Origin of the sequence: Chryseobacterium fluminis (assembly GCF_026314945.1) — a bacterium.
Lineage (GTDB): Bacteria > Bacteroidota > Bacteroidia > Flavobacteriales > Weeksellaceae > Chryseobacterium > Chryseobacterium fluminis.
Genome location: NZ_CP111121.1, coordinates 4,556,053 through 4,671,395, shown reverse-complemented (window position 1 = coordinate 4,671,395; position 115,343 = coordinate 4,556,053). Strand labels below are relative to the sequence as shown.

The window sequence follows — 115,343 nt, the reverse complement described above, 5'->3', positions numbered from 1 at the left end:
CCGGAACCACGGTGATATGTCTTCCCGCAGCGTATTTTACGACGTCTCTGATCTGATCCTGCGTATAAAAATAAGGGCCATACGGCTTTCCGTCAAAAGTATTGTCCACGTAGGCTCCGGTCATTGATTCTTTACGTTTCGCACCTGCCTGGATAAGCTTAGGATATTTTTTAATTTCAATTCTCCAGCCCTGATCGTCTGTTAAATGCCAATGAAAAGTATTCAGTTTATACATTGCTAAATAATCGATATACTTTTTTACTTCTTCCACGGTAAAGAAGTGACGGCAGACATCCAGATGCATTCCCCGCCAGGCAAATTCGGGCTGGTCTTCGATGGTCACTGCAGGAATTTTCCCGCTGTCTTTATATTGGCGGACCAACTGGATCAGTGTCTGAAGAGCTAAAAAATAACCCTGCTTCGTATAAGACTGTACTAAAATCTGTTCAGATGTAATTTTCAGAGAATAAAACTCTTTAAGATGATCAGAAGCACCAGCCTTGGGAAGCTGGGTGTATACCAACCGGGCGCCGGATTTCCCGGAATTCTGAAATTTAAGATCAGAACCCATCTTCTTTTTAAAATATTCCGTTTCTTCTTTAGGTAAATTATCATTGAGTATGAGGGTGCCGAAAATCATATAATTTCCATCATTCATCTGAACTTTTTGGGGATATGGAATCAAATTCAGTATTTTCTGAGCAAAAGCTGCTGTTGAAACCATTGAAAAAAACAGTAAAAAGAGTCGTATCATTGGGGCTGATTAGGTTTTAGCTAATATAATTATTTTCTGAAAACCTGAGTCATTATTGATTTATTAAAAGTAAAACGTGGAAATTATAGTCTCAGACAAGGAAAAACTCTTTTATTGCAGCCGAATTATAAATCCGTACCGGCATAAATCAAACGTCTGATCGTTCCATCTACCCCTAAAGATAGAGCAAGAATGGATCCGTATACTCTAAAAACCGTCAACCGCCAATACTGCTGTCAAAAATCCGACACGGCTCTCCCACAAGCCAAGAACTCTCGGTTTATTTGAGCTAACATCCGGACTGTAAAGATACTTTGATCCTAAGTATCGGAAGAGATAAAATGAGTGTTACAGATCATTTTAAGGACAAAATTTGTAAAATTATAATGTCTGATGTCTGATACAGAGCTGTGATGTTTAAGCTTAAGAGTATTGCCCCTGTGAATGACAGGTATTCTTAAAAAGTTTTGATGCATATTATAATACAGGATCAGGCTCTGTCTGTAAATATTCAAACTGAGCTATTGATCAGGAAGATATTTTAAAAGGCTGTTAAAAAAGTCTTAAAAAAGTACTGTGTCGCAAGTGTTTAATAAACTTTAACATATTAATATTTCACTTATTATTGAATACTATTCAATCAATTAATCATTTTAAGAGAATAATGATTTATATAAATGTAAATCATCAAATAATTTCTGAATAAAATCTTTTTATCATTTATAAGTTAACAACCACAAAACCAATGACAAAAATTACTGTTTCCCGTAAGTTTATTCTGGTTTATTACTTACTTTTGCATAAACTAATAGATATATGACATTCAACGAAGCATTAAAATGCAAGAAAAAGTTCATCACCGATTCCAGTAATTACACTAAAAGTCTTTATTACTGTTTAATAATTCCTACAAAAGAAGAGGAAGCCGAAAGGTATATCTCTGACTTTAAAAAATCACCTTCCGATTTTATTGATGAAAGCTGTAAAAAATATACGAAGGATATAGAATTCAGGGTTAAGATCATTACAAAAAAGGACTGCAGGCCGATTTCTGAGGATAAACTCATCGGAATTTTGTGATCATCTTCATCGTATTAAAAAAATAAACCTTGTCAGTGACAAGGTTTTGGTTTTTTAAAACTGCATTTCAGGAATTTCACCTTCAATGATCAGGTCTGCTTCCGTAGACTGTATGATATGTTCCACTGAAACTCCAGGGGCTCTTTCCATGAGTCTGAAACCTTTGGGAGTAACCTCTAAAACCGCAAGTTCGGTAACGACCCTTTTCACACAATTCACTCCCGTTAAAGGAAGTGAGCATTTTTTAAGAATTTTGCTTTCCCCCGCCTTGTTGACATGCATCATTGCAACAATGATATTTTCTGCAGAAGCTACCAGATCCATGGCACCTCCCATTCCTTTTACCATTTTACCGGGAATCTTCCAGTTGGCAATATCTCCGTTTTCCGAAACTTCCATAGCCCCCAGAATCGTCAGATCCACTTTCTGACTTCTGATCATTCCGAAACTAAAAGCAGAATCAAAGAATGAACCTCCCTGCAATAAGGTAATGGTCTGTTTTCCTGCATTGATGATATCCGCATCTTCCTCTCCTTCAAAAGGAAACGGCCCCATCCCCAAGACTCCGTTTTCACTCTGAAATTCCACTGAAAGATTGTCCGGAACGTAGTTTGCCACCAATGTGGGAATTCCGATTCCTAAATTTACATAATATCCGTCTTTAACTTCTCTGGAAATTCTCTGTGCAATTTGTTCTTTAGTTAGCATAGCTTAATCTTATCCCGCCAAATTAGCCATTTTTTCAGAATTACGAAATATTTTCTTTCTTATCGTGTGATAAAATTTTGCTTCTCTATTTATCGTAGATTTGTGGACTTTTAATTTTACCAATGAAAATTTTATTATCCTATTTAAAACCTTATAAGTGGCTGATTTTTATCTCTCTTCTATTAGCTTCTGTCAATCAGGTATTTTCTCTGTTTGCTCCGGCCATTACAGGGAATATTTTAGACAGATTGGTTACTCATCCTAACTTTTTCGATAAGGAAAAACTGCTTCCGAGAAACATGAATGAATATCTGTATGGAACCGATCTCTATCACGGTGTTTTCTATTTTTTAGGCTTATTGGTAGGAACTGCAATGGTGAGCCGGATTGCGAAGGCATTTCAGGATTACGTGGTGAGTGTGATTATCCAGAAATTCGGGGCGAAAATTTTCACAGACGGTCTTCAGCATTCTATGAGACTGCCTTTTCAGGAATTTGAAGATCAGAGAAGTGGGGAAACACTTTCAATTTTAACCAAAGTTCGTGAAGACTCGGTGAAGTTTATCAATAATTTCATTAATATATTTTTTGGGATTCTGGTGAGCATCATTTTTGTTTCGGTTTATGCCATTCGTCTGCATTGGTCTATCATGCCTGTTTATGTGATAGGTATTATACTTATCGCTGTAATCACCAATTTGCTGAGCAAAAGAATAAAAACCATTCAGAAAAATATTGTAAAAGAGACGACTGATCTGGCAGGAAGCACTACAGAGAGCCTCCGGAACATTGAGATTGTCAAAAGTCTCGGACTTACCAACCAGGAAGTGGAACGTCTGAATAACAATACGTATAAAATTCTGAATCTGGAATTGAGAAAAGTAAAGAGTATCCGTTCTCTGAGCTTTGTGCAGGGAACGCTGGTTAACTTTTTACAACAGACCATTACATTCACATTACTGCTGCTCATTTTTAAGAATATAGTGACCCCGGGACAGTATTTATCACTGATGTTTTACGGATTTTTCATTTTCGGGCCGATGCAGGAAATAGGGAATATCATTATTTCCTACCGTGAAGCACAGGCCTCTCTATTTAACTTCGACCGGGTGATGAAAAAAGAAGTAGAGCCTAAACCGGAAAATCCGAAAAGTATCGGTGCTATTGAGGAACTGGAATTTCAGGACATCTCATTTCAGCATCAGACCGCTCATTATAAGGCACTCAGTTCTATTTCTTTTAAAGTAAAAAATGGCGAAACAATTGCTTTTGTCGGTCCGAGTGGTTCCGGTAAAAGTACATTGGTTAAGCTGCTTGTCGGTTTGTACAGACCTCAGGAGGGCGCTATTTTTTATAATAATATCAATGGTAAAGAGTTTGATTTCGATGAATTGAGAAATCAGATCGGATTTGTAACCCAGGATACACAGCTTTTCGCAGGGACCATCAAAGAAAATCTTTTGTTTGTAAATCCTTCGGCAACAGAAGAGGATTTACAGTTAGCTTTAAAAAAATCAAGCTGTACAGGTCTTCTGGAACGTGCTGAGAACGGAATAGAGACCGTGATCGGTGAAGGCGGACTGAAATTAAGTGGTGGTGAAAAACAGAGAATTGCCATTGCAAGAGCGCTGTTGAGAAAACCCCATCTTCTTATTTTTGATGAAGCTACCTCTGCATTAGACAGCATTACCGAAGAAGAAATTACAGCAACAATAAAAGAGATTTCTAAGGAGAAGGAACAAATCACCGTTCTTATCGCCCACAGATTAAGCACCATTATGCATGCCGACAGAATTTATGTTCTGGAGCGCGGACAAATTGTAGAAACAGGTTCTCATTTGCAGTTGATCGAAGAGAAAGGATTGTATTACGCCATGTGGAGACAGCAGATTGGAGAAAGAAAAATTGCGGAAACACTGATTTAAGGTCAAAGTTATGCTGCATCAGAATGTTTAGATACCATCTTAAAAATAAACCCCGGACAATTAAATTGTCCGGGGTTTATTTTATGAGAAAGTAAAAATCAGTCTCTTTTTCTTACAGTTCGCTGCTCTATTCTTTTTTCAAACTTTTCGCCCTGGAAAATTCGCTGAATCATAATTCCCGGAATATGAATCTGATTCGGATCCAACTCTCCCGGTTCCACCAATTCTTCCACTTCAGCAATAGTAATTTTACCTGCACCGGCCATCGGATGGTTAAAGTTCCTTGCTGATCCTTTGAAAACCAGATTTCCTGCGTGGTCTCCTTTCCATGCTTTTACAATGGAGAAATCTGCTTCATAGGCATGCTCCAGGATGTGAGGTTTTCCTTTGAAATCTTTCACCTCTTTTCCTTCTGCCACTTCGGTTCCAAAACCTGCAGGTGTGTAAAAAGCAGGAATTCCCGCCTGTGCTGCCCTGCATTTTTCCGCTAATGTTCCCTGTGGAGTAAGCTCAACTTCCAATTCGCCGGAAAGCATCTGTCTTTCGAACTCAGCATTTTCACCTACATATGAGGAAATCATTTTTCTGATCTGTCTCTTATGAAGCAATAATCCCAACCCGAAATCGTCAACTCCTGCATTATTCGAAATACAGGTAAGATCCTTCACATTACTTTCTACCAATGCATTAATTGAATTTTCGGGAATTCCACAAAGACCAAATCCACCCAACATCAATGTCATTCCGTCACTTACTCCTTCAATGGCTTCCTTTGCATTTTTTACTCTTTTATCTATCATGAACTCTTAGATTTTCTGTTGGCCTAAATTTAATAATTTTTCTCATATGATAAGATCTTCAGCTATTTTTTGAATATATTTATGATCTTCTATGATTGCTGATCAGCTGCAAAACAATAATATCACAAATTTCAAAATACGTGACCCTTTCATAAATGTCTATAAATTAAAACTAAGTTCAGATATCCAGGTGATCTGCAGAATCCTGCAGGATCTCTTCTCTAATGGATCACAGGAGACCATTAAATTGATTAAAATATATTTTAAAGCTCTGTTATCTTAATACATTCAGTGAGATTAAAAAATATTTCTGTCGTCATGGTCTGATTTTGGTTTCATGATTACAACACCATCACAAATATTAAAATTATGGAAACGAAAGAAATTTCAAGAATTGCTCTTGGGGCATTTCTTATTACGGCAGGAATCGGTCACTTAACTTTTGCAAGGAAAGAGTTTCAGGCTCAGGTTCCGGAATGGGTTCCGCTGACAAAGGATGATACAGTGGTCTATTCAGGATTTGCCGAAATCGCATTGGGTACGGCAGTAATTGTGACACCGAAAAAGTACAGGAAAACGATGGGCAGAATCGTAGCCGGCTTTTTTGCAGCCGTTCTTCCGGGAAATATAGCACAATATAAAAACAGGCGCGACTCCTTTGGTCTTAATACGGATGATGCGAGATTTGCAAGACTTTTTATGCAGGCACCTCTTGTCGCATGGGCTATAAAGTCAACAGATGAATAACATAAAAAGCGGAAAAAATTAAGTTTTTTCCGCTTTTTATGAAAATATTGGTTTCGACTCGGTTAAAGTGTTATCGACTGAACCATTCCTATTTTTGATACGTTTATACAGACTTTTTTATTAGTGGATAATCAATTTTAAGGTAAATAATTTTCTAGCATGCACTTTGACAAAATAGACTCCTTTAGGAAGATTTTCATTAACCAGGGAGAATCTTTGATTTTGAACATTTTCAGATTTATACAAAAGATCACCGTTGGCAGAAAGCAGTTCAATTTTTTCAATCGGATAATCACTTTTAATGAAAGTCGGCTGCCCGGGTTTTGTGGGATTCGGATATAAAATCACATTTTTTTCGGCAGTATTTTTCACTTCCTCTGTACCCAAAGTCTGTCCCTGTACCTGAAACTGGACGCGGTTTGAAACCTCGGTATAGGAATCGTTGGTAAACATAACCATATAATAATTTCCGGGCGTCGTGGGAACTGCAGAACCCGTGATGGCTTTTGTTCCCTGTGCAATCCCATCAAAATAGGTATAAGAAATAAAATTATCATCAGGAATCTGAATATTCTGAGGGTAAATTCCCAGCCAGTCCTTAATAATTCCCGGTGAATCGGTCCAGGATGCGCTAATATTTTCCCCTAATGCGTAAACAGGTTTATTAATCCAGAGTTCCGTGACAATATCTCCTACTTTAAAAAATACTTTTTCTCCCACGGCAGTATACCCATCCTCCAAAAAGTACTGAGCATAATAATATCCTTTGGGAAGACCTGTAAAATTCAGTGTTCCGGCAGCAGCGGATACATAGTCCCACTTAACGGAAGGGGTAGGTCCGGGTACCTGTCCCATTTTATAAATTCCGATCCAGTCTTTGGCCAGATTGGGTCCGTTACTGAAATTCACCGCAACTGTGCCGCCCACCGGATACGTATCCGCCGATGTGTTCAGTACGACTTTCGGTCCTACATAAAAATTCTTTCTGGCGGTAATTTCCGTATATCCGTTATTGGCAAAAAATCCTGCAAAATACTGTCCTTTATTGGCTATTCCGTTTGGAAAAGTTACGGTGCCGGATGTCTGGGCATTGGTATAGAGGAAAGTCTGGGAAGTTACAGAAGCCGGGTTCTGGCCTTTTTTATAAATTCCTATCCAATCCTGCTGATTTCCGGGACCATCAGTAAATGTGGCTATGATAGGTTCATTCTGACTGTATTCAGTTTTACTTAAGTTAAATACAGGATTTGATACTATACTCCCCGTTACATCAAACTGTTTGGCATCACTCCAGTCGCTCCATTCCAGATTTCTGTCCCTGTAACGAACTTTTACATAATAAACTCCGTTGGTTATTGAATTTGAAGCAATCACAGCTTTTGTAATATCAATTCCTGCATTTAAATTTTTGGTCTTGTCCGGATTTCCGTTTCCGTCTTTCCCGAACCAGTTTTCATAATCCCGATAAAGTTCCTTTTCGATAACTGAAAAATCGGAAGCCTTACTGATCAGGAACTGGGTTGTATTTAACAGCTCGCCGTTGGTTGAGGAAAAAGAACTTCCGTTTAATGTTAGCGGCAGCGTAACGGGTGCTGAAAAAGTGTTGGTAATGGATGGTTTTGCAGGTTTTGGCTGATTTTTGTACCTGTGGAAACTATCGATCAGTTCATTATTTTTTTTAGTATAAACCCCTCCTATCGAGTAACATTCCACATCTACTTTTCCGGTGGCTACATCTACTTCCACGATCTGGTAGGTCCAGTCCGTCAATGTTTTCTGAACGTCATCAAAATCCTGCTCATTCGACATTCCCCAGTACTGATCCCATGCTACTCCACCGGAAATGATCTGATAGTTGGGAGAGTTTTTCAACTGTCCCCTGTGATACAAATGGTGGTGTGCCCCCACATGCATCAGATACTTATCTGAGCCTGTTAAAAGAGGAACTGCATTGTTTCTTACCCAAGTAGAAATATCACCTACATATTGTTCTGCCTGATACGGCCTGTGGCTTAGAGAAATAATCCAGTCTACGGTAGCATCATTATTGGCTTCATTTAAAACCTGCTGAAGCCAGGTCTGCTGTGCAGAGCCTGTGTGTTCCGAACTTAAACTTACAAACAGAACATTCCCCGCCTGCTGCGCATAATAGTTTTCATTTCCGGAAGAGATGTTTTTATATTTAATTTCATCAATATAGAAATGGGCATAATAAGAATTCATTCCCAAGCTTCCATAGGTTTCATGATTTCCTACCGTTGTCTGTATCGGAAGATAGGGTGACAGTTTAATGTTCTTTTTAAAATGCACATTTTCGTAATGATCCAATGTTCCCACATCCACCTGGTCTCCCACCATGAAAGTCAGTGCTATATTATCAGAAGGATCAGAAGCAGGTCCGAATTTTTCCTTCAGTTTTTTGTAGGCATTCAGGGTTAAAGTATCGTATCTCGGCTCTGCCTTGATCTGATTGTCGCCCATAATCAGAAAACGGATTTTTCCATCTGCCGTCACCGGCTGTCCGGGTAACGGAAGTGTCCTAAAATTATACACTGCAGATTCACCTGTACCTGTTTTTATTTTATAATAATATTTTGTGTTGGGCTGTAAATTGGTAATTTTAGCGGTATGGTAATAATAATTATTATTGTATCCCGTATCTGAAAAAATATTGGTCGTTCCCGTCACGGTAACATTCAGATTACCGGGTGTTGTTCCGTAAGTGACCGTTGTCTCGTTATTTGAAGAGGTTTTCCAGTTGACGATCATGGAGCTTGGCGTCGGATTCTGCAGATAGGGAAACAGAGTCTGCCCCAATGCCATCTGGACGGCAAAACATAAAAAAAATAATACATGTTTCATGAATAGTACAGTTTAAGTGGTATTTAAAATTGTATGATGAACCTTCTAAAAGCACTGTTTGATTGCTTTTAATTACCGGGCAAAAGTAACTTTCTGATATAAACTGCAGCTGATGCCAACGTAAAGGAAGCGTTAAGTTTTAAGGTTAAAACCGGATAAAAAATTATTATTTTTAGTACAGTATATGTTTGGAATATTTGAAAACTATTTCATATATTTGCAACCTGTTATTCAACCTCTGACGAAGTCCGTGTAAGTTGCTTAGCCTAAACATTTTATTTATTAATAATGGATTTATTAAAGTACGTACAAGACAAGTACATTACAAAAAAAGAATTCCCTGAATTCAAAGCTGGTGATACCATCACGGTGTATTACGAAATTAAAGAAGGACAAAAAACAAGAACTCAGTTCTTCAAAGGAACCGTTATCCAGTTAAGAGGTACAGGTTCTACAAAAACTTTCACTATCAGAAAAATGTCTGGTGATGTAGGTGTAGAAAGAGTATTTCCTATCAACATGCCGGCTCTTCAGAAAATCGAAGTTGACAGAAGAGGTAGAGTTAGAAGATCAAGAATCTATTACTTCAGAGATCTTAGAGGTAAAAAAGCGAGAATTAAGGACGCTGCTTACAAGAAGAAATAATTCAGACAACAATACATACAAAAAGAGACTGCTATTTTTAGCGGTCTCTTTTTATTTTAAAAGCTTACTTGTATTTGGAGCTGTTTCCCGCTTTCCGTTGCCATCTTTTTTTCAAAAAGGATTTTCACTGCAATCGGAACTGGGAAAAGGGCGCGCCCTTAAACTGACACCGTTAAAAATTGTCGAGACTCCTTCAAAGCAGAAATTACATCATATAATATACGGCCTCTCAACATTTAACTTCCATCATCAGTTACTTTATAAACTCGTACAACGCATTCCAGAATTTATTATAGACTTCGATGTGCGGAAGATGCCCCGTATTTTCAATTTCAACTAATCTGGAGCCCGCAATCTGCTGCTGTGTTTTCTTTCCCAACTCCTGATACTGTCCCATTTTCGGCTGTAATTCTTTGGGAGCCCTTTCTTTTCCGATGGCAGTCCGGTCTCTGGTCCCGATGATCAATAAGGTCGGAGCTTTAATATTTTTAAATTCATAACAAACCGGCTGATTGTAGATCATGTCAGATGTTAAAGCAGCATCCCAGGCCACTTTTGGGTAATCAGGATGTAAGGTCCAACCCGCAATTAAGTCCAGCCATGGCTGGTACTCCGCTTTCCATTTATTGTCATAATAAAATTTTAACTGGTAATTTTTATAGGATTCCGAGGTGTTTTTTAGTTCAGATTGATAGGCCTGGTCAATGGTCTGGTATGCTGCGAAAGTTTTATAGTCTTCCAGTCCTATAGGATTTTCCAGAATTAATTTCTCAACCTTTTCGGGATACAGTAATGTAAATCTCGTAGCCACCATACCTCCCATTGAGTGACCCAGAACGATTAATTTATCGATTTTCAAATCATCCAAAATATTTTTAGTGTTGTCTGCCAGCTGAGAAAAGGAAAACTGATAAGACTGGGGTTTTGAAGATTTTCCAAATCCGATCTGATCGGGAATGATCACCCTGAATCCTTTATCAGACAAGTCTTTCGCTGTTCTCTCCCAGTAGGCTCCGTTAAAGTTTTTACCATGAAGAAGCATGATGGCTTTTCCGTTCGGCTTTTTCGGCTGTACATCCATATATGCCATTTTAAGATCATTATTCTGAGATTTAAAATTCAGAAAATGGACGTCGTAAGGATACTCATAATTGGTAAGCTCCGCATCTAAAGGTTTTGCCTGTGAAAACATCAGGTTGGGAACAGTTGACAGCATTAAAACCGCAACTGCATTGTTAAAATATTTCATGAAATTTATTTTATATATTAAAATTAAAAAAACCGTTCCAAAAGAAACGGCTATTCATTATTATTTTTAATTTAATGATATATTTTATGATACTTCTGCTGATACATATTCTTTTTTGGAGGGCAGATTCATTAAGACAATGGCAAAAAGGATGAGAGCAATGCCTGCCCATTGTATTAGAATAACCTTCTCACCTAATAAAACAAAAGCCATGGTTACCGAAACCGGCAGCTCCAGCGATGAAACGATACTTCCTAATCCCAGACCCGCATTAGGAAAACCTACATTGAATAAAATGGGCGGAATAATGGTTCCGAATAATGATAAAATCAACCCGTATTTCCAAAGAATGGAATAATTAAAGGCATGAATATGCTGTGTGTTTTCTGTAAAATTCAGATACAGTGATTTTAGTCCGTCAGAATACAAAGGCCCGATCTGTGCAAAAAATAAAAATGCAAATACGACAATTGACCCCCCGCATAGCATAATGATACTTTTCCTGAAAACAGGCAGATGGGTCGCCAGCGTATTGGAAGTAAACATCGTGAGGGTATATGATGCCGCCGCCATTAAACCCCAAAAGATCCCATGCCAGTCTATTTCGATACTTTCATTAACAAGATTTGTTGCCAGCACAGTTCCGATTAAAACGATAACGACAGAAATTACTTTTCTGGCATTCGGTAATTTTTTGGTGATAAAACTTTCTACAACGACGCTAAACCATACCGACTGCATTAAAAGAACAATTGCTATTGAAACATTAATATACTGAACAGCAATGTAATAAAATAAGCTGGTACAGCCTAAAGATGTTCCGGCAATGAGCAGTGTTTTCACTTCTTTTGCAGTTGGTGATGACAGTTTTTGCTTTGAGGTAACCGTCTGTATGAAATTCAGAATCAGAAGACCTGCCAATCCCAGTACAAATTGCGACGTGGTCACTTCTGAGGTCGTATAACCATCCTGGTAGGCCAACTTCACAAAGGTGGCCAACATCCCGTAGATGCTCGCACCGATTCCTACAAATAAAACTCCTTTTAGTATATTTTTCTTCTTCATAATTATTTTTCAGCCCGCAAAGGTACAATATATTCATTAAAATATTGACCAGCATGGGTGTGATAGATAAATAGAATTGGCGCGGGCAGAGCCCGCGCTAATTCTGTTCGGTATAATAATATTTTATTATTTCTTTACAATAATTGTAGAAGCTGCATCAAAAGCAAGTCCCTTTACTTTCACCATATATGTTCCGTTACCCAATTTATCCGTAGAGATCGCCTTTTTAGCATCCGGAGAAATTTTATCTTCCGAAGAGACCAATCTTCCGGACATATCGTAGATTTCGACACTTACTTTCCCCAGGGTTTTATCCGGAAAACTAATAAAGAACTCATTTTTAGCAGGATTCGGATACATGGAGATTGTACTTTTCACTGTTTTCACTTCATCTGCGGAAAGTACAGCACAATCAGCCGGAATATCAAAGCTTTCAACCTGGTCATTAATATTGTTTTTAGCGCCTGCTGAAGCATTTACTCCTAATCCTCTTCTCGCAAATGTATTCCAGATCATACATCGGTCTGCTCCTCCGGTAGTGGACTGGTCGGCAGCAATAATGGCATTTCTGCCGTCTATAAAAGTCGGGTTGCAGGCCTGAAGTTTCAAAGCGTCCGTAACCAGCTGTAAAACTCTGGCGCTCCCATTTGCTGCATTAGCGGTCACATCAGAAGAATATCCATATTTTTCCACGTACTTCCAATGAAGATCCCATAGCATGGTAGCCCATACAGAACCGATAGAATGCATATTAGGAAAACTAACCGATCCGGCATTAAATTCCATCCCGTTGGTATTACCGTACGTAAAACTATTAACGGCAAAATCAGGAGAATATTTAGCATTACGTATTCCCGGGTCATTTGGCTGCTGCCCTAATGCATAAGTTCCCAATCCTCTCGCAACAGAAGCATTATCTCCCGGTTTATTCGTTAACATCAGCGCAAAGAAGTCCGACCAGCCTTCTCCCATCTGCTCATAATCCTCTGATGGATTCAGGCAGGAATAACCGTCGCCTGTCAGCCTGTTTGAAATGCCGTGCCCGTATTCGTGCGTGACGATACCATTATCAAAGCTTCCGTCATATTTTGTATCAGCCCTGATGGTAAGACTTACCGGAATATTGGCGGAAAGCTTTCCTTTTATAAACTCACCTTCATCATTGGATATGGATAATGAGGGTATGGCAATGGTATTATCAGTGCCGAACATCGCTCCTATTGTGTTACCGGTTGCCGCGTCATTATATACTAAAACAGCATCAGCACCTGCTGCCTGAGCATTTTTAACCTTAACTACTGAATTGCATGAGCCACTTTCGATCAATCCTATTTTACCCGTAAGCTCACCTGCCGGTAAAGCAGTACAACCATCGATAATGCTTGCCAGTTTTACCTCTCTTGTAAGTTCAATATCACTAGGTAGCGGACCGAAGAAGGCAGGTGCCCAATTAGGTATTCTTGAAACAGCATCTGAAGGAGCATGATACCATATTGCACGATTAGATTTTACCCACAGATACATTTGCATAATACCATTGTAATTATCCGGATAGGTTGCAAAATTGGCATTGTTAAATCCGCCGCCATCCTGGGACTGAGCAAGGACCTCATCATTACCTAATCCCCCTTTTCCAAAGTTATTACGCTGAAAATTTCTCGCAGATTCAGTAAACCCGAATTGATAAAAGATATCATGGATTTTATTATTTATATAAAACAAATTGGTAGTAGAGGCAGAAAGGTTATGATATGTTAGGGCATTGGCATCATATGGAAAATCAAAATTTCTTGCTGCTCCTCCATCAGGAGATATACCGTAAGTACTTTCATTATTATCCTTATCCTCGTAAGCATATACGTTATTTCCCCGGGTAATTGTATAATGATTTACACCGTCAGAATGCCATCCTTCAGGGGATGAAGCTACGATCCAGGGATTATTCACAATAGATCTTGTTCCGAAAGTGGGCGCTTCCAGAGGCAGTGCAAATACATTGTAAGAAGCATTATCAATACTGGGAGGAGTAAGATTTATCCTGTTATTATCCTGGTGATAAAATTCTTTTTGCGGCAATAATAATTTACCAGAATGGTCGTGTGAATAGGCGCCCTCTTTAAAATTACAGGACAAATTCAGATTTACCTTATTAATAATTTCACCCGTATGGGCGTCGATCAGATAATTCCAGGAATCCGGAGATTGTGGAACTTTCATAAAATATTCATAAGCCAGTCTGAGTTTATTATTTTTATCATTTGTATAAACAAGTCGCTCTATTGCACGCTGCATTCGGTCTGAAGACTTCTGAAACAGTGAAATAATGGGAAGGTCGGCGATTTCAGACTTTCCTAAATCAGAAGCAATTTTTTGAAGGGCTTCTTTTTTCGTAATTCCGACAGTCTTTGAGACAGAAGTCGTGTAATCCTTTATAAAATTATCGGAGTAATAAACTATTTTATGATCTCTGATTAAGGCTGTGCCTACGGAATTATATACAGGAATATCATTATAAGTCTGCTGAAATTTAATAATATCTCCATGTAAGGACTTGGAATAATCAATATTATCAACAATAAAATTAATAAGGTCTGGTTTTTTATATTCTCGTATTTTATTCCGAGAAATATAATCTTTAATGAGTTGCTCATTTTCCTGCGACAGTACCGCCGAACAGGATAAAACTGCAAATGCGGACATCAGAATCGGTAATTTCATTTTTTCATGTTTTGTATAAATAAAATTACAAATAATAAAACTAAAAAATGCATTTAGTTAAAAATTCAATAAAAAAACCACTTCATATGAAGCGATTATATAATTTAAATTTATTACTATATATATTTCTAATTATTTTAATTTTTGATTATTATTTTTTTACAATAATTTTGGAGTCTGCATCAAAAGCAAGTCCCTTTACTTTCACCATATACGTTCCGTTGACCAATTTGTCTGTTGAAATCGCCTTTGTAGCATCCGGAGAAATTTTATCTTCGGATGAAACCAATTTTCCTGACATATCGTAAATTTCAACACTTACTTTCCCCATGGTTTTATCCGGAAAATGAATGAAGAACTCATTTTTAGCAGGATTTGGATAGATGGAGAGACGGTTTTTTACAGATTTTACTTCATTTGCAGAAAGTACAGCACAATCATCCGGAACACTGAAACTTTCGACCTGGTCATTAATATTGGTTTTAACGCCTGCCGAAGCATTTACTCCCAATCCTCTTCTGGCAAACGTATTCCAGATCATACATCGGTCTGCTCCGCCAGTTGTCGCCTGGTCGGCAGCAATAATGGCATTTCTGCCGTCTATAAATGTGGGGTTGCAGACCTGAAGTTTCAAAGCGTCCGTGACTAGCTGTAAAACTCTGGAGCTCCCGCTTGCTGCATTAGCAGTCACATCAGAAGAATATCCATATTTTTCCACGTACTTCCAGTGCAGGTCCCACAACATGGTAGCCCATACAAAGCCGATGGAATGTACATCCGGAACAATAGCAGATCCGTTATTGTACTCCATCCCGTTGGTATCGCCGTAAGTAAAACTATTGACGGCAAAATCAGGAGAATATTTTGCAGGCCTTATCCCGCCACCTGTTATTGCCTGCCCGGCAGCATACGTTCCCATCCCCCTGGCGACAGAAGCATTATCGCCTGGTTTATTGGTTAGCATGAGTGCAAAGAAATCTGACCACCCTTCACCCATCTGCTCTTTATCTGCGGACGTACTTAAACATCCATAGCCGGTTCCGGTCAAGCGGTTAGAAATTCCGTGTCCGTATTCGTGCGTGACAATACCATTATCAAAGCTTCCATCGGGAGTTACACTCGTCGCAGGGTCATTTTTCAGGGTAACATTTACTGTTGTACCTGCAGAAAGCTGGCTTTTGATAAAATTTCCTTCTCCGTAGGTAATCAGTAGTGAAGGGATGGTAACCGTTGCGTCCACTCCGGCCATTCCTCCAATTGAAGATCCGTTAGCAGCATTATTATAAATAACCGCAGCTGCAGCCCCTGCATCCTGCAGATTCTTTGTCTTTACGACAAAAGAGCACGTTCCCCTTTCAACTAAACCTATTTTTCCGGTAAGTGACCCGGCTGGCAAAGCAGTACATCCGTCTAAAACGGAAGACAGCTGTATATTTCCGGTTACTCCCGTTGCATTCAAGGCCATACCGTACTGAGCGATTCCCGCACCGGGAGTGCGTGTTACTGCTGTACCCGGAGCATTATAAAAGAACAGCCTGTTAACCGTGGACCACATATACATCTGCATGGTTGGGTTATAATAATCTGGCGGAGAAGAGAAGTTAGCATTATTGGTTCCTCCCCCATCCTGAGCTTCTGCAAAAACACCGTCGTCATCCAGTCCTCCTTTTCCAAAATTATTCCACTGGAAGTTTCTTGCCGATTCTGTAAACCCAAACTGATAGAACACATCGTGGATCCTATTATTTAAATAAAACAGGTTGGTAATCGATGCATTTTGGTTGAAGGCTGCGTTTGCATTGATGCTGAAGGGAAAATTAAAGTTTCTGGCAGTTCCACCATCCGGGGATAAACCGGGATTATTGGTATTGGCCGTATCTTCATAAGCATATACATTATTTCCTCTGGTATTGGTATAATGCGTCGTTCCGTCAGAATGCCATCCTTCAGGTGATGCACTGAGAAGCCATGGGTTTGAAATCATGGATCTTGATCCAAATGTCGCTGCTTCAAGGGGCAGCGGAAATACATTATAAGATGCATTGTCAGGGGAAAACAATACAAAATTTTGATGAGCTTTACTGTCAGGTCCTATCAACTGATGCATTTCTGTATCACGATAATGAGTGAGATCCGAAGAGTAAGCATCGGCAGTAAAATCACATGACGATGTCAGATTGGTTTTTTCAAGAATCTTCCCATCACCAGCATCTACAATCATATTCCAGTAGTTGGCAGATTTGGGTTCTCTTAAAATATATTCATAAGCCAGACGCAATTGATCATTAATATCATAATGATAAACGAGTCTTTGCTTTGCTGATTTATTGTCATTTACAGATTTTTCAAGAAAGTTCAGAATGGTAAAATCGGAAATCTCTGTATTTCCGAGCGCTTCTGCTATTTTCTGGAGCGCATCACTTCTGGATAATCCCGCATGATCCGGACCTGCTTCCTGGTAATTTTTCACGAAATTCTCAGAAAAGTAAGTCACTTTCTTATCTTTGATCAGAGCAGTCCCAGCAGCATGATATACAGGAAACCCTTTGTAAACCTGCCGAAATTTTACGATATCACCATCCAAAGATTTTGAGGGATCTACATTATCAATAATAAAATCGGTAAGGTCTGATTTTTTATATTCTTTAATTTTATTTTGAGAAATATACTCCTTAATTAATGTATGATTATCCTGAGAAAATAAATTTAATGGTAAAACTGCGAAGACCGCAATTGAAAGTGGTAGAATTATTTTTTTCATATAAACCAATAAAGTTGCTAAACTACAATTATTAATAATCGTATAATATATATTTTGCAAAATAACACAATATTTTAATTTATTTTTAATAATTTATAAAAATATACTGAATTAATAATTGCTAAACGACAAATTTAAATCGTTTATTCATATTCATAGTATTTTAACCTTTAATCAGGGCCTCCTGAAAATTTCATTTATTTTCAAAATACTTACATTTGTATTGTCAAGAAAAATGATTCCCAGTTTTTCTTTTCAAAATTTAAAATATTTTAAATTTAATTTACAAATACCACACAATTATGAAAACAACATGCTTAAAATCCGGAAATAAGCTTTTATTTCTAATCCTTTACTGCATCGGAACACTTAGTTTATCAGTGAAGGCGCAAACTACTGAAAACCCTACGATCACCGCTCTGTTTCAGAATTCTTACCGTTTGTATAAAGACATCCGAAAGCCCAACGGGATCTATCTTGATGCGTTGGCCCTGAATGGTGTAGGCGATAAACCCGCTGCTATTGTAGCGAACGGAATAGGATTAATTTCGCTCTGCATAGCAGATGCCATGTATCAGAAAACCGGAGACCAGGCCCATTGGGAGACGAATGCTGCCGATCAGGTTAACACGACCCTCCAGACATTTATTAATTTTAAAAATGCCGGAAAGACAAATTCAGCAGGATTGTTCTACCGGTATTTTGACTACAATACAGGTGATCAGGCATGGTCCAGTGAATACAGTACCATAGACAACGCCATTTTTGCTATGGGAATTATTTTCTGTAAAAACTATTTTGCCTCCAATCCGTCCATTGTAGCCAAGGCTAACACCATTCTGAACGCCATGGACTACACCAAAGCTATCGGACAAAATAATATTTATATGATTCTGGATCAGAATGGAAACGGAAGTGCGCCTACCAGTCCATTTAATGAATATATACTGGTTTCGTGGCTTGCAAAAAATGCACCTGCTTCTCATCCTAATTATGCCGCATCCCAGACCTTTTGGAATACTTATTTTGCTAACCCTGTTTCCGCACCGGTACCTCATGTCAATTATTGGGGACATGTTACACTTTCAGACGGACAATACTGGCTATCCAGCTTTATTCCCCAGTTCAGCTATTACCTATGTAACTACTATAAAAACAATACAGCCTATATGGATTATTTTGACAGTACCAGAAAGAGTGATAAACTGTACAGCGAAAATATAGGATTCAGCGCTTATGAATGGGGCATGGGAGCGGGAGATATTCCAGGAGGAGGGTATTCTGCCGATGCCGTAGAGAACAATCCACAAAGAATCGTCTCTCCTCATATTGTAGCAGGTTTTATTCCTGTAAACCCTCAAAGTAAAGCTGATTTACTGAGTTTATATAATGACGGTACGGGCCCTGCTGTTTACAGCTTAGTTTCTGATCCCTCTAAAAAAGTACTCTGGAGATACCGTCAGAATAGTACTTCCCTGAGATCATCTTATATACAGGCTATCGATTTCTCCACCATGCTTTTTGGTCTGGCTTCGCTACCTGAATATCTTGGAAATAACTGGTTTAATACCTATAATGTTATTAACAGCTCATCTGCAGTTCTTGGTACAGTTCGAAGCAAGCCGGCTGCAAATGGTAATATAACGTATAATTCTCTTGAGAAAACGATAAAAATAAACACCATACCGGGACAGAAACGTGTTGAAATATATAGAACAGACGGACGGATATTGCATCAGATTTCTACCTCTGACACCCATATTTCCATTGAGGCAGGAGCTTTTAAACAGTCTGTGGTTGTTGTTTTAGTACAGACTAAAGAAGGTGTCATCAAAAAGAAAATATCTGTATATTAATTTCGCAATACTATATCCTGAAAGGGAGAATATCAATACTTAACCGGGGCAGTAATTTGGCTCCGGTTTTCTTTTTACAGATAATTTATATTATTTCAGAGAGCCCTGTATTACAGGCTATAATAATGTATGAGCAAAAAAAAGGAGCCGCTCTACGAACGGCTCCCTATTTACAAATGGTGATAAGGATTATCTCCCTTCTTCCATTTTTCTTTTTAATTCTGCTAGAGCATCGATATCTCCAAGAGTTGATCTTTCTTCGTTGTTTGAAGAAGAAGATACGTTTCTGGAAGAAGAGTCTTTCACATTTTTCTTCTCTTCGTCTCTGAAGATCCCTGTGTGAGAAACTACTACTCTTTTGAATTCTTTGTTGAATTCGATTACTTTAAACTGGGCTTCTTCACCTTTTTTGATTTTAGATCCATCTTCTTTCTCTAATAATCTTGAAGGGCAGAAAGCTTCAACTTCAGCATCTTCGAACTGTACAGAAGCACCTTTATCGTGTACTTCTACTGCTTTACCAGCATGGATAGTTCCTTCAGCATATTTAGTTTCGAATGCATCCCAAGGGTTGTCAGTCAATTGCTTGTGACCTAGAGATAATCTTCTAGCCTGGATGTCTAATTCAAGAACTACAACATCTAATTTATCACCTACTGCACAGAACTCAGAAGGGTGTTTGATTTTCTTAGTCCAAGAAAGATCAGAGATGTAGATCAAACCGTCGATACCTTCTTCTAACTCTACGAATACACCAAAATTAGTGAAGTTTCTTACCGTTCCTACATGCTTAGATCCTACAGGATACTTAGTTTCGATGTTTTCCCATGGATCTTTGCTTAACTGCTTGATACCAAGAGAGATTTTTCTGTCTTCTCTATCTAAAGTTAATACTTCAGCTTCCACTTCATCTCCTACTTTCACAAAATCACCTGCAGATCTTAAGTGAGTAGACCAAGACATTTCAGAAACGTGGATTAATCCTTCTACACCTGGAGCGATTTCTACGAATGCACCATAGTCAGCAAGAACTACTACTTTTCCTTTTACTTTATCTCCAACTTTCATGTCAGCAGAAAGAGCATCCCAAGGGTGAGCTTCTAATTGCTTCATACCTAACTGGATTCTTGTTTTCTCATCATCGAAGTCAAGGATAACCACTTTCACAGTCTGTCCGTCCTCAAGAATTTCAGATGGGTGGTTCACTCTAGACCAAGAAAGGTCTGTAATGTGAATCAATCCATCTACTCCTCCTAAGTCAATGAATACACCGTAAGAAGTAATATTCTTAACCGTACCTTCAAGAACCTGTCCTTTTTCAAGCTGAGCGATGATTTCTTTTTTCTGACCTTCGATATCTGCTTCGATCAATGCTTTGTGAGATACAACTACGTTTTTGAACTCAGGGTTGATTTTCACAACTTTGAACTCCATTGTTTTACCTACGAACTGATCGTAATCTTTAATTGGCTTCACATCAATTTGAGAACCAGGTAAGAATGCTTCGATTCCGTGTACGTCAACGATCATACCTCCTTTGGTTCTTGATTTAACAAAACCGTTAACGATTTCTCCAGTTTCGTGAAGTTCGTTTACTTTATCCCAAGCTTTAAGCGTTCTTGCTTTTCTGTGAGATAACTGTAACTGTCCGGTTTTGTCTTCTCTTCTGTCAACCATTACTTCTACCTCGTCACCTACACTTAGGCCCTGGTTGTAACGGAATTCGTTAAGAGAGATAACACCTTCTGATTTGAAGTTGATGTCTACGATAGCTTCTTTATCCGTTAATCTCACTACTCTACCCACTAGAACGTCATTGTCGTTCAGGCTGTTAAGAGATCCGTTGTAGATTTCTTCTAAATCGCTTTTTTCTTTTCTCGCATCTGCATCAAGACCTGATTCAAAAGAATCCCAGTCAAATTGTTCCGGTGCTACGTTTTGGTTTAAAATAACCTCTGCTGAATTTGTCTCTTTTGACATTTTCTAATAAAATTTGTATTCCTTCTTTTTTAACGGTCTGAATAAATGTGGATTTAAAAAATACGGAAGTAATTAATTATAAGTATTTTACTTGTCAAACCTTTCGCCACAAAAGTGGGTGCAAAGATATAAAATTTATTTAACATAAACAATAATTCACACAATCTGCTTAATGGCTGTAATGTTTTGATAATCAATATTTAAAATTCGCTTACCAAGAAAGCATCCTGGCTAGAGCGCTTAAAGTCTTCTGAACCGGATGCCTGATTCCCAGCCCGGATTGTAACGGCATCCTTTTGGGTTGCGGCTGAAGCGGAGCGGAAGCCGGAATCCGAAAGATATAGTGAAAAGCCGGAAACAGCTCCTGAATAATGGTTAGTCGTTGCCGGTTGATCATTTTTTATTTTGCTGCTTTTATGTAAATGACACAGGAAATATCAGACCTTTAACTAAAAACCAGAAGCCTGTACTCATTAACTAAATCCTTATCTTTGCACCATGGAACTACAATCTATTTATCAGAAACTGCAGATTCAGGATATGAATCAGATGCAGAAATCTACCTATAAAGCTACTGAAAACCAACAGGACGTTGTTTTACTTTCCCCTACCGGTTCAGGGAAGACCCTGGCATTTTTATTTCCGGTTCTCAGAAATCTGAAAAAAGAGATTTCCGGAATCCAGGCTTTAATTTTGGTTCCGGCAAGAGAACTGGCATTACAGATTGAGCAGGTTTTCAAAGCGATGGGTACCGATTTTAAAGTTTCGGTCTGCTATGGTGGTCATGATAAAAAAATTGAAGTCAATAATTTAATTGAAGCTCCTGCCGTATTGATCGGAACTCCAGGACGGGTGGTCTATCACTTAAGAAATAATAATTTTGATCCGAAAACGATTAAAACTTTGGTTCTGGATGAGTTTGACAAAGCTTTGGAACTTGGTTTTCATGAAGACATGGAATTTATTTCCAGCGCTCTGAAAGGACTTTCACAGAGAATTTTAACTTCAGCAACAGCAATGGACGAAATTCCTGCGTTCACCGGATTAAGAAATGAAAAACTGGTTGATTTTCTAAAACTGAGTGAGGTAAAACCTGACATCCAGCTGCGAAAAGTGATGACCATTTCTGAGGAAAAGCTGGATACGCTTTTTCATCTGATCTGTAAGATAGGAAACAAAAGAACTCTTATTTTCTGCAATCACCGCGAAGCAGTAGACCGTATTTCTGAACTCTTACGCGAGAAAGGGATCGACAGGGAGACCTTCCACGGCGGTATGGAACAGGACGAAAGGGAACGTGCCCTCCTTAAATTCAGGAATGATTCTGCGAGAATTTTAATCACCACTGATCTCGCTTCAAGAGGCCTGGATGTTCCGGAAGTAGAATCTATTGTCCATTACCAGCTTCCTCCGAAAGAAGATGCTTTCATTCACAGAAACGGCCGTACGGCAAGAATGAATGCTAAAGGTTTTGCCTATTTGATTATGACGGCCGAAGAAAATTTTCCGTTTATCAAAAGCAATACTCCGGAAGAAAGTGTTACAGAATTTAGTAAAATTCCTGAAAAAACTCCTTTCCAAACGATTTATATCAGTGCCGGAAAAAAGGATAAAGTCAATAAAGTGGATATTGTGGGTTACCTTTTAAAGAAAGGCGAACTTCAGAAAGAAGATTTGGGTGTTATTGAAGTGAAAGATACGACCTCGTATGTAGCCGTTTCCAGAACTAAAGTAAATGCTGTTTTGAGAAAACTGGCGAATGAAAAACTAAAGGGCAAGAAGGTGAAAATGGAGGTTGCCTATTAAGATTTTGGAATCATTATAATCTACTTACATTCTAAAAATGAAATCATCATGATTGAGGATATTTAGTAATCAATGCTATGAATCTTCTTATTTAATGTAATTTTTTTGACGCAAAGTTTATTTAAACTGAGATTTACTTAAGGGGCAAGGCGAATCAATGTTGTTGATTGATGAAGCTGTATTCTTAAGTTTCGCTTTGCTAAGAGAACCCTTTGCTTTTCTTTTTAAGATTCGTCAGTATTTGTAAATCTTTGCGTCAGACACCGTGCAGATTATACATCCGGCTTATCTTAATGGTTACAGAAAGAGTCTTTTATGCTTTGGCTGAAGCCTGATTGGTTGATTACAATAAAAAAACGGGCTGAAGCCCGTTCCTATTGATCTGATTTGTGCTGATTAATCATATACCGCCGTCACTTCGATTAGGTTTTTGGAAAAAAGCGTATCGAGAAGCGATACATCAGGCAAGTATTAGTCTTTCCAGTAAAAACTTCTCGATACACTCCGGCTTTGGTGCGTTACCCGAAGTGCCGGAACGGTGTATTACTTCCCCCAATATCTAATGAGATACTATCGTCACTTCGAGTAGATTTTTGGAAAAAATCGTATCGAGAAGTGCTACACCAGACAAGTATTAATCTTTCCAGTAAAAACTTTTCGATACACTCCGCTTTGCTGCGTTACCCGGAGTGACGGGAATGGTGATATCAGCTCATTATAACGGACTGATTTAATCAGAAAACTGTATTTTCAAACCCGATATTATAGATTACCGAACTCCTCTAACATCTGTCGGCAAGATATACACTGATTTTGTAGCGGTAATAAATAAAATATTATTGTTCTCTCCACCGAAAGTGACGTTTGAAGTCCATTCTTCATCAATCGGAATATGATACGCTTTCTTTCCCTCCCTATTAAAAATATGAACGCCGTTTCCTGTGAGGTACAGATTTCCGTTATTGTCAAGGGTCATTCCGTCTGAGCCCATTTCGCAGAAAAGTTTCTTCTCGGACAACTTCCCTTCACCCAGGATATCATAGACGTATGTCTTTCCGGCATCAATATCTGAAACGAATAACTTTTTAAATTTTTCACTTCCGATAATTCCGTTCGGCTGGGTGAAAGTTTCCAGTTTAACAACCTTTCCTTCCTTACTTCTGTAATACAGACTTTTGTTAGGAATTTCCTCTTTGAAATCTACCCAGTAATCTCTCTTGTAAAGAGGGTCTGTGAAATACATTCCGCCGTGTGCATCATTCCATACATCATTAGGACCATTTAATCTTTTCCCTTCAAAATTTTCTACGAGAACCTGAATTTTTTTGTCTTTTGATATTTTCCAGATTTCCCCGTTATTGTCGGAACAGGTAATAAGATTATCATCTTTGTCGAAATGGGTACCATTGGCTCTCCCGGTTTTATCCAAAAACTCAACTACTTTATTGGTTTTCCAGTCCCAGTAATAAATCTTATCATTCGGTTGGTCTGTAAAATATACATTTCCTTCCTTATCCGAAGCCGGTCCTTCTGTAAAACTAAACTGATCCGAAATTTTCTCCGGTTTTACTCTGTCATAAAACATTTTGTTATAATTTACTGATTTGCAATTTACTAATGCGAAAACCAAACCAACTAAACTTATTTTAAGGATATTCTTCATTCTGTAACAATTAGCCGTTGCAATTTACAATAAGAAAACCCCTGTTTCAAAGATTATTTCATCATTTTGAATCATTAAGAAAATTGCTTAAAATGTCCTTATTGTACTATTTAAGAAGTAGATCATGTTAGTTAATAAGACTTTTAATACAGAGCTTTGCATGGGTCTAAGCTAAAAATCTTTTCGGATCCCAAAAAAGGATAATAAGTGTTTACTAAAAAATAGTGGCATTCACTTTACAATTTAATCAAATTTTAAAACAATGAACATACAGCCCGATAATTTCAAAATTTCAAAGATCGAAGATGAAGATTTCAGGAACTCGGTAGGGACAATGGATCAGGCAGGAAAAAGAAAATGGGTTTTTCCCCGGAAGCCAAAAGGAAAATATACCAACTACCGAAATTATACAAGTTATGTGCTGCTGTTGCTATTTTTCGGATTGCCATTTATTAAGATCAATAAGAATCCTTTCCTTTTATTCAATGTTATCGACAGAAAATTTTTCATATCAGGACAACCATTTTATCTTCAGGATTTCTTTATTCTTGCCTTGGGAGCGGTCATTTCTGTGATTTTTGTGATGCTTTTTACGGTGGTTTTCGGAAGAATTTTCTGTGGTTGGCTTTGTCCGCAAACCGTTTTTATGGAAAATGTTTTCAGAAAGATTGAATATTGGATAGAAGGTGACCGAAATAAGCAGATGAAACTTGACCGACAGGAGTGGGATGCAGAAAAAATCAGAAAAAGGCTGACAAAATGGTCAGTTTTTGCGTTGATGTCTGTTATCATCACTCATTTTATGTTCATGTACATCGTTGGCTATGAGGAGATTTTCAGAATAATGGGTGACGGGCCTGCTGAGCATCCGTTGAAATTCTTAGGGATGATCGGGTTTGCCATGACTTTTTATCTTGTATTTGCCTGGCTCCGGGAGCAGGTCTGTACACTGATCTGTCCATACGGAAGACTTCAGGGTGTCTTAATTGATAAGCAGACCATTAATGTTTATTATGATTTCAAAAGGGGGGAAAACCGGTCAAAATGGAGAAATCATGAAAATCGGAAAACCGTCGGAAAAGGCGACTGTATCGACTGCCATCAATGTGTTATCGTATGTCCTACCGGGATTGACATCAGAAACGGACAGCAGCTGGAGTGTGTTAACTGCACTGCCTGCATTGATGCCTGTGATGAGGTCATGGAAAAAGTAGGGCTGCCTAAAGGATTGATCCGGTATGCTACAGAAGCCGAAATTGAAAACCGGGAGAAGTTCAGATTTACTTCAAGAATGAAGGCCACAGCCGCTTTTCTTGTTCTCTTAATAGTTTTGCAGGGATTTTTAATGTATGACAGAGGTTCAATGGAGGCTAAATTTATAAAACCTGCAGGATCAACATTTTTTATCAAGAATGGGAAAATAACCAACACTTTCATCTATACTCTTCTCAACAAAACGAATGAAAAAAAGATTCTCACCATCAGGGTTCTGAGTCCCGACAACGCAGAAATCACCTATTTCGGTTCGGATAAAATCGTTTTGAAGGGAGATAAAATGCTGAAAGGAAATATTAACATTACCTTTCCTGAGCAGGAGATAAAACTGTCCAAACAGAATATAAAGATCGGTGTATTTGATGAAAAGGGAGAAATGCTGGATTCTTTTGAAACCGTATTTGAAGGTCCTTTCAGGCTTCTCCTCTGATAAAATGACAAATTATCTTAAGCCTTATATTTCCTTATAAATTCTGTGGGAGTCATTCCGGAAGTTTTCCGGAATACTCTTACAAAATAAGAGTACTCTTCATATCCCAGCCGGAATGCGATTTCTACCAGGCTCTCATCAAGATAGATCAGCATTCTTTTAGCTTCTAATATTACCCGTTCTGTAATGACCTCCGTTGCTGTTTTCTGAACGACGGTCTGAATAATCCGGTTGAGGTGCTTTGATGATATATTCATTTTCGAGGAATAAAATGCAATGGATTTTTCAGCCATAAAATACTGTTCGACCAGATTTTCGAAATCCTGATAATGTTTAAAATAAGAAAGACTTGTCGATGAGGCGAGGTGATCCGCATCTTTTGAGAACGCTCTTGCCGAGTGAATAAAAATCTGTGACATCAATGAAAGGATCAAACCGTTTTTCAGGAGATCCCGGGAAAGATATTCATTCTGTAACTCCTTAAAGAGATATAGTTTCCTTTCCAGTTCACATGCAGTTAACTGAAGCTTTCTGGGATAGGTGACAGATCCGAAAAAAGAAAAATGTCTTAATTTCTGATTGACATAATGCATTTCGTAAAACTGCTGTGAACAGAAGAAAATATATCCATCAATGTCCTCAGACAGTTCCCAGCTGTGAATCTGTCCCGGAGACATAAAAAAAAGACTTCCTTTCGAAACATCATATCTTTGAAAATCTATCTCATGCACACCAGTGCCCCGGGTAAAGAGGATGGCGGCAAAAAAATCATGACGGTGCGGCTTCTCAAGATGACGATGGCCCACAACCAGATGATTCTTCAGGTTATTAAAGTAAAAATCCGAAGTATCCTTACCCGCCTGAAAAAGATCCATATGAAGCACCGAGATAGAATCCATATTTTATGATATTTTGATCAAAATTAACGAAAATATTATTGATTGAAATCCTTTATGATAAACAGCTTAAAGCATAATACCTTCCTTTATATTTGTAGTGTTTTTTAAAAATTTTTATCTTTGGAGATCAGGATTCTAAACATGAAGATAAATTTACCCGACAAACTGTATTATTCAATAGGAGAAGTGGCAAAGGCATTTGATGTAAACACCTCACTGATACGGTATTGGGAACAGGAATTCCCCATTATTAAGCCTAAAAAAAATAAGAAAGGGAACCGGTACTTCACTCCGGAAGACATCAAAAATCTACAGATGATTTATCACCTGGTAAAAGAAAAAGGCTATACCCTCGACGGAGCACGTATCGCACTGACCACCAACAGTAAAATTTCCGAAACAGTAACCATCATAGACCGACTCGAATTCATCAGAGCGGAGCTTTTAAAACTTAAAGATTCTCTGGCTGAAAAAGATACGGAGTATTAAAATTATTCTAATAGCGTTATCATTTGGTTTACATTAACCATAACAAAACTAAAATTCTATTCTGATATAAATCAATCATCATCCGCTCATTGTTAAACCTCAGTATTATTACTAAGTTTACTCAATGATGAGAAAAAGCTATTACCAAAAGATCGCGTTCCTGGGAATATTTCTGATTATTTTATTTGTTTTTCAGAAATATACAGGCAGAGCAAAAGAGGATTTTTCTAATGTGAAATTTATTTCAGAAAAAAATGTTACACCTGCTTTAACCGATTTTGATCCCAACACTCTGGATGAGGGGCAATGGAAAAAATTAGGATTTTCGGCAAAGCAGATTTCCACAATTCTCCGATATAAAGAAATGGTCGGAGGGAAATTTATTTCCAGAGAGCAGCTTAAAAAATGTTATGCCATATCACCTGAGAAATATTCTTTGTTGGCTACTTATATTCTGCTTCCTGAAACCAATAAAGAGACAAAATTTTCGGGTTCAAAAAATTTCGCATCTACATCTCTTGTGATTCATAAAAAATTCAATCCTGATCTTTATTCACAAACCGATTGGATGAAAATGGGTTTTACTGAACGTCAGGCAGAAGCAATACTAAAATACAGAAATTATCTGGGCGGAAGTTTTATAAGCAAAGACAAGTTTAAAGAATGTTTTATCATTAGCGATGAAAATTACATAAAACTCGCACCCTATCTTATTCTTCCGGATAAGACTCCAAACCATTTTAAAAATGATTCTGAAAACAAAAATACTTCAAAAAGCAAAATCCAGTATCACCCTTTTGATCCCAATATTCTGGATGTGGAAGGCTGGCAACGCTTAGGATTCTCAGCCGGGCAGTCAAAAGTAATTGTCAATTACCGGGATCGGAATTTGCAAGGAAGCTTTAAAAATACAGAAGAAATCCGCAAATGCTTTGTGATTTCCAGTGAGAAATTTGAAGAAATAAAGCCTTATATCCAATTTAATCCAACTACCATTGTGAAACCGGCCGGTAAAAAAACAGAATTAAGACAGGAAAAAACAGACTTTTCAAAAATTGATTTAAATAAAATAACCTTTAAACAGCTTTTAGAGTTCGGATTTGATGAAAGAGCAGCAGGCTCATTGATCGGTTTTAGAAATAAACTGGGTGGATTTGTCAATAAGGATCAGATCTTAACGACGTATAATATCGACAAAGAATTAACACAGAAATTATTGTCCATCGCTTTTTTAGATTCTTCCGGTGTCCAAAAATACACACTATCTGATGCTCCTGAGGAATGGCTGAAAAACCACCCCTATTTTAAATATTCGGCTGATAAAATCATTTTTTACAGGATCAGTGAAAAGAATGATAAGAAGATCTGGAAATTTCTGAAACTCAAACCGGAATATGAAACGAGGATGAGGCTGTATATCAAATAAGGATGGTTATTAAGCATCCTTATTCCTGTTTATTCTATGAATATGGTATTGTTATCTTATATTTACTGATCTAGTCTGAATGCAACTCCTTCATAATTATAACCTTGTCCGCCGGCACCCAGTTCTCCATAATTATTCGTATAGAAATGATCTACCTTGCTCGGATTGAAATATTGATAAATTCTGACTCCGGTTGGATCAGCAGGATCATAAGCCGCAAACATATTCGCAGCAAAATACCAATTCACATTAAACGGGTTATTAGGATCAACTGCAGGGTTTGATAAGGTATAAAAATGATCATTTTTAGCAGCATAATAAAATCTTCTGACAAGAGTTCCTCCGCCTACACTATACCCCAAAATCCCTTCATAACTGTATCCGTTATTTATGCCTTCGCTGTAATTTGTTGAATAAAAATGGTTTCTCCCATTGTAAAATCTGTAAACCGCTATTCCTGTGTTTTTATTGGTAGCCTGTGATTCGGCTTTATTTGCTGAAGACAGATTGGTCTCATTTAATGACTCGACTTCATTACTACAGTTAATTAAAAGCATGGGTAATCCCAATATAAAAGCTATTTTTCTCATTTTAATTTTGTTTTGTTTTGATTATTTAGTTATTCATAGAATTAGTTTATTGTTTTGCTGGAACTTTCCAGGCTCCTGGTAAGAACTGAGAGTTCTTCATCTGTCAGATCTCTCCATTTTCCAACCGGAAGATCTAGTTTTATATTCATTATCCGGATTCTCTTTAGTTTTTTCACTTCATAGCCCAGAAATTCGCACATTCTGCGGATCTGTCTGTTTAGACCCTGGGTAAGAACAATTCTGAAATTCATATCATCTATTTTTTCAACTTCACATTTTTTGGTGACGGTGTCTAAAATAGGAACTCCGTTTCTCATCTTTTCCAGAAATTTGGGAGTAATCGGTTTATCAACCCGTACGATATATTCCTTTTCATGATTATTCCTTGCTCTCAGAATTTTATTTACGATATCTCCGTCACTTGTGAGCAGAATAAGTCCTTCACTAGGCTTATCTAATCTTCCGATCGGGAAAATTCTCTTAGGATGGTTGATATATTCGATGATGTTATTTTGCTCCCGCTTGGTATCAGTGGTACAGACGATGCCCACCGGTTTATTAAAAGCGATGTATACATGATCTTCCTCTGGCTCACGGATGGGTTTCCCGTCTACTTCAATGACATCTTCATCGGAAACTTTTGTTCCCATTTCAGGAATAATCCCGTTGATCTTTATTCTGCCTTCTTCCAGAAGTTTATCGGCTGCTCTTCTTGAGCAATACCCGACTTCTGATAAATATTTATTAATACGTGTTTTTTCCATTAATCTTCTCCGTAACCTGTATAATTTTTATTACTGAAAATAGTCACTCCATAACTTAGCCCAATAAGGAACGGATTTGAATTTCCCAATCTGTGATTTTCAAAAACAATACCTCCTTCCTGACTTAATCTTTTCGAATAGGAAACCTGCATCCCTAATCTCAAGCCCCAAAACTCTGAATCAGAAACGACGGAACTGTTAATCTGTTTCCCATAATTAACATCTATATAGAAAGGATGATCACCTGGTGTAAAAATAAACTTCGGCTGAATCATCCAATATAAGAGATGATAATTATCTTCAATGAAGCTATATCGTATCCCACTTCCCAGCGCAAAGTTAGGAAGAAAATGATAACCTGCGACAGCTGTAATTCCATAGGTGAGTTGATGAGGTACTTCCGGCTGGATATACTGAGTGTTATTGGGCACTTCTTTTTCCTTAGTCAGGTTAAAACCCACATGCAATGAAGGATTGAAATAAAAATTCATCTTCTGCTTTTTCATTTCTTGATCTTGTGAAAGAGCAGGAATGAATGAAAGGGCTGCCATCAGAAAAAATAATTTTTTAATCATAAATTTTCAAATCTGAATTCGTTTTCCAAAAACCGATCTGTTGCATTTTCTATGGTATAATCTCCTATTTTTGTTCTTCTTAACTGGGTAAGATAAGCACCCACACCCAATTCCTGCCCGATATCATGGGCAAGACTCCGGATGTAAGTTCCTTTCGAGCATCCTACGGTAAAGCTTACCAGAGGAAAATTGATCTCAATATCCCTAATATAAAAAATCGTGGTCTTCCTGGACTTCATTTCTACATCCTCTCCTGCCCTTGCCAGATTATAGGCTCTTTGTCCATCTATTTTTATCGCTGAAAATACCGGAGGCTTCTGCTCTATTTCTCCCACAAATTTTTCTAAGGCTTTGTTAACATGTTCCTCAGTAATTTCTGAAATGTCCTGTTGCAGAATTTCAGGTTTTTCGGTGTCATAGGATTCTGTCTGAACGCCGATTTTTATTTCGGTCCAGTATTCTTTAGGTGCATCCTGGATTTCGGAAATTTTTTTGGTGAATTTTCCACAACAGACAATAAGAAGTCCCGTTGCCCGCGGATCTAAAGTTCCGGCATGACCGATTTTAAATTTTTTAGGAAGATTAAACTCTCGTTTGAGCTTATATTTCATCTTATTGACTGCCTGAAAAGAAGTCCAGTCCAATGGCTTATCCAATAAAAATATATATCCTGATTGAAGATCTTCAGCTGTCATTATTTTAAAATTTCGAAATAATTATTTAAATTGTTTACTGACAGTGATCTGACAGCCGGCAACTGCTTCTTTACGAACAACAGTTTCCGCGTGGGATTATCATCTTTTAAATGCACAGAATATTCTCTATCCTGTGGGCTGTTATTTTGTTGAGCAGAGCATAGAAACGACTCCAAATAAAAGGCTTAAGCAGGCAAAGTTTATACTATCTATTTAAAAAACTGAAAGTAAATTAAAAGGGCAATACCTACAAAAATACGATACCATCCCCAAGGTTTGAAACCATATTTGTTCAGCACTCCGATAAAGGCCTTGATCGCAATTAAAGCCACAATGAAAGCTACCACATTTCCTATGATGAAAATCGTGATATGATCCTGTGAAGCCATAATCATTTCGTACCCTTTCTGAGGATTTCCGGTTTCTTTACCCCATGTTTTTACAAAAACCGAGTATACAGTAACCGCCAACATGGTAGGCACCGCCAGAAAGAATGAAAATTCGGCCGCAGCTTTTCGGGTAAGTCCCTGGGCCATCCCTCCGATAATGGAGGCTGCGCTTCGGCTGGTTCCGGGCATCATCGCGAGACATTGCCAGAATCCTATCATGACTGCATTTTTAACAGAGATTCCCTTTTCATCATTAATTTTAGGGTTTTTGAACCATTTATCTGCAAATAACAGGACCACTCCTCCCAATACCAAAACAGATGAAATGGCAATCTGATTTCCCAGAACCGCTTCGATCTTGTCATCCAGTAAATAGCCTAATACCAGCGCAGGAATTACCGCAAAAGCTAATTTATAATAAAATTTAAGATTATTAAAATCAAAGAATTTTTTCCAATAGGCTACCACAACAGACAGAATGGCTCCAAACTGTATGGAAACCTGAAACATTTTTAAAAATTCATCTTCCGGTAAGCCCATTAAATTGGCTGTAAATCCCATATGCGCGGTTGAAGAAATAGGCAGATACTCCGTTAATCCTTCAACAATGGCAATAATAATTGCTTCAATTAAATCCATAGTACATCTAAAAATTTAAAGATTAAGAGGTTTTGAAATTCAGATTATTCTGAACTCCGCTACTTCTTAATCTTCAAAATACATTATTGTTATTTTCTTTTTAAGATTGCATATCCTTCAATCACAAATCCGATCACCACAAACAACGGGGCGATTCTTATTCTTCGGATCGAAAATATACCGTCATTCCAGGAATCCGGATCAAATTTACCATCTACGGTATTAGCATCAGATCCCATCATGAGTAGAAAACCCACCACAATAAATGCAAGACCAATAAGCATCCACTTAAAGTTTTGCTGTCCGAAATAGAATGTATTCTCCTGTGGAGTTTCGGTAGTTTCCTTACCAAAATTTGCAGCGGAAAATTTATTTGTTTTTTTGCCCATGTTAAGAATAGTATAAATCGTCAACGTTTGATCTTAAGAATCTCCAGGTGGCCACAATGGTACTGAGTACGGAAATAAATATGCCCACCCCGAATACCAGGATTACCAACCATACATACTGCTGATTATCCTGAACAAATGCTGAACCGATCTGGCTTGTAAAATAATACCAGATTCCGCATAAAGCCAGAAGTCCGATCCCGGAACCTATGGCTCCCAGAATTACCGCCTCAGTAATGAACGGCTTAAGGATAAATCTTCTCTTCGCTCCCACCAGCTGCATGGTTTTAATGATAAATCTTTTGGAGAATATCTTCAGCCTGATAGAGTTATTAATTAAAACAACAGCCAATACCAGAAATAAAATAGAGAATCCGAGGATCCATTTCAGAATTCTGCTCAGGTTGTTATAAACATCTACCATCAGGGTACTGTCATTTTTCACATCGATGATGCCGGGAACAGATTTAATCGCTTTGATCGCCTGATTAATTTTGGCAGGGTCTACAAATTCAGGTTTTAATGCAATTTCTATAGAAGACGGGAATATATTTTCTTCAAAAAGGGCATCACTATCGATTCCCATACTTTTTTTGGCTTCTTTGGCAGCCATTTCCCGTGTAATATAAGTAGCTTTTTTTACCGGAGCTAAAGTCTGTACCTCTTTAAAGGTCTCGGCCTCCATTTTAGCAATTTTTAAAGAGTCTTTAGCATCATAGTTCTCATCAAAGTAGGCATTCACGACCAGCTGTTCTTTGATATAGTCGGAATATTTCTGGGCATTAATTAAAATAAGTCCCATTAATCCCAACAAAAATAACACTAAGGCGATACTTATTACTACAGTAATATTGCTAGACCTAAGCCTTTTCTTATTAAATTCATCTACAGATTTAGCCATTAATATTAAAATTTTTGGCTAAAATAGAAAAAAACTTCCGAAATTTGGGAACGAAAAAGAGAAAATCACTGTTAATAAAATCATAAAAACTTTGAGTGTAAAAGCAAAAAAACATCTGGGTCAGCACTTCTTGACGGATGAAAACATCGCGAAAAAAATCGTAGAAGGTCTTAGTTTTGAAGGCTATAAGAATATCATGGAAGTCGGTCCCGGAATGGGAGTTCTTACCAAATATCTTTTGGAAAAGGACCAGAACATTTATCTGGCAGAAATCGATACCGAATCTATCGAATACCTGAAAAACAACTATCCAGGCATTACTGAGAATTCATTTACGGGCGATTTTCTAAAGCAGGATTTTAACTTTATTGCTGAAGAACAGATTGCGATCATCGGTAATTTCCCGTATAATATCTCTTCACAGATTTTATTTAAAATTATTGATTATTATGAGCTGATTCCTGAAATGGTGGGTATGTTCCAGAAAGAGGTGGCAGAGAGAACGGCCGCTGTTCCGAGAACAAAGGATTATGGTATTCTTTCGGTCCTGATACAGGCCTATTATGATACTTCGTACTTATTTACGGTTCATGAAAATGTTTTTAACCCTCCGCCAAAGGTTAAATCGGGGGTAATCCGACTTACCAGAAACCCTAAAGAAGGCTTAGCCGGAAATGAGGTTCTGTTTAAGCAAATTGTAAAGGCCGGATTTAATCAAAGAAGAAAAAAGCTGTCCAATGCTTTAAAGGTACTGAACATCCCCGAAGCTCTGAAAACTCATGAATTCATGGATAAAAGAGCCGAAGAATTAAGTGTCGCCGACTTTATCGACTTTACGATACTTTGGAAAGGAAATCAATAATGAGATATTCCTGACCTGGTTTTCAGGTTCATAAAAAAGCCTTTCAATTTGATTTGAAAGGCTTTTTTTATATTATTCTGAGTAAATTATTCTCTGTTTTTCAACATGATCCATCCGGACCAGTTCATCTGAGTTTTTGATTTCGGATATTCAAAATTGAACTTGTACCAATAGGTTGCAGTAGAGAGTTTCTTCCCACCCAGTGTACCGTCCCAGATCGGAGTTTCTTTCGTAAATCTGAAAATTTCAGATCCGTACCTGTCATATACAGATCCTTTAAAGTTTTTGAAACTTCCTAAAGCTGTCAGGTCAAGTACATCGTTAATACCATCCTGATTGGGTGTGATAATATTCGAAATATTGAAAGTATAGAAGTCCAGGATACCCACGCAGTGTGTCCCTATTCTTCTCACCTGAATATTGTAATTGGTATTATTCTGTAATCCCGGAAACACATTTGAATTCTGCCATGTCACGCCTCCATCGACAGAATATTCCAACGTACTTGGGGTATTGTTCATCGGGGGATTTTCTGCCGTAACCGTCAAAGTATTGCTTACGTAATCTATATTCGAGATGAAAGGAAGTGCCGGTGCTGCCACTTTAGCTTCAAATGTTCTTGTACAGTATCCGTTATCGATAGCTACTGAATATAATCCCCACTGATCTACCACGATGGTCTGGGTTGTTTCTCCTGTATTCCATAAATATTTATAATTCGGTCCTGCTCCTGCGTCCAGCACTACTCTGTCTCCCAGACATACCTGAACATCCGCTAATGAAGATGTAATTTCCGGAACTACCTCAACAGTAATAGTGGCAGGCTGTAAAGATTTACATCCTTTCGGCCCGATGGCATATACCGTAAATGTAGTGGTATTGTATAACGTTACCGTCTGCGCATTTACCGTTCCCATAAAGTTGCTCCATAAATAAGTTGTTCCCCCGGTTGCCGTCAAATCTACAGATTCTCCCGGGCAGATTTTCAATTTTGATGCAACAACACTTGCTTTAGGGGTCTGCTCCTTCTGTAAAGTAAGTTCTATAGTTTTGCTACAGAAGCCACCATTAGAAACCACTACATATAAAATCTGACCGTCAGTACCGTTATAATTTAAAATATTCTGAATATAGTTATTGTTCTGGGCAACGGCATCAGCCTGATTGACATAAAAACGGAAAACAGCTCCCGGCGTCGTACTGATTAACGGCATAGCCCCGGAGAGATCGAATGTTGTAATATCCGGAGTAGTACACAGCAGATATGTGGCGTCATTGGCAACAGGCGTTGTTCCTCCGTTTATTTTGATGGTTGCTTCTCCAGGACATGGACTTCCCGGGTAGGTCACCTGAATTTTATAATTTCCGGGCTGGGTAGCAGTAATGATATTAGTTGTCGCCCCCGGCACGAGTGTCCCGTTAAAAAACCACTGGTAAGACATATTCGGGTCACTTACGGATGCCGTAATTACCTGCGGAACGTTATCACATACATTAATTTCTTCGGGAAGAGTCGCTCCCGTAGGATCTAATAGCTCTACTCCGATATTAAAAGAGCCTCCTTCCAAAAACACTGCCGAGTCATAACTTCTGTCGGTCGCATCGGCAAGCACCATTTTAAAATGGTAGGACTGTCCCGGTGTCACCGTAGCCGTTGCAGTAAGAGGAATCGTTCTTCCACTAAAGTTAGTTTCTATATGTGTTGTGTTATAACCTCCAAAAAACGTTGGGTTTACAGGTCCGCAATAGAGATTACTCCCATCAAACTGGGTATCCGGACGGATATTGGTAACACTCACCGGACCTGCACCATTGGGCAATACCGCCATATTCTGGTAAGGTCCGCCTGTAGAAGGTCTTAATAATAACGCAAATGCGTCTGAATAGTTACAGGGAAAAGTACCGGTATATTCTTCTGAAGCGAAAAGATAATTAAATTTAACCTGGGATGAGGTAGGAACAAAATCGAATTCCAAGATTACCGCATCCTGCAATGAGACTGTAGGGTTAGTCGCTGCCACCAGGTCGGATTACTCCCGGTTCCTACATTGAAACCACCTGTACTTACCGGTGAATTTACATCAATATATGCATTTCCCGCCTCACTGACTTTGCCGGTCATTAAGACGATACCGTCTTTAAACGGGAAGTTTGTGGTCCCTTTATGAAAGTATCCCCAGGCTCTGTCACTGTTACTTGCAGCTAATCCAGGAGTGACCACTACATTGGAGACATTGGGTGTTACACAGGAGTTGGTACCCGATGAAATGAGTATGTCTTTTACCAATTGGGTTATATTATAGCCTGTTGCAGCATAAGAAGGAGCATTAACATCAATAAAAGTACCTGCTTTTTTATCCAGGCCGGGCCTGGGCTTTATGTTAACTTTTCGGGTGGGTAAATTTTGTGAAAAAAGAAAATTGGACGAGACTAAAAATAAGGAAAATAACAGTAGATATCTCTTCATAATATTTTTGTTTCAACAAATTTAATTTTTTTTTATACATCCTATATAGATATTTAACTTTTTTTATCATAAAAACGAAAGTCTCTCCAATTGGAGAGACTTTCGTTTATAATAAATTTTAATTTTTACGTTTTTTTTAAAAGGATTAATTTCTGTTTTTCAGTAAAATCCAGCCTGTTCTCAGCTCAAGTTTTTTACTTGCAGGATTTTCCCACTGAACTCTGTACCAGTAGGTAGCTGTAGGTAAATTCACTCCTCTGATGCTTCCTCGCCATACGGCATCAGCTTTGGTAGCTTTAAAGATTTCCTGACCATACCTGTTGTAGACAGAGGCAGCAAAATTATTGTAATTGCTTATCCCTGAGAAATCCACCGCATCATTTTTGCCATCTGCATTGGGCGTAATGGCATTAATGACAAAGAAAGTAAAGAAGTCTAATGATGTATTACAGTTAGCATCTTTTACCCTTACTTTTAGATTATAATTCGTATTGTTAAGTACATTATGGAAAACGTTAGACGACTGCCATGTTACGCCTCCGTCAATAGAATATTCCAGTACACCTCCGTTGGGGTTCGTTGTGGATAAAGTCAATACATGATCAAGATACGTAACGTTGGTAAATTTGGGAAGATCAGGATTCAGCAGCTGTGCGGTGTACACTTTAGAACATACTCCATTGCTTATCGTCACTGAATACGTTCCTACTACATTGGTAGAGATGGTCTGTGTGGTAGCTCCTGTACTCCATATATAGGTGTAATTCGGCCCTGCTCCTGCATCCAGAATCCCCGTATCTCCTTCGCAAACATATACATTTTCCAGCGTGGATTCGATAGCCGGTACTACTTCGATAGTAACGGTAGCGGGATTCACAGAGCTACATCCATTTCCTCCCAATGCAAACACAGAATAGACTGTGGTCACCGTAGGAGAAACAATTTGGGTGTTTCCGTTTCCGGTAAGACCTACCCAATTATAGGTAATTCCTCCTGAAGCGGTTAAGGTAACAGATTCACCCACACATATTTTTGTTTTTGAGGCAGCTACCACGGCAATAGGCGGACCTACAATTACGGTTACTGTAGCGGGATTGGCAGAAATACATCCGTTTGCACCCACTGCATATACCGTATAAACGGTCGTTGTAGTAGGAGAAACAGTCTGGGTATTTCCATTTCCTGTCAGTCCGACCCAATTGTAAGTTACCCCTCCGGAAGCAGTTAATGTAAGTGATTCTCCAACACAAATCCTGGGAACCGATGAAACTACGGCAGCAACAGGCAGAGCGGTATCCTGAACAACATTTACTGTAGCGGTGTACGTACAGTTCAGATTTCCCGGCTGGTTTACATTTGACACGGTTAATGTATATGCTCCGCCGGCATTCACTACCGGGGTTAAGGTCGTGGCTCCGGAAACAATATTTCCTCCCGTAGTCGTCCACGCAACTGTAGAGCCTGCAGGAACTACAGACGCCGACGCATTTAATGTAACCTGACTCGTCGTACAGGTAATGGTTTGTGGAGCAGCTATTGTTAGGGTAGTCTGAGGGGTCGACAATAACTGCAGAGTAACGACATAACTGCATCCCCCGTTTCTGACCAATACATAAATAGTCTGATTTCCTGCACTTAAAAACGTTGCAGGAGCCGGAATGGTATTCGTATTTCCCGCGTTGGCATCTGCCTGCAGTAGATAATAAGCAAATGTTGCAGTACCTGCAGATGTTATCTGTGGCTGAGCTGAAGTTAAATCATACGTAATTCCTCCCTGCTCATAGCATTTTAATAAGGTCGCATTCTGAACGGTAATCGGTTGGGAAACTTCAATGGTAATGGTCGCCGGATTTTGAGAAACGCATCCATTGGCACCTACTGCGGTCACGGTGTAGGTAGTGGTGGCAGTAGGGGAAACCGTCTGTGTATTTCCGGTTCCCGGTAATCCTACCCAATTATAGGTTGCGCCTCCTGAAGCGGTGAGCGTAACTGATTCTCCGTTACAGATTGATATTTTTGAGGCTGTTAAGCCTGTTGCGGGCGGCGCGCTGTCTCCGGTCACTGTTACAGTGGCCGTAGTACTACAGATCACATTACCCGGCTGATATGTTTTCGAAATGGTAAGCGTGTAGGTGCCTGCAAGGTTAATGACAGGTGTCAAAGTATTCCCTCCTGAAACTATATTCCCTCCTACCGTCGTCCAGTTGAATGTGGATCCTGCAGGATACACTGATGTGGAGGCATTCAATGTTATCTGTGAGTTCGTACAGGTTAAAACTGCAGGCGGTGCAATTGTTGCGGTCATTTGCGGTGCTTTTACCAATTGCAGCTGAGCAACTTTTGAACAGAACCCTGTTGTTACACGAACATAGACCGTCTGACCTCCGGCACTGGGATATGCAGTAGGTGCGGCAATGGTATTTGTATTTCCCGCATTGGCATCTGCCAGGGTGGCATAATATGAAAATACGGCCCCTGCAGTGGTGCTTATTGACGACTGGGCAGAGGTTAAATCATAGGTGGCATTCCCGGGGGTATAACAGGCCGTTAAGGTGGCATTCTGAACTGTAGGGCCTGTCCCTCCCACAACTGTTATGCTGGCACTTCCGGGACAGGTGTTTCCTGCAAGAAAAACCTGTACGGTATAGACACCAGGCTGGGTTGCAGTATAACTGGGTCCTGTGGCACCGGGAATCGGAGTTCCGTTCAGAGACCAGATATAAGTGGCACTGGCAAACTGTGTTGATGCAGTGAAGGTCTGAGGCTCATTATCACACATATTAACAGAAGACGGAAGAGCGACTCCCGCCGGATTTAAGATCTGGACCCCGATATCGAAAGATCCTGCTTCGAGGAATACGGCCGAGTCAAAATTGGTATCGTCATAATCGGCGAGTACCATTTTAAAATGATAGGTCTGACCGGGTATTACTGTAGCTTTTGCTGTTAAAGGAACCGTACGCCCGTTAAAGTTGGTTTCTATCTGAGGATTATTTAACCCTCCGAAATACTGTGCATTTTTGGGTCCGCAGGGCATTCCTGAAGGAATAATATTGGTTACGCTTACAGGTCCTGCGTTATTGGGAAGAACAGCTAAATTGGTATAGGTAGGATCCGTTGATCTTTTCAGCAATAACGCAAAACCGTCTGAGATATTACAGGTAAAATTATTCTGATACTCTTTTGATGCAAATAGATATCTGAATGTAACCTCTGTAGAATTCGGAACAAAATCAAATTCTATAGAAGTAGCATCTTTAAGCTTATCAATCGGAACATTCAAAGCAGTGGCCAGGTCAGCATCTCCCCCGCTCGGCAGCACGTCACTCAGAGTTCCCTGGAAGGTATTCCCTGCTTTCGCAGCATGTCCTGTTGAAAGCACGATTCCTTCCGCGAAAGGAAAATTGGTGGCTGCTTTATTAAAATACCCCCAGCTTCTGTTGGCATTGCCTACGGCTAAATTAGGAGAGACCGTGATATTACTTACATTTGCATTGGAACAGTTTGATCCGCCGGAAATTAAAACATCTTTTACTAATTGTGAGATATTAAAGTTTGATGCAGGATATCCTGCTGCATTTACATCTATAAATGCTCCTGCTTTCATAGATTGGGATGAAGGTCTCTGAACCGTCCCCACCCGGTCTCTACTTTGTGAAAAAGTAAAAGTACTGATGAGAGCAAAAAACAGAGCCAAAAATAAACTTCTTGTCCTCCTATTTAACATTTTATAATATTTTAAACAAAAATACTATTTTTTTTAATTGAAATTTACGTCTTCATAATTTACATTGTTATTAATACAATCTTATTCATTGTAAAATATCAATTTTACTTTGGCTGTAAACGAAAAAAGGCTAACAAACAGTCAGCCTTTTTATCTATATTTTTCAATTATTCAAAATTTTTCAGCAAAATCCATCCTGTTTTTACAACAATCTGCTTGGTAGCAGGATCTTCAAAAGCGATCTGATACCAGTACGATGCCGTAGGCAAACGTTTGCCCTGAAAATAACCATCCCAATACGGTGTTATTTTTTCAGCTTTGAAAACCTCTCTTCCATAGCGGTCGAATATCGAAGCTTTGAAATCTTTGTACATATTTATTCCTCTGAAATCGATGATATCGTTTTTATTATCCCCGTTCGGAGTGATTGCATTCTGCATAACAAAAGTGAAATACTCCAAAAATCCTTCACAGCTCGTATTTTTTACTCTTACTCTGATGGTGATGAGTTTATTTTTAGGAATATTCGTGAATATATTGGAGTTCTGCCAGGTCAATCCGTTGTCTGCTGAATACTCCAGAGGTCCGTTGCTCGGGTTGCTTGCCGTTAGAACCAGATTACCGTTGTTGCTATAGTCTACTTTTGTAATCTGAGGAACAACTGCCTGGATAACCTGAACGGTAAATATTTTTGAACAAACTCCGTTATCTATGGTTACAGAATAAGCACCCGGTGTTGCAACAGTTATAGTCTGCGTAGTAGCTCCTGTATTCCAGACATATTTATAATTCGGTCCTGTCCCGGCATCCAGGGTAATGTTATCTCCTAGACAGATATGACCCCCTTTTACATTCGATACGATAGCAGGAACCACTTCGATGGTAACTGTTGCGGGAACAGCAGCCTGACAGCCATTTGCCGCCGTACCGGTTACGGTATAGGTAGTGGTGGTGTTCGGGCTCACGGTTTGTGTGCCACTGTTTCCGGTAAGTCCGGACCAGGAATAAGTAACGGCACCGGTTGCAGTGATCATTACAGATTCACCCTGACAGATTTTATATCTCGGAGCTGCTGCGGTAATGACCGGTTTTACTTTATCTTCCAGAACAGTTACGGATGATGTTGCCGTACATGTTCCGCCCGGCTGATATGATTTTGTAATCGTCAAAGTATAGGTTCCTACTGCATTTACGACAGGATTCAGGGTATTTGCACCTGACACAATATTTCCTGCCGCTGAGGCTGCCCAGCTGAATGTAGAACCTGCAGGATAAACCGATGCCGATGCATTGAGTGTAATCTGCGGACTGGCACAGGTAATTTTTTCAGGGGCCGCAATAGCAGCGGTCATCTGTGCAGCTTTCACCAGCTGAAGCTGGGCTACTTTAGAGCAGAAACCTTTAGAGACATTCACGTAAATGGTCTGAGCTCCCGCACTGGAATAAGAGGTAGGTGCCGCAATGTTGGAAGTATTTCCTGCTACTGCATCTGCCTGATTCACATAATATTTAAATACAGCTCCTGAAGTTGTACTGATAAATGACTGTGCCGAAGTAAGGTCAAAAATAGCATTTCCGGCAGTATAGCAGGCAGTTAATGTCGCATTCTGAACCGTGGGGCTCGTCCCTCCCACAATCGTGATCGTTGCCGACCCCGGACACTGGCTTCCCGGCACTGAAACTTTAACTTCATATACTCCCGGCTGGGTAGCAGTGTACGTTATATTAGTGGCTCCCGGAATGGCCACTCCGTCCTTATACCACTGGAAAGTCATTCCCGGAACGGTAGAAACCTGTGCTTTCAATAATTGTGGAGTATTGTCACACATATTGATGGTGTTAGGTAACAGAACTCCGTTGGCATCTGTGATCTTGATCCCTATATCGAAGGAACCTCCTTCCAGGAATACGGCAGTATCATAAGATGGGTCTTTCGCATCAGCCAATACCATTTTAAAGTGGTAGGCCTGGCCTGGTACCACGTCTGCGATTGCTGTTAAAGGAATTGTTCTTCCTTCATAATTGGTTTCAATATTGGGATTACTGTTGTATCCGGCAAAATAGTTCTGGTTAATCGCGTTACATCCGCCAATGCCCGTAATTTCAGGGTGAATATTGGTCATGCTTACAGCACCTGCATTATTCGGAAGAATTGCCACATTAACATATGGGCCACCGGCTACCGGCTTTATCAGTAATGCAAAACCATCTGAATAGCTGCAAGGATAGGTGCTTGTATATTCTTCAGAGGCAAAGATATAGTTAAATTTTATCTGGTTGGAGTTCGGAACGAAGTCAAATTCCAGGGATACAGCATCCTGCGTTGAAACCGTAGGGTTAATGGCTGCTATAAGATCGGGATCACTTCCTGTTCCTATTGTTGAACTCGCAAATGTAGCGGTATTTCCTCCGTCTTTAGCTTTTCCCGTGGATAGAATAATCCCGTCGGTAAAAGGAAAATTGGTAGTGGCTTTGTGAAAATATCCCCAAAATCGGTCAGTATTGGTCACCAGATGATTAGGTGTTACGGTAACATTACTTACATTGGGCGTTGAACAGTTTGTTCCTCCGTTGATCAGAATATTTTTCACCAACTGTTCGGGTGTAAAACCGGAAGCGGCATAGGAAGCGGCATTGACATCAATATAAACACCTGATTTTTTATTAAATGTTGCCGAAACGTTTTTGGGTGGTTTTCTGGGCGCATCCTGAGAAAATAACAAACCCGAAATGAATACAAATGCGAATAAGAAAAAGTAGTTTTTCAACATAAATTTTAACATTTTATTGTTGTTTGTTCAAAAATACTATTTTTTTGAATTAAAAACTGAATATAAACCCGCTAATTACCAATAATAATTTAATTTATTCAAAATTTCACTAAAGAATTGTAAGTGGATATCTACTTAACGATTTCATTAAAAAATAATTTTTTCGATACTAAGAATATGCCTTATAAAGGCTAAATTTAATTCTAAGTTATTTTCTTTTATAACTCCGCTGTATATTTTCATAATCCAAAAATAAAAGACAGCTTAGTTCATATTATAATTGATTTTTGATATATTCAATGGAGGATTGCGTGATATATATGTTATCAGTTAGAAGATATTTAAATTCATCCTCAAAGATTGCGTCAAAAAAAACCTGAAAATCCAGTATCGGATATATTTTTCCATACTTAGCCGAATATATTTTTTCAATTCTTTCAAAATCTGATCGTTCTGTTACTATGAGTTCATGAGGAATATCAAATACTTTTTTATAATACGGACTATAGCTGTCACTCATGGCCCCGCTCATATATCTACACCAATTTTTACTGACCCACCAATTTCCCGGTACTGGGGTGGAACTGAAAAAATGCTCAAAATTTTTCAAATTTCCGGATAATTCTTCCCATGATATTTCAGCATCAAAACATAATGTAATGCCTTCAAGATCATATTGCTTTATCCAATCTGAAATAAAGAAAAAATGTTCTTCTTTAAAGATCATACAAAGCCTCTCCACTTCATCCAATTTGACATCATCAATATCAGCCATGCCCGAACCAATATTAAGAATTCCGGAATATTTTTTTCCTATACATTCTCCATTGTAAAAAGAATTTCTCTTGCTTTGAATAAATTTAAAATTATCTATTGAAACAAATTTCACCAGTTGTTTTATAATTTGTTTGCTAAATATTTCTTCCAGATATTTTCTATAATTTTCCATTATGGTTTTATTATAAATCTAATTTTAAAAACACCTCCGGTATTTATATTTTCTATTCTCATTGTAGGTACACCATTCATTGCAGTTGAAGGATAAATATTTCCTTTATAGGGGCCAACATACTTAAATGAATATCCTTTCAATAAACCAGTGTTATCATCAATTGAGTTCCACTACTTCAATAGCCACAGTAGGAGCTATCCAGTTATTTGACCTATTCTTAGAAAACACGGGAGGTTTTCAAGACCTTAATAACTGCTTATTTCTAAGGGCAATAAATACTATCTATTGATAAAAAGGGAATCTTTTAAATAGAGTGATTTTCTGTAAATATTATAATCTATTTTTTCTTTTTTTAGTAAGGAATCCAACACTTTAATATCATCAGCATCTCTGATTCCTACAATAATTTTTGACAAATCATCATGAAAAACACCATGACATTTTCGAAAAGAATCCTTACAAGGTTCATATAAATTAAATATTAAAAACATTTTTTTTTCGGTTTTTTTAGGAATAAATATCAGGGAATTTGTATAGCCTTCATAATCTTTATATACTGCCATTTTATATGATTCGTGCGAAAACCCTTTATAAAAGTGGTTTTCGGTATAATCTTCTAGTAAAGATTTAATTTTATAATTATCGATATCTGTAAAATCAGAACTAATTATCCGCCCAAAAACAGGGTTGAATATTTTTTTTCTATTTTCTAATATATAATCAGAAGATATGGGTAATAAATAGTTGGTCTCAGAATTATTATTGAAATGTAACTCTATTAGTAAGCTATTATCATCCAACATCTCTTTTTTCCAAATGCTAATTGAAACTGCGTTCTTAATTAGCTTTTTGTCTTCTTTACAACTAAAAATGACAATAAATGCCATTAATATTACTTTCTTCATTATTTTATTTTTACAGATAAATTTTTTATATATTCATAAACCGCCAATTATAGTCCTTTTAATACTCCCTGTAAAACATTTCTTCCGTTTACAACAGCATCCACTGCACGTCCGGTAGCTCCAATAGCAGCACCTTGTTGTAGTACAATACCTCAGAAACATTTCCAAAGACATTAAGCGCACCCAATCCGGCACTGATGCCTCCGGTAAAAAAAGAAGTAATAAAACTCTTTAAAAATCATGCTTTAGTAGCATTATGGGTAGGGCTGCCATTGGGGTATTACACTCTCCTTTTTATAATAATTTATGGTAAAATGAAAGCATTCGGATTATACATAAATTGACCTGTAAAATATTTGTAATTTTCACATTTATATTTATTCAGATAAATCAATTTTTTTATTTCATTATTAGAATTTGAAGCTTTCATTTCCATTAAAAAAGACTGATAAGGATTTTCAGAAGTTTTAAATTCCAATTGTTTTCCAGACAAATAGTTTTTAATTTTAAAACTATATACCTTGCTACTTTTACTTTTTAAATAGATGGGATACCGATAGAGAGAATTTTTCTCATACATATTATAAATAGCACATCTAAACTGATTACTAATCAAACTATCTTCTTTATTGACAGATTTAGGGATAAAGTCCAATATAAGAATATCTTTACTTCTACTATTAGGTGAAATTTCAAAATATTTATCATGAAACTCTGGTGTAAAATCTATATAATAATTTGTAGAATTTGGATTAAAATATTTTACAATTAGAGTAGAATCATTCTTATTAATATTAATAGATACAGATATCTTATCCTCCCCTTTGCAAGATTGTACGAGCAATAATAAAGGAAATAAGAAATAAAAAAATTGAATCTTCATTTTTAATATTTAAAATTTTATTTTATACATTTTTTACTCTAATCATATGTTTGATAGAACGTAATACAAACACCACTTTCATCGAACAGACCATTTTCTGATATTAAAAAATTAAATTTTTTTTGTGGAAAAAGATAAAGTAATCTCATTTTCCAAAACTCCAGTATATATGAACCTATTTCCATTTGAACTTCTTTTTCTTTTGACTGATCATCTTCTGAGAAATAAAAAACATCAGAAATAGATATATTGTTTATATATTTCTCTTTCCCAGACGTTGAGTTATCAAAATTATTCATATCACTTCCATATCCTTGAAGGTTGGACAATAAATATATTTGATCCTCCTTTTCAACAAAATTAGGGCTTAACGATTTCATTAAAAATAATATTTGTTCGATACTAAGAATATGCCCTATAAAGGCTAAATCTAATTCTAAGTTATTTTCTTTTATTATTCCGTTATATATTTTCATAATTTAAAAAAATCAATTAAAGATTTGGGCGTTGGCCCATTAGATTCAGTTCCGTTCCCCTTTTATTTTTTTATGAATTCCCAGTAAAAACATTTCTTATATGCTGGTGAATTTACTATTAAACGATAAACAAGTGTTTCAAGTTCAGCATATCTTTCCTGATCATTTTTATCATCAGAACAATCATTATTATTCAGCATTTTGTCTTGTCTCGTTTTAAATTCGATTGTTGACTTATATAAAAGCTTACCTTCTTTATATATGTATTCGCTAAGATATTTTGGATTTAAAGATAGATATGACTGATATATACTTCGCAGTTCTTTTTCCTTCAATTTTATAATTGTACTTACATTTTTATCTTTTCCAAAACCAAAATTATTTTCATTATATTTATATAATCCTGTAGAACTATCATATATATTACTTTCTATAACAGTAGCATCTTTGTAGTATATTCTACTATACTTAAAATCAATACCTTGGTCAAATTTATTATTTATTTCTTGTGATTTACATTCAAAGAAAGAAATAATGATTACTAAAAGTGTTATTGGAGATTTCATAATTTATTTTATTAGCATAATGCGATTAAATATAAATTGGAGCTTAGTAAAAGTATTGTCAATTAGTAATTTTTGAATGGCATTCATTTTTAAATAAGCAGAACTTATACAAGACGACCTACATATTGGACTTAGCCTATTTATTAATGTATTTTAATCTTATCTTCCTTCACGCTGTTCTTTAATAAAAAATTTGAAGTCTTCTCATAAGAATATTTACTTGAAGATATCTATATGGCTTCCTCAAAAATTCTATTTTAAATTTCAATAGCTGAATTTTCTGCAATTAATTTATCATATTTCCGGAAGAGTTGAGTTCAATCAAATAGGAATATAATCTTTTTCTATCCAGATTTCCATTCCATTTCTCATATAATTCCACTAAATCTAAATCATCTTTTTCTAAACACTGTATATTCAATATTGATTCTTCAAGAAAAAGATACAAATACGGCCAATCAGTTAATTTGTATTTTCTTCGGGACAGATAATGAATCAGTATAATATATATACCCTTTTGGGGTTTCTATTTTTATAGATTCGATCGTGCAATTTATATCATTTGCAACAACAGAATAATTTCCGGACAGTACCTCTTCTCTATTTTTAATTTCATAGGTCAATATGATAAATTCTGACTTTTTCAATTTTAAAAAAATCGAATTACAGTTTGTAACGGAATCGTCAATCCTGATCAAACGATGATCTTCGCTGTCCAACATCTTTTTGTAATCATAATTAATTTCGGTTATAACATCTTCTACCAGAATATTATTGTTTATGGTACTTTCCCTCATTAGATATAGCTTAGGAATCGCAAAAAAATAATTGCCAGCAGTATTATTGGAAATTTTTATTTCTAAATATTGATTATCAATAACCTCAATATCAAATGAAATCAAGTCTTTTTTATGATATTGACTACAACCCAAAAACAGGATGAGATAAATTAATTTTTTCATTTTATTATTTTTTTAGAAAATAGTGGATTAATATATTTGAACATAGTATCAAAAATAATCTTTGAACTTGGAGCTAATCGCCTATAATAAATATCTATTCTACTTTCAATTAACATATTCATTCCTTTTGAACTAAGATGATTAACTCTAAGGAAAGACCATTCTGCTTTTCTAATTGCTAAATGTTCAAGATCTATCCCATCAATATCTATTTTTCTTGCTAACCTAAATGTCATACCTGCTGGTGTATTTCCGAAAGCATGAACTGATTCATGGTTCATCGTTTTTAGTATCCTTTCAGATGATTTGAATAAACTTTTTGAATAATGTATTGTACTTCTTCCATTCCAAAAATTGGGTTTAGGATCTGTATAAGCAACAAAACTATTTTTTGGATCGCCTTGATAAAATTCTCCATTAGAATTCATTTCATAGAGATCACTATGAGTTGTATCAGAGTTTACAGCCCAATCTTTCATTCCTCTGGTTCCAAAATTCTTTTGTCTAATTTCATGTAGGGTTTTATCATTATATGGTTGTTCAGAAGAAATTGTATTATCATCAAATCCTAGATCATCCTCAGTAAGTTTATTTTCATTACCTGAAGTTGTAATATAATTTACAGTATAGGATACCGCTGCGACAGCACCACCAATCACCGCACCTTTTGCTAATCCTTCCAGAAAATTATCTCCATTAATTAATGAAGTAATACCGCCGCCGCCAGCTCCGGCAATTGCCCCGTTCCCGACTGTAGACCAAAAGCCACCGGCACTAAATATCTCTCCAGCTCCTGCAGATACAGCTCCAGTAAGTGATCCTATCAATAGAGCTTTCGCAAATCCTCCAAAAGACCAATTATTAGTAAGTGTTGCCTGCAAAGCGTAGATACCAACGCTTATAGCCGCTCCTATAATTGCTCCTGAAAGTACTGTAGCACCCAGCCAACCTAATCCCACACCAACTAAAAACGGAAGAACCTCTCCTGATGGATCATTATATAATAAAGGATTGTTCATTGCATACCCATATTTATTGTAGTTTTGGGTATTATAAGGATCCTGAATATTCTCATCTGCATTTAAAAATCTTCTTAACAGCGGATCATACAATCTACCGTTCATGTGGATGATTCCTACCTCTGCAAAATGCTCATGGCTGGTGTAACCTCTTTCTAACAACAATGAAGCATTATCAATAAGATTCTTGTCTGTAATGATGGCTCCGTTAACAATCTGAAGATGTGTAAAATTACCCCAGGCATCAAAATGTCTCTGTTCCAGTTTGTTTCCTGCGTCATCGCTGATGGCCAGAATACTTCCGATATAATCTTTATGCAAGAATTTATAAGAACCGCTATTCTCCGTAAAGTTCTTTAAATATACAATATTGGATTCATAGGGAGTTCCCCCAATGTAAATGATGTGCTTTTCCTTTCCGGTCGTATTGTCTTTTACCACTTCATAGCTTCCGTCTTCACTGTAATATTTTGTAAATTTACCTTCACCATCAGTACTGAAGTTTCCTCCGTAGGTAACGCTTTGTCTCATGGCAGTTAAACCATACTGGAAGGCTGCATCTCCTTTCTCTCCATCGATAAACACAGGGTCATTATTTTCATTATACACAATGCTTTGGATGAGGTCATTATTATAATTCTGGGTTCCGGCTGCATTTAAGGTCATTCCCGTAGGCTGGTAAATTTTAGCTGAGTTTTCAAATTTAATCTTTCCTACCTGGTCATTTTCCATGATCCTGCCTTTTACATCATAAACGTTTCTGTTTAAAGAAGGCTTAATCCCTGTTACCGGATTGGTCCAGTTGACCAAACGGTTATTATCGTCATAATCAAAGGATTCTACTATATTAAAATCTCCGCCTGTTGTTCTGCTCCTTAGCTCATTCTTTATCGCATCGAAGGCGTAGGAAAGCTGTAAAATGCCTGGCTTTACGGCTGATGAATGGTTGACATTGGTTAAGAATCCATTGGCATCATAGCTGTTATTAACATCCGCTGCTCCTAATTTAGCCTTCAACACCTGACCTTTGGCATTGGCTTCTTTGAGCTCCCAAAGCACAGCGCCCGTGAGGCGATTTTTAACCTGATACAATTCGCCGTTCCAGCTGCTGTATACATTCTCAAGCTGTAATCCCGGGAGAACCCGGGGTACTCACAGAAGCAGGATCCGCTTCCGCGGCATTATTAGGCATGTGAAATTCCATATTTCTGCTGCCCATTGTCCGGATGATTACATCAGACGGTACTGCCCAACGGGATGAGCAGCCACTGCACAAAGCGGTGGTGATCTCTAATCTTCCCCCGGCGGGAGTTCCCACAGCACTTCTGTTTCCTATTGTAATCCCGTTAACATAAGGACCGCTAAAAATTCTCAGGCGTTCGGTATTCCCCGTTTTAAAAACAAGCTCTTTATCATCAGTGGTTCCTATAAAATTGCCTGCGGGAGTTGTGCCTGCGTTTCCTGTCGTATTCCAGGTCTGTGCCCATGAAAAGGTGAAAGTGAAAAAGGCCAACGAGAGTAATTGTTTTTTCATCTGTTATGTTTTTATTGATATCGTTGCCCACGAAAATAAATCAATTGTAAAACAATGTCAATTCTTTATGCTGCAAAATGAAAAAAGAGGCTAATTATCTGATTGACAGCCTTTATTGTGTTTAAAATATTAATTATGCTGAGAATATTTTATATTATTTTTCAGGTGTGAATGGACGATGCGAAATTGTACTTCTGAAATAACAGACAGGCGGATACAGCGACAGGACTTGTCGTATTACGGTTTGATTTTAGTTAACAGGTATTGGAATTTCCAACGTATGGATTGATCTGATGCTGAAATTTTTTAATTAGGTACTGTAAGAAAAATCTCTTTTAAACCGTTTCCGGAAATGATCTTCATTTCTGATCCGGCTCAGTAAGAACTGTATCCTCAATTATGGTATTTCTTTACCACCTGATCCATTGGTGAAAGTAAGTTTAATCTTTATTCAATTCTTCAATTTTATTCTGAAGTTCCAGTATCTTATCTTTTAATGCTTTTATTTCGTTTTTATTCGAATTGATATTGCTCTTGAGCATCACATTTTTTGCTCTTTCTACGTGATCTTCATCCTCTTCTTCTTCATTGATTTCCTCAATATCCTCCTGAATGTCTTCAATATCTTCATTAATTTCTTCGATATCCTCACTGATTTCTTCGATGTCCTCCTGAATGTCTTCAATATCTTCGCTGATCTCCTCAATATCTTCCTGGATATCTTCAATTTTTTCGTGGCTTTTATTCACTGACATCTGAATGAAGATGGCAAGATAAATCGCTTCAAGAGAAACAACGGTGGTCAGAATAAGAAGCATCTTGTCAAATTCCACAATTTTTAACAGGGGAAGCACAAAGCAAACTATAAAAAATATCGTATGCGCGATAAGGGAAGGAATGGAACCAATCCACCAGGTAATACCGTTGGCAATTTTTTCTAAGACCTCTATTTTTTCTTCCTGCTTTTTCATCGTGTCGATTTATAATAATTCTTTTGTCACTCCAATTCCGAATAATGCAAAATCATATTTCGCAGGATCTTTGTCATCAAGCTTTCTGATAGCAAGATCCAGTGCTTCTACCGTTTTCCAGTCGTTCTGGGTTCTGGAAACCAGGCCTAATTTTCTGGAAATATTTCCTGTATGCACATCCAACGGAATAGATAAGTGCTTCTGATCAATATTTTCCCAGATTCCAAAATCCACGCCGCGCTTATCCTTCCGGACCATCCATCGAAGAAACATCATAATTCTTTTTGCCGAAGAGTTTTTATAAGGCGAACTAACGTGTTTGTGGCTTCTGTGCTTTTCAGTTTCCAGAAAACCGATTCGGAATCTCTCAATGGCATGTTGAAAGTTCGTTTCTGTATCATTAACGGTGAACAGGCTTTCAAGACTTTCATTTTCTCTGTAAATTCTGCCGAACTGCCTGATAAAATAAGCAAAATCCTCCCCGTTAAATGTCCGGTGTATGCTTTTATCCTGAATGCTTCTGAGATCATTTTCAGAATAATTCAGTACAAAATCATAAGGAGAATCTCCCATAACCGCCAGCATTTTTTCAGCTGAATTAATAATAGACTTACGGTTTCCCCAGGAAATGGTTGCCGCAAGAAAACCTGCAATCTCAATATCCTGCTTCAGCGAAAAACGGTGCGGAATCTGGATAGGATCATTTTCAATGAAATCCGGACTGTTGTACTGATCTGCCTTTTCGTCCAGGAAGCTTTTCAGCTCTTCAAATTTTAACATGTTCATTTAAATTTTCACGGGCTCCAGGGCCTTCGGTAAAAATGTATTCGGAAAGACCGTTCTGGCTTCATCTGTAAAAACGGTCAAATCACCGTACCGGTTTGAAAAGTGTCCCAGAATTAATTTGCCCACTTCAGCTTTCCGGGCAATTCTTGCGGCCTCTAAAGCCGTGGTATGACCGGTATAATCTGCCATTTCTTTTAAATCGTGCAAGAATGTGGATTCATGATAAAGAACCGTCACATTTTTAATAATCGGAATAATACTTTCCAGATACCTGGTATCACTGCAAAAGGCGTAAGATACAGAAGGATCCGGACTGGTGGTCAGCTTCTCATTTTTCAGAACATATCCGTCACTTAAAACAAAATCTTTTCCGGCCTTGATGTGATGATAATCACAGGTTTCAATCTCATCATATTTAGAAATTTCTTTCATATTCAGATGCCTGTCTTTCGGTTTTTCTCTGAAGAGATAACCGTTACAGTAGATTCTGTGATCCAGAGGAATGGTATATACTTCTACCCTGTTGTCTTCATAAATTTTCTCGGAATAATCTTTATCCAGCTCATGATACACCACTTCAAATCCACGGTGCGTTTCCGTGATCGTAAAGATGGTTTCCAGCATATTTTTAATTCCTTTCGGACCGTACACATGCAGCGGAGTATCCCTTCCCAACAATCTGAAAGATGCAATGAGTCCCGGCAGACCGAAACAGTGATCTCCATGAAGATGTGAGATAAAAATATGATTAATTCTTGAAAATTTGGCTTTGGCTTTTCTCAGCTGCACCTGGGTTCCCTCACCGCAATCAATAAGGAAATGTCTTTCTTCCATCTCCAGCAGCTGTGAAGTCGGTGAAGAATTAACTGTCGGAATCGCTGAATTAAATCCTAATATCGTTAAATAAGTACTCAAATCGAAAGTTTAATAGATGACAAATGTAAGGATTTAGGTTAAGAATAAGGTTTGCGGCTATGGCTGATATTCAATTGAAATCGAAACTCTGAAACTGCAATCCTGTCTTAAGCTAAGCCCTGGATTATTCCGTATCTTTCAGAAAATCCAGAAATAAATCCAGAGCTTTTTTTCTGTGGCTTATTTTGTTTTTATCCTCAGGATTCATTTCTGCAAATGTCATTCCATAACCATCCGGGACAAAAATGGGATCATAGCCGAAGCCTTTGAATCCTTTATTTTCAGTTAATAGATTTCCGTACACTCTTCCCTCAAAATACCGGGGTCCGCTTTCGTCATAATAACAAAGTACCGTTATAAAATAGGCCGTCCTGTTTTCAACACCTTCCATTTCACTCAGAACTTTTGAGATGTTTTTTGCAAAATCGTGATCTCCGGCATAACGCGCTGAAAAAATTCCGGGTCTTCCGTCTAAAGATTCTACAACAAGGCCGCTATCATCTCCTAGACTTGGAATTCCTGTTTTTTCGAAACAGTATTTCGCTTTAATTAAAGCATTGGCATGAAACGAATCGCCATCTTCCACAATTTCTTCGTGAATATTATAATCTGTAAGACTTTTTACCGTAAATCCGTTTCCTAAAATCTGTTGTATTTCTTCTTTTTTGTGCTCGTTGTGAGTAGCCACCAGTAATTCCATATCCAATTTCATTTTTTTATTAATAAGATCTGTACAAATATTTTACAAAAAACCAACCTTAGTATTAACGGTGGTACTGTAGCATTATTTGCGTTAAATTAAATTTCAGAATAATGTACTTTGTATTTCTTTATAAACAGATAACAGAACAGAGAAAAAAGCATAATTCCGATAGTTAATATCATCCATTCAGATATTTTAAATGCATCTGCAAAACTTTCATTTTTAGTATATGTGATCAATAACGATGAGCATAGGTTATTGAAGGCATGCAGCAGCATCGGTAACAGCAGAGATTTTGTTTTATAATACACCAGGCCCAGAACACAGCCCAGCAGAACAGCTCCTACCAGCTGCCATGGATTTCCGTGCACCAATCCAAAGATCAGCGATGAAAAAAGAATGGCTTTCCAGGGTTTCACTCCTTTATTGATGAGGCCTTTCTGAATAATTCCTCTAAAAATAATCTCTTCAAAAACAGGGGCCATGATTACGGCAGTTATGATCATCACGAGAGGATCTTCGGTCAGCTGCTCCATTAACCGGTTAAAAAACTCATAATATTCTCCAAAAAAAGGTCCTGTGGTCGGGATTTGGGAAGTAATAAATTCTGCAATAAACATCATCCCCGTCATCATTGGAAAAATAAGGAGATAGGTATAAAAATTGGTAGGTGAAAAATTGAAATTCAGTTTCTTCTTGGTGGTAGGCCTTACAATGAAAAAATCAAAAAATGCAATGGCTGTTAAAAATCCGGCGGCATTGGCAGCAGCAAGGTACCATTCTTTAAGAGACAGGTTTTCACCGAAAACAACTTTCCAAAAAGTACTGAAAAAAGAAACAAACATCGTTCCTATGAATAATCCTCCTAACAGAACAACTCCGCCGATCCATGTGAATGTAAATTTAGGATATTTACTGTTTTCCATGCTTTGCTGTAAAATTTATTGAAAACAAAGGTAATTTTTTTGAAAGCGTCAGGCAACTAAAAACGGAAATACTTATTTAGCGTGCCACTACCATCAGATTTCATTCTGAATCAGCAGACCTCGCAGGCAGGAAGGAATTTTATTTACGGTATTTAATAAATATGCCTTAATCACACTTATAAAAAACCTGGTTACCTGCACCATTTGCAGCTTATCCTTTATTGTTTAAAAAACTTATATCATTCGTTTAAAGATGACTTTACCTGAACTTATTTAAATTTTATGCTTTTTTTAAGGTATATTTTCCGCTAAAGCTGTTTTTTATGGAGTAACTTTGCGCCTTAATTTTTCAACATGGATAGTTTAGTCAAACGGTCAGAGAATGTTAACTTATCCCTGCTTACTTATGTGTGTTTTACTTTTGTAGGATATTTCATCATAGGATTATCTCTGTCTGTTCTTCCTATTTTTATTAATAAAAATTTAGGCTTCAGTCTCGTCGTTGCCGGCATCGTGATCAGTTTACAATATGTATCGACTTTTTTTCTAAGGGCATATTCCGGAAAAATTATCGATGGAAAGGGGCCGAAACCTGCGGTATTATTCAGCATGCTGAGTTTTTCTTTAACAGGTGTTTTTTTGATAATTGCCTATTATTTCAGGCTTTCTCCCATGATCAGCCTGGGTTTTCTTGTTGTCACCCGTCTTCTCACAGGCTGTGCAGAAGGAATGATCGGTGCAAGTCCGATCAATTGGGCTATTATGGCAGTTGGTGAAAAACATACGGCCAAAATCATTTCCTATAATGGGGTTGCCTGTTATGGTGCCCTTGCCATCGGAGCTTCACTGGGCATACTGATTGAACATCAATTCAGTCTCTATGGCATCGGAATCCTCTCTATTCTGTTAGGAATTCTGGGCTTCGTTTTTGCAAAAACCAAAGAAAATAAAACCAATACCCACACTCAGGAAGCTCAGTCTTTCTGGAAGGTCCTGGGAAAAGTTGCGCCTTTTGGAGTCTGCCTCGCATTGGGCGGAATCGGCTTTGCGAGTATTTCCACGTTTATTACGCTGTACTACAACTATTTTCACTGGAATAACGGAGCGCTGTGTCTCAGTATTTTCGGTGGTCTTTTTGTTGCCGGAAGATTGGTTTTCAGCAATGTGATCAATAATTATGGCGGGATTAAAGTGGCGATTGCCTGTCTTTTTGTAGAGACCCTCGGGCTTTTAATTATAGCTTTTGCAACAAATTCCCAGATGGCACTTTTAGGAGCCGGCGTAACCGGTTTAGGATTTTCCCTGATTTTTCCCGCTTTAGGCGTTGTTGCCATCAAAAGTGTTTCGCCGTCAAGTCAGGGTTCTGCATTGGCCGGATACGGCCTTTTTATCGATCTTTCCTTAGGTGTTGCAGGTCCGCTCATCGGCGGTGTCGCAGATCTGTATGGTATGAGTTATATTTTCCCTTTTAGTGCTGCCATGGTGTTTGTTGGGTTAGGATTGGCTTATCTGCTTAAAATAAAATCAGCAGCACACTGATTTCTATTCGTTTTCAAAAGGTCAAAAGTTAAGAGGGCTGATTTTTATAAAAATCGGTCACTTTTTTCTTTTATGCTAAAATAAAAAATGAAATTTTCAGGATTCGACAAAATTCACGATTTTTGCAACTTCAATATATGATATGTCAGACTTAATCAAAGAAATAGAAAAAAGAAAAACCTTCGGAATTATTTCCCACCCCGATGCCGGAAAAACAACCCTTACGGAAAAGCTGCTGCTTTTTGGAGGGGCTATTCAGGAAGCGGGTGCTGTAAAATCCAATAAAATAAAAAAAGGAGCGACCTCCGACTTTATGGAAATTGAAAGACAGAGAGGGATCTCTGTGGCTACTTCCGTATTGGCTTTTGAATACAGAGATCATAAAATCAACATTCTGGATACCCCGGGTCACAAAGATTTTGCTGAAGACACCTACAGAACGTTAACGGCTGTGGACTCTGTGATCGTAGTGATTGATGTTGCCAAAGGAGTTGAAGAGCAGACTGAAAAACTGGTTCAGGTCTGCAGAATGAGAAATATTCCGATGTTGGTTTTCATTAATAAACTGGACCGTGAGGGAAAGGATGCCTTTGATTTGCTGGATGAGGTTGAACAGAAATTGGGATTAACCGTTTGTCCGCTTTCTTTACCAATCGGTATGGGAGCGGATTTCCAGGGAATTTATAATATATGGGAAGACAATATCCAGTTATTTCTTGAAGAAAAAAAACAAAAAGTAGGAGAAGCCATAAAGTTTGATGATATCAATGATCCCACCATCGATGAGATTATTGGTGAAAAGGCAGCGGCTACTTTGAGAGAAGAACTTGATCTGGTACAGTCTGTTTATCCTGCATTTAATCGTGAAGATTATATGAAAGGAGATTTGCAGCCGGTTTTCTTTGGTTCAGCATTAAATAATTTCGGAGTCCGTGAATTGCTGAATGCTTTCATCGATATTGCTCCGATGCCACAGCCTAAGGAAAGTGACACGCGTCTGGTAAAACCTGAAGAGAGTACTTTTACAGGGTTTGTTTTTAAAATTCATGCGAATATGGATCCTAAACACAGGGACCGTCTGGCTTTCGTAAAAATTGTTTCCGGGGTATTTAGAAGAAATGAAAATTATCTCCTGGTACGGGAAGGTAAGAAAATGAAGTTCTCTTCTCCGAATGCATTTTTCGCGGATAAAAAAGAGGTGGTGGACGAAAGTTTCCCCGGAGATATCGTGGGGCTCCATGACACGGGAAGCTTCAGAATCGGCGATACACTCACCGGTGGTGAAAAACTGAGTTTCAAAGGTGTTCCGAGTTTCTCTCCAGAGCATTTCAGATATATTAACAATAATGATCCATTAAAAGCAAAACAGTTGGCTAAAGGCATTGACCAGCTGATGGATGAAGGTGTTGCACAGCTTTTCACACTTGAAATGAATAACAGGAAAATCATCGGAACTGTAGGTGCCCTTCAGTACGAGGTGATCCAGTACCGTCTTGAACATGAGTATGGAGCAAAGTGTACCTACGAACCACTTTCTATGCATAAGGCCTGCTGGATTGAAGCTGACGAAAAATCTGAAGAGTTCAAAGAGTTTGCAAGACTGAAGCAGAGATTTTTAGCAAGAGATAAATACAATCAGCTGGTATTTCTTGCAGATTCATCATTTACCATTCACATGACCCAGGAAAAGTTTCCGAATGTGAAACTGCATTTCATCAGTGAATTTCAGAACAGCTAATTACAGACGAATTCTGATAGCAGATCAATTATAAATTTATATGTGATTTAATAATAAAAAAACCGTTCAGTGCTATTGAACGGTTTTACTTTTATTGCAGATTAAACTAACTATTTATTGATCATCAGTTTTTTAGAAATCTTCTGCCCTTCCTGATCTACCTGGATAATATAAACTCCTGACGGAAGATCGGAGACATTCACTTTTTCAACGATTTTTCCTCCATTACGGGAAACTTCTTTTTTAGGATGTACCAATTTTCCGTCCATTGCATATAAGGTATAAGAAATATTGGTTTTAGAATCCGATTCTATCGTGAATATTCCTTTAGAAGGATTCGGATAGATTTTTAACCCGTTTTCTTTTCCTGTTTCGCCAGTAGACAGGTTGGAATTGATGGTAAAGTTGGCTGCATTAACGTTTAAAAATACATTATCTACTGCTTTAACCATAATTCTGGCATTGGAGGAATTTCCCAGCCCATTGGGAACGGTGAATGTATAGGAACCGTTATTCGGAGTACTTGCCACCAAGGTATGAGGAAATGTAAGGCCACCGTCCATAGAAATCAGGATACTCACATTCGCCGTATTGACAGGAGCTGCATTCGTATTCGCTACATTCCAGGTAACGGTCTGCTGCTGACCGGCAGTCCACGTGATTCCAGCTGTGTTCTGAGAACTTACGGTAAAAGGTCCTGCTGCAGCTGATACGGTAAGCTGAATATCATCCCGTCCCGTTTGTCCGCCTACCGGATTATTATCTCTTACCAGCAGAGAAAAATTAAGTGTTCTTGCTGCGGTAGGTAATTTTTCCCACGATCTGTAATTTGATGCTGTTAAAACAGAAGGGTCATATCCTTCGACAATCGTCGACAATCTTGGAAAATATCGTGTCGGAGAGGTAGTACCCCACATCGATCGGAACATTGGTCCTATGGTATTGGTAGGTCTCGGTGGCATTAAAGCTGCGCCTGCATCGATCTGCTCCCAGTTGTAGGTAATCGCATTACCGTCAGGATCAGAACCTACACCTATTAATGCAAACGGCGTCCCGATAGGAATGGTTCTGTCGGGTCCGGCATTGGCAGTCGGCTCATTATTTCCCGTAGCAGTATTAACGCCACAGTTTCCTGCTCCCGTGATTCTGAGATACATTTCCCGGATACTTACACTGTGAAAATAGGCATCGCTGTTGCTTTGCACATTGGGAGAACAGATTCCGGCATACCCCATAATTGAACTGGCACTTCCGGGTTCTATAGAGGTCGCCGTATTCCTGTTGCAGGCATTATTCTGGGTATGATTGGCCCCGAACTGATGTCCCATTTCGTGAGCAACATAATCAATGACAAAAGGATCTCCCACCGGAGCCGCTGATCCTGTAACGCCACCGGCTTTTACGCTGTTATTACAGACTGCAGGGGTATAGGCCAATCCGTTATCATTTCCCTGGGATGCCTGAAAAAAGACATGTCCGATATCATAATTATTAATTCCTATCGCGGCATTGGTTACTGTAATATTCTGATCAATCATCTGACCTGCATCCAATGCATCAAAAGTGTCCGTATTGATGAAGAACAGGGAATCTGTGTTGGCGATCAGCTGCAGGGTTACGGAGATATCATTTTCAAAAACCTGATTGAGGCGGGCCACAACCAGATTCACTGCAGCCAGCACTGTGGCTTTTTTCTGAGCATCGGTTCCTCCTCCTACTCCCGCCTGCTGGGAAATATAAGCCGTATATTCCGTAGTTGTGGTGATAGCCAGCCTATATCTGCGCAATAAGCCGTCAATAACTGTTTTATTCTGCAATCCTCCGCCTGATGTCTGCTTAAGAATCTCATCTTCATTCACCAGACAGGCAAACCTGCTTTGAGAAGATGCATTCTTACGGTCATATACTCTGTAAATCCTATTATCCTGAGAATAAGAATCGATATAATACATCCCTTTTGTATTTTTTACGACTGCATTCAGTCCGAAATACGGATCAAGAGTAAACCTGATGGTACTTGATGGTTCTCCTGCTTTCGTACCTATATATGATCTGATATCCGAATATCTGGATTGGAGCCCGGCATTCATGGTTGACGCTTCATAAACCTCATAGGTATCAAACGCTCCCTGATCATTAGGAAATTTTATCAGTACCCCTTTGGCTGTCGATATTCTGGATCTGTCCGGAGCTGCAGATAACTGATCGCTGAGCACGTCTTTATTAAGGCTTAAAAGCTTATATTCTGAAACTGTAATATTTCCTTCACGAAAATCCCTGACATTTTTTTCAGAAACTTTCGTCCATTGGTTCTGCTGTGCCCATGCAGATCCCGAAATCGCCAGGAAGCCTGCAAGAAATAATAAATTTTTTTTCATAAATTCACTATATAAGTTTTAATTTTATTTTTTTCGGTTTATTTAAAATTTTAATAATAACAATAGGATTTGATGGTCTTTTTTTTCGATACCCGTCATTTTGAATTTCTCTGTATGCCCCCATAAAACAGATCCCTCAGATTCTACTTTTTCAATCTCAATATCATTATTCTGTATGTTTTTCCCGTGGTTTTACTATTAAAAAAAATTCAGTATCATTTTCCAAAACCGGAATCGGGGCCGATTTAGAATATTCAGAATCGTTCAGCTTTCGGTAATGTCTTTCATATCTTTTGTGGTTGTAACAACCGTTACCTCTTTTAAATTACTGCTGATGGTAAGTCTCCTGATTTCTAAAAATTCTATGTTTTCTAAATTTTGATTTTGTTGGTTAAAACGCCGTGCACTTTTTAAATTAACACAATAAAAGAGTAATACTAAAGAACAAAAACAACAAACAAAAAAAATATTTATCATATCATAATGACAAATATATTAATTATTTACTTATAAATTTTTCTGAGTAATACTAAATATTTTAAACAACAAATTGCTAAAAAGGTTAATTTATTCCTAATGACCAGATCTTCTTCCCCCATGAGGTTGAGGGAAAAAAAATACAGCATGCCAGGAAAAAAAATTGTAAAACAATTGTAAATATTTTACAAAAAACTGATTTAAAGCAACTTATAAATTTACCGGAAAAATGCTGCCCATTTACAAAAGAGCCGCGACCTTACCTTCTAACTTTGAACTCATCAAAAAAATTAATCTTATGAAAAAGTTCATTCTTATGATTGCAGTATCCGGCAGCTTTGTTATGTGTAAGAAAGGGGAAACTACCCAGTCCCAATTTGAAAAAGCGGTAAATTCCGCAGACAGTACTGCGACAGCAGCGTCCGAAACCATAAATAAAGTAAGTGATCAGGCCAGTGAAGCGTTAGACTCTGCCTCCATTAAAATAAAGGAATTCGACCATGTCAAAGATGAAGTAAGAGAAAAAATGGAGAACACTTCCAAAAGCATCGATTCTCTATCCGATAAAATTTCATCGACAAAACTGGAAACTAAAGCCGAAAAGACTGACTCTGCGGAAAAAAAGAAGGAAAAGATCATTGTCCATGTTCCTGCCCCGAAAATTATCAGGGAGACCAAAATTGTGTACAAAGACCAGCAGAAAAAAGAAAACTATGAGATTACCGCTGCTAAAAACAGAATGGTAAAATCCGGATTTATCTCCCTTAATACAGACAATGCAGATACTGTAAAAGAAGTAATTAAAGAAGAGGTAAAAAGAAATAACGGATTTATTAAGAGTGAAAACCTTTCTTATACCGTAAATGAGCATGCAAAAAATACATCCTCCTCCTACGCTGAAAATAATCACAAAGTCTACGAAATACAGGTAAAAATCCCTCTCCGGAATTTTGATGACCTGATGAATGATCTGAGTAATATGGGTGAGATTGAGAATAAAAATATAGAAGTTTTCGGAAATCAGTATGCAGAGAATTCGATCTGCAGTATATCCATCACACTGTCAGATAAAACTGAAGTCCAGAGAGCGCCTGAAACCTTCGGTGAAAAATCACTGGCGGCTCTCTCTTCCGGCTGGGAAGTGGTCACTTCGATTTTCCTGTTCATCCTCCCGTTATGGCCATTGATATTAATTGCCGGCATTGGATACTACTTCTATAAAAAAAGAAATAAAAAGCTGCCTGATAATGATCATCATTAAATTTCTGCAGTTTATTTTGGCGGTAGATTTTATTTTAATAATATTTTAATCACATTTTCAGAGATATAAAAACGCTTATTTCTAATTTTAATCTCAAGTAAAATCATATATTATACTATTATTTTATAGTTCGTTTTAAAGTAAAAAGGCTCCCAATACTGAGAGCCTTTTACTATTTCAAATAAAGTAAGCAGTTACTTCGCAATGCTTCTTGAGATCACGATCTTCTGAATTTCAGAAGTTCCTTCATAAATCTGGGTGATTTTGGCATCCCGCATCATTCTTTCTACATGATATTCTTTTACATACCCGTATCCTCCGTGGATCTGTACTGCTTCTACAGTGGTATCCATGGCTACCTGGGAAGCGTACAATTTTGCCATCGCCCCACTTTCCGAGATATCTTTTCCGGCATCTTTTTCAGTAGCCGCTTTATAGCAAAGCATTCTCGCCGCTGTGATCTGAGTAGCCATATCTGCCAGCTTGAAAGCAATAGCCTGGTGGTTGATGATTTCTGTTTTAAAAGCTTTTCTTGTTTTAGCATATTTCAGAGCCAGTTCATACGCTCCGGAAGCGATCCCTAATGCCTGGGAAGCAATACCGATTCTTCCGCCGTTCAAGACTGCCATGGCAAAATTAAATCCGAAGCCGTCTTCCCCGATTCTGTTTTCTTTCGGTACTTTTACGTTGTTGAAAATTAAAGAATGGGTATCACTTCCTCTGATTCCCAGTTTATCTTCTTTTGTTCCCACTTCAAAACCTTCCCAACTTCTTTCAACGATAAACGCATTGATTCCTTTATGTTTTTTCTCAGGATCTGTCTGGGCAATGACGATATAGTAGGTAGCAGTACCACCGTTAGTGATCCAGTTTTTGATTCCGTTTAAAAGATAATAATCTCCCTTATCTTCTGCAGTGGTTTTCTGAGAAGTGGCATCAGAACCGGCTTCGGGCTCAGAAAGTGCAAAAGCTCCGATCACCTGTCCGCTTGCCAAAGGGGTGAGATATTTCACTTTCTGTTCTTCAGAAGCGAATTTTTCAAGACCGGCACATACCAGAGAGTTGTTTACAGACATTACAACAGCTGCAGACGCATCCACTTTTGCGATCTCCTCCATTGCCAACACATAAGAAACACTATCCATTCCGGCACCACCGTATTTAGGGTCTACCATCATTCCCAAAAGTCCCATTTCGCCCATTTTCTTTACCTGTTCAGCAGGAAATTTCTGGTCACGGTCTCTTTCGATAACTTCGGGTAGTAGTTCGTTCTGCGCAAAATCCCTTGCTGCCTGCTGAATCATCAGCTGTTCTTCCGATAAATTAAAGTCCATAAAATTAATAATTAGATGGTCGCTAATTTACACTTTTTGAGCAAATCTGAAAATAGAATTGCAACTTCGTCTTAAAGGTGTAAAAACAACGGACCGTAAGGTTTTTCAAAGGAATATTGCAATTGCTGAATTATCTATAAAGTATCGTTGCTACAACAGGAATTATTCAAAATATTATGGTAAACATTTAAGTATTTTTTAATTATCGCCTTCTGATTCATCAATTAAAAAAAATGCTTATATTTAAAATCCTTTAACTATTACTTAAAAAATCATGACCATCAAAAGATTATTCGATATACCTCACTATGCCTTAGAGAAATACCCCAAAACGGATATGTTTGTAACCAAATACCAGGGGGAATGGCAAAAAACTTCCACCCAGGAATTTATCAATCAGGGTAATAAAATATCAAGGGGTCTTTTAAAACTGGGAATAAAGCCCGGAGATAAGATTGCTCTTATTACAACTAATTCCCGTACGGAATGGGCCGTAATGGACCTGGGGCTTTCTCAGATAGGGGTCGTTTCCGTACCGGTATATCCAAGTATTTCACCGGAAGACTATGAGTTTATCTTTACGAATGCTGAAATACAGTACTGTTTTGTTTCCGACAAAGAACTTTTCAATAAAGTGATGAAGGTGAAGCATAATATCCCTACTCTACAGGGTCTTTTTACTTTTGATCACGTAAGCGGAGCAGCTAACTGGAAGGAAATCCTTGATTTGGGAGAAGATGACTCTACCCAGATTGAGGTGGAAGATCTTTCAAAGGCTATAAATCCTGAAGATCTTGCGACCATTATTTATACTTCCGGAACTACGGGAAGACCTAAAGGAGTGATGCTGACTCACCACAATATTGTATCCAATGTACTGGGCTCCATTCCCAGAATCCCCAAAAAGAGAAGCCTGGATTATAAAGATACAAGGGTATTAAGCTTTTTACCCATCTGCCATATTTTTGAAAGAATGCTTTTTTATCTCTTCCAGTATAATGGTTTTTCGATCTATTTTGCAGAGAGCATCGAAAAAATGGGCGAAAATGTAAAAGAGGTAAAACCGCACTATATGAGCGTTGTACCGAGGCTTGTGGAAAAAGTATATGATAAGATTTATAATACAGGATCTTCGGCGGGCGGTTTAAAATCAAAAATATTTTTCTGGGCCCTCAATTTAATTTCTAAAAAGAAAACCGTTTCCGGACCTTCCGGTTTACAGGGAATTATCGCTGATAAACTGGTCTTCAAGAAATGGAGAGAAGGGCTGGGCGGCGAGATCGTTACCCTGGTGTCGGGTTCGGCTGCTCTGTCTACAAGGTTGAATCTGATGTTTCAGAATGCCGGAATTCCTATTCTGGAAGGCTATGGATTAACAGAAACATCACCTGTAATCTCCGTTAATACTTTTGGTAAAATGAAGACCGGAACCGTTGGCTTACCTTTGGATAACCTGAGCGTGAAAATTCAGGAAGATGGAGAAATCACCGTAAAAGGGCCGTCCGTTTTCAAAGGATATTTTAAAAATGAAGAAATGACCAAAGAGGTATTCACGGAAGACGGCTACTTTAAAACCGGAGATATCGGACACATCGACAGCGAAGGATTTTTACAGATCACCGACCGTAAAAAGGAAATGTTCAAGACTTCCGGCGGAAAATATATTGCGCCTCAAACGATCGAAAACCTGGCAAAAGCTTCCAAGTTTATAGAACAGATCATGGTAGTCGGCGATGGTGAAAAAATGCCTTGTGCACTGGTGCAACCCGATTTTGAATTTGCAAAAAACTGGGCGATGAGAAATAATTTAAATATTGGCTCTACTCCACAGGAAATCGCAAAGAGTACCGAACTGAAAGAAAGAATTGAAAAGGAAATCGACGGCATCAATGAGCATCTGGGAAACTGGGAGAGAATAAAGAAAATAGAACTTACGCCAGAGGTCTGGAGCATTGATGCAGGACTCCTGACACCCACTTTAAAGCTGAAGAGAAAAGCGATCAAAGAGAAATTCATGTCCCTCTACAATAAGATGTATGCACATCACGAATCATAAAAACATGAGCTGCTTTGATGAAAAGCAGCTTTTTTTTGCAATACAGAATCAGACTTTTCTATTGGTATATCTGACCATTCGGATATCCCGGGAAAGGAAATTCTTCCGCCTCAGTACAGCAGCAGGCTTAGCATAGACAAATTATTTAACGGTATGTATTCTTTCTACGGGATCTAAAAATAGCCTTTTGCTTACCTCGATTTTCAGGGAAATATCATTAAGATGAATATTGGAACAGACACTATCACATTAATCAGGTACTTACACTAAATATACTATCAAAACAAAAAAGCTGCTTCAGTACTGAAGCAGCTTATATTGATGTAAAGCAATAATTAGAATTTAATTACTGTTTTCATTCTTTCGTTTTCTTCCATTACCAACTCGTCATCCACAAGGATTTTTCCTGAATGTTCATCGATAATGATTTTCTTTCTCTGAGCAATTTCCATCTGCTTTTGAGGCGGAATCGTAAAGAAAGATCCTTTCGGAGCTCCTCTTTCCAAACCTACAACAGCAAGACCGTTGGGAGAGTTTGTTCTGATCCTGTTATAAGATGCTAATAATCTCTCGTCGATTTTACCGGCATATTCTTTAGACTGCTCGATCAGATAATCTTCTTCTTTCTGAGTTTCAGAGATAAGACCTTCCAATTCTTCTTTCTTGAATTTCAGGTGATTCTTAAGATCGTTGATTTTTGAGTTCAACTCATCCAAAGTTTCGTTTTTGTGAGCAATTTTAACACCGAATTCTTTGATTCTCTTCTCAGAAAGCTGGATTTCAAGTTCCTGATATTCGATTTCTTTACCTAAAGCTTCAAATTCTTTATTGTTTCTTACGCTATCCTGCTGAGACTTGTATTTTTCAATTAAAGATTTTGCATGGTTAATTACTTCATGCTTTGTTTTGATCTGATCGTCCTGATCTTTAATTTCAGCATGAAATTTTTCAGCTCTTTTTTCAAGACCTTCGATTTCAATCTCAAGATCCTCTACTTCGATTGGCAATTCTCCTCTTGTATTTCGGATTTCGTCCAATCTAGAATCAATGATCTGCAAATCGTATAAAGCTCTTAACTTCTCTTCAACTGAAATATCGTTGGTTTTTGCCATATTTTAAATGAAATAATTTACCGGGTTTGTTTTCTCAATAGATTTTGAGATTGCAAATGTACTAAATTTTTGTGATAAAATTTCAAATAATTGTTGAGTAACAAATTGTTCTGATTCAAAATGTCCGATATCACAGATCAGCATTTTGGATTCTGCGAGAAAAAAATCATGGTATTTAATATCCCCGGTAAGATAAGCATCACATTTTTTGGAAATTGCAGACCGGATTCCGCTGGCTCCCGAACCTCCTAAAACGCCTACTCTTTTAATTTTTTTATCTGTAAAATCAGAATGTCTTATCATTTCAAGACCGAATTTCTGTTTCACAAACTTCAAAAAATCTCTTTCGTCCATAGCTTCTTCAAGATCCCCATACATCCCCAATCCGGAATACTGATTTTCATTGTCCAGGCTGTAAATCTGATGGGCGACTTCTTCGTAGGGATGAGCCGATTTCACTGCAGCCATGATCTGACTCTGTTTATAGCTTTCAAAAATAACGGAAATCATCTCTTCATCAGCATTTTCACGGATATTCTGCTGTCCGGAAAAAGGGTTTGACCCTTCCGTTGGCCTGAAAGTTCCTTTTCCGCTGATCGTAAAGCTGCATTCATCATAAAATCCTATATTTCCGGCTCCCGCAGAAAACAGAGCTTCCCGCACCTCTGCAGAATAGTCCTCCGGAACATAAACCGTCAATTGTTTTAAATTGCTTTTCTTAGGCTGAAGAATTTTCAGATCTTTCAGTCCCAGATGATTACAGATTCCGGCATTAACGCCGAAAAAGTCATTATCCCATGCCGTATGAATGGCATAGATCGCCACTTTATTTTCTACCGCTTTCAGGACAGCCCTCTCTACATAATTTTTCCCGGTCAGCGATTTCAATCCTGAAAAAATGACAGGGTGAAAACATACGATCAGATTGCAGTTTTTATGAATGGCTTCATCTACTACATTTTCCAGTGCATCATGGCAAACCAGAATTCCGCTTACATTTCTTGTCGGAACTCCACATAACAGTCCTACATTATCAAAATCTTCGGCCTGCTGAAGCGGAATACGCTTTTCTATTTTTGAAATTACTTCACTTATTGTCATTTATTCTGTATGTTTGTCACGAAAATAGGGATAATTTGTTAATTTTAAAAAAACATTAAAATGGAGAGAGAACACAACCTTGTTCCTGAAGACGTCCTTTGGAAAAGGTTTCTTTACCGCATTATTTACCGTTCCGACACCAAACTCGGAAAGTTATTCGACATCATTTTACTGTCCCTGATTCTTATCAGCACCTTCATTATTATGATGGAAAGTGTCCCGAAACTCGATAAAAGATTTCACTATACTTTTCTTATCCTGGAGTGGATTATTTCCATATTTTTCACGGCTGAATACTGGAGCAGAATTGCGGTGTTAAAAAACAAAAAGCATTACATATTCAGTTTTTTCGGAATGATTGATTTTCTGGCCCTGGTTCCTTTTTATCTGAGCTTTTTCTTTCCTGTTACCAAATATTTTCTGATTTTCAGGATGCTGAGAATGCTGCGGGTTTTCAGGGTTTTTAACCTTCTGGATTTTATGAATGACGGAACCGTCATCGTGAGGGCTTTAAAAAACAGTTCCAGAAAAATCTACATTTTCCTGTTGTTTTTAATCATTTTCTCCGTTATTGTCGGTTCGCTGATGTTTATGGTAGAGGGAGGAAGACCGGGATTTGAAACGATTCCCCAGTCTATTTACTGGGCAGTGGTAACGGTGACTACTGTGGGATACGGTGACGTATCTCCGATTACTCCGATGGGAAAATTCTTTGCGGTCGTTTTAATGCTTGCCGGTTATTCCATTATTGCTGTTCCTACCGGAATTGTAACTGCCGAAATGAGAAATAAAAGACAAAACCTCGAAAAAATATGTGAGCGCTGTGGAAACGAAGATATTGATGATGATGCCAGGTACTGCAAACAATGTGGCAAGAAATTAGCTTAGGTAAAATATCAAATCAATCTATTAATTAAAATATCACAACATCATGGAACCGAAAAAGAAAAACAGACCCAACACTTTAGTTGTTATACTTTTTGCACTGATCGTATTAATGGTTATCATTTATTTCATACTGGTAACATTCTTCCCGGCTGTCTTCGAGAATCTGAATACGGGAGATATACAGCCCGTTCCGAATAAATAAGTAAATAAATAAATAAATAAATAAAAAGGCTGTCTCATTTTAGAGACAGCCTTTTTTACCAGTCAGATTCCTGCGGAATTATTTTTTAATTGCTTTCACTGATTGTTTTTTACCATTTTTCATCATCACGGTTACGATATACATTCCTGATTTTAATTCATTTAAATATAGTGCAGGTCCCGGATTTCCCAGTGTTTTCACGAGTCTTCCCGAAATATCCGTCACAGAAACAGATTTTACCTCATCATACTGTGTAATATTCAGTACATCGGCAAATGGATTAGGATATATTTTAATAAGATCTTCCTTACTTTTCAAGTTTTCAGAAGTCCCTAATGTATTATTATTGATGTTAATCGTAAAGGTACCTTCCGCTTCATCTATAGAATCGTTGAAGTTTCCTACATTAATGTAGTAAACATTTCCTGCGGTGGTAGTAAGAGAAATGGTTTCTGTATCACCGCCTCCGGCATCATCTACAGTACCTTCACATACCAGGCTGCTGCAATTTCCGGTATAAACTCCGATCTGGGTATCAAATTCACTTCCTGCGGGTAACGAAACGCTGATATCATATGTATTTCCATCTCCTACCATGGTAAACCATGTTCCGTCATTCATCTTGTCAGTGCACGTTGTCACAAATCCTCCGTTGTTTGTGGCTCCTCCTCCGTCGGACTGAGTATAAGTGTACGGAAAAGCAGAAGCTGTTATTGCGCCGGAACAGGTATCATTTACAGGAGGTGGCGGAAATGATCCGACACAGATCTCAAAACTCTGATTCGACCCGCTTCCATAGTAACTGTAAACTCTGATGTAATAGGTGTCTCCGGGAGTCAGGCCGGAAACTATTCCTGAAGCCGGGTCGGAGCACAAAATGCTGTTTAGGCTGCTGCACGAACCTCCCAATACCTGAAAATAAGTGTCTTCATCATCTGCAGTTGTCCCGATAGAAACAATACTACTGAGTGATATTTTATGCGTGGCTGCTGTTGCTACAAACTTAAACCAGACATCATCGTCAGGATCACCATAGCAGGGATCCGGTAACTGCCCGGAATCTGTAGCCCCAATGGTATAGCCGGAAGTTATGGATCCACAGTTGAGATCGGGATTCACCGTTAAAGTGATCGCTCCTGCACAATCATCGTTCGTAGGTACGGGAGGCATGGTTTCAAAAACGCTTTCTGAACATCCTGAAGACTCTCCTGCTGATCCTACAGCCACTACTTTAACATAATGCTTAACAGATGGTGCAAAAGGAACAGCCGGCGTAAAATTATTGGTGGTGACAGCCTGCTGATTGACCACATCCGTTCCACCGGGCGTCGTTCCTATAGAAATTTTGTACCCGGTAGCTCCAGTAGAAGCATTCCATGTAATCGTTGGCGATAAAGGGGTGAAAGCTGTATTATTGGCCGGAAAAGTGATAACGGGACATCCCGGAATGGGACTTGGTGCCAGTCCTTCAAAAGTGATTACCGATTTATAATCTATCAGGTTGCCGATTTCCGGTACTGCAGGATCAGGATCTACAGAATCATCTCTAAAATAAATAGCGGAGTTGGCAGACCCGGGATATACATACATCGCTTCATCGTTACCGTCGTATCCCTGTGAGTTCTCTTCTGCAGCTACGACGATATTTTTCAGATTATCATACGGAAAAGGAGCAGTAAAAGTGATGGCGACTACCCCATTATTATTGCTGACGCTTCCTGAATAGACCTGAGTAAGCTGAGCAGCAGGAATCCAGTCGGATTCTGAAGAAAATGAGGTCTTGGTCGTTAATCCGAGATAGACAACCCAGTCCGAAGAACTTGCAATAGAGGATGACGGATCCAGATAAAACTTTAATCCTGTAATATTACCTGCTGTATTCGTATTGATTTCCTGTTTAGTAAAAATCTGCTGTACATAGGAATAACTATAATACGTACTTACCGGAGCGACGCCGACGTCAGTACTGCCTGCTCCCAGACTTATCTGGGCATTTAAAGTTATACCTGCGGTAAGCAGGCACGAGAGTAAAAATTTTGTCATAATTAATAAATTTGCTGTGAACTTAAAATTAGTGATAAACTCTCAATATTTCTTAAAAAACTTTAGATATTATAAAAAAAATAGCGGCTGAAATTAGCCGCTATTCATCATTTTTTAAATGATTATGAGTTAAATTTATTTTTTGATCACCTTAATCGTCTGCTTACTACCGTCTTTCATTTCTAAAGTAACCAAATACATTCCTGATTTCAATTCTCCTAAATGGAGAGCAGAATCCGGATTAGCGATTGCTTTTACCAGTCTTCCTGCAACATCTGTAACCGATGCAGATTTCACTTTACTGATATCTGAGATATTCAGTACGTCAGCAAAAGGATTCGGATACACTTTGATTGTATTTTTAGCCGCAGAAGTCTCGTTGGTTGCAAGGCTGCTTGCATCATATGCAGAAACCTGGAACTGCCCGTCTAAATTGGTATTTGAGGAAAATTTCCATACGCTTACATACACGGTAGATCCCGGAGTCTGTCCTGTTAAGGTAACTCTTGAGAATCTGTTTGAGGCACCGTTAATATCATCATTACATCCTAAAGAGGTAAAGCTTCCGCAAGTCCCTGAATACACTTCCATCACAGAATCAATAAAAGGAGATCCGGCAACCGCCGCAGTTTCTATCACAACATTTCCACTTGCAGGGATCACTACAGAATACCAGACATTATTCGTGATATTGGACGCTGTTGTGATACAGCTCGCCGTTCCGTCATTGGTAGCTCCCACATTTGAGGCATTAACTGCACTCGAAGCGAAAGTAGTTCCTACCGTTAATGCTAGCGGAGAAGCACAGTTATCATTGGTAATAGATGAAGTCATTACATAAGGTCCGGCCCATATACTCTGATCAGTACTGCTGCAACGTGATCTTACCCAAATATAATAGAGAGTGGAAGCGGTAAGGCCTGATAAAGGCTGGGAAGTTCCGCTGATCGCACTATAACTAGGTAAGGTTACAGAAGTAGGTGCCGTATTGCTTGTACTGTAATAAAGATCGTATCCGTTTGCAGGAGCGACCGAAGGGGCAGCCCATGAAATATCAGCTGACGACGTTGTAATATTAGCCGCTGTAATAGTTGAAGGCTCGTTACAGGTTGGAGCAATCTGCATTTTGAAGTCATCAACACCTAAGTACCATGGTGCACCTGTAGAAGATACATTTATCGCAAAATAATAATTTCCGGTAGCCACGGGCGTATAAATCACTTTATGCTGAGTGTAGGCAGTGGTCCCTTGTGTCGAGGAAATAAATGAACCGAGAGAAGCCGCTCCGTTCATCGATGGTGTGCTATTCACCTGAACATCTCCTGTGAAACCTGTATATGAGCTTGAAGTTCCATTGGTATTATAATAGAACGAGAATTCATAAGCAGTTCCCGCCGTTAAAGCAAAACCAGGTGTCCAAAGCTGACTCGGAACTGTATTGCTATACGGGATCGTCATATAGTTCGGTGCTGATCTCGGTGCATTACGGGTAGTAGAAGTAGCATCCATTGAGCTCCAGTTTGTTGTGCCTCCTACTGCAGACCAACATGTCGGAACAATTCCAAGACCTATCGATGACAGCGTGTCAAAATTTTCTGTCCACGGAAGCGTAGTTACCATGTTTGAACACAATGTTGTAAAACTTCTTTCTGTACAACTGGCTGAAGTATTGGTTGCCGTATACGCATTTACGGTGTAATAATATTTCGTTGCAGGGGCCAGCGGTGAAGACAATGTGTATGATGTAACGTTTCCTAGATCTACGTTATTCAGTACATTCGTACCTCCGGCAGTGGTTCCTACCGAAATTCTGTAACCTGTAGCATCAGTCACTGCTCCCCAGGAAATCGTAGGAGTTAAAGCAACACCCGTTGCATTGGTTGCCGGTGCTGAAACGACAGGACATCCGATATTCCTTGTGGTAAAGTTCATTTCAGAACATACTGACGATGACCCGTTGGCATTATATGAGCGCAATGTATAGAAATACTGCTTGCCATATAATAAAGGGGAAGTAAATGCGTAAGAAGTAACGTTTCCAAGATCTACATTGTTCATAACGTCGGTTCCTCCGGTAGTGGTACCTACAGAAAGTCTGTAACCGGTGGCGTTTGATAGGGCGGCCCATGAAACAGTAGGCGTTACAGATGTTCCGGTTGCATTATTTGCCGGCGTCGAAACCGTAGGACAGGTAGGAAGAAGACTTGGCGGTAAACCCAGGAAAGTGACATTGGACTTCCTTGCCGTTCTGCTGGTTGCCGTTGGCGGAGCAAATGGATCCGGATTTGTCGAATCACTTGCATAATAGATACTTGTATTAGATGATGACGAGTAAGAATAGAAATTCCCTGTAGATCCGCTGTCATATCCGGATTTGTTCTCATCTACAGCAACCACCAGATTATTGATGTTATCATAACTGAATGGGGTTGCAAAAGCAATCTCCACCACACCTGCGTTATTGGTAACCGTTCCTGTAAAAACCTGAGTGAGTGCTGAAGCAGCAATCCAGTCTGTGTTTGAACTGAAACTTGTTTTAGCAGTGGTTCCCAAATACACCGTCCAGTCACTGGAGTTGGTCAGGCTGACTGTAGATCCGCAATAAAATTTCAGTCCGGTGATATTACCGGCCGCATTTGCATTAATTTCCGATTTTGGAAATATCTGTTGAGAATACGAGTATCCGTAGTAAGGATACACAGGATAGTAGCTTGTCGTAGTGCCACTACCCAAAGTGATTTGTGCAGACGCGCCCATCCCAAGCGCCATCATGCACATCAGTAGAAGTTTTTTCATACTTAGTAATAAAATTAGAACAGCGAATGTATGAATATATTTAACATAATTAACGATTTATGTTATTTTTTTATTTATTAAACAGCTATTTAACTTAATTTAATGCTAATTTGAAATAATAAAAAAGCGGCTAAAATTAGCCGCTAATTCATTATTTAAGTTGTTTAGATTATTTTTTAATCGCTTTGATCGTTTGTTTAGAACCATCTTTAAGCTCCAGAGTGATTAAATAAAGTCCAGAATTCAGCTCACTTAACGGCAGTGCTGCAGAAGGGTTTGTAATGGTTTTCACCAATCTTCCGGCAATATCTGTTACAGAAACTGACTTTACGTTTGATATATCAGTAATATTCAATACCTCCACAAATGGATTCGGATATACTTTAATGGTATTTTTAGCTCCCGAAATCTCACCTGTAGCCAACAGTGAACTGTCGTAGGCACCTACCTGAACCGGGCCGTCCGTACCTGTCGGATTATATCTCCATACACTTACATAGATCACTTCACCCGGTGTTCTGCCTGTTAAAGCAACTCTTGAGAACAGGTTTGAACCGGATGCAATATCGTCATTGCACGAAATCTGAGTTAAAGATCCGCAAGTTCCACTATAGACAGCCAGTAAAGAATCTGTAAATGGAGATCCTGACACTGCACCGGTTTCGATCGTCACATTTCCTGAAGCCGGAATCACTACGGTAAACCAGATATTGTTTGCAGAATTGGTAGGTTGACAGGTCGACGTAATATTGGTCGTCGCGCCGGCATTGGTAGCATTAACCGCAGCCGTGGCAAAACTCCCTCCTACGGTAAGAGAGGTTGCTCCTGCACACTCATCATTTGACGGCGGTGGCGGTGGCGTACCTACACAGATATTAAAACTATTACTGTATCCTGCGCCGTTGCTGTTATACACTCTTACCAGATAAGTTTCTCCTATGGTAAGACCAGTGACAGAAGTACTGTTAGTCGTTCCGCATTTTATGCTTACCGGCGTTGCACAAGATCCGGTGAAGACCTGAGTATATAAACTGGTAGATGAAGATGTACCTGTAGAGATTACATTTGATAAAGTAACCAGGTGCGAAGTACTTGTTGCTACAAATTTGTACCACACATCATCATCAGGGTTTCCTGTACAGGTTCCCGCAGGGATATTTGAAGCAGTGGCTCCCAATGTAGTTCCGGCGGTGGTAGCACCACACGAAAGATCAGTATTTACGGTTAAAGAAACCGCCGTAGCACAATCTTCATTAGAAGGCATCAGAGCAAATGAAACCGGTCCTACCCACGAGCTCTGATCATTTGCTGAACAGCGTGATCTTACCCAAACATAATAGGTATTGCCCTGGCTTACATTAGAATTAATTACATAACTTGTCGCCAAAACACCTGTTGCAGTAGGCGTGGAAGCTGCTGTAGGCGTAGTACTCGAAGTACTGTAATATATATCATATCCATTGGCAGGAGCAGATGCAGGAGCCGTCCAGCTGACTTCAGAAGTAAGGTTGGTCGTTCCGGTGATTGCCGGTGAAACAGGCGCTGTACACGTAGGTGCATTTTTAATTTCAACATCATCGAGCAATACGTTATCGTAAAAATATCCGTTTCCGGCTACGTCTTTATCTACCACAAATCTTACCTGCACCGTTGTACCGATATATGATGAAGGCAATACCACCCCTTCCGTTCTCCACAAAGAGCTGTTTGCGGAAGAAGTAAACACAGTCTCCCAGGTTGTCCCGTTAATTGCTTTTACCTGCACGGTCAGCTGATTATTATCATATGCCGGCTGGGTAGTTCCCGTTGCTGTGGAAAGATGGTTTTTGAACCATTTAAACTGAACATATGGTGTCGAAAGACCTGCAAGATCGATCTGAGGAGATGTTAAAGTAACATCATGCACTCCCGTATATGGCGAAGAAGCATCTACCCATGCATAAGTACCTGAAGCGGCACCATTATTGGTGGTTCCGTAATCCGGAGTTCCGCCGAATAACCAGAGGGCATATCCTGTATTGTTTGTACTGGATGTAGACCAGCAGGCCGGTAAACTGCCCCCACTGAATGTTTCAAGAAACGGTGCAGATACACTTCCACATACCGTTGTAAAATTTCTTTCCGTACAGGTGGCAGAATTACTTGATGCACTGTAAGAAGAAACTGAATAGTAATATTTGGTAGACGTCGCCAGAGAAGTCGGTAATGTGTAAGTCGTTACATTTCCTAAATCGAGATTATTAACAACGTCTGTTCCTCCCGCAGTAGTTCCCACTCTTAACCTGTATCCGGTAGCCTGTGGTGCCGCTGTCCAGGTGAAAGTCGGAGTAAGGGAAACTCCTGCTGCACCGGAAGCCGGCGCTGAAACCGACGGACAAGGAATGGTAGTGGTTGTAAATGCTGTGCTTGTACATCCTGTTGCAGAACCTATGGCATTCTTAGGAATCACCGTTAAGTAATATTGAGTAGAATAAGCAAGGGGAGACGCCGCCGGAACAGCATAGGTCGTAACATTACCTACATCTACATTATTCATAACATTGGTGTCTCCGGGCGTTGTACCCACACTTATTGTGTAACTGGACGTGATCGCTGCAGGAGCCCATGTAAAAGTAGGCGTCACGGAAACTGCAGTGGCATTGTTAGCCGGTGCAGAAACCGTGGTACACGAAGGCGCTGTCGTCGGAGGAGGCACCGTAGCATCAAACGCTATGACCGGTCTCCTGTAATTTGAAGAAGTAAGCGTAGCACCGAATGCTCCGGAAGTATTCAGGTATTTTGTGGTATTGCTGTTTGATGTATTGATACAGCTTGAACCGTATTCGTAATCCCAGGCAATGCTGGCAGCCTGTGCAGCTGTCTGTACATATTCCAGATAAACGGCAAGGTTACTTCCTGCAGTATATACAAAGTTGGCAGCATGCTGAAACTGTTTAAACCCGGCTGAGTTTCCTACGGCGGCATCCGGATTGGAATCATATACCAAAGTGGCAGTCGCTGTTTCCGTTGCCCAGTCCGGTGATCCTGATCCAAAATCGATAGCTGAAGTATTTTTCAGATAGATCTTGAATGTGGTGGTAGCATTCAGAGTTCCGCTAGCCGTTAACCTTTTAAAATAAGTGGATGTAATCGTTCCGTTGGCAATATTGACCAGCTGTGAAGCCGGAAGAATAAATGCCGTTCTGTTTTTGTTATTCGCAGTAGCAGTACTGTTCATAGGGCCATACGTATTCGAGGAAAGTCCCGACGAACACGTTGTCAGTGTGAAGCTCTGTGCCAGATACATCTGACAGGTAAAAAGCCCTATCAGCAGCAGAAAGAGTAGATTTCGTTTTTTCATACTTAGTAAAAATATTGATTAGGTCGTAAATGTATGAATATATTTAATATACTTTATGATTTATGTTAATTTTTTATTTATCATACACTTATTTAACGTAATTTAATACTAACTTCAATAAAAAAAATAGCGGCTAAAATCAGCCGCTATTACATTTCAATCATCATCTAAAATTATTTTTTAATCACTTTGACCGTTTGTTTAGAACCGTCTCTAAGTTCCAGAGTAATCAGATACATCCCGGAATTCAGGCCACTCAGCTGAAGGATTGCAGAAGGATTTGCAATTGTTTTCACCAGCTTCCCGGCCATATCCGTCACCGATGCAGATTTCACTTTACTGATATCTGAGATATTCAGTACGTCCTCAAAAGGATTCGGATATACTTTAATTGCATTTTTAGCAGCGGAAACTTCGCTGGTTGCCAGGTTACTGGCATCATAAGCAGAAATCTGGAACTGCCCGTCTAAATTATTACTTGAGGAGTATTTCCATACACTTACATACACAGTAGACCCGGGAGTCTGTCCTGTTAAAGTAACTTTTGAGAATCTGCTTGATGTAAGGTTAGTATCATCATTACATCCTAAAGAGGTGAAGTTTCCGCAAGTCCCTGAATACACTTCCATTACGGAATCGACAAAAGGTGATCCGGCAACTGCTGCAGTTTCAATTATAACATTTCCACTTGCAGGAATCACTACAGAATACCAGACATTATTATTAACATCAGAAGCTGATACCATACAGCTCGCTGTACCGTCACTGGTAGCTCCTACATTTGATGTATTAACTGCACTTGAAGCGAAATCGGTCCCTACTGTTAATGGTAGCGGAGAAGCACAGTTATCATTGGTAACTAATAAAGTGAGTACATAAGGACCGTCCCATATACTTTGATCACTGCTGCAACGGGATCTTACCCAAACATAGTATGGAAGGGAAGCCGTAAGACCTGATAAAGACTGGGAAGTTCCGCTGATCGCAGTATAATTAGGTACGGTTACAGAAGTAGGTGCCGTACTGCTTGTACTGTAATAGAGATCGTATCCGTTTGCAGGAGCGACCGAAGGAGCAGTCCATGAAATATCAGCTGACGAAGTAGTAATATTGGCAGCCATAATATTTGATGGCTCGCTACAGGTTGGAGCAATCTGCATTTTGAAGTCATCAACACCTAGGTGCCATGGCGAACTTGTAGAAGATACATTTACCGCAAAATAATAATTTCCGGTAGCTACAGGCGTATAAATCACTTTGTACCGGGTGTAGGAAGTTGTACCCTGCGTGGATGAGATAAGTGAACCGAGAGAAGCCGCTCCGTTCATGGATGGTGTGCTATTTACCTGAACATCTCCTGTAAAACCTGTATACGAGCTTGAAGTTCCATTGGTATTATAATAGAACGAGAATTCATAAGCAGTTCCTGCCGTTAAAGCAAAACCAGGTGTCCAGAGCTGACTCGCCACTGTATTCCCATATGGAATAGTCATGTAGTTCGGCGCTGACTTTGGTGCATTATATATAGTTGACGAAGTGTTCATTGAAGTCCAGTTTGTTGTACCTGCCACTGCGGACCAACATGTCGGAACGATTCCTACGCCAATGTTTGATAAAGTATCAAAGTTCTCTGTCCACGGAAGCGTAGCAATCGCATTGGTACATAATGTGGTGAAATTTCTTTCCGTACAGGTGGCAGAATTACTTGATGCACTGTAAGAAGAAACTGAATAATAATATTTTGTAGATGCTGCCAGAGGAGTCGGTAATGTATAAGTCGTTACATTTCCTAAATCGAGATTATTAACAATATCTGTTCCTCCCGCAGCAGTTCCCACTCTTAATCTATATCCGGTTGCCTGTGGTGCCGCTGCCCAGGTGAAAGTTGGAGTAAGAGAAACCCCTGTAGCATCTACAGCGGGAACTGAAACCGACGGACAAGGAATGGTAGTGGTTGTAAAAGCTGTGCTTGTACATCCCGTTGCAGAACCTATCGCGTTTTTAGGAGTCACCGTTAAGTAATATTGAGTGGAGTAAGCAAGTGGAGATGCCGCCGGAACAGCATAGTTCGTAACGTTACCAACATCTACGTTATTCATGACATTCGTTCCTCCGGGCGCTGTACCCACACTGATTGTATAACTTGACGTGCTCGCCGTAGAAGCCCATGCAAAAGTAGGCGTCACGGAAACCGCGGTGGCATTGTTAGCCGGCGCAGAAACCGTGGTACAGGAAGGAGCAGCAGTCGGAGGAGGCACCGTAACATCAAATGCTATGACCGGTCTTCTGTAATTTGAAGAAGTAAGCGTGGCACCGAATGCGCCGGAGGTCTTCACATACTTTGTCGTATTGCTGTTTGATGTATTGATGCAGCTTGAACCGTATTCATAATCCCACTGGATATTAGCTGTCTGCGCTGTTGTCTGCACATATTCCAGATAAACGGCAAGGTTACTTCCCGAATCATAGACAAAATTAACAGCATGCTGAAACTGTTTAAACCCAGCTGAACTTCCTACAGCAACCGCCGGACTGGAATCATACACAAGTGTCGCAGTCCCTACTTCAGCAGCCCAATCCGGTGATCCTGATCCAAAATCGATAGCTGAAGTATTCTTCAGATAGATCTTGAATGTGGTGGTAGCATTCAGAGTACCGGCAGCCGTTAACCTTTTAAAATAAGTGGATGTAATCGTTCCGTTGGCAATATTCACCAGCTGTGAAGCCGGAAGTATAAATGCCATTCTGTTTTTGTCATTGGCAGTAGTAGTACTGCTCATCGGACCATATGTATTGGTAGAGATTCCGGTAAAGCAGGTAGAAAGTGTAAAACTCTGTGCCGCATACATCTGACAGGCAAAAAAAACCATCAATAGCAGAAAGAGTAAATTTTGTTTTTTCATATCGTATAAGAATTGATTAGAACGTAAATATAATAAAAATTAAAAACAAATCATAAAAAGGCATAAAATATTATATATTCTCAAAATAATTTGATAAAAATCCATTAAAATTAAAATTTTAATGGATATACGTTAGGTATTTAATAATATTAGACACCGTATAAAAAACCAATAAATAACAAATCCCGCAATAACTTTACTATAATATTCATTATTAAACAAAAAAAAGTGACCTAAAAGTCACTTTATACATAAATTTTTCTTTATCAATTCAGATAAAACTCATACTTATTGAGCAGTTGAATCTGTTTGATCAGATCACCGCTCAGATTGACGGAGTGTTTCATCGACTGCACTTCTATATGAGAATCATCTTCAATATTTTTAATAAAAAATTTCAGTTTCTGATTTCCCTGATTTCTCTCCAAAACCCTCCGGAAAAATGACAAATCTTCAGGCCTCACATCCATGACATCCATGACCAGCGAAATACTTTTGGCAAACTTTTCAAAAGCTTCCTGAAGCTCAATGACATCATTCACATTCACAAAAACACGCCCGTCTTTCACCTGGGCAAATTTTATCTTAAAAATAACAAACCGCTGAACTTCAAGCTTTTCCTTCAGTTTCATATAATCCCGGTCTCCCAGCCTGAATGAGTAAGATCCCGAATAGTCCTCCAGTGTAACAAAAGCAACCTTTTCACCGCTTCTGAAGCCATCTTTCACCACATATTCCGTAATCAGTCCGGCAACTGTATATTCTTTTCCTGCCCCGCCGTTTTCTCTTTCTTTCTGTAATGTTTTCCAGTCCTTTTTCTTTTCTTCAAACAATTCTTCCTGTTTGTTGGAGAAAGCCTGCTCTTTATAAGCATCTACCTCATCAAGATTTAAAAACATAAAGTTACCTTTCGGCTCAGCCTTCTTAATGACTTCTTCTATAATTTCCTCCTCTCCGGCGACCAGATCATCGGACACGATTTCTATAAGTTCAGCCACGTCATCTACAGAATCTTTTTCGAGAACAGGAACCTCATCCGTTACTATTTTTTCATCATCCTCTTTTTCCAGTACCGATTTTTTCGACAGGTTCCCAGCGATAAACTCGAACTGGTATTTAAATTCATCCAGCGGATGAGCAGACAGATAGAATCCTATAATTTCTTTTTCCTTATTAAGCTTATGCATATTCGGCCATTCCGGGCATGGTGCCAACTTGGGCTGCTCGATCTGCACCTCATCGGCAAAATCGGCAAAAAGAGAAAACTCCATCTCATTTTTACTTTCCTGAAAACTCTGCCCATATCTTATCAGTCTCTCCAGATTGGTTCTCCCGGCCATATCCACATCAAAATACTGCCCACGGTGAAAAGAATCCAGTTCATCAAAAGCACCGGCCAATACCAGACTTTCCGCTACACGTTTATTCATCTGGGAAGGTAAGATCCTCTCGAAGAAATCGTAAATATTTTTAAACCTTCCATTGGCTCTTTCTCTGGTAATGGCTTCACTCGGACCTTCACCGATTCCCTTGATTGCTCCCAGGCCGAAACGGATCTGTCCCTTCTCATTTACGGAGAATTTATATTGAGATTCGTTAACATCCGGACCTAAAACATCTACTCCGATACTTTTACAGTCCTCCATAAACATGGTAATCGAATCCGTATTGTTAATGTTATTACTCATAACACTCGCCATGTATTCTGCCGGATAGTTGGCCTTCAGATATGCTGTCTGATAAGCGATCAGGGCATAACAGGTAGAGTGAGATTTATTAAAGGCATATTCGGCAAAGGCTTTCCAGTCATTCCAGATTTTTTCCAGTCTTTCTTCATTCAGATTATTTTTGCGCCCTCCCTCAATAAATTTCGGGTACATTTTATTCAGAACGTCGATCTGTTTTTTACCCATTGCTTTTCTCAGAGTATCCGCTTCGCCCTTAGTAAAGTTGGCAAGCTTCTGGGACAGAAGCATCACCTGCTCCTGGTAAACGGTAATTCCGTATGTTTCTTTTAAATATTCTTCAGTTTCAGGTAAATCATAGATAATCTCCTCAATCCCATGCTTCCTGTTAATGAAATTTGGGATATATTTTATCGGTCCCGGACGGTAAAGAGCATTCATGGCAATAAGATCGGCAAAAACCGTTGGCTTAAGCTCTCTCATATATTTCTGCATTCCAGGACTTTCATACTGGAAAATCCCGACCGTTCTACCTTCTTTAAATAACTGGTAGGTTTTAACATCATCCAGAGGAATCAGATCCGGATCTATATCAACTCCATGTCTGGCCTTAACCAACTTCAAAGCATCTTTGATAATCGTAAGCGTTCGAAGACCCAGAAAATCCATTTTCAGAAGCCCCGCACTTTCCGCCACCGAGTTATCAAACTGCGAGACTAAAATGTCTGCATCTTTGGCAGCAATCGTCACCGGAACCAGGTTACTCACATCCTCCGGCGTAATAATAACCCCACAGGCATGAATACCCGTATTCCGGATACAGCCCTCCATTTTTTTGGCACTTGCCAGTACACCGTGACGGGCATCATCAGGACTGCTTAAAACATATCTCATTTCATCAACGAGCATCTGTTCTTCAGGCTTTAGTTTATCGTATTTCGCCAAAGCTTTGGCAATATTCATCCCCGGGCTCGCAGGGATAAGCTTTGCAATATTGTTGGTATCAGGAATCGGAACATCCAGCACTCTCCCCGCATCTTTAATCGCAGATTTCCCACCCAAAACCGAGTAGGTGATGATCTGTGCGACCTGGTTTTTCCCATATTTATCAACAACCCATTTGATAATCTTATCACGGCCCTCGTCATCAAAGTCAATATCGATATCGGGCATTGAAACCCTTTCAGGATTCAGAAATCTCTCGAAAAGGAGATCATATTTAATAGGATCCACGTTAGTAATCCCGATCGCGTAGGCCACTGCCGAACCTGCGGCAGAACCACGTCCGGGGCCAACCCAAACTCCCATATTACGGGCTTCATTACAAAAATCCTGTACAATCAGGAAGTAACCCGGATATCCCGTATTGGCAATAACATCCAGTTCGAAATCAAGACGCTCTTTTATTTCATCGGTAATTCCCGTATCGACATATCTTTTCTTCGCTCCCTCATAGGTTAAATGAGTAAGGTAGGCCATCTCTCCGCGTTTACCGCCGTCAATTTCATCTTCTGCATGAATGAATTCTTCCGGGATATCAAATTTAGGAAGAAGAACATCTCTTTTAAGTGTATAAGGTTTAAATTTGGCCGTAAACTCCTCATAGGCATCAAAAGCGTCCGGATATGCCAGAAAGGCTTCCTTGATTTCATCAGAATTTTTGATGAAATATTCTCCGGTAGCCAAACCTCGTCTTTTCCCGAATCCTTTTCCCACAGGTGTCGTCAGTTTTTCGCCATCTTTGATGCAGCTTACAATATCCTGAATATTGGAATCGTCCTTGTTGGTATAAAAAGTTTCGTTCTGGGCTAATATTTTAACATTATATTTATCTGCAAAATGAAGCAGGACATCATTCAAATGCTCTTCCTCAGGTAGTTTATGGTTTTGAATCTGAACGTAAAAATCATCCTGAAATGTATCTTTCCACCACTTGAAAAGCTCCTCCCCTTTTTGTTCCCCGGTATTTAAAATCGCATCGGGAATATCCCCCATAATACCTGAAGTCAGCGCAATCAGTCCTTCTTTATATTCAGCAATGACCTCACGGCTGATCCTCGGAACCCCAAAATAGAATCCTTTTAAAAAGCCAATACTTGACAGTTTCGCCAGGTTTTTATAACCGTTAAAATCTTTTGCCAAGAGAACTACCTGTGTTCTTCTGTCGGGATCATCTTTGGTAAACTGTTTTTGCTCGTAGCGGTCTGAAATATAAAACTCACATCCGACAACGGGAATCAAAGGTTCGGAAACAGGTTCTTCTTCATTGAATTGGGTCCCGTTTTCTTCCGCTTCCTGTTTCTTGGCAAGATATTCCTTATGCTTTTTTGCCCGGTCGCTATTCGTTCCTTCTACTGCGGAAACAAATTTAAAAGCGCCCATCATATTTCCCAGATCCACCATACCGACGGCAGGAAAATTATCGTCCGTCGCTTTTTTGATCAGATCGCCGATACTCGAAGTAGCAGACAAAGTAGAAAACACACTGTGATTATCAAAATTGAAATACCTTCCGAGATCAATCTCGTCAATACTTCCGAAATCCTGTTGTTTTTTCTTATTGTTAAAGTCCGCAACCTGCCTTCTGATCACAATACTGAAAGGCTTAATAGGATCCGGATACAGTGTTTTGAAGTATGCAAGCTGATCTTCAGACGTTTTCAGTACCTCAGCAGGGATGATCCCGATTCTCATCATTTCGAAAAAAACCTGAGCAGTCGCATTTACGTCCGCTGCTGCATTATGAGCTTCATCAAACTTATGACCGTATAATTTTTCGTAGAGTTCTTCCAGCTTCGGTGGTTTGAATCTTCCTCCACGACCTCCTCCAAGCTGGCAGAAATCGGTACCCAGAATCATCGTATCGGCCCGTGGTTTCTTCTGAAGGTTGTCTTCTATATTTTTTCTGTAAAATTCAGCCCCTACAATATTATAATCAAACTCAACATTATGTCCCGATACTACCCTTACTTTTTCCAGGACTTCAGAAAACTCTTTTAAAATCTCTTCCAGATCACGACCTTCTTCATTGGCGATTTTCGTTGTAATTCCGTGAATTCTGGCTGCGTTAAAAGGAATATCATATCCTTCAGGTTTTATAATATAATCCTGATTTTCAATAAGCGTCCCATCATCATTATGTAACTGCCATGCAATCTGAACCATTCTTGGCCAGTTGTCTGAATCTGAAAGAGGAGCGTTGAAATTTTTTGGTAAACCTGTGGTTTCAGTGTCAAAAACTAAATACATATAATTTTTTCCAGCTTTAATTAAAAGTGAATGTAAAGTTACTCCATTTTTTCGGAAAATTCATATTTCCGCACCCTGCAAACCTACCAGATCACCCAAAATTTAAAAAATATTTTTCATGATGCTTTAATAATAAAAATAATATTAAAAATAGCAACCGATCAACTTTTCAATAAAATAATTAATAAAAAATTAAAAACCGATGAGTAATTTAAATTAAATGTACCACAAAATGAAAAATTTATATATATTTGCTACTTATACCTTTTTTAATAATTAACAGCTGTTATGAAGAAACATTTACTTTTAATCAGCACATTGGCGATAACTTTAGTAAGTGCGCAAAGCAATGATGCCTTAAAAAGAGAATTTGAAAAGCAAAACAATAAGAACAACGAGAAGTTTGATTCTTATGTTGCAAAACGTTACGGAGCTAATAAATCTCCGGAAGTTTTAAAAGAGATTGAAGAGCAGAGAAAAAGTTTATCAGGATTTGACCCTAGTGGCAAACCTTACTTTTTACATCCTGAAGATATGGATCAGATTAAAAATTCGAATTCTGACTTTCTTCAAAACGGGACTGTTACTGGATTGACAGGTTCATTCAACGGGGAAAATATCAAGTATACCATTTTCGACGGTGGCCGGGTGTTCGGAGGACATGCCTTTTTTGATAACCTGCCGGGCAGAATCACGAATAAAGAAGCCAGCACCATGAATTATAGTGCGCACTCTACCTCTGTGGCTGGATTTATAGGAGCCAGAGCCCATACGCAGACATTAACCATCAATGGTGCGCCAAGAACGATCAACTTTCAGGGTATTGCAAAAAATTCAACGATGGATTCGTATGCATTCGGTACAACCACTTTACCAGGAAATACCTCCCCTAGTACCGTATTCCAGAAAATCATCACTGCTCAGCCTAAAATTTCCAATCACTCATACGGAAGTAATGTGGGGTGGAATATTGCCACAGTAAACGGAGCAAACGCATGGGTATGGAACGGTGTCTATGGCAGTCCTTCTACCGCGATGGATCTACAGGGAACCTATTTTACGAATGATCAGAATTATGATAATATCGTTTACACCAATCCTTCTTATATTATTGTAAAATCTTCGGGTAATTATTTTGGGTACGGACCTGATTATCCGGGGACTTCCGCTTTCCCGAAATACTACACCGATGACAACGGAACACGCGTTCAGTTTGCGGCAACAGATACCCTTCCTACAACAAACTGTAGTAATGGAGGAGATTGTATCGGGCCAGGTTCTCTTGCAAAAAATATTATTGTAGTAGGGGCAACCGATATCATTACAGCAAACAACGGAAGATATATAACTGCAAGTGATGTCGTACACTCTGACTACAGCAGTGCAGGACCTAGAGATGATGGTGGTATCAAACCGGACATTACAGCGGTAGGAACCAGTGTAGGAAGTGCTTCTACAGCAGAAAACACTACAGGAAGCAACAGTTTGACCGTGGGTGACGGAACATCATATTCTGCTCCTGTTGTAACGGCTGTTATCGGTTTATGGACTCAAATCAATAAGCAATTATTTAACAATGCCGAACTGAATGCTGCTTCAGCAAAGACTTTAATGATCCATTCTGCGGCAGAAGCTGGAAACATAGGACCTGACCCGTTATTCGGATGGGGATTCATTGATGCAAAGAAAGGTGCTGAACTTCTTGTAGGAAAGTCAAATAATACCGTAATTTTTAATGATGAGTCATTAACCAGCGGAACGCCTGTTATCAAAACAGTAGTTGCTTCAGGTAGTGAGCCTTTAAAAGTTACCATCTCATGGATCGATCCTGCTTATCAGCTTCCCGCTAACCTGTCATGGAATGACGCTTACAATAACAGATCTTCAAGATTGGTGAATGACCTGGATTTAAGAATCATTGATACTTCAAACAACACGGTCTATTATCCGTGGAAACTTAATCCGGTAACTCCATCTGCCCCTGCTACGAAAGCAGACAATACCGTAGACAATGTGGAGCAAGTAGTCATTGATGCCCCTGTGGCCGGAAGACAGTACAGAATTGAAATTTCCAACAAAGGAACTTTAACGACCCCTTCTCAGAACTACTCTATCGCTGTCACAGGATATACTCAGCAGGTTTTAGCAACGGGAGAAGTTACGAAGGACAACGGAATTGTCATTGCCCCTACCATTACAAAAGATATCGTCAATGTATTGAAGGCTCCTAAAAAATCATCTTTCACTATTTATGATCTATCCGGAAAAAAATTACAGAGCGGTGTGATCAACAGTGACAAAGAAGCGATTGATATTTCTTCTTATACTAAAGGAATTTACATCATTGAAGTAAAATCTGATAAAGACGTAATTACGAAGAAAGTGATCAAAGAATAACGATCAAAACATATAATTTTATACAAAATACTAACGCTTGTTAGTATTTTGTTTTTTTATGTATATTTGCTTTCTATGGAAAATACACTTCACGAAAAAGTTTCTCGGGATATCTTGCTTAAGGCTTATAACCATATGATGCTTGCGAAGGCTATGGCAGACATTTACGAAGAAAACAGAAATGTTTGCAAATATGTTCATAGTACTTCAAGAGGTCATGAAGCGATTCAGCTGGCCACCGCGTATCAGTTAAAAAAGAAGACTGGGTTTCTCCCTATTACAGAGACGAAAGCATTCTTCTGGGTATTGGTTTTGAGCCTTATCAGTTAATGCTCCAGTTATTGGCAAAAGCGGAAGATCCTTTTTCCGGAGGCAGATCTTACTATGCTCACCCTTCGAGCAGGGATGAAAATAAACCCAAAATTATTCATCAGAGCTCAGCAACCGGAATGCAGACCATTCCTACAACCGGTGTTGCCCAGGGAATCAAATATATTCAGGATTTTAACCTACAGCAATTTGAAAACAATCCGGTGGTAGTATGCAGTCTGGGTGATAATTCGGTAACCGAAGGTGAAGTAAGTGAAGCGCTGCAGTTTGCCGCTTTGCATCAGCTTCCTGTTATTTTCCTGGTTCAGGATAACGAATGGGGAATTTCGGTAACAAAAGAAGAGGCGCGGACTTGTGATGCGTATGATTTTGTAGCCGGATTTACCGGAATGAGCCGAATGAGAGTCGACGGGACCGATTTTACTGAAAGTTTCGAGGTCATGAAAAAGGCTTTCGATTTTGTGAGAACAGAAAGAAGGCCTTTGGTAGTCTGTGCAAAAACTGTTTTAATCGGTCATCATACCTCAGGAGTAAGAAGAGAATTCTATAGAGATGAAGAAGATTTAACAAAGCATAGATCCAAAGATCCGGGTGAAATTCTCAGAAAACAGCTACTTGATGCCGGCGCAGACGAAGAATTATTAAAACAGATCACTAAAAAAGCGCGCCTGGAAGTGGAAGAAGCTTTCGAAAAAGCCAAAAATGCTGCAGATCCTGCACCTGATACGGTAATGCAACATGTTTTTGTGCCTACTCCGATCACTGAAGAAAGAGGAACACGTGAACCTGAAGGTGGAGAAAAAATCGTGATGGTAGATGCTGCCATTCATGCGATTCAGGAGCTGATGTGGAAACATCCTGAGGCCCTTCTGTACGGACAGGATGTCGGTGAAAGGATTGGCGGTGTTTTCCGTGAAACGGTGACTTTGGGAAAAAAATTCGGAAGTAAAAGAGTGTTTAACACGGCGATTCAGGAAGCCTATATTATAGGTTCTACGGCAGGAATGAGCGCAGTCGGCTTAAAACCTATTGTTGAAGTACAGTTCGCAGATTATATTTATCCGGGAATCAATCAGTTAATTACAGAGATATCAAAATCGAGCTATTTAAGCCAGGGGAAATTTCCGGTCAGCAACATCATCAGGGTTCCTATCGGAGCTTATGGCGGCGGTGGACCTTACCACAGCGGAAGTGTTGAAAGTATTTTAGCCAATATTAAAGGAATAAAAATTGCCTATCCGAGCAACGCGGCAGATTTTAAAGGTTTATTAAAAGCAGCTTATTATGATCCTAACCCGGTGGTGATGCTGGAGCATAAAGGTCTTTACTGGAGCAAAGTTCCGGGTACTGAAGATGCCAAAACCATTGAACCTGCAGAAGATTACATCTTACCTTTTGGAAAGGGAAAAGTAGTTATTGAGGCTGATAAAGATGAAACTGAAAAAGGAAGAACTGTAGTAATCGTAACCTATGGAATGGGAGTTTACTGGGCTAAAGAAGCAGCTAAAAACTTTAACGGACGAGTGGAAGTCATTGACTTAAGAACCCTTATTCCTCTGGATGAGGAATTAGTTTTTGAAAGAGTAAAAGCCCACGGGAAATGTATTGTTCTGACTGAAGAGCAGCTCAACAATTCGTTTGCAGAAGCTTTCGCTCACAGAATTTCCAAAAATTGTTTTAAATATCTTGATGCTCCTGTCGAAGCAATGGGATCTTTAGACGTTCCGGCAGTTCCGATTAACCTGGTTCTGGAAAAAGAAATGCTTCCGAACGCTGAAAAACTTACCGTTAAAATCGAAGAAATGTTACATTCCTGAAATACGATATAACCTCTAATTTTTTTAGAGGTTTTTTTGTGATATCTTTTAGCATAAAATATGAATCAATTAATAATATTCCCAGAAAAGAATTCTTTCAAAGGCTTATTCTGAAATTCAATTGGTATTTATTTTGCTTAGGTCATAAGTTGTATAAAATCCACAACACAAATCATGATTACAACAAAGTATGTTAATTATAAACAGGTTCTCAACTTATCAGGTTTTCATTTAATCTGGATTTCACTCTGGTGTACCCTGATAGCAGTTTTATTTCATCTTTTTCATTGGCAATGGATGACGATACCGTGGGTACCCGTTGCACTCATTGGTACTGCAGAAGCTTTTTTAGTGGGTTTTAAAAACAACCAGGCCTATGACAGATTGTGGGAAGCCAGGAAGATATGGGGTGGTATTGTAAATTCTAGCCGTTCTTTTGCTTCCATGGTGTATGCTTTTGATGATAGAAACGAAGAAACCTCAACATTTGATCTTGAAGAAAGGAGAAAAAAAATAGTATGCCGCCACATCGCCTGGCTGTATGCATTTCGGGAACAGCTTTTAGTCCCTACAGAATGGGAACATATAAGAGCCGAAAAAGACCATCATTTTAATATCAACCACAAGAGGAACAGACTGATCAAAGCAGGTTTTCCTGATTATGGCAGAACGCCCATTTTTCTTAATAAATACCTTTCGGAGGAAGAAGCAGAACTTCAGTCTACCTATAAAAATTTTGCCACCTATCTGATTTCCCAGCAGGCCAAAGATATCAATGACTTAAAAAACAGCAAAGCGATCTCCGATTTTAACCAGGTACAGCTGCAAACTGCTTTGAATGAGTTTTACGGTTTCCAGGGACAGGCAGAAAGAATCAAAAAATTTCCGTCACCACGGCAGTTTGCCAGCACCGCATTTATCTTTAATCTCCTTTTTATACTATTGCTTCCGTTAGGACTCGTTAATGAATTTGAAAAATTAGGAGACTGGGGAATATGGTCATCTATTCCATTTTGCATCACGATCGGGTGGATCTATATTATGATGGAACTGGTAGGAGATTATTCCGAAAATCCTTTTGCAGGCCTGATGTTTGATGTTCCGATGCTTTCCATCTGCAGAACAATAGAGATTGATCTCTTACAAATGACCGGAGAAACCGATCTTCCGGATCCTATTGCTTCCAAAAACGGCGTTTTGGTCTAAAAAATTACAGAACAATGGCTGTGGTATTCTTCACCTCAGAGATCATAAATGAACTTTGGGTGCTGGCGATATGCTGTAAAGCAGTCAGCTTGGTCAGCATAAAATTTCTGTAGTCAGCAATGTCTCTCACGCCTATTTTAAGAATGTAATCATAATCACCACTTACATGAAAACATTCCGTGACTTCATGAAGGTTCATAATTTCCTTTTCAAAATGAAGTACGTATTCCTTTTTATGTTGTACCAGCTTTATATGACATAACACAATAAAATCCCTGTTAATTTTCTGCTTATCCAACAGCGCAACATATTTTGAAATCACTCCGTTATTTTCAAGCTTTTTAATACGCTCGTAAATGGCTGTAACCGATAAACCCAATTTATAGGACAGCTCTTTGGTTGTCTGTTTTGAATCTTCCTGCAGAAACAGAAGCAGTTTTTTGTCAATATCATCAAAGTCCATAGATAATTTTTTGGTCAGAGTTTGTATATCTCAAATATAATAAACTTTTTTTCGGCAAAATACATTAAATGTAGATTTATACTCTGACTTATTAAAAATTCATTGTAAAAGTTGCAGATTTATTTCATATTTAATCCAATAAAAAGTAAAAAAATTTATGGAAAATTTTAATGCCGCCAACGAAATACAGGATCTGCAATATTTTGGAGAATTTGGCGGGGTGAATCCATCGATCTCAGACAGCTCTACCTATACATTTCTTTCTGCCAAAACGATGTTTGACACCTTTGAAGGAAATGCAGACGGATGCTATTTATACTCCAGACATTCATCTCCCATGAATCTGTATCTTTCGCAGGCTTTGGCTAAAATGGAAAATACTGAAGCTGCCAACGTCACTGCATCGGGAATGGGCGCCATCACATCGGTGTTAATGCAGCTCTGTAAAGCCGGCGACCATATCATTTCGAGCAGAACCATTTACGGAGGAACGTATGCCTTTCTTAAAAATTTTCTTCCTCCTTTCAATATAGAAACTTCATTTCTGGATATTAATAATTTTGAAGCTGTTGAAGCCTCTATACAGCCCAACACAAAAGTCATTTACTGCGAAAGCGTAAGCAATCCCCTTTTAGAAGTAGCAGACCTGAAGAGGCTTTCGGCCATCTGTAGAAAATACAACCTGAAATTAATTGTTGACAACACCTTCTCTCCTCTCAACATTTCTCCTATTTTGCTTGGAGCCGATATCGTGATCCATTCCCTGACAAAATTTATCAACGGAAGCAGTGATACCGTAGGAGGCGTTTACTGTGCCAGCCAGGAATTTGTGGATGATACCAAAAATGTCAATAATGGCGCTTGTATGCTCCTCGGTCCTACCATGGACAGTTTCCGGTCGGCAAGTATTCTGAAAAATCTGAGGACTTTACATATCAGAATCAGACAGCACAGCTATAATGCTTTATATCTTGCCGAAAGATTTGAAAAAGACGGATTAAAAGTGTCCTATCCCGGGTTGCCATCCCATAAAAATCATGAATTAATGAAAAGCATGATGCATGAAGAATACGGGTTTGGAGGCTTACTGACTTTAGATGCCGGAACTACCGAAAAAGCCAACGAACTCATGGAACTGATGCAACAGGAAAATTTAGGATACCTGGCAGTAAGTTTAGGTTTTTATAAGACTTTATTCTCATGCTCGGGAAGCTCGACCTCTTCAGAAATTCCGGAAGAAGAACGTGAAGCGATGGGAATTTCTGACGGACTGATCAGATTCTCCATCGGTCTGGATCATGATATTGCACGAACCTATGAAAAAATGAAAGAATGCATGCTAAAAACAGGCATTCTCAATTCTCAGAAAATCCATTCCATATTCTAATTTTATTGTAATGAAAGCCACTGGTGACAGTGGCTTTTGTTTTTAATCTCTCTTATGAAAATGCTTTGGAAAAGCCTCCTCGGGCTTCATTCCCAAAACATTCAGTAACACCCAGGATTTCAGGAAGCCATAGCCGTAAGAAAACATCTGAATGTATGTAGATATCACTGCCATTCCGGCAATGCTGATATTTTTAGTTACCCATAAGGCATGGAACAGTACCATGAAAGTATATAGACCGTAAAAGGCGAGAATAATGCCTCTTCCTAAAATAAAATACTCGATAAATCCGAAAATATAACCCAACATAAACAAGGTCGGGAAAGCAAAAGATATTTTCACATAATTCGGATGTCTCTGATTAAGAATTGGTCTGGCACAACCGAACTGATATATCTGTTTAGAAAATTTACCGAAATCTACCCTGCGTTTGTGGTATACTGCTATAGTATCAAAAAAGGCTGTTGTGTAGCCATTTTCCCATAGGGTCATCGACAGATCCGGATCCTCTCCTATTCTCATCTCCGAGAAACCGCCTACTTGATCAAAAACATCTTTTTTCACGCCCATATTGAAACTTCTGGGCTGAAATTTCGATACTGCCTTTTTATTGCCCCGGATCCCTCCGGTAGTAAAAACAGAAGTCATCGAATAAGAAATGGCTTTCTGCATCAGATTAAAACCTTTATGTGCTTTATCAGCACCTCCAAAAGCATCGCAGGGAATATCGAGAATACTTTTTTTGATCTGTTCAATATAATCTTTTTCTACAATCACATCACTGTCAACGAACACCAGCCATTCATTCTTTGCCTTCCGGGCTCCGAAATTTCGTGTGAGTCCCGGACCGGAATTATCTTTCCTGAAATATTTAATATCTAACGCAGAATTAAAATTATTAATGGTAGGTTTAAGATCTACAAAGGATCCGTCATCTACAATAATGATTTCAAATGCTTTATCCGACTGAACGGTAAGCGAGCTCAGCAATTCGAAAAGCTCGTCTTTTCGGTTAAAGATAGCAACAATGATGGAAATAGTAGGAGTCAAATTGAAAATTTCTCAAAATTACTTATTCAGAAATGAACTTACAACAGTTTACGGTAATTTTAATCCGGTATAACATCTAAATAAATTCAGATACTGTAAAAAAAACATTGGTAATGTATTTAACCAGTCTTTCTGTCTAAAAAATTCCTGATCTGAAATAAACAGTCATTAACAAAGAGGTAAACATCAGTATTGAAGATACACTGAAGAGCAATAACTGAAAGATACTTTTAAAATAATAGAGCTCCAGAACGTGCAGGACAAAAAAGAAGATAAAAGAAATCCCCAATCCGATGAGCGAAATGACTAAAATAGTATTGACCTCACTTTCAAGTGGCAAGATATCTTTAATTACAATAAATAACAGAATGGAAGCAATTAATAAAAAGCCGGCACTTATTTTTTCAACAATATATTTCGACTTTTTTTTCGTTTTAGGCCCCTTGTCGTATCCTAAGTTTTTAGAAGACGACTTACCGTCTCCAAAAATGGTAAAAATATCCCCGATTCCTTCCACGATATCAAAAAAATCAAACTGCATATGTATTATCTAAATATTTCAAATATATTATTAATTTCTGAATCTTCTTTTTAAAATTAATTCATAAACAATGCTTAAATGAGAATGGCCAGGCTGAGCCGCCGGATCTTTGACAAACCTCAGCAGACTCAGCATGGCATCAATTCACTTGAAAAAGTATTTTTTTATAGTTCTTTTCCTTCAGCTTTATGAAGTTTCTTGGTTCCTTCATACATCTCGTATTGTAAAAATCTGGTTTCCAGTTTGCCGTTAAAAAGCTTGATTTTTCTTGACGGACGGAGCCCGATTTTCTTTACCGCTTCAAGATCTGATGAAATCAGCCATGCCAGTGTATTAGGATAATGCGTTTTAAAAGTATCTCCCACTTTTTTGTAAAAATCTTCATCATTAATAGAGATTCGTTCATCATAAGGAGGGTTAAACACCATCAACAAAGGAAAAAGATCCTTCTTAGATTCAAAGAAATTCTGTTTTCTTACTTCGATGACGTCTTCCATTTCAGCAGCTTCTATGTTTGTCCTTGCCGCATTCAGCATTCTGGCATCAATATCATACCCTACAATTTTTCCTGTAAATTCTTTTATCCTGCCGATTCGCACTTCTTTAATCTTTGCAAAAAGATCAGCATCGTAATTGTTCCAGTTCTGAAAAGCAAATCTCTTTCTGAAAATCTGAGCCGGCAGATCCAGGGCAATCATAGCCGCCTCGATTAGTAATGTTCCGGAACCGCACATCGGATCCAGGAAGTTTCCTTTTCCGTCCCAGCCTGCCAGTTGCAGCATTCCGCTTGCCAGCACTTCATTAATTGGCGCTTCTCCCTGCTCTTTTCTGTACCCTCTCTTAAATAATGCATCACCCGAAGAATCCATGGAAATAGTTACCAGCTCTCTGTCAATATGCAGATGAAACTTAATATCTGGGGATCTCGTTTCGATATTAGGACGTTTTTTAAATTTCTCCTGGAAATAATCAACAATGGCATCCTTCATTTTCAAAGTGACAAACTGTGAATGTTTGAATGTTTCCGAATTTACGGTAGCATCAATAGCGAAGGTCTGATCTACATCTAAATAATCTTCCCACGCAAACTGAAACAGCTTATTGTAAAACTGCTGCTGATTGAAAGCTTTAAATTCATAAACAGGAATTAAAATTTTCAATGCTGTTCTCGCAGAATAATTAATTTTGTATAAGAAACCGAGATCTCCTTCACAGTTGACGGCTCTGTTTTTAATCTCCACATTTCTGCCGCCCAGTTTTTTGATTTCTCCTGCTAAAATTTCCTCTAATCCGAAAAATGTTTTTATCTGAATTTTCAGGTTTTCTGTATCCATAAGTAAATAATTAAAGAATTTAAAGGTTTAAAAATTAAAGATTAAGCGATCAATTCAGCGATGAATTGAATCTTCCTATATTCTAATGTTTAAAATACTTTGCCTTTAACCGCACAAATTTAGTTATTTTTGCATTATGGAATGGTTTGAATCTTGGTTTGATACCCCTTATTATCATTTACTTTATAACAACAGAGACTTTACGGAGGCAGAAAATTTTATTACAAAGCTCACTTCAGAGCTTGAGCTGGTACCAAATTCAAAGATTATCGACTTAGCATGCGGGAAAGGCAGACACTCGGTTTTTCTGAATAAACTGGGATATGATGTCCTGGGATTGGACCTGTCCCGGCAGAGCATTGAGCATGATAAACAATTTGAAAACCGGACCCTGGCTTTTGATGTTCATGATATGAGAAATCCTATTAATGCCGATCCAGTGGATGCCGTTTTTAATCTTTTCACCAGTTTTGGTTATTTCGATAACGAAAATGATGATCAAAAAGTCTTCCAATCGGTATATGAAGCTTTGAAGCCCGGAGGGTATTTTGTACTGGACTATCTTAACGAGGCCTATGTGCGCCACCATCTCATTCCTGAATCTACCGTCAGACGCGGAGATATCGACTTCAGAATTCTGAAGAAGATCGAAGGACGGCATATTATTAAGGATATTCGTTTCGAAGATGGCGGACGACCTTTCCATTTCTTTGAAAAGGTAAAGCTTCATTCTCCGGAAGCGATCAATTCTTATGCTTCAGACTGTGGTTTTGAAAGAATGCAAATCTGGGGAGACTATCAGCTGAATGAATTTAAAAATACTTCCCCGCGTTGCATCAATTTATTTAAGAAAAACTAATGATCACTGTACTTTTACTGATTTTAAGTGTTGTCGCCGGTGTATTTCTGGGAAAACACTTTGGGAAGAAAGAAAAGCTTGCTAAAAATTTACTGGTTCTTAGCGCCGGATTTTTAATAACGATTTGCTTAAACGAAGTTTTTCCAGAGGTTTATACTGCCGGCGCAGGTCGCAGTCTGGGAATTTTCGTTATTGCCGGAGTTGTGCTGCAGATGATTCTGGAAGCGTTAACCAAAGGATTTGAACACGGTCACTTTCATCACCACAGTGAGCGCAATATTCTTCCTGTCGCATTAATGGTGGGCCTGTTTATTCATGCTTTTATTGAAGGAATACCTCTTGCGAATGAGGAACAGGCCCTGTCGCCCTATCTTATGGGGATTGTTTTTCATAACCTGCCCATTTCATTCATCCTGGGAGCTTTTTTATTTAACAGAAAAGAAGGGACGAAAGGTAATTCCTATCCCTCGTTACTGATCGTGGCCTTATTTGCTTTGGCATCACCTATGGGAATGCTTCTTGGAAATTACTTCAATCCGGATCTGCAGCCTTATTTTCTGGCCATTGTAGGCGGAATTTTTCTGCACATCTCTTCTGTGATTATTTTTGAGAGTAATAAGAATCACAATATAGACTGGACAAAAATAGGACTGGTAATTATAGGAGTTTCACTCGCTCTATTCATGCATCTTTTCCATGGACATTTGCCTGTTGGGCATCAGCATTAATCGTTTTTCATTTTTTCCCACCGTGGTTATTCATAGTGAACATCTATTATTATCATAGTTGTATTATATCTTTGATTTGAACACAATTTCTAGGTTTTGGCGGCTCGTCTTCGACGAGCCGCCAAAACCTAGAAATGTGGATACGGAGTGTCTGTCCAAAAACTCAGGAACCACTTTGCACAACTGTTTGCTGTCACAACCGGATAAAACCTGAATTCATATTGAAATTAAACATACAGAAAAAAGCTCTGCATCACTATTGATACAGAGCTTTTATTATAATATTACATGATCCGGATTAGAATTTCCAGCCCAAGGTAATGAAGAAATTATTTCTGTTATTTTTCACATCCGATACCGCATAAGAATCACTGGATATCAGCTGAGTTGGAGAATAATAACCTGCCTCAACATTATCATTTACAACTCCTCTCATAAAAGGATTGGTGTATTTCGAACTGATATTCTGATACGCAGCATCAATATAGAATGATTTGAAATCATATCCCAAACCGAATGAAAGGGCATTTCTGTTATTCAGCATCAGGTTATTGTATGATTTATCTGATGTGGAACCATCATTATTAAAGCTGCTGATGACCAGCGCATCCAGAGGATTTGAAGTGTAGGCGTATCCTCCTCTTAATCGGAACTGCTTTAATCTATACTCTGCTCCCAATCTCACTTCAGATACATTTTTAGAATTTTCTTTAAAGAAGTCATTGAGTTCTGTTTCAGCAACTCCGTATTCTTTATATTTAGGAGTCGTTAGTCCAAGACTGTAATCTACATTTAAAGAGAAACTTTTATTGGCAATAAAAGCAGCACTTACGGTCGCTTTGAGCGGAGAAGTGAACTTTCTGTTTTCAATAGCGTAATCATCACCGTAGATCGCATCATTATAAAAGTTATAACTTCTGTCTATATTCCAGAAAGTAGGTGTTTCCAAAGCAGCTCCCAATCTGAAGTTAGGACTTACCTTACCGATAACCCCCAGTGAAGCTGAGAACCCATTTCCTCTTTCGAAAAAAGGAGTATTCTGTTTGCTGAAGTATTCTGAAGCTCCGGTCTGAAGTGATGTAAAAGCTGCTGTATCGGACTGATCGATAGATGAATTGAAGAAATTCAATCCGGCACCGATATATAGATTATGATTATAATTAGCCCCGACACCAAGACTTGTTTTTGACATGTATCCATATCGGTCATAGGCGTGCCTTGCTAATGATGAGCTATTACCATTGTTGAAATCATAAATCAAATTACTATTCCCGGGAGTTTCCACATAATTGTCAATAGACTGGTTTGAATAATTCACTCCGACATTGATAAACTTCCATGCACTTTCAGTCATCAACTGGAAAGTCATTACAGCACCAACGTTACCGAGATCTCCCTGATTTGACTTATAGGCAACTGAAGAACCTGCCATTGAAGAGGTATTCTTATTGCTTAAAATGGATAATGTACCAGATACTTCTCCTGAAATGGCAACCCCCAAACCGGCCGGATTGGTGAGTAAAGAGTTGGCGTCACCTCCCAGAGCCCCGTTAGAGCCTCCCATCGCATTAAATTTGGCAGACCCTATATTTTGAGAGCTGGAATATACATCAATAGAATTTCTTATTACAGAAACATCCTGAGCCTGCGCAAAAAATGCGGCAGAAATACTCATTAATACTAAAGATTTTTTTAACATTATTTTTTGAATAGTTATTAATTTTTAAAATTATCTTCTAAAGCCGCCTCCGCCGCCTCCACCGCCGGATCTGAAGCCACCGCCTCCACCGGATGAACCGCCGCTTCTGAATCCGCCGCCGGAATTGAATCCTCCGTTAGATCTGAAACCGCTGTTGCTGTCGTTAGATCTGAAGCCTTCATTTCTGTATCGTGGTTGAGATTGCTGCTGATAATTATAATTAGGTCTGGTCTGAGAGTTCTGATTTCTGAAACCCTGGTTTCTGTAGCTTCCGTTCATATTACCAGGCTGTCTGAATCCTCCGTTCGAATTTCCCTGTCTGAAACCTCCGGTATTATTCGATCCGCGGAATCCTGATGCTCCTGAAGTATTGCTGTTTCGGAAACCTCCGCTGTTTCGGATGATCGTATTGTTACTGTTGTTTCTAAAACCGGCTACATTACTGTAGCTGTTAAATCCTCGACCGTCAGATCCGCTTCTTCTGTATATCGGCGCATTGTAATATCCATTACCCCAGTATCCGCCGCCATACCAGCCACCCCAATAAGGGTATCCGTATCCACCCCAGAACGGATCATACCACCCACCCCAATAAGGTGAATATCCCCAGCCCATATTCCAGCCGCCCCAGCCCCAGGAAGTACCCCAACCCCAGGACATTCCGAGACCCCAGCCTCCGTACATGCCCCAGTAAGGGCTATAGTAACCGCCCCAGCCCCAGGAAGTATCATAATAGTTGGTTTGTGATCCTGCAAATGTTCCCCAGTCAGAATCAGTAGCGGTTCCGTTGGAGCTGTAGTCATTCCATGAATCATATCTGTTTTGTCTGGAATTGGCTTCAGCATTCTGAATAACATTTGAGTTCTGGTAATAATCATAGTATTGCCCCACTCTGTTTCCGCCATCATTGATAATCACGCCCTCCGGTAATGTGTCTTTATTGGGATCATAATATACCCCATCTGTTTCGCTGTACCCTCCCATCTGAGCACCGCAAGACATAAGCAATAACCCACCTGATATGGCTAAAACCCCTTTGGATTTTAATATACCGAGTAAATTTTTATATATATTTCTTTTCATGATAACGTAAAGATTTTTAATTTAAATTATATTTGCAATCTGTACCAAAAATGTACCAAATACCGGCACAAAAAATCTATCAAAAATAGATTTTTATTTTTAGATAACAATAATAGGAAAAAGTTAAAAAATTAAAAAAAATAATGGCAAAATTAACCTCAAGAAGCGAAGATTACAGCAAATGGTATAATGAGTTGGTTGTTAAGGCTGACTTAGCTGAAAACTCAGGAGTAAGAGGATGCATGGTGATCAAACCGTACGGCTATGCAATCTGGGAGAAAATGCGTGACGAAATGGATAAGAAATTCAAAGAAACAGGTCACGTTAATGCTTATTTCCCGCTTTTTGTGCCCAAAAGCTTGTTTGAGGCTGAGGAGAAAAATGCAGAAGGTTTTGCTAAAGAATGCGCTGTAGTCACTCACTACAGATTAAAAACAGATCCGGACAATCCATCAAAACTTATTGTTGATCCGGATGCTAAACTTGAAGAGGAACTTATTGTGCGTCCGACTTCGGAAGCCATTATCTGGAATACATATAAAAACTGGATTCAGTCTTACAGGGATTTACCGATATTGATTAACCAGTGGGCCAATGTTGTCCGTTGGGAAATGAGAACCCGTCTTTTCCTGAGAACAGCAGAATTCTTATGGCAGGAGGGCCATACCGCTCATGCTACCAAAGATGAAGCCGTAGAAGAAGCAGAAAAAATGAATAAAGTATATGCAGATTTTGCTGAAAACTTTATGGCAATGCCGGTAATTCAGGGGTTGAAAACACCTTCTGAAAGATTCGCGGGTGCTGACGAGACGTACTGTATTGAGGCCCTGATGCAGGACGGAAAAGCTCTCCAGGCCGGAACCTCTCACTTCCTGGGACAGAATTTTGCAAAAGCATTTGACGTAAAATTCACCAATAAAGAAGGGAAAATAGAACATGCATGGGCAACATCATGGGGAACGTCTACCCGTCTGATGGGAGCTTTGATCATGACCCACTCTGATGATTTCGGATTGGTATTGCCACCAACCCTGGCACCGATTCAGGTGGTCATTGTTCCGATCTTTAAAGGTGAAGAACAGTTAAATGAAATCAGTGAAGTCGCATTGGATATCCAGGCTAAGCTTAGAGCGAAAGGAATTTCTGTGAAATTCGATGATGACACGCATAACAAACCGGGCTGGAAGTTTGCAGAATACGAGTTAAAAGGTGTTCCGGTACGGATTGCCATGGGACCAAGGGATTTAGAAAACAAGTCTGTAGAAATTGCGAGAAGAGATAATCTGACGAAAGAAGTCCGTTCGATCGAAGGGTTAGATTCTTATATTGATGATTTATTAAAGACCATTCAAAAAGATCTTTATACCAAGGCAGCCAACTTCAGACAGGACAACATCACGAAAGTTGACACTTATGAAGAATTCAAAAAAGTGCTGGAAGAAAAAGGTGGATTCATCTACGCACACTGGGACGGAACTTCTGAGGAAGAAGAGCAGATTAAAGAAGAAACTAAAGCAACAATCAGGTGTATTCCTTTAGACGATGATATCGAAGAAGGTATGTCCCTAATTTCGGGAAAACCTTCAAAAAGGCGGGTCTTATTTGCAAAGGCATACTAAACTTAACATGATAAATTGAGAAATCTTTAAAAATTCATGTAATTTTTAAAGATTTTTTTATTTTAATCAACTTTGGACGAGTTTTTGATGAGATCTACGCAACATTAATTTTAAAATAAATTTATTATGTCTCTAAACCTTATTGATTTAATCAAAGGACAATTAGGTCCCGCTTTAGTTTCCCAGTCTGCTTCTCAGCTGGGAGAAAGTGAATCAGGTATTTCAAAAGCCATCAGCGGCTTATTGCCTGCTGTAATCGGAGGACTGGCCAACAACGCTAATGACCCAAGAGTATTGGACGCCATCACCGGTGCGTCATCAAGCGGACTTTTAGGAAATTTATTAGGAGGCACTTCTAGCAGCCCTGTTATTTCAACTTTGTTATCTTCTATTTTTGGTGATAAACTCAGTGGACTGGTGAATTCTATTGCATCCTTTGCAGGAATCAGTAATAACTCATCCAGCTCTTTATTAAATCTGGTAACCGGAGCAACGGTAGGTTCTATCGGAAAATATGCGGCTGATCATAATCTTGATAAATCGGGAATTTCAAGTTTGCTGAGCGATCAAAAAGGAATTGTTTCCACTCTTCTTCCAGCAGGACTTTCTCTGGCTTCCCTAAATTTAGGTGACTGGGCCAAGGGATATAAATTTGATAATGATCAGGATGCCATCAGACAGCCGTCTCATGAAGAGCCTAAAGTGGAAGTAACACGAAGCACAGCTCCTAACGGGACTTTCCCTGAAAGAAATAAAGATAACGGAGGCTCAATCTGGAAATGGCTGCTCCCTCTTTTACTTTTAATTGCTGCAGCGTATTTCCTTTGGAAACAATGTGAGAAAAAAGAAACCACAACTACGATGACTTCAACTGACTCTGCCAATACATCTGCCGACACAGCTACAGCGGTTGTGCCAACAAACACTGCAGGATCTGGAATGTCCGCAAATACAAGAGTAGATGAAAATATTGACCTGAATGGCACAGCACTTCACGGTTATAAAGGCGGACTTGAAGACCAGATGATCGCATTTCTGAAATCTGATGGTTATAAAAATGCCGCTGATGATGCTGTATTAAAAGATAAATGGTATGATTTTGACCATGTAAATTTTAAAACCGGAAGCGGAAATCAGCTGGAAGCAGGATCTGAAGGTCAGTTACAAAATTTGGTAGCCATTTTAAAGGCGTACCCTGATGCAAAAATTAAGATCGGAGGTTATACTGATAAAACAGGAAATGAAGCTGTCAACTTAAAAATCTCAAAAGAGAGAGCAGCCTTTATTAAAGACTGGTTAGGTAAGCAGGGCGTAGGAGCTCAGGTATTAGATGCCGAGGGATACGGAAGCCAGTTTGCGAAAGTAGATGCAAAAGCTTCTGATGCTGAAAGAGCTACTGACAGAAAAATGTCTGTACGATTTGCAAAATAACAACCATTAAGGAAAATATATATGAATCCCGGAAATCATTTTCGGGATTTATTTTTCATTCTTTGTACTTTTCATTTATTTAATTACATTTGTTAGCCATTTCTAACATTCTATGAACCTTAATTTAAAAGACGCCTGGCGTCAAGAAAAAACATCTCATTCCTTATCTGAAGTTTACTCTTCCGTAAAAGTTCCTAAAGGATCAAGCTTCTGGCGAAAATACCTTGCCTTTGCCGGCCCCGGACTGATGGTTGCGGTAGGCTATATGGATCCTGGAAACTGGGCCACAGATATTGCCGGTGGAGCACAGTTCGGCTATACGCTACTGTCGGTAATTCTCATCTCCAATATTTTTGCTATGGTTTTACAGCATCTCTCGGTAAAACTGGGAGTAGTTGCAGAAAGAGACCTGGCGCAGGCCTGCAGAGATCACTTCGGACCCAAAACCAATTTTATGCTTTGGCTGTTCTGTGAAATTGCCATTGCCGCCTGTGATCTTGCGGAAGTGATCGGTTCTGCGATTGCCCTTAACCTGCTTTTTGAAATTCCTCTGACCTGGGGAATTGTAATCACAACTATAGACGTTCTTATCATTCTTCTGTTGCAGTCGAAGGGTTTCAGATGGATAGAAAGTATTGTGGGTGGACTTATTTTTATTATTCTTGCCTGCTTTGTCTACGAAATCGTGATATCCGAGCCCGCCTTTAATGAAATTCTCGGAGGTATGGTTCCAAAAGCTGAAATTATCCAGAACCCGGCGATGCTTTATATTGCGATAGGAATTCTGGGTGCAACCGTCATGCCTCACAACCTTTACCTGCACAGCAGCATCGTACAGACACGAGATTATACCCGTGACAAGGAAGGTAAAAAAGAAGCTATAAAATTTGCCACTTTAGACAGTACAGTTTCATTGATGCTGGCCTTCTTTATCAATGGTGCGATCCTGATCCTGGCAGCAGCAACTTTTCATATTACAGGAAATAACCATGTCGCTGATATTCACGATGCTTATAAAATGCTGACTCCTATTCTTGGAGCGTCTATGGCAAGTATTGCCTTTGCCATTGCTTTGCTGGCATCCGGTCAGAATTCAACATTAACAGGAACATTGGCAGGCCAGATCGTAATGGAAGGTTTCTTAAATATCCGGTTAAAGCCATGGCTGCGACGTTTGATTACAAGATTAATTGCCGTGATTCCGGCTCTGATAGTGGCCATTCTGTATGGTGAAGAAGGAACAACCGAATTGCTGGTCCTGAGTCAGGTCATTCTGTCCATGCAGCTGAGTTTTGCGGTAGTGCCCCTCGTTATGTTTACCAATGATAAGGCGAAGATGGGAGAATTTGTGAACAAGCCCATTCTAAAGATCTCCGTATGGATTATTTCTATAATTATTATAATTTTAAATCTCTACTTACTGTATCAGACTTTTACCGGAAAATAATGTGAATTCAGCTTTAATAATAGGTAAATACTGCATCCACTGATATCTGGAGCTGTTTCCCGCTTTCCTTTACAATCTTTTTTTTCAAAAAAGGATTTTCAATACAATCGGGGCTAGATCTAGAGTCCAATGATCATTACCATCATCATGATCATACATTGGCACCTCATTTAAACACTTATTTCCTATTCCGGCAAAGCGAATGCTTTATATAATTCACGATATCTGCCTAAATGTCATTATTTTTTCTTTGGCAGAATCTTTGTCAAATAATAATGAAAATAAATATTGAATTATGGAAAATCAGGATATTAACGAAGAAAGCATCAATAATCAAGAAGATACAAATATTCACAACGAAGCAACAACTGAAGAAAGTGTGACAGCAAAACCTTCTGCAGAGGAACTTTTGGCAGAAGAAAAGGATCGGTACATCAGATTATATGCTGAGTTTGAAAACTATAAAAAAAGGACTTCCAAAGAAAAAATGGAATTCTTTCAGTATGCTAATCAGGATATGATGATCTCTATGCTCGGCGTACTGGATGATTTTGAAAGAGCAATTAAAGAAATTGCTAAAAACGGAAATGCCGCTGATCTTCAGGGAGTTGAATTAATTTATAATAAGTTTAAAAATAAACTTACTGAAAAAGGCTTAAAGACCATGGAAGTAAAAGCCGGTGATAGTTTCAACGTAGATTTCCACGAAGCAATTACTCAAATTCCTGCCCCGTCAGATGATCTTAAGGGTAAAATTGTAGATGTAATTGAGACGGGATACACTTTAGGTGATAAAGTGATTCGTTTTGCAAAAGTAGTAACGGGTAATTAATATTAATAAATGATAAATGCTATAAGCCCTATGCTTAAGGTAAAACACTTCATTTATCAATAACAATTATAAAGACATGTCAAAAAGAGATTATTACGAAGTTCTTGAGATCAGCAAATCTGCCTCAGCCGACGAAATAAAGAAAGCATACCGTAAGATGGCCATTAAGTTTCACCCGGATAAAAACCCGGGTGACAAAGAGGCTGAAGACAAATTTAAGGAAGCCGCAGAAGCCTACGAAGTGTTAAGCGACGAACAGAAACGGGCAAGATACGACCAGTTTGGTCATGCCGGGGTTGGCGGAAACGGCGGCTTCGGAGGTGGCGGTTTCGGAGGCGGAATGAACATGGAAGATATTTTCAGCCAGTTTGGAGATATCTTTGGTGGCGGTTTCGGAGGATTCAGCGGCGGTGGCGGAGGCCGCCAGCAGGTAAAGGGTTCTAATTTAAGAATCAGAATCAAACTGAACCTTGAAGAAATGGTCAACGGAACTCAGAAAACCATTAAAGTAAAAAAAATGAAGATGGCGGAAGGAGCCACTTCAAAAACCTGTCCTACCTGTAACGGTTCAGGAGTTCAGCTTAAAGTGATGAACACGATGTTCGGACAGATGCAGACGCAGACTACCTGTGGCACCTGCCAGGGAATCGGGAAAGTCGCTGATAAAATACCGGCTGGAGCGAATGCTCAGGGTCTGGTAAAAGACGAAGAGGAAATCACCATAAACATTCCGGCCGGAGCAAGAGACGGTATTCAGCTTAATGTAAGAGGAAAAGGTAATGACGCGCCTTTTGGAGGTATTGCAGGAGATTTACTGGTAATCGTAGAGGAAGAAGCAGATAAGGTAATTAAAAGAGAAGGCGATAATCTTCATCAGGAATTATATGTTTCATTTGCGGAAGCAGCCTTGGGAACCAAAAAAGAAGTGCCGACCGTAGGCGGTAAAGTGAAGATCACGGTTGATCCCGGAACACAATCGGGTAAGATCCTGAGACTGGCCGGAAAAGGTCTTCCGAGTATCGACAGCTACGGAAAGGGAGATATGTTCATTCATATCAACGTATGGACGCCGCAAAAACTGACGAAAGATCAGAAAGATTTCTTCGAAAAGCAGATGGAAAGTGGGGAAATGGTTGCAGAACCCTCCGGGAAGGAAAAGACTTTCTTCGATAAGGTGAAAGATTTATTCAACTAAATATAAAGGATTCTTATGGGAATCCTTTTTTTATGGCTATGGATGTCATCGTTTAATCTTGGAAAAAAATAGAATAGTAAAGACTATCTTATGCCTGTATTAATTCAATTTATATAATGACAGCAGTATAGATTAATGATAGAAATACCACACGTAATGAAGCACTCCTATTTATCATGAAAAATTTTCACATTCTTGTTATTTCACAACTTGCTTAATCCGGGAAAATACATGGATGTATTTAATAATGGACAATTCGGGTATTATTGCATGTAATAAACCCGGGCGGCTTCAGTTCCTGAAGCCGCCCGGGTTTTTATTATTTATCAAATCTCTATTTATTTTTAACTAAGGAAACAGCTCCTTTTCCCATTGTGAAAATAGCCAAAGCGACCAATCCGCCTGCAAGTCCCAGGATAATTTCTTTTAAGATGGTAAGAATCTTATTGGAAGACCACGAATCCAGAAAATGATGAAGAAACTCCACACGGTGGGCAAAAATACCACCGGCCACCATGATCAGGGCAATGGTTCCGATGACGCCCAGGGCTTTGATAACGATAGGTAAAGCTTTTACCAACAGATGTCCCAGCTTTCCGAAGAATCCTTTATCATTGCTTTTCTTGATCAATTTAAATCCGGCATCATCCATTCTCACAATTAATGCTACAATTCCGTAAACCCCTACCGTGGCGATAAACGCAACTAAACTCGTCACTAAAATCTGAGTAATAAAAGGATGACTTTCTTCAAGTACAGTCCCTAAGGCAATAATGACGATCTCAACTGATAAAATAAAATCGGTGGTAATGGCTGATTTTACCTTTGTTTTTTCTATTTCCTCTGCACTTTGGTCTTCTTTGATTTCTTCTGCTACCTCATGGCCTTTTTTATCCCGGTGGAAAAGAAATTCGATGATTTTTTCCACCCCTTCGAATGCCAGGTAAAGTCCTCCTAAAATTAAAACATAATTAATGGCAGGCGCATACAGCCAGTTGAGCAGGAAAACGACAGGCAGAATGATCAGTTTATTGATAAAAGATCCTTTTGTGATTGCCCACAACACCGGCAGCTCTCTTGAAGCAAGGAATCCGGTTGCTTTTTCAGCATTTACAGCAAGGTCATCTCCTAAAATTCCTGCTGTTTTCTGAGTTGCTATCTTACTCGTCACTGCCACATCATCCATCAGAGCAGCGATATCATCCAAAATTGCGAAAAAACCAGATGCCATAAATTTTAATATTTTTTTAATATTTGTTAAGTGGAGCAAAAATAGATATTTAATTCGATTTCTGATATGATTATCTCCTGTTTTAGGAGAACCTTACGTTATCTTAGAACGATTCAAATAACTATTTTAAGTTTTTAATCAAAACAGAGACCTTTATTCAGTGATCTGCATTCTTATTTTAAATTAATTTTCAACCGGACTTTATGTGTCTACAATTGAGGCTCTTTATAAGATTATTGCTTATTGTTCCTAGTATTTTATATTGTCATTAATACAGACTGAATGAGGTCAATGATTGAGATTATGGCATGTAAGTTCTGTTTCTACATGACATGATTGGCATAGCTTATCTTTTCTGCATTTCTATTATTTTGCAAATTACTTTTAATATTTTACTAATTTAGCGTATGAAAAAATTAATTCTCAGGTATCATTTTTTCGTAATGGGAAGTCTTGGTTTTATCCTCAGTTCATGCAATACAAGATTCAGAGTCTGGGTAGGCACCAACAATGATCAGAAAATTTATAATCTCAATTATGGAGAGCATAAGAGACAGAAGATGGATGTTTTCCTCCCTTCAGATTATGCAGAAGATTCACCTGTAGTATTGCTGATACACGGAGGAGCATGGAAATACGGCAGAAAAGAGCATATGATACAGATTCAGAAAATGCTTTTTAAGAACAATATTCCGAGCATCAACATGAATTACAGGCTTGTATCAAAATCCAAGAAAATAACGTATAAAGAACAGCTGGAAGATATTGCTGAAGCCATTAAAAAATTCAATTCCCTGGCAAAAAAGGCAGAATTACAACCTGACCATTATATTCTTCTTGGTGAAAGCGCCGGAGGACATCTCGCCTTATTATACGGATACCGTCATCCTGATCAGATCAAAAAGATCATTTCGTTAAGCGGACCCACCGACTTTTATTCTAAAGAGTATCTGGACTCTTTTTACTCAAAATACAGTGCTCCCACTATTCAGAAAGTCGTAGGTGTCAGATTCGACAGAAAAAATTTATCCGACGAGTTCCGGAAAGCAAGTCCGGTGGCCAATATTTCTGATGTCCCAACTTTGTTGTTTCAGGGAAACCAGGATTTCCTGGTGAATCAGCGCCAGGGGCTGGCCTTGGATTCGGCCCTGCAGGCAAAGAAGATTCCCCATCAGTTAGTATTTATGAAGAATACGGGACACGCTCCCCGGTTTTTCAGTAAAAAGAAAAGAGACAGCATCATTTATCCCCATATTCTGGAATGGATAAAAAAATAACCTGCTTTTCTTAGCAGGTTACCATATAATTAATTGAAGATGATCTGTTACTCTTCTTCACTCTTGTTTTCGAAATGATTTTCATATTTGGAAAGATCTTCTTTCTTACCAAATAAAAACTTAATAATGATGGGTAAAGTCGTCACTAATACAATGACAATTATAATAAGCTCCAGTTTCTTTTTAAGATCAATTTCAAACTGATCCATAAACAGCTTATCCAGATAATGTCCTGCAAAGATCAATAAGAAAGACCACAAAACGGCTCCGATGACATTATCTCTTAAAAATTCTCTCTTATCCATTTTCACAATACCTGCAACGATGGGCGTAAACGTTCTGACTACCGGTAAGAATCTTGCCATAATTACCGCCAGAGCCCCGTGTTTTTCAAAGAAATTATGTGCCTGGTACAGATATTTTTTCTTGAAAAGCATGGTATCCTGCTTTTTATAAAGGGCAGGTCCTGTTTTTACTCCAAAGTAATATCCAACTTCATTCCCTATGATGGCAGCCAGTGCAACCGCTGATGCTAAAATCGTGGTGTCTAAAAGATCGCTCCCCGTTGAACCAAAAGTCTCTTTGATAATATCTACCGCATAAATTCCCGAAACAAACAGTAGCGAATCTCCCGGTAAAAAAAAGCCTATAAAAAGACCGGTTTCGGCAAAAATAATAAACAGAATCAACCAAAATCCTCCTAATTTAATGTAAAATTCTGGGTTTAATAATTCCTTCCAACTTGTGAAATCTTCCATACGTATTGATAAGTAACAAAAATAAGCTTAATAAAATTCAAAAGGAAATTAATTATAAGTTTTTAACAAATCTCCATATGATTTCTACAGGTCCATGTCATCATCGGAAACGGCCGTTCCGTCAGCCATCAGAAATGCTTTAAGGAATGGCGTCAGGTTTCCGTTCATTACCGCATCCACATCTGAAGTCTCATGTCCCGAGCGTACATCTTTTACCAGTTTGTAAGGATGCATCACGTAATTTCTGATCTGGCTTCCCCACTCGATCTTCATCTTATTGGCTTCAATCTCATTACGGGCTTTCAGACGTTCTTCCAGCTCCATTTCGTATAGTCTGGAACGAAGCAATTGCATCGCTTTTTCCTTATTCTGAAGCTGCGAACGCGACTCTGAGTTTTCGATGATAATTCCTGTCGGGGCATGGCGAAGACGGACAGCCGTTTCCACCTTGTTTACGTTCTGCCCTCCTGCTCCGGAAGATCTCATGGTTTCGAATGAAATATCCGCTGGATTGATGTTAATTTCAATCGTATCGTCCACCAAAGGATATACATAAACTGACACGAAACTTGTATGACGTTTGGCATTGGAATCAAAAGGTGAAATTCTTACCAGACGGTGAACGCCGTTTTCGCCTCTCAGGTATCCAAAAGCAAATTCGCCTTCAATCTCTAAGGTCACGGTTTTTACGCCTGCAACATCACCCTCCTGATAATTGAGTTCACGGATTTTATACCCCTGTTTTTCAGACCACATGGTGTACATCCTCATCAGCATCGCCGCCCAGTCACAGCTTTCCGTACCGCCGGCACCGGCAGTGATCTGGAGGACTGCGGAAAGCTCATCTCCTTCGTTGGAAAGCATATTTTTAAACTCAAGATCTTCAATCTTTTCCAATAACTTCGGAAAAGTTTCATCCAGTTCTTTTTCAGAATCCGGATCTTCCTTTGCAAAATCTGCCAATACCTGCAGATCTTCAAACTGAGTATTGATGTCGTCATAATCTTCCACCCATTTCTTCTTAGAGCGCAGCTGCTTCAGGAATACTTCTGCCGTTTTAGGATTATCCCAAAACTCAGGGGCTGCCGTTTTTTCATCATCATTGGCTATTTCTATCTTCTTTTTATCAATCTGAAGATATTTATGGAGGTCGTCAATCCTTGATTGAACTTCTTTTATCTGGTCGTTGTTGATCACGAATGTTTGTTTTTTGCAAAAATAAGAATAAAAAGTAAGTGATGATATTTTTGACAGGGGGAAGCGGAATTAATATTAACTGCAGAATTCCGTCATATATTGGTAACTGTCAGCAGATCATCTACCCCTGACTTTTACCGTCATTCTCCCCATTATGCTGAAAACCAATTTCCCTTGGCGGTTGTTCCACAATTCTATAACTGTCCAATTCTTTTTTCAAAGCCTGGATTCTGTATTGAAAATCATCAAAATTATTAATAACCGCATCGCTTAAAAATCTTGCAATCTGGTCTAAATATTCTTCGGTAAGCTTTCCGGCTGCATCCCTTAAAGCTCTTTCCAGTATATTCTGGTCTATTTTCAGATTTTCATTTTTTGTTTTCTGATACAGATTTTTAATTCTTTTTTTCAGACTTTGGGTAAAATCAATCAGCATGGTATTGCTGAACACTTTCATTTGGGAAGAGATAGCCTGCCAGAAAGGGATTTTATCTGCTTTATTGTTTTTAAGGATTTTATAAAGCAAAGCATCTTTTTCCAGATCTTTTGTCATGGCATACAGAATGATCTCAGATCTTTCGGCTGCATTGGGAGGGAAAATGGGAATCATTACATCAAACCTTCCCGGCGCCAGTATCTCTTCATCTATTTCAGAAAGACTATTGGCAGATCCTACCATCAGAAGATCCTCCTTCTGGAATTTTCCGATATAATGAAGAATAATTTCCTGGGTCTCGAGGTTACATGAAGCAACGTCTGTTTCGGCTTTTCTTTCCATCATGATTTCATCAAAATCATCCATAAAAAGCAGGACTTTATCATTCTTCATCATAGTCAGCAGAAAGTCGTTGAAGCTGGTTCTGTTACCGTCTACAAATGAGGTTCCCATATAATGTTTCTTCACTTCCTTAAACTGGTATCCTATAATTTCTGCAATTTTATTGGCCCAGAAAATTTTTCCGCTTCCGGGAGGACCGTAAAGAATAATTCCGGCGGGCTTATTGATGCCCCAGTCTTTGATCTGCTGCGGATTTAAAAATGGCTCCAGTACTTCTGAAATATAGAAAAATAGGTCTCTGTATCCGATAAAGTCTCTGTGCTGAAGACTGGTTTTATGCCCAAAGTAATCGTAAACAAACTGGTAATTTCCTCCCAGTTTATTATCTATTCCGTAGCTGGAAATGGAGGATTTGAAAAAACCGTTATCAAAGATATTGGGATCCGCTTCTTTGATCACTTTTTCGACCTTATCTTTAGGTTTGTTGATTGTTTCTGCAATCTGCTCCAGCGTTTTATTTTTGTCGAGATCTTTTTCATAAAGTCTCAGAAATTCCAGATTTTCGCGGGCAAACTTTTCAAAATCGTCTTTTACTTCAAAATTTGTACTGATGCAGACCCCAAGCTCAAGGTCAAAATCCTGAATAAACTGTTTTATAGCTTCCGCAGAAACCTTCAGCTCTTCTGCCAATTCGATTAACTTCATAACTACCGATTAATTCTACCAAATTTAATCTATTTTAAGCTCAATTTAAATTGATTTATGATATTTCTGTAACATTTCGTACCGAATACAGACTACTACTAGGTAAAACAAATTCCATGGAAAAAATTTTATCAGTAAAGAATCTGACAAAAAAATTCAAAAGAGTCGTCGTCAATAATATCTCCTTTGATGTTGAAAAAGGGAATGTTTATGGGTTACTGGGCCCCAACGGAAGCGGAAAATCCACTACTTTCGGAATGCTGCTTTCAACCATTAACCCTACCAGCGGAGACTGGTACTGGTTTGGTAAAAAAGGAACGGACCCCGACACTCTGAAAAAAATCGGAGCCATCATTGAGCAGCCCAATTTTTATCCTTATCTGAGTGCTGAAACTAATCTTAAAATCGTTGCTGAAATTAAAGGGACTTCTTACCAGCGAATTGAGGAAGTTTTAAAAACCGTTCATTTGTATGAGCGAAGAAAAGATACGTTCAGAACTTTTTCTTTGGGAATGAAACAGCGTCTTGCTATAGCTTCAGCCATGCTGAACAATCCTGAGGTATTGATTTTGGATGAGCCCACCAACGGACTGGACCCTGAAGGTATTATCCAGATCCGGGATATCATCACCAATATTGCCAAACAGGGTATCACCATTATTATTGCAAGCCATCTGCTGGATGAGATTGAAAAAATATGCAGCCATGTCATTGTGCTGAAAGAAGGCAATTCGATCTATTCCGGAAGAGTGGATGAAATGACCGCCGATAACGGATATTTTGAATTAAAAGCAGATAATAACACCTTACTGTTAAGTGCTCTGACCGAACTCCAGTGGTTTACGGTTGTCAATCAGGATGGCGAACTTATTAAAGCTCAGATCAGGGATGATGCTTCGGTTTCAGCCTCAGCATTAAATCAAAAACTGGCTGAAAAAGGGATCTTCCTTTCTCATCTGACCAGGAAAAAACAGTCTCTTGAAACTCAATTCCTAGAACTTGTAAAAAACACAAAGTAACCATGAATAAACTATTAAAATTAGAATATTATAAAAACCTGAACTACAAACCATTCAGGGTATTCACCCTCCTCTATTTTGTAATTCTTACTGCTTTGCTATTTATCGGATTAATTGATTTTGATCTTTTCGGAGGCACGATCAACTTAAAAGAACAGGGGATCTACAATTTTCCTGAAATATGGAATTTTACGACATGGATCGTTGGTTTACTGAAAATTTTCCTCGGTCTCATCATTGTTTTTTCAATCTGTCAGGAATTCAGTGACCGGATGTTTAAACAGAATATTATTGATGGATTGAGCAGAGAAGAATTCATAGGTTCAAAATTACTGACGATCGGTATCTTTACCATTATTTCAACGCTTATCGTATTTGCCATCACGCTGTTCTTAGGTTATCAATATTCTACAGTGACCTCATCTGACAGGGTTTTCGAGGAAATTTTCTTCATCGGAAATTATTTTGTCAAGTTATTTACGTTCTTTTGCTTCCTGATGTTTCTCTCCGTCTTACTGAGAAAATCGGTTTTTGTTTTTCTTGCTGTTTTTATTTTCTGGATTGTGGAAGGTGTTCTATCTACTGCAGAAGTCTTCATGAAAGTAAAAGGAATGCAGGGTGCCCAGAGAAATGAAATCCTGCAAAATGACTTTTTTGTATCTCATCTTTTACCGTTGGAAAGTATGTCGAGCCTTATTCCCAACCCAATGATGAGGTTGAATATGGCTAAAATGATGGGTCTGAAATACGAATTCCACTATCCTACGGAAAGCCTTATCGCCTGTCTTGCCTGGTGTGCTGTTTTCATTTTAGGATCATACTGGATTCTAAGAAAGAGAGACTGGTAACCCGTTAGTTCAAAAATATAAATTAAAGTGGTTCAAATGAACCACTTTTTTTTGGGTATTAAAGAATTGATGAATCAATTTTTTTATTACTTTTATCCTCATGGGATCTATGCGAAAAATATATTATGTTCCAGGACTGATCAGTGCCCTGATTATCCCTGCACTGTTCTGGTATTATGGAAATCAGAGCGTTCATCCGCAATATACAGTAATGGATCTGGGCCTTCCTGCAAAACCGAAGAAAGGAATGACAGATTTAATAAATTCTTTTGAGCCTTACAGAAACTGGGATTATAAGAAGATCATTGTTCAGCCCAATACCGCTTTACAGAATCAGCAATATTATGTTTCGGAACTGAAAAAACTTCAGGTCAGGAATGAAAAGGAAACCGGAATTGAGTTTGTCATTGATGATCGGAATAACTATCAGGATTTTATTGCGTTAATAGAAGCGATGCAGATTTCGAAACAGGAAAATTTTGGAGTGGATATAGATAAGACAAAT

The 115,343-nt window shown here is 38.8% G+C and carries 84 protein-coding genes and 1 pseudogene (2 of these 85 only partly in view); 31 read left to right on the top strand and 54 right to left on the bottom strand.

Going from position 1 to position 115,343, the window contains the following annotated elements; all coding sequences use genetic code 11:
• Positions 1–754, bottom strand: partial view of a glycoside hydrolase family 20 protein gene (locus tag ODZ84_RS21295; RefSeq protein WP_266174440.1) — the 5' portion only. Its footprint begins 1,502 nt before the window's first position; only the first 754 of its 2,256 coding nucleotides appear in the window; its start codon is at positions 752–754; the stop codon falls past the left edge of the window.
• Positions 755–1,570: 816 nt separating this feature from the next.
• On the opposite strand from ODZ84_RS21295, the gene ODZ84_RS21290 reads away from it, so the two are divergent.
• Positions 1,571–1,834 carry a hypothetical protein gene (locus ODZ84_RS21290; protein WP_266174437.1) on the top strand — a complete coding sequence of 88 codons (264 nt, stop codon included), beginning with the start codon at positions 1,571–1,573 and terminating at the stop codon, positions 1,832–1,834.
• 54 nt (positions 1,835–1,888) lie between these two features.
• On the opposite strand, the gene ODZ84_RS21285 is transcribed toward ODZ84_RS21290, so the two are convergent.
• A complete protein-coding gene (locus ODZ84_RS21285; protein ID WP_266174436.1) occupies positions 1,889–2,542 on the bottom strand; it encodes a CoA transferase subunit B in 654 nt (217 codons plus the stop codon).
• A 122-nt stretch (positions 2,543–2,664) separates the two neighbouring features.
• Between ODZ84_RS21285 and ODZ84_RS21280 the strand changes: the two genes are divergently transcribed.
• Complete coding sequence (locus ODZ84_RS21280; protein ID WP_266174435.1) at positions 2,665–4,467, top strand: ABC transporter ATP-binding protein; 1,803 nt, start codon at positions 2,665–2,667, stop codon at positions 4,465–4,467.
• Between the two features lie 98 nt (positions 4,468–4,565).
• On the opposite strand, the gene ODZ84_RS21275 is transcribed toward ODZ84_RS21280, so the two are convergent.
• Positions 4,566–5,267, bottom strand: a complete 702-nt coding sequence (locus ODZ84_RS21275; protein ID WP_266174434.1) for a CoA transferase subunit A — start codon at positions 5,265–5,267, stop codon at positions 4,566–4,568.
• Between the two features lie 369 nt (positions 5,268–5,636).
• Here ODZ84_RS21275 and ODZ84_RS21270 point away from each other — a divergent pair, with 369 nt between their 5' ends.
• On the top strand, positions 5,637–6,014 hold the full coding sequence (locus ODZ84_RS21270; protein WP_266174433.1) for a DoxX family protein: 378 nt from the start codon (positions 5,637–5,639) through the stop codon (positions 6,012–6,014).
• A gap of 120 nt (positions 6,015–6,134) precedes the next feature.
• On the opposite strand, the gene ODZ84_RS21265 is transcribed toward ODZ84_RS21270, so the two are convergent.
• The gene (locus ODZ84_RS21265) at positions 6,135–8,876 is read right to left on the bottom strand and encodes a fibronectin type III domain-containing protein (RefSeq protein WP_266174432.1); all 2,742 of its coding nucleotides are present in this window, start codon (positions 8,874–8,876) and stop codon (positions 6,135–6,137) included.
• 288 nt (positions 8,877–9,164) lie between these two features.
• Here ODZ84_RS21265 and rplS point away from each other — a divergent pair, with 288 nt between their 5' ends.
• Positions 9,165–9,521, top strand: coding sequence for a 50S ribosomal protein L19 (rplS, locus tag ODZ84_RS21260; RefSeq protein ID WP_034709455.1), 357 nt, complete (start codon positions 9,165–9,167; stop codon positions 9,519–9,521).
• 253 nt (positions 9,522–9,774) lie between these two features.
• Here the strand turns inward: rplS and ODZ84_RS21255 are convergent, their stop codons facing one another.
• The 4 genes from ODZ84_RS21255 to ODZ84_RS21240 all read right to left on the bottom strand — a co-directional run bounded on the left by ODZ84_RS21255 (position 9,775) and on the right by ODZ84_RS21240 (position 17,314).
• The gene (locus ODZ84_RS21255; RefSeq protein WP_266174429.1) at positions 9,775–10,770 is read right to left on the bottom strand and encodes an alpha/beta fold hydrolase; all 996 of its coding nucleotides are present in this window, start codon (positions 10,768–10,770) and stop codon (positions 9,775–9,777) included.
• Between the two features lie 84 nt (positions 10,771–10,854).
• Entirely contained in the window at positions 10,855–11,835 is a 981-nt protein-coding gene (locus tag ODZ84_RS21250) for an EamA family transporter (RefSeq protein WP_266174428.1), read from the bottom strand.
• Positions 11,836–11,961: 126 nt separating this feature from the next.
• Positions 11,962–14,553 (bottom strand): T9SS-dependent M36 family metallopeptidase, encoded by a 2,592-nt coding sequence (locus ODZ84_RS21245; RefSeq protein ID WP_266174427.1) that lies wholly within the window; start codon positions 14,551–14,553, stop codon positions 11,962–11,964.
• 151 nt (positions 14,554–14,704) lie between these two features.
• Complete coding sequence (locus tag ODZ84_RS21240; protein WP_266174426.1) at positions 14,705–17,314, bottom strand: T9SS-dependent M36 family metallopeptidase; 2,610 nt, start codon at positions 17,312–17,314, stop codon at positions 14,705–14,707.
• Between the two features lie 302 nt (positions 17,315–17,616).
• Here ODZ84_RS21240 and ODZ84_RS21235 point away from each other — a divergent pair, with 302 nt between their 5' ends.
• On the top strand, positions 17,617–19,170 hold the full coding sequence (locus ODZ84_RS21235) for a hypothetical protein (RefSeq protein ID WP_266174425.1): 1,554 nt from the start codon (positions 17,617–17,619) through the stop codon (positions 19,168–19,170).
• A 189-nt stretch (positions 19,171–19,359) separates the two neighbouring features.
• Here ODZ84_RS21235 and rpsA read toward each other — a convergent pair whose 3' ends face one another.
• Positions 19,360–21,150, bottom strand: a complete 1,791-nt coding sequence (gene rpsA / locus ODZ84_RS21230) for a 30S ribosomal protein S1 (RefSeq protein ID WP_266174424.1) — start codon at positions 21,148–21,150, stop codon at positions 19,360–19,362.
• Between the two features lie 498 nt (positions 21,151–21,648).
• Between rpsA and ODZ84_RS21225 the strand changes: the two genes are divergently transcribed.
• A complete protein-coding gene (locus ODZ84_RS21225; RefSeq protein ID WP_266174423.1) occupies positions 21,649–22,956 on the top strand; it encodes a DEAD/DEAH box helicase in 1,308 nt (435 codons plus the stop codon).
• A 769-nt stretch (positions 22,957–23,725) separates the two neighbouring features.
• Here ODZ84_RS21225 and ODZ84_RS21220 read toward each other — a convergent pair.
• Positions 23,726–24,619 (bottom strand): SMP-30/gluconolactonase/LRE family protein, encoded by an 894-nt coding sequence (locus tag ODZ84_RS21220; RefSeq protein ID WP_266174422.1) that lies wholly within the window; start codon positions 24,617–24,619, stop codon positions 23,726–23,728.
• A gap of 262 nt (positions 24,620–24,881) precedes the next feature.
• Here ODZ84_RS21220 and ccoG point away from each other — a divergent pair, with 262 nt between their 5' ends.
• On the top strand, positions 24,882–26,324 hold the full coding sequence (ccoG, locus tag ODZ84_RS21215) for a cytochrome c oxidase accessory protein CcoG (RefSeq protein WP_266174421.1): 1,443 nt from the start codon (positions 24,882–24,884) through the stop codon (positions 26,322–26,324).
• A gap of 17 nt (positions 26,325–26,341) precedes the next feature.
• On the opposite strand, the gene ODZ84_RS21210 is transcribed toward ccoG, so the two are convergent.
• Positions 26,342–27,223 carry an AraC family transcriptional regulator gene (locus ODZ84_RS21210; RefSeq protein WP_266174419.1) on the bottom strand — a complete coding sequence of 294 codons (882 nt, stop codon included), beginning with the start codon at positions 27,221–27,223 and terminating at the stop codon, positions 26,342–26,344.
• A gap of 141 nt (positions 27,224–27,364) precedes the next feature.
• On the opposite strand from ODZ84_RS21210, the gene ODZ84_RS21205 reads away from it, so the two are divergent.
• Together ODZ84_RS21205 and ODZ84_RS21200 are read left to right on the top strand one after the other, a co-directional pair.
• Complete coding sequence (locus tag ODZ84_RS21205; RefSeq protein WP_266174418.1) at positions 27,365–27,712, top strand: MerR family transcriptional regulator; 348 nt, start codon at positions 27,365–27,367, stop codon at positions 27,710–27,712.
• Positions 27,713–27,836: 124 nt separating this feature from the next.
• Positions 27,837–29,138: a helix-hairpin-helix domain-containing protein gene (locus tag ODZ84_RS21200; RefSeq protein WP_266174417.1), complete on the top strand. Its 1,302-nt coding sequence runs from the start codon at positions 27,837–27,839 to the stop codon at positions 29,136–29,138.
• 62 nt (positions 29,139–29,200) lie between these two features.
• Here the strand turns inward: ODZ84_RS21200 and ODZ84_RS21195 are convergent, their stop codons facing one another.
• The 7 genes from ODZ84_RS21195 to ODZ84_RS21165 form a co-directional block, all read right to left on the bottom strand.
• A complete protein-coding gene (locus ODZ84_RS21195; RefSeq protein ID WP_266174415.1) occupies positions 29,201–29,728 on the bottom strand; it encodes a hypothetical protein in 528 nt (175 codons plus the stop codon).
• A 41-nt stretch (positions 29,729–29,769) separates the two neighbouring features.
• Complete coding sequence (gene rluF, locus ODZ84_RS21190) at positions 29,770–30,492, bottom strand: 23S rRNA pseudouridine(2604) synthase RluF (protein ID WP_266174414.1); 723 nt, start codon at positions 30,490–30,492, stop codon at positions 29,770–29,772.
• Entirely contained in the window at positions 30,492–31,067 is a 576-nt protein-coding gene (locus ODZ84_RS21185; RefSeq protein WP_266174413.1) for a hypothetical protein, read from the bottom strand. Before ODZ84_RS21185 ends, rluF begins: the two co-directional genes overlap by 1 nt.
• Positions 31,064–31,762 carry a tRNA pseudouridine(55) synthase TruB gene (gene truB / locus ODZ84_RS21180; protein ID WP_266174412.1) on the bottom strand — a complete coding sequence of 233 codons (699 nt, stop codon included), beginning with the start codon at positions 31,760–31,762 and terminating at the stop codon, positions 31,064–31,066. Before truB ends, ODZ84_RS21185 begins: the two co-directional genes overlap by 4 nt.
• Positions 31,763–31,971: 209 nt before the next feature.
• A complete protein-coding gene (locus ODZ84_RS21175; protein WP_266174411.1) occupies positions 31,972–32,790 on the bottom strand; it encodes an undecaprenyl-diphosphate phosphatase in 819 nt (272 codons plus the stop codon).
• 89 nt (positions 32,791–32,879) lie between these two features.
• Positions 32,880–33,179 carry a DUF3098 domain-containing protein gene (locus tag ODZ84_RS21170; RefSeq protein ID WP_266174410.1) on the bottom strand — a complete coding sequence of 100 codons (300 nt, stop codon included), beginning with the start codon at positions 33,177–33,179 and terminating at the stop codon, positions 32,880–32,882.
• Between the two features lies 1 nt (position 33,180).
• Positions 33,181–34,080 carry a cell division protein FtsX gene (locus ODZ84_RS21165; RefSeq protein WP_266174409.1) on the bottom strand — a complete coding sequence of 300 codons (900 nt, stop codon included), beginning with the start codon at positions 34,078–34,080 and terminating at the stop codon, positions 33,181–33,183.
• Positions 34,081–34,171: 91 nt separating this feature from the next.
• Here ODZ84_RS21165 and rsmA point away from each other — a divergent pair, with 91 nt between their 5' ends.
• Entirely contained in the window at positions 34,172–34,942 is a 771-nt protein-coding gene (gene rsmA / locus ODZ84_RS21160) for a 16S rRNA (adenine(1518)-N(6)/adenine(1519)-N(6))-dimethyltransferase RsmA (protein WP_266174408.1), read from the top strand.
• A gap of 86 nt (positions 34,943–35,028) precedes the next feature.
• Here the strand turns inward: rsmA and ODZ84_RS21155 are convergent, their stop codons facing one another.
• The 17 genes from ODZ84_RS21155 to ODZ84_RS21075 form a co-directional block, all read right to left on the bottom strand.
• Positions 35,029–36,963, bottom strand: coding sequence for a choice-of-anchor L domain-containing protein (locus ODZ84_RS21155; RefSeq protein WP_266174407.1), 1,935 nt, complete (start codon positions 36,961–36,963; stop codon positions 35,029–35,031).
• Positions 36,921–37,409 carry a hypothetical protein gene (locus ODZ84_RS21150; RefSeq protein ID WP_266174406.1) on the bottom strand — a complete coding sequence of 163 codons (489 nt, stop codon included), beginning with the start codon at positions 37,407–37,409 and terminating at the stop codon, positions 36,921–36,923. Before ODZ84_RS21150 ends, ODZ84_RS21155 begins: the two co-directional genes overlap by 43 nt.
• Positions 37,410–37,554: 145 nt before the next feature.
• On the bottom strand, positions 37,555–41,136 hold the full coding sequence (locus ODZ84_RS21145) for a choice-of-anchor L domain-containing protein (protein ID WP_266174405.1): 3,582 nt from the start codon (positions 41,134–41,136) through the stop codon (positions 37,555–37,557).
• Between the two features lie 167 nt (positions 41,137–41,303).
• Positions 41,304–43,907 (bottom strand): choice-of-anchor L domain-containing protein, encoded by a 2,604-nt coding sequence (locus tag ODZ84_RS21140; protein WP_266174404.1) that lies wholly within the window; start codon positions 43,905–43,907, stop codon positions 41,304–41,306.
• 274 nt (positions 43,908–44,181) lie between these two features.
• Positions 44,182–44,856 carry a hypothetical protein gene (locus tag ODZ84_RS21135; protein WP_266174402.1) on the bottom strand — a complete coding sequence of 225 codons (675 nt, stop codon included), beginning with the start codon at positions 44,854–44,856 and terminating at the stop codon, positions 44,182–44,184.
• 281 nt (positions 44,857–45,137) lie between these two features.
• The gene (locus ODZ84_RS21130; protein ID WP_266174401.1) at positions 45,138–45,764 is read right to left on the bottom strand and encodes a hypothetical protein; all 627 of its coding nucleotides are present in this window, start codon (positions 45,762–45,764) and stop codon (positions 45,138–45,140) included.
• A 304-nt stretch (positions 45,765–46,068) separates the two neighbouring features.
• The gene (locus ODZ84_RS21125) at positions 46,069–46,647 is read right to left on the bottom strand and encodes a hypothetical protein (RefSeq protein WP_266174400.1); all 579 of its coding nucleotides are present in this window, start codon (positions 46,645–46,647) and stop codon (positions 46,069–46,071) included.
• A 38-nt stretch (positions 46,648–46,685) separates the two neighbouring features.
• Entirely contained in the window at positions 46,686–47,123 is a 438-nt protein-coding gene (locus tag ODZ84_RS21120; RefSeq protein WP_266174399.1) for a hypothetical protein, read from the bottom strand.
• 62 nt (positions 47,124–47,185) lie between these two features.
• The gene (locus ODZ84_RS21115; RefSeq protein WP_266174398.1) at positions 47,186–47,689 is read right to left on the bottom strand and encodes a hypothetical protein; all 504 of its coding nucleotides are present in this window, start codon (positions 47,687–47,689) and stop codon (positions 47,186–47,188) included.
• Between the two features lie 458 nt (positions 47,690–48,147).
• Positions 48,148–48,651 (bottom strand): hypothetical protein, encoded by a 504-nt coding sequence (locus ODZ84_RS21110; RefSeq protein ID WP_266174397.1) that lies wholly within the window; start codon positions 48,649–48,651, stop codon positions 48,148–48,150.
• Complete coding sequence (locus ODZ84_RS21105; RefSeq protein ID WP_266174395.1) at positions 48,648–50,729, bottom strand: RHS repeat domain-containing protein; 2,082 nt, start codon at positions 50,727–50,729, stop codon at positions 48,648–48,650. The genes ODZ84_RS21110 and ODZ84_RS21105 overlap by 4 nt, the downstream gene beginning before the upstream one ends.
• A 61-nt stretch (positions 50,730–50,790) precedes the next feature.
• A complete protein-coding gene (locus ODZ84_RS21100; protein WP_266174394.1) occupies positions 50,791–51,204 on the bottom strand; it encodes a hypothetical protein in 414 nt (137 codons plus the stop codon).
• 440 nt (positions 51,205–51,644) lie between these two features.
• Positions 51,645–52,175 carry a DUF1003 domain-containing protein gene (locus ODZ84_RS21095; RefSeq protein WP_266174393.1) on the bottom strand — a complete coding sequence of 177 codons (531 nt, stop codon included), beginning with the start codon at positions 52,173–52,175 and terminating at the stop codon, positions 51,645–51,647.
• Between the two features lie 9 nt (positions 52,176–52,184).
• Positions 52,185–52,955: a TIGR02757 family protein gene (locus ODZ84_RS21090; protein ID WP_266174392.1), complete on the bottom strand. Its 771-nt coding sequence runs from the start codon at positions 52,953–52,955 to the stop codon at positions 52,185–52,187.
• 6 nt (positions 52,956–52,961) lie between these two features.
• Positions 52,962–53,876 carry a ribonuclease Z gene (locus ODZ84_RS21085; RefSeq protein ID WP_266174391.1) on the bottom strand — a complete coding sequence of 305 codons (915 nt, stop codon included), beginning with the start codon at positions 53,874–53,876 and terminating at the stop codon, positions 52,962–52,964.
• 124 nt (positions 53,877–54,000) lie between these two features.
• Positions 54,001–54,588 carry an RdgB/HAM1 family non-canonical purine NTP pyrophosphatase gene (rdgB, locus tag ODZ84_RS21080; protein WP_323136804.1) on the bottom strand — a complete coding sequence of 196 codons (588 nt, stop codon included), beginning with the start codon at positions 54,586–54,588 and terminating at the stop codon, positions 54,001–54,003.
• Positions 54,589–54,674: 86 nt separating this feature from the next.
• A complete protein-coding gene (locus tag ODZ84_RS21075; protein ID WP_266174390.1) occupies positions 54,675–55,505 on the bottom strand; it encodes a CPBP family intramembrane glutamic endopeptidase in 831 nt (276 codons plus the stop codon).
• Between the two features lie 354 nt (positions 55,506–55,859).
• Here ODZ84_RS21075 and ODZ84_RS21070 point away from each other — a divergent pair, with 354 nt between their 5' ends.
• Both ODZ84_RS21070 and ODZ84_RS21065 read left to right on the top strand, forming a co-directional pair.
• Positions 55,860–57,044, top strand: a complete 1,185-nt coding sequence (locus ODZ84_RS21070) for an MFS transporter (protein ID WP_266174389.1) — start codon at positions 55,860–55,862, stop codon at positions 57,042–57,044.
• 142 nt (positions 57,045–57,186) lie between these two features.
• The gene (locus tag ODZ84_RS21065; RefSeq protein WP_266174388.1) at positions 57,187–58,782 is read left to right on the top strand and encodes a peptide chain release factor 3; all 1,596 of its coding nucleotides are present in this window, start codon (positions 57,187–57,189) and stop codon (positions 58,780–58,782) included.
• A gap of 110 nt (positions 58,783–58,892) precedes the next feature.
• On the opposite strand, the gene ODZ84_RS21060 is transcribed toward ODZ84_RS21065, so the two are convergent.
• A complete protein-coding gene (locus tag ODZ84_RS21060; protein WP_266174387.1) occupies positions 58,893–61,160 on the bottom strand; it encodes a zinc-dependent metalloprotease in 2,268 nt (755 codons plus the stop codon).
• 775 nt (positions 61,161–61,935) lie between these two features.
• Between ODZ84_RS21060 and ODZ84_RS21055 the strand changes: the two genes are divergently transcribed.
• On the top strand, positions 61,936–62,898 hold the full coding sequence (locus tag ODZ84_RS21055) for a DUF4349 domain-containing protein (protein ID WP_266174386.1): 963 nt from the start codon (positions 61,936–61,938) through the stop codon (positions 62,896–62,898).
• A gap of 194 nt (positions 62,899–63,092) precedes the next feature.
• On the opposite strand, the gene ODZ84_RS21050 is transcribed toward ODZ84_RS21055, so the two are convergent.
• The gene (locus tag ODZ84_RS21050; RefSeq protein WP_266174385.1) at positions 63,093–64,232 is read right to left on the bottom strand and encodes an acyl-CoA dehydrogenase; all 1,140 of its coding nucleotides are present in this window, start codon (positions 64,230–64,232) and stop codon (positions 63,093–63,095) included.
• A gap of 274 nt (positions 64,233–64,506) precedes the next feature.
• Here ODZ84_RS21050 and ODZ84_RS21045 point away from each other — a divergent pair, with 274 nt between their 5' ends.
• On the top strand, positions 64,507–66,288 hold the full coding sequence (locus ODZ84_RS21045; protein ID WP_266174384.1) for an AMP-dependent synthetase/ligase: 1,782 nt from the start codon (positions 64,507–64,509) through the stop codon (positions 66,286–66,288).
• Between the two features lie 335 nt (positions 66,289–66,623).
• On the opposite strand, the gene ODZ84_RS21040 is transcribed toward ODZ84_RS21045, so the two are convergent.
• The gene (locus tag ODZ84_RS21040) at positions 66,624–67,400 is read right to left on the bottom strand and encodes a zinc ribbon domain-containing protein (RefSeq protein WP_266174383.1); all 777 of its coding nucleotides are present in this window, start codon (positions 67,398–67,400) and stop codon (positions 66,624–66,626) included.
• Between the two features lie 3 nt (positions 67,401–67,403).
• Positions 67,404–68,501: a Nif3-like dinuclear metal center hexameric protein gene (locus tag ODZ84_RS21035; RefSeq protein ID WP_266174382.1), complete on the bottom strand. Its 1,098-nt coding sequence runs from the start codon at positions 68,499–68,501 to the stop codon at positions 67,404–67,406.
• 60 nt (positions 68,502–68,561) lie between these two features.
• Between ODZ84_RS21035 and ODZ84_RS21030 the strand changes: the two genes are divergently transcribed.
• Entirely contained in the window at positions 68,562–69,389 is an 828-nt protein-coding gene (locus tag ODZ84_RS21030) for an ion transporter (protein ID WP_266174381.1), read from the top strand.
• A 43-nt stretch (positions 69,390–69,432) separates the two neighbouring features.
• Positions 69,433–69,591: a hypothetical protein gene (locus tag ODZ84_RS21025; RefSeq protein WP_266174380.1), complete on the top strand. Its 159-nt coding sequence runs from the start codon at positions 69,433–69,435 to the stop codon at positions 69,589–69,591.
• A 78-nt stretch (positions 69,592–69,669) separates the two neighbouring features.
• On the opposite strand, the gene ODZ84_RS21020 is transcribed toward ODZ84_RS21025, so the two are convergent.
• The 5 genes from ODZ84_RS21020 to dnaE form a co-directional block, all read right to left on the bottom strand.
• Positions 69,670–71,634, bottom strand: coding sequence for a T9SS type A sorting domain-containing protein (locus ODZ84_RS21020; protein WP_266174379.1), 1,965 nt, complete (start codon positions 71,632–71,634; stop codon positions 69,670–69,672).
• A gap of 135 nt (positions 71,635–71,769) precedes the next feature.
• A complete protein-coding gene (locus ODZ84_RS21015) occupies positions 71,770–74,430 on the bottom strand; it encodes a fibronectin type III domain-containing protein (RefSeq protein WP_266174378.1) in 2,661 nt (886 codons plus the stop codon).
• A gap of 169 nt (positions 74,431–74,599) precedes the next feature.
• Positions 74,600–77,770, bottom strand: coding sequence for a T9SS type A sorting domain-containing protein (locus tag ODZ84_RS21010; RefSeq protein WP_266174377.1), 3,171 nt, complete (start codon positions 77,768–77,770; stop codon positions 74,600–74,602).
• A 173-nt stretch (positions 77,771–77,943) separates the two neighbouring features.
• On the bottom strand, positions 77,944–80,673 hold the full coding sequence (locus ODZ84_RS21005) for a T9SS type A sorting domain-containing protein (protein ID WP_266174376.1): 2,730 nt from the start codon (positions 80,671–80,673) through the stop codon (positions 77,944–77,946).
• A gap of 266 nt (positions 80,674–80,939) precedes the next feature.
• Positions 80,940–85,607: a DNA polymerase III subunit alpha gene (dnaE, locus tag ODZ84_RS21000; RefSeq protein WP_266174375.1), complete on the bottom strand. Its 4,668-nt coding sequence runs from the start codon at positions 85,605–85,607 to the stop codon at positions 80,940–80,942.
• 288 nt (positions 85,608–85,895) lie between these two features.
• On the opposite strand from dnaE, the gene ODZ84_RS20995 reads away from it, so the two are divergent.
• The 3 genes and pseudogenes from ODZ84_RS20995 (at position 85,896) to ODZ84_RS20985 (ending at position 91,357) form a co-directional block, all read left to right on the top strand.
• Entirely contained in the window at positions 85,896–88,004 is a 2,109-nt protein-coding gene (locus tag ODZ84_RS20995; protein WP_266174374.1) for a S8 family peptidase, read from the top strand.
• Positions 88,005–88,079: 75 nt separating this feature from the next.
• Positions 88,080–90,151 (top strand): annotated as a pseudogene (locus tag ODZ84_RS20990) (alpha-ketoacid dehydrogenase subunit alpha/beta).
• Between the two features lie 174 nt (positions 90,152–90,325).
• Positions 90,326–91,357, top strand: a complete 1,032-nt coding sequence (locus tag ODZ84_RS20985) for a bestrophin family protein (RefSeq protein ID WP_266174373.1) — start codon at positions 90,326–90,328, stop codon at positions 91,355–91,357.
• 4 nt (positions 91,358–91,361) lie between these two features.
• Here ODZ84_RS20985 and ODZ84_RS20980 read toward each other — a convergent pair whose 3' ends face one another.
• A complete protein-coding gene (locus tag ODZ84_RS20980; RefSeq protein WP_266174371.1) occupies positions 91,362–91,820 on the bottom strand; it encodes an Lrp/AsnC family transcriptional regulator in 459 nt (152 codons plus the stop codon).
• A gap of 157 nt (positions 91,821–91,977) precedes the next feature.
• Between ODZ84_RS20980 and ODZ84_RS20975 the strand changes: the two genes are divergently transcribed.
• Complete coding sequence (locus tag ODZ84_RS20975) at positions 91,978–93,207, top strand: aminotransferase class I/II-fold pyridoxal phosphate-dependent enzyme (protein ID WP_266174370.1); 1,230 nt, start codon at positions 91,978–91,980, stop codon at positions 93,205–93,207.
• Between the two features lie 42 nt (positions 93,208–93,249).
• Here the strand turns inward: ODZ84_RS20975 and ODZ84_RS20970 are convergent, their stop codons facing one another.
• From ODZ84_RS20970 to ODZ84_RS20960, 3 genes are all read right to left on the bottom strand, one after another.
• Positions 93,250–94,257 carry a glycosyltransferase gene (locus ODZ84_RS20970; protein ID WP_266174369.1) on the bottom strand — a complete coding sequence of 336 codons (1,008 nt, stop codon included), beginning with the start codon at positions 94,255–94,257 and terminating at the stop codon, positions 93,250–93,252.
• A gap of 136 nt (positions 94,258–94,393) precedes the next feature.
• Entirely contained in the window at positions 94,394–94,798 is a 405-nt protein-coding gene (locus ODZ84_RS20965; RefSeq protein WP_266174368.1) for a branched-chain amino acid ABC transporter substrate-binding protein, read from the bottom strand.
• Positions 94,799–94,962: 164 nt separating this feature from the next.
• Positions 94,963–96,132: a THUMP domain-containing class I SAM-dependent RNA methyltransferase gene (locus ODZ84_RS20960; protein WP_266174367.1), complete on the bottom strand. Its 1,170-nt coding sequence runs from the start codon at positions 96,130–96,132 to the stop codon at positions 94,963–94,965.
• 136 nt (positions 96,133–96,268) lie between these two features.
• Here ODZ84_RS20960 and ODZ84_RS20955 point away from each other — a divergent pair, with 136 nt between their 5' ends.
• Both ODZ84_RS20955 and ODZ84_RS20950 read left to right on the top strand, forming a co-directional pair.
• Positions 96,269–96,991 (top strand): class I SAM-dependent methyltransferase, encoded by a 723-nt coding sequence (locus ODZ84_RS20955; protein WP_266174365.1) that lies wholly within the window; start codon positions 96,269–96,271, stop codon positions 96,989–96,991.
• 2 nt (positions 96,992–96,993) lie between these two features.
• Positions 96,994–97,719, top strand: coding sequence for a ZIP family metal transporter (locus tag ODZ84_RS20950; protein ID WP_266177422.1), 726 nt, complete (start codon positions 96,994–96,996; stop codon positions 97,717–97,719).
• A gap of 298 nt (positions 97,720–98,017) precedes the next feature.
• Here ODZ84_RS20950 and ODZ84_RS20945 read toward each other — a convergent pair whose 3' ends face one another.
• Both ODZ84_RS20945 and ODZ84_RS20940 read right to left on the bottom strand, forming a co-directional pair.
• Entirely contained in the window at positions 98,018–99,394 is a 1,377-nt protein-coding gene (locus ODZ84_RS20945) for an OmpP1/FadL family transporter (protein ID WP_266174364.1), read from the bottom strand.
• 54 nt (positions 99,395–99,448) lie between these two features.
• Positions 99,449–100,501: a prolyl-tRNA synthetase gene (locus ODZ84_RS20940; protein ID WP_266174363.1), complete on the bottom strand. Its 1,053-nt coding sequence runs from the start codon at positions 100,499–100,501 to the stop codon at positions 99,449–99,451.
• A 143-nt stretch (positions 100,502–100,644) separates the two neighbouring features.
• Here ODZ84_RS20940 and proS point away from each other — a divergent pair, with 143 nt between their 5' ends.
• The 5 genes from proS (at position 100,645) to dnaJ (ending at position 107,025) form a co-directional block, all read left to right on the top strand.
• Positions 100,645–102,120: a proline--tRNA ligase gene (gene proS, locus ODZ84_RS20935; protein ID WP_266174362.1), complete on the top strand. Its 1,476-nt coding sequence runs from the start codon at positions 100,645–100,647 to the stop codon at positions 102,118–102,120.
• 126 nt (positions 102,121–102,246) lie between these two features.
• Entirely contained in the window at positions 102,247–103,551 is a 1,305-nt protein-coding gene (locus tag ODZ84_RS20930; RefSeq protein ID WP_266174360.1) for an OmpA family protein, read from the top strand.
• A 112-nt stretch (positions 103,552–103,663) separates the two neighbouring features.
• Positions 103,664–104,998, top strand: coding sequence for an Nramp family divalent metal transporter (locus ODZ84_RS20925; RefSeq protein ID WP_266174358.1), 1,335 nt, complete (start codon positions 103,664–103,666; stop codon positions 104,996–104,998).
• A gap of 295 nt (positions 104,999–105,293) precedes the next feature.
• Entirely contained in the window at positions 105,294–105,830 is a 537-nt protein-coding gene (locus ODZ84_RS20920; RefSeq protein WP_266174357.1) for a nucleotide exchange factor GrpE, read from the top strand.
• A gap of 76 nt (positions 105,831–105,906) precedes the next feature.
• Positions 105,907–107,025, top strand: coding sequence for a molecular chaperone DnaJ (dnaJ, locus tag ODZ84_RS20915; protein WP_266174356.1), 1,119 nt, complete (start codon positions 105,907–105,909; stop codon positions 107,023–107,025).
• Between the two features lie 334 nt (positions 107,026–107,359).
• Here dnaJ and ODZ84_RS20910 read toward each other — a convergent pair whose 3' ends face one another.
• Entirely contained in the window at positions 107,360–108,256 is an 897-nt protein-coding gene (locus ODZ84_RS20910) for a DUF808 domain-containing protein (RefSeq protein WP_266174355.1), read from the bottom strand.
• Positions 108,257–108,663: 407 nt separating this feature from the next.
• On the opposite strand from ODZ84_RS20910, the gene ODZ84_RS20905 reads away from it, so the two are divergent.
• Positions 108,664–109,533, top strand: a complete 870-nt coding sequence (locus tag ODZ84_RS20905; protein WP_266174354.1) for an alpha/beta hydrolase — start codon at positions 108,664–108,666, stop codon at positions 109,531–109,533.
• A gap of 47 nt (positions 109,534–109,580) precedes the next feature.
• Here the strand turns inward: ODZ84_RS20905 and ODZ84_RS20900 are convergent, their stop codons facing one another.
• The 3 genes from ODZ84_RS20900 to ODZ84_RS20890 all read right to left on the bottom strand — a co-directional run bounded on the left by ODZ84_RS20900 (position 109,581) and on the right by ODZ84_RS20890 (position 112,971).
• On the bottom strand, positions 109,581–110,291 hold the full coding sequence (locus ODZ84_RS20900; protein WP_266174353.1) for a DedA family protein: 711 nt from the start codon (positions 110,289–110,291) through the stop codon (positions 109,581–109,583).
• Positions 110,292–110,375: 84 nt separating this feature from the next.
• Entirely contained in the window at positions 110,376–111,488 is a 1,113-nt protein-coding gene (prfB, locus tag ODZ84_RS20895; RefSeq protein WP_266174352.1) for a peptide chain release factor 2, read from the bottom strand.
• Positions 111,489–111,609: 121 nt separating this feature from the next.
• Complete coding sequence (locus ODZ84_RS20890; protein ID WP_266174351.1) at positions 111,610–112,971, bottom strand: ATP-binding protein; 1,362 nt, start codon at positions 112,969–112,971, stop codon at positions 111,610–111,612.
• Positions 112,972–113,087: 116 nt separating this feature from the next.
• Here ODZ84_RS20890 and ODZ84_RS20885 point away from each other — a divergent pair, with 116 nt between their 5' ends.
• From ODZ84_RS20885 to ODZ84_RS20875, 3 genes are all read left to right on the top strand, one after another.
• The gene (locus ODZ84_RS20885) at positions 113,088–113,990 is read left to right on the top strand and encodes an ABC transporter ATP-binding protein (RefSeq protein WP_266174350.1); all 903 of its coding nucleotides are present in this window, start codon (positions 113,088–113,090) and stop codon (positions 113,988–113,990) included.
• A 2-nt stretch (positions 113,991–113,992) separates the two neighbouring features.
• Positions 113,993–114,838: an ABC transporter permease gene (locus tag ODZ84_RS20880; protein ID WP_266174349.1), complete on the top strand. Its 846-nt coding sequence runs from the start codon at positions 113,993–113,995 to the stop codon at positions 114,836–114,838.
• A 109-nt stretch (positions 114,839–114,947) separates the two neighbouring features.
• On the top strand, positions 114,948–115,343 hold the 5' portion of the coding sequence (locus tag ODZ84_RS20875; protein WP_266174348.1) for a hypothetical protein. 246 nt of this gene lie beyond the right edge of the window; only the first 396 of its 642 coding nucleotides appear in the window; the start codon lies at positions 114,948–114,950; its stop codon lies beyond the right edge, outside the window.

Coding starts and splice junctions, on each gene's coding strand:
- ODZ84_RS21290 (WP_266174437.1), top strand. CDS start 1,571: ATGACATTCAACGAAGCATTAAAATGCAAGAAAAAGTTCATCACCGAT.
- ODZ84_RS21285 (WP_266174436.1), bottom strand. CDS start 2,542: ATGCTAACTAAAGAACAAATTGCACAGAGAATTTCCAGAGAAGTTAAA.
- ODZ84_RS21280 (WP_266174435.1), top strand. CDS start 2,665: ATGAAAATTTTATTATCCTATTTAAAACCTTATAAGTGGCTGATTTTT.
- ODZ84_RS21275 (WP_266174434.1), bottom strand. CDS start 5,267: ATGATAGATAAAAGAGTAAAAAATGCAAAGGAAGCCATTGAAGGAGTA.
- ODZ84_RS21270 (WP_266174433.1), top strand. CDS start 5,637: ATGGAAACGAAAGAAATTTCAAGAATTGCTCTTGGGGCATTTCTTATT.
- ODZ84_RS21265 (WP_266174432.1), bottom strand. CDS start 8,876: ATGAAACATGTATTATTTTTTTTATGTTTTGCCGTCCAGATGGCATTG.
- rplS (WP_034709455.1), top strand. CDS start 9,165: ATGGATTTATTAAAGTACGTACAAGACAAGTACATTACAAAAAAAGAA.
- ODZ84_RS21255 (WP_266174429.1), bottom strand. CDS start 10,770: ATGAAATATTTTAACAATGCAGTTGCGGTTTTAATGCTGTCAACTGTT.
- ODZ84_RS21250 (WP_266174428.1), bottom strand. CDS start 11,835: ATGAAGAAGAAAAATATACTAAAAGGAGTTTTATTTGTAGGAATCGGT.
- ODZ84_RS21245 (WP_266174427.1), bottom strand. CDS start 14,553: ATGAAATTACCGATTCTGATGTCCGCATTTGCAGTTTTATCCTGTTCG.
- ODZ84_RS21240 (WP_266174426.1), bottom strand. CDS start 17,314: ATGAAAAAAATAATTCTACCACTTTCAATTGCGGTCTTCGCAGTTTTA.
- ODZ84_RS21235 (WP_266174425.1), top strand. CDS start 17,617: ATGAAAACAACATGCTTAAAATCCGGAAATAAGCTTTTATTTCTAATC.
- rpsA (WP_266174424.1), bottom strand. CDS start 21,150: ATGTCAAAAGAGACAAATTCAGCAGAGGTTATTTTAAACCAAAACGTA.
- ODZ84_RS21225 (WP_266174423.1), top strand. CDS start 21,649: ATGGAACTACAATCTATTTATCAGAAACTGCAGATTCAGGATATGAAT.
- ODZ84_RS21220 (WP_266174422.1), bottom strand. CDS start 24,619: ATGAAGAATATCCTTAAAATAAGTTTAGTTGGTTTGGTTTTCGCATTA.
- ccoG (WP_266174421.1), top strand. CDS start 24,882: ATGAACATACAGCCCGATAATTTCAAAATTTCAAAGATCGAAGATGAA.
- ODZ84_RS21210 (WP_266174419.1), bottom strand. CDS start 27,223: ATGGATTCTATCTCGGTGCTTCATATGGATCTTTTTCAGGCGGGTAAG.
- ODZ84_RS21205 (WP_266174418.1), top strand. CDS start 27,365: ATGAAGATAAATTTACCCGACAAACTGTATTATTCAATAGGAGAAGTG.
- ODZ84_RS21200 (WP_266174417.1), top strand. CDS start 27,837: ATGATGAGAAAAAGCTATTACCAAAAGATCGCGTTCCTGGGAATATTT.
- ODZ84_RS21195 (WP_266174415.1), bottom strand. CDS start 29,728: ATGAGAAAAATAGCTTTTATATTGGGATTACCCATGCTTTTAATTAAC.
- rluF (WP_266174414.1), bottom strand. CDS start 30,492: ATGGAAAAAACACGTATTAATAAATATTTATCAGAAGTCGGGTATTGC.
- ODZ84_RS21185 (WP_266174413.1), bottom strand. CDS start 31,067: ATGATTAAAAAATTATTTTTTCTGATGGCAGCCCTTTCATTCATTCCT.
- truB (WP_266174412.1), bottom strand. CDS start 31,762: ATGACAGCTGAAGATCTTCAATCAGGATATATATTTTTATTGGATAAG.
- ODZ84_RS21175 (WP_266174411.1), bottom strand. CDS start 32,790: ATGGATTTAATTGAAGCAATTATTATTGCCATTGTTGAAGGATTAACG.
- ODZ84_RS21170 (WP_266174410.1), bottom strand. CDS start 33,179: ATGGGCAAAAAAACAAATAAATTTTCCGCTGCAAATTTTGGTAAGGAA.
- ODZ84_RS21165 (WP_266174409.1), bottom strand. CDS start 34,080: ATGGCTAAATCTGTAGATGAATTTAATAAGAAAAGGCTTAGGTCTAGC.
- ODZ84_RS21150 (WP_266174406.1), bottom strand. CDS start 37,409: ATGAAGAGATATCTACTGTTATTTTCCTTATTTTTAGTCTCGTCCAAT.
- ODZ84_RS21145 (WP_266174405.1), bottom strand. CDS start 41,136: ATGTTAAATAGGAGGACAAGAAGTTTATTTTTGGCTCTGTTTTTTGCT.
- ODZ84_RS21140 (WP_266174404.1), bottom strand. CDS start 43,907: ATGTTGAAAAACTACTTTTTCTTATTCGCATTTGTATTCATTTCGGGT.
- ODZ84_RS21135 (WP_266174402.1), bottom strand. CDS start 44,856: ATGGAAAATTATAGAAAATATCTGGAAGAAATATTTAGCAAACAAATT.
- ODZ84_RS21130 (WP_266174401.1), bottom strand. CDS start 45,764: ATGAAGAAAGTAATATTAATGGCATTTATTGTCATTTTTAGTTGTAAA.
- ODZ84_RS21125 (WP_266174400.1), bottom strand. CDS start 46,647: ATGAAGATTCAATTTTTTTATTTCTTATTTCCTTTATTATTGCTCGTA.
- ODZ84_RS21120 (WP_266174399.1), bottom strand. CDS start 47,123: ATGAAAATATATAACGGAATAATAAAAGAAAATAACTTAGAATTAGAT.
- ODZ84_RS21115 (WP_266174398.1), bottom strand. CDS start 47,689: ATGAAATCTCCAATAACACTTTTAGTAATCATTATTTCTTTCTTTGAA.
- ODZ84_RS21110 (WP_266174397.1), bottom strand. CDS start 48,651: ATGAAAAAATTAATTTATCTCATCCTGTTTTTGGGTTGTAGTCAATAT.
- ODZ84_RS21100 (WP_266174394.1), bottom strand. CDS start 51,204: ATGAAAAAACAATTACTCTCGTTGGCCTTTTTCACTTTCACCTTTTCA.
- ODZ84_RS21095 (WP_266174393.1), bottom strand. CDS start 52,175: ATGAAAAAGCAGGAAGAAAAAATAGAGGTCTTAGAAAAAATTGCCAAC.
- ODZ84_RS21090 (WP_266174392.1), bottom strand. CDS start 52,955: ATGTTAAAATTTGAAGAGCTGAAAAGCTTCCTGGACGAAAAGGCAGAT.
- rdgB (WP_323136804.1), bottom strand. CDS start 54,588: ATGAAATTGGATATGGAATTACTGGTGGCTACTCACAACGAGCACAAA.
- ODZ84_RS21075 (WP_266174390.1), bottom strand. CDS start 55,505: ATGGAAAACAGTAAATATCCTAAATTTACATTCACATGGATCGGCGGA.
- ODZ84_RS21070 (WP_266174389.1), top strand. CDS start 55,860: ATGGATAGTTTAGTCAAACGGTCAGAGAATGTTAACTTATCCCTGCTT.
- ODZ84_RS21065 (WP_266174388.1), top strand. CDS start 57,187: ATGTCAGACTTAATCAAAGAAATAGAAAAAAGAAAAACCTTCGGAATT.
- ODZ84_RS21060 (WP_266174387.1), bottom strand. CDS start 61,160: ATGAAAAAAAATTTATTATTTCTTGCAGGCTTCCTGGCGATTTCGGGA.
- ODZ84_RS21055 (WP_266174386.1), top strand. CDS start 61,936: ATGAAAAAGTTCATTCTTATGATTGCAGTATCCGGCAGCTTTGTTATG.
- ODZ84_RS21050 (WP_266174385.1), bottom strand. CDS start 64,232: ATGGACTTTAATTTATCGGAAGAACAGCTGATGATTCAGCAGGCAGCA.
- ODZ84_RS21045 (WP_266174384.1), top strand. CDS start 64,507: ATGACCATCAAAAGATTATTCGATATACCTCACTATGCCTTAGAGAAA.
- ODZ84_RS21040 (WP_266174383.1), bottom strand. CDS start 67,400: ATGGCAAAAACCAACGATATTTCAGTTGAAGAGAAGTTAAGAGCTTTA.
- ODZ84_RS21035 (WP_266174382.1), bottom strand. CDS start 68,501: ATGACAATAAGTGAAGTAATTTCAAAAATAGAAAAGCGTATTCCGCTT.
- ODZ84_RS21030 (WP_266174381.1), top strand. CDS start 68,562: ATGGAGAGAGAACACAACCTTGTTCCTGAAGACGTCCTTTGGAAAAGG.
- ODZ84_RS21025 (WP_266174380.1), top strand. CDS start 69,433: ATGGAACCGAAAAAGAAAAACAGACCCAACACTTTAGTTGTTATACTT.
- ODZ84_RS21020 (WP_266174379.1), bottom strand. CDS start 71,634: ATGACAAAATTTTTACTCTCGTGCCTGCTTACCGCAGGTATAACTTTA.
- ODZ84_RS21015 (WP_266174378.1), bottom strand. CDS start 74,430: ATGAAAAAACTTCTACTGATGTGCATGATGGCGCTTGGGATGGGCGCG.
- ODZ84_RS21010 (WP_266174377.1), bottom strand. CDS start 77,770: ATGAAAAAACGAAATCTACTCTTTCTGCTGCTGATAGGGCTTTTTACC.
- ODZ84_RS21005 (WP_266174376.1), bottom strand. CDS start 80,673: ATGAAAAAACAAAATTTACTCTTTCTGCTATTGATGGTTTTTTTTGCC.
- dnaE (WP_266174375.1), bottom strand. CDS start 85,607: ATGTATTTAGTTTTTGACACTGAAACCACAGGTTTACCAAAAAATTTC.
- ODZ84_RS20995 (WP_266174374.1), top strand. CDS start 85,896: ATGAAGAAACATTTACTTTTAATCAGCACATTGGCGATAACTTTAGTA.
- ODZ84_RS20985 (WP_266174373.1), top strand. CDS start 90,326: ATGATTACAACAAAGTATGTTAATTATAAACAGGTTCTCAACTTATCA.
- ODZ84_RS20980 (WP_266174371.1), bottom strand. CDS start 91,820: ATGGACTTTGATGATATTGACAAAAAACTGCTTCTGTTTCTGCAGGAA.
- ODZ84_RS20975 (WP_266174370.1), top strand. CDS start 91,978: ATGGAAAATTTTAATGCCGCCAACGAAATACAGGATCTGCAATATTTT.
- ODZ84_RS20965 (WP_266174368.1), bottom strand. CDS start 94,798: ATGCAGTTTGATTTTTTTGATATCGTGGAAGGAATCGGGGATATTTTT.
- ODZ84_RS20960 (WP_266174367.1), bottom strand. CDS start 96,132: ATGGATACAGAAAACCTGAAAATTCAGATAAAAACATTTTTCGGATTA.
- ODZ84_RS20955 (WP_266174365.1), top strand. CDS start 96,269: ATGGAATGGTTTGAATCTTGGTTTGATACCCCTTATTATCATTTACTT.
- ODZ84_RS20945 (WP_266174364.1), bottom strand. CDS start 99,394: ATGAGTATTTCTGCCGCATTTTTTGCGCAGGCTCAGGATGTTTCTGTA.
- ODZ84_RS20940 (WP_266174363.1), bottom strand. CDS start 100,501: ATGAAAAGAAATATATATAAAAATTTACTCGGTATATTAAAATCCAAA.
- proS (WP_266174362.1), top strand. CDS start 100,645: ATGGCAAAATTAACCTCAAGAAGCGAAGATTACAGCAAATGGTATAAT.
- ODZ84_RS20930 (WP_266174360.1), top strand. CDS start 102,247: ATGTCTCTAAACCTTATTGATTTAATCAAAGGACAATTAGGTCCCGCT.
- ODZ84_RS20925 (WP_266174358.1), top strand. CDS start 103,664: ATGAACCTTAATTTAAAAGACGCCTGGCGTCAAGAAAAAACATCTCAT.
- ODZ84_RS20920 (WP_266174357.1), top strand. CDS start 105,294: ATGGAAAATCAGGATATTAACGAAGAAAGCATCAATAATCAAGAAGAT.
- dnaJ (WP_266174356.1), top strand. CDS start 105,907: ATGTCAAAAAGAGATTATTACGAAGTTCTTGAGATCAGCAAATCTGCC.
- ODZ84_RS20910 (WP_266174355.1), bottom strand. CDS start 108,256: ATGGCATCTGGTTTTTTCGCAATTTTGGATGATATCGCTGCTCTGATG.
- ODZ84_RS20905 (WP_266174354.1), top strand. CDS start 108,664: ATGAAAAAATTAATTCTCAGGTATCATTTTTTCGTAATGGGAAGTCTT.
- ODZ84_RS20900 (WP_266174353.1), bottom strand. CDS start 110,291: ATGGAAGATTTCACAAGTTGGAAGGAATTATTAAACCCAGAATTTTAC.
- ODZ84_RS20890 (WP_266174351.1), bottom strand. CDS start 112,971: ATGAAGTTAATCGAATTGGCAGAAGAGCTGAAGGTTTCTGCGGAAGCT.
- ODZ84_RS20885 (WP_266174350.1), top strand. CDS start 113,088: ATGGAAAAAATTTTATCAGTAAAGAATCTGACAAAAAAATTCAAAAGA.
- ODZ84_RS20880 (WP_266174349.1), top strand. CDS start 113,993: ATGAATAAACTATTAAAATTAGAATATTATAAAAACCTGAACTACAAA.